The following is a 115,343-nucleotide window of genomic DNA, read 5'->3' as shown; positions in this document are numbered from 1 at the left end:
AAACGTGCGCGATGCGAGCGTGGTGGTGGTATCGAGCGCTATCTCCTCTGACAACCCGGAAATCGTTGCCGCGCATGACGCGCGCATTCCGGTGATCCGCCGTGCAGAAATGCTGGCGGAACTGATGCGTTTTCGCCACGGCATTGCCATTGCCGGGACCCACGGTAAAACCACCACCACGGCGATGGTCTCCAGTATTTATGCAGAAGCGGGTCTCGACCCGACGTTTGTCAACGGCGGCCTGGTCAAAGCCGCGGGCGTGCATGCGCGTCTGGGACACAGTCGTTATCTGATTGCTGAAGCGGATGAGAGCGACGCGTCGTTCCTGCACCTGCAGCCGATGGTGGCGATTGTCACCAACATCGAAGCGGACCATATGGATACCTACCAGGGTGACTTCGAGAACTTAAAGCAGACCTTTATCAACTTCCTGCACAACCTGCCGTTCTACGGGCGCGCGGTGATGTGCGTAGACGATCCGGTGATCCGCGAGCTGCTGCCGCGCGTGGGTCGTCAAATCACCACCTACGGTTTCAGTGAAGACGCTGACGTCCGCGTGGAAGAGTACAAACAGATTGGCGCGCAGGGGCACTTCACGCTGGCGCGTCAGGACAAAGAGCTGCTGCACGTGACGCTGAATGCGCCAGGGCGCCATAACGCGCTCAATGCCGCAGCGGCAGTGGCCGTCGCGACGGAAGAAGGCATTGATGATGATGCGATCCTGCGCGCGCTGGAAAGTTTCCAGGGCACCGGTCGTCGTTTCGACTTCCTCGGTGAATTCCCGCTGGATCCGGTGAACGGTAAAGCTGGTACGGCGATGCTGGTGGACGACTACGGTCATCATCCAACCGAAGTGGACGCCACCATTAAAGCCGCACGTGCGGGCTGGCCGGATAAGAATCTGGTGATGGTGTTCCAGCCGCACCGTTTCACGCGTACGCGCGATCTGTATGACGATTTCGCCAGCGTCCTGTCGCAGGTAGACACCCTGCTAATGCTGGATGTATACGCCGCAGGCGAGACGCCGATTCCTGGCGCAGACAGCCGTTCTCTGTGTCGCACCATTCGTGGACGCGGTAAGGTTGACCCTATTCTGGTTTCTGACCCTGCCCAGGTGGCGGAAATTCTGGCACCGGTCCTGACAGGTAACGATTTGATTCTGATTCAGGGTGCGGGAAATATCGGCAAAATCGCCCGTACCTTAGCTGAAATCAAACTGAAGCCGCAAAACCAAGAGGATGAGCATCATGGCTGATAAGATTGCTGTCCTGTCTGGCGGCACCTCCGCCGAGCGCGAGGTTTCCCTGAATTCCGGCGCGGCTGTACTGGCGGGCCTGCGTGAAGGTGGCGTCAATGCGCACCTGGTTGACCCAAAAGAGGTCGACGTGACGCAGTTAAAAGCCATGGGCTTCGATAAAGTTTTTATCGCTTTACACGGTCGTGGCGGTGAAGACGGTACCCTGCAGGGGCTTCTGGATCTGATCGGCCTGCCGTACACCGGCAGCGGCGTGATGGCTTCCGCTATCTCTATGGATAAACTGCGCAGCAAGCTGCTGTGGCAGGGCGCAGGGTTACCTGTCGCACCATGGGTAGCGCTGACGCGACGCGAATTTGAATTGGGCCTGTCGGATAGCGTTAATGCACGCATTGCTGAACTGGGCTTACCGGTTATTGTAAAGCCCAGCCGGGAAGGCTCCAGCGTGGGAATGTCCAAAGTCGACAAAGCTGACGATTTAGCATCCGCTTTAGCGCTGGCATTTCAACATGATGATGAAGTTCTGGTAGAAAAATGGCTTAGCGGGCCGGAATTTACCGTCGCGATGCTTGGCGAAGAAATTTTACCGTCAATCCGTATCCAACCCGCTGGAGTCTTCTATGATTATGAGGCGAAGTATCTCTCTGATGAGACGCAATATTTCTGCCCAAGTGGTCTTGAAGCTGAGCGTGAAGCCGAATTACAGTCCCTGGTGCTTAAAGCCTGGCATGTTCTGGGTTGCCAGGGCTGGGGGCGCATCGACGTGATGCAGGACCGGGATGGACAATTTTATCTGCTGGAAGCCAATACCTCTCCGGGAATGACCAGCCACAGCCTTGTGCCGATGGCCGCGCGTCAGGCGGGGATGAGCTTCTCGCAGTTAGTCGTACGCATTCTGGACCAGGCGGGCTGATATGTCTCAGGCTGCATTGAACACGCGCAACCGCGATGACGAGGAAGAATACACCTCTTCACGCCGCAGTAATGGAACGCGTCTTGCAGGCATCATTTTCCTGCTCGGGGTGCTGTGCACCGTGTTTATCAGCGGCTGGATGGTCCTGGGCTGGATGGAAGATGCGCAGCGGTTGCCACTTTCTAAGCTGGTGGTCACCGGTGAGCGTCACTACACGCGTAACGACGATATTCGCCAGTCAATACTGGCACTGGGCTCGCCTGGCACCTTTATGACTCAGGACGTCAATATTATCCAGAGCCAGATTGAACGTCTGCCATGGATAAAACAGGCGAGCGTAAGAAAGCAATGGCCTGATGAATTGAAGATTCATCTGGTTGAATATGTGCCCATTGCGCGTTGGAATGATCAGCACATGGTTGACGTCGACGGAAATTCCTTCAGCGTCCCGGCCGATCGTGTCAACAAGCAAAATTTACCGATGTTGTATGGCCCTGAAGGCAGCGAAAACGAAGTGTTACAGGGTTTTCGTGAAATGGGTCAGGTGCTGGCGAAGGACAGGTTTACGTTAAAAGATGCTGCCATGACGGCGCGCCGTTCCTGGCAGCTTACGTTAACGAACGGCATTAAGCTCAACCTGGGGCGCGGGGACACCATGAAGCGTCTGGCGCGTTTTGTCGAACTTTACCCGGTTTTACAGCAGCAGGCACAGACTGACGGCAAACGGATAAGCTACGTTGATTTGCGCTATGACTCAGGCGCAGCAGTCGGTTGGGTACCGGCTCCGGTCGAGGAACCTAATCAGCAACAGAATCAGGCACAGGTACAGGCAGAACAACAATGATCAAGGCGACGGACAGAAAACTGGTAGTTGGACTGGAGATTGGCACCGCGAAGGTTGCCGCTTTAGTAGGGGAAGTTCTGCCCGACGGTATGGTCAATATCATTGGCGTGGGCAGTTGCCCGTCCCGTGGTATGGATAAAGGTGGGGTAAACGATCTTGAATCGGTGGTGAAGTGCGTCCAGCGCGCCATCGATCAGGCTGAATTGATGGCAGATTGCCAGATTTCTTCTGTCTATCTGGCCCTCTCTGGTAAGCACATTAGCTGCCAGAACGAAATCGGCATGGTGCCGATTTCCGAAGAAGAAGTGACGCAGGAAGACGTTGAAAACGTTGTGCATACGGCGAAATCCGTGCGTGTCCGCGATGAGCATCGCGTGTTGCACGTGATCCCGCAGGAATATGCGATTGACTACCAGGAAGGGATCAAGAACCCGGTCGGTCTGTCAGGCGTTCGTATGCAGGCAAAAGTGCACCTGATCACATGTCACAACGATATGGCGAAGAACATTGTAAAAGCCGTTGAACGTTGTGGCCTGAAAGTTGACCAACTTATTTTCGCCGGTCTGGCGGCAAGTTATTCCGTGCTGACCGAAGATGAACGTGAACTGGGTGTCTGTGTGGTCGATATTGGTGGTGGTACAATGGACATGGCCGTGTATACCGGCGGTGCGTTGCGCCACACCAAAGTGATCCCGTACGCAGGGAACGTCGTGACCAGCGATATTGCTTACGCTTTTGGTACGCCACCGAGCGATGCAGAAGCGATTAAAGTGCGCCACGGCTGTGCGCTGGGCTCTATTGTTGGCAAAGATGAGAGCGTTGAAGTGCCAAGCGTCGGTGGCCGTCCACCGCGCAGCCTGCAGCGCCAGACGTTGGCAGAGGTGATCGAGCCGCGCTATACCGAGCTGCTCAACCTGGTCAACGAAGAAATTTTACAGTTACAGGAACAGCTTCGTCAGCAGGGTGTTAAACATCATCTTGCGGCGGGGATTGTATTAACCGGCGGTGCAGCGCAAATTGAAGGTCTTGCGGCCTGTGCACAGCGCGTGTTCCATACGCAGGTGCGTATTGGTGCGCCGCTGAATATCACCGGTTTAACGGATTATGCTCAGGAGCCGTATTATTCAACGGCTGTGGGCCTGCTCCACTACGGGAAGGAATCTCATCTCAGTGGTGAAGCGGAAGTGGAAAAACGCGTCTCAGTGGGGTCGTGGGTCAAACGACTGAACAACTGGTTGCGAAAAGAGTTTTAATTTTTTTAAGAGACCGGAGAGAATTAGCGGTCTCGGGCGACAGGCACAACGGAGAGAGAAATTATGTTTGAACCTATGGAACTGACCAACGACGCGGTGATTAAAGTCATCGGCGTCGGTGGCGGCGGCGGTAACGCCGTAGAGCATATGGTGCGTGAACGCATTGAAGGTGTTGAATTCTTTGCAGTTAACACCGATGCACAGGCACTGCGTAAGACGGCAGTAGGCCAGACTATCCAGATCGGCGGTGGTATCACCAAAGGGCTGGGAGCAGGGGCTAACCCGGAAGTGGGCCGCAATGCGGCTGAAGAAGATCGTGAAGCCCTGCGCGCTGCACTGGAAGGTGCGGACATGGTCTTCATTGCAGCAGGTATGGGTGGCGGTACCGGTACCGGCGCAGCACCTGTTGTAGCTGAAGTGGCTAAAGATTTAGGTATCCTGACCGTTGCTGTCGTGACCAAGCCTTTCAATTTTGAAGGCAAGAAGCGTATGGCCTTTGCGGAGCAGGGTATCACCGAGCTGTCCAAGCACGTTGACTCGCTGATCACCATCCCGAACGACAAGCTGTTGAAGGTTCTGGGTCGCGGTATCTCCCTGCTGGACGCCTTCGGTGCAGCAAACGACGTGCTGAAAGGCGCGGTTCAGGGTATCGCTGAACTGATTACCCGTCCAGGCCTGATGAACGTTGACTTTGCAGACGTTCGCACCGTGATGTCCGAAATGGGCTACGCGATGATGGGCTCTGGCGTGGCGAGCGGCGAAGACCGTGCAGAAGAAGCGGCTGAAATGGCCATCTCTTCTCCACTGCTGGAAGATATCGATCTGTCTGGTGCGCGCGGCGTGCTGGTCAACATTACCGCTGGCTTTGACCTGCGTCTGGATGAGTTCGAAACCGTGGGTAACACTATCCGTGCGTTCGCCTCTGACAACGCTACCGTGGTAATCGGTACTTCGCTTGACCCTGAAATGAACGACGAGCTGCGTGTTACCGTTGTTGCGACCGGTATCGGTATGGACAAGCGTCCTGAGATCACCTTAGTGACCAACAAGCAGACTCAGCAACCGGTAATGGATCGTTACCAGCAGCACGGTATGTCTCCGCTGACTCAGGAGCAGAAACCGGCCGCGAAAGTGGTGAACGACCCAACGCCGCAAACGGCGAAAGAGCCAGATTATCTGGATATCCCGGCGTTCCTGCGTAAGCAAGCTGATTAAGAATTGGCTGGAATTAGGGGATTTGCGCTCTTTGTGCTAAACTGGCCCACCGTTAGTGATATACACTCTCGGTTGGATAGTTAATTTGGCGAGATTATACGATGATCAAACAAAGGACACTTAAACGTATCGTTCAGGCGACGGGTGTCGGTTTACATACCGGCAAGAAAGTCACGCTGACGTTACGCCCTGCGCCGGCCAATACCGGGGTCATCTATCGTCGCACCGACTTGAATCCACCGGTAGATTTTCCGGCCGATGCCAAATCTGTGCGTGATACTATGCTCTGTACTTGTCTGGTGAACGAGCATGACGTGCGGATTTCTACCGTAGAGCACCTGAACGCCGCCCTGGCGGGGCTGGGTATCGACAACATTATTGTTGAAGTCGATGCGCCAGAAATCCCGATTATGGATGGCAGTGCTGCACCGTTCGTCTATCTGTTGCTGGATGCTGGCATCGAAGAACTGAACTGCGCGAAGAAATTTGTTCGCATTAAAGAGACCGTTCGCGTCGAAGATGGCGACAAGTGGGCTGAATTTAAACCGTACAATGGTTTCTCGTTGGACTTTACCATCGACTTTAACCATCCGGCGATTGATTCCAGTACCCAGCGCTACGCGATGAACTTCTCTGCTGATGCGTTTATGCGCCAGATCAGCCGAGCCCGTACGTTTGGCTTCATGCGTGATATCGAATATCTGCAGTCCCGCGGCCTGTGCCTGGGCGGCAGCTTCGATTGTGCCATCGTTGTTGACGATTATCGCGTACTGAACGAAGACGGCCTGCGTTTCGAAGATGAATTCGTTCGTCACAAAATGCTGGACGCTATCGGCGACCTGTTTATGTGTGGTCACAATATCATTGGTGCATTTACCGCGTTCAAATCCGGTCATGCGCTGAACAACAAACTGTTGCAGGCCGTCCTGGCAAAACAGGAAGCCTGGGAATATGTGACCTTCGAAGACGAAGCAGAACTGCCGCTGGCTTTCAAAGCGCCAAACATGGTTCTGGCGTAACGGTTCACGCCGTTTCGTAAAAAATCGACTGGTTAACCTGGTACTCTCTCCGACCAGGAAGACCAGTCGTTTTTATTTTTGCCCTTCTTCGTTTGCCCCAGCGTTATCTCTTGTTTGTCTTGCGCAGAAAATGCGTGCGTTAGCTGCATTCTTGACCGTTTTTCCCCGCGGTGGCACCTCATTCCTGCTGATGTGCATTGGCTTTAGTGGTAATATCTGGGCGCTTAAAAAAATAACTTAAAAGTAGCCTGTTACAGGCTGGCTTATGTGGTGGAGCAAGTGAGCGGAATACTGACGCGCTGGCGACAATTTGGCAGACGTTACTTCTGGCCGCATCTCTTATTAGGGATGGTCGCGGCGAGTCTCGGCTTGCCTGCGCTCAGCAACAGTGCCGAAGCGGCGACGCCAGCGAAGACCTCTACCACCAAACACGATCTCAACACGCGGGTTAACTTTACAAACCTGGCGTGGCTTGAAGCCAGCCGCCGCCCGAATTTCTCCGTTGATTACTGGCACCAGCACGCTATCCGCACGGTTATCCGCCATCTCTCCTTCGCGATGGCGCCCCAGGCAATGCCTGTGGCGGAAGAGACGCTGCCGGTGCAGGCACAGCATCTTGCCCTGCTGGACACGCTTAATGCTCTGCTTACGCAGGACAGCCAGCCGCCGGTCATGGTGCGCGAGACGGCGCAACGCGCGCTCGTTCCTCCTGTTTCATTCTCTGTATCAACCTGGATTAGCCAGGTTCACGGCATTCGAGCCGGGCCTCAACGCCTCAGCTAAATTAACTTTTTCAATACCTTAATTTATCTGCCCATGATGGGGCGTTTGAGAATTTATTATGCTAATCAAATTATTAACTAAAGTTTTTGGTAGTCGTAACGATCGTACCCTGCGCCGTATGCGCAAAGCTGTTGCCGTCATCAACGGTATGGAACCGGCGATGGAGAAGCTCTCTGATGATGAGCTGAAAGCGAAAACGGCGGAATTCCGTGCGCGTCTGGAAAAAGGTGAAACCTTAGAAAGCCTGATCCCGGAAGCGTTTGCTGTCGTGCGTGAAGCAAGTAAGCGCGTGTTCGGCATGCGTCACTTCGACGTTCAGCTGCTGGGCGGTATGGTGCTTAACGAGCGCTGCATCGCGGAAATGCGTACCGGTGAAGGTAAAACCCTGACCGCAACGCTGCCGGCTTACCTGAACGCGCTGACCGGTAAAGGCGTTCACGTCGTTACCGTCAACGACTATCTGGCGCAGCGTGATGCCGAAAACAACCGTCCACTGTTCGAATTCCTCGGTATGACCGTCGGTATCAACATGTCCGGCCTGCCTGCGCCAGCCAAGCGTGAAGCGTATAACGCGGATATCACCTACGGTACCAACAACGAATACGGCTTCGACTACCTGCGTGACAACATGGCGTTCAGCCCTGAAGAGCGTGTCCAGCGTAAGCTGCACTATGCGCTGGTGGATGAGGTGGACTCCATCCTGATCGATGAAGCGCGTACTCCGCTTATCATCTCCGGCCCGGCTGAAGACAGCTCCGAGATGTATCGTAAAGTCGACAAAATCATTCCACACCTGCTGCGTCAGGAGAAAGAAGACTCGGATACCTTCCAGGGTGAAGGCCACTTCTCCGTTGATGAAAAAGCGCGCCAGGTGAACCTGACCGAACGTGGTCTGGTGAAAATTGAAGAGCTGCTGGTTGCTGAAGGCATTATGGAAGAGGGCGAGTCTCTGTACTCCCCGAGCAACATCATGCTGATGCACCACGTGACCGCCGCGCTGCGTGCCCACGCGCTGTTCACCCGTGACGTCGACTACATCGTAAAAGACGGCGAAGTGATCATTGTCGATGAGCACACCGGCCGTACCATGCAGGGGCGTCGCTGGTCTGACGGTCTGCACCAGGCTGTAGAAGCCAAAGAAGGCGTGGATATTCAAAACGAAAACCAGACGCTGGCGTCTATCACCTTCCAGAACTACTTCCGTCTGTACGAGAAGCTGGCGGGCATGACCGGTACTGCCGATACCGAAGCGTTTGAATTCAGCTCTATCTACAAGCTGGATACCGTGGTCGTTCCAACCAACCGTCCGATGATCCGTAAGGATATGCCGGACCTGGTGTACATGACCGAAGCGGAAAAAATTCAGGCGATCATCGAAGATATCCGCGAGCGTACTGCTAAAGGCCAGCCGGTTCTGGTGGGGACCATCTCCATTGAAAAATCCGAAGTGGTTTCTCACGAGCTGACCAAAGCGGGTATTAAACACAACGTACTGAACGCCAAATTCCACGCCAAAGAAGCGGACATTGTTGCGCAGGCAGGTTATCCGGCTGCGGTAACCATCGCCACCAACATGGCGGGTCGTGGTACCGATATTATGCTGGGCGGTAGCTGGCAGGCCGAAGTGGCTGAGCTGGAAAACCCAACGCCTGAACAGATTGCGCAGATTAAGGCCGACTGGCAGGTGCGTCACGACGCGGTGCTGGCATCCGGCGGTCTGCATATCATTGGTACCGAGCGTCACGAATCGCGTCGTATCGATAACCAGCTGCGTGGTCGTGCGGGTCGTCAGGGTGATGCCGGTTCTTCCCGCTTCTACCTGTCGATGGAAGATGCGCTGATGCGTATTTTCGCCTCCGACCGCGTGTCCGGCATGATGCGTAAGCTGGGCATGAAACCTGGCGAAGCCATTGAGCACCCGTGGGTCACCAAAGCGATCGCGAACGCACAGCGTAAAGTGGAAAGCCGCAACTTCGATATTCGTAAGCAACTGCTGGAATACGATGACGTGGCTAACGACCAGCGCCGTGCGATCTACACCCAGCGTAACGAACTGCTGGACGTATCCGATGTGAGCGAAACCATCAACAGCATTCGTGAAGATGTGTTTAAAGCCACGATTGATGCGCATATTCCTCCTCAGTCTCTGGAAGAGATGTGGGACATCGAAGGCCTGCAGGAACGTCTGAAAAACGACTTTGACCTCGATCTGCCTATCAAAGAGTGGCTGGATAAAGAGCCTGAGCTGCACGAAGAGACCCTGCGCGAGCGTATCTACGAAACCGCGCTGGATGTTTACAAGCGTAAGGAAGAGGTTGTTGGCGCTGAGATGATGCGTCACTTCGAAAAAGGCGTGATGCTGCAGACGCTGGATTCCCTCTGGAAAGAGCATCTGGCGGCGATGGACTACCTGCGTCAGGGTATCCACCTGCGTGGCTATGCGCAGAAAGATCCGAAGCAGGAATACAAGCGTGAGTCCTTCTCCATGTTTGCCTCTATGCTTGAGTCGCTGAAGTATGAAGTGATCAGCACTCTGAGCAAGGTTCAGGTGCGTATGCCGGAAGAGGTAGAAGCGATGGAGCAGCAGCGTCGTGAAGAAGCCGAGCGTCTGGCACAAATGCAACAGCTGAGCCATCAGACCGACGACAGCGAAGCTGCAGCGGCGATCGCCGCGCAGACTGGCGATCGTAAAGTGGGTCGTAACGATCCGTGCCCATGTGGCTCCGGTAAAAAGTACAAGGCGTGCCACGGGCGTCTGAGCTAAATTCATAAAAAAACAAAAAGGCGCAGACATCTGCGCCTTTTTTATGGAAGTAACAATATGAAAATACTGCAAATTGCCGTCGGGATTATTCGTAACCCGCAAAACCAAATTTTTATCACCCAGCGTGCTGCCGACGCCCATATGGCCAACAAATGGGAGTTTCCTGGCGGAAAAATTGAGGCCGGTGAAACGCCGGAAGCGGCGCTGGTTCGCGAGCTTCAGGAAGAAGTCGGGATCACCCCGCTTGGCGCAACGCTGTTTGATAAGCTCGAATACCAGTTTCCGGACAGACACATTACGCTGTGGTTCTGGCTCGTGGAAAACTGGGAAGGTGAACCCTGGGGGAAAGAGGGGCAGCCGGGTAACTGGGTGGCGCTTCAGGCAAGTGATGCCGAAAAATTCCCGCCAGCTAATGAGCCTGTGATCCTGCGGTTAGTCGAACAACCGAAGGCCTGCTAAGCGACGCGCCAGCAGGCTTTACAGATTACTGCTGGTTTTCACTCCAGTCGTCGCTGTCCGAGAGATCGCCTTTACTCGGAATACGTTTCTCTTCCGCCGCCCATTCGCCCAGGTCAATAAGCTGGCAGCGTTTACAGCAGAATGGGCGGAACGGACTCACTTCGCCCCAGACAACGGTTTTGCCACAGGTAGGGCAGTTTACGGTGGTGACATCAGACATCGGCACTCCTTAACAACAGGCCAGTTCAAAATCGAGGCGTTCCGGCACGGTGCCATTTTCGCTGTCCAGCGGCATAAAGCGAATCGCAAAGCGGCTCTTATGCCCGGAAATTTGCGGGTAAAGCTGTTCGCCAAGCGATAAATTCAGGCGCAGAAGATCGGCATCATCACCGTTGTCCTGGTAGAAACCATTCAGGCTGGTTTGCTTGCGGAACGGCGCTGAGTTACGGATCAGATCGAGGATCAGCGACAGCGTCTGGTGCATCGGCTCCAGGCTTGCCAGCCAACTGTTCACCTGCGCGTCACGCTGGGCTTGTGGCATATGGAGCCACATATGCAGCGTCGGCAGGTCGAAGCTGCAGCAACCGCCAGGGATGCTCAGGCGCTGGCGCACCAGGCCAATCAGGCGGTCCTCACGCAAAAACTGCCCGACGCGCGGTGCAGCCATCAGGATGCTGCTGCTGGTTTTAAGCTGCTGGCGAAGGGAATCGATACGGCTTACATCCACCCCCGGAACCTCAGCCCATGCCTGTAACTTACGCTGCTGGCGCTCCAGCTCTTTAAGCAATTCTGTGCGGACATCGCCGCGTTCAATCACATCCAGCAGATCGCCTACATTGCGGAAGAAATGCAACGCCGTAGCGTGATCGTTAACCGGTAGATGTTGTGAAAGCTGCTGAATGAGGAATTCGATGCGCAGCCAGGTACGCATTTTTTCATTGAGCGGATGCTCAAAAAGGATGTGTGTCGACATTATGGTTTTTCCTGTGCAACGGCCTGCGCGGCAAACGTCAGATACTGCGCGTGCAGACGGGCAACATCCGATGCAATGGCATCTGGTGCGCCGTTATTATCAATGACATCATCCGCCACGGCAAGGCGCTGAGCGCGCGTGGCCTGAGCGGCAAGAATGTGTTCCGCATGTTCTCGCGAGACGTGGTCGCGCGTCATGGTTCTCTGGATTTGCGTTTCGGGGGTGACATCAATCACCAGCACCCGGTCGGCTTTCTTCTGCAGCTGATTTTCAACCAGCAGCGGAACCACCCACAAGACATAGGGCGAGCGAGCCGCGGCGATCTGACGCTGCGTTTCCTGGTGGATGATGGGGTGGAGCAGGGCATTAAGCCAGACTTTTTCCGCAGAATCGGAAAAAATGCATTCGCGAAGCTGGCGGCGATTCAGGGTGCCATCGTCATTGATAATTGTCTGACCAAAATGTTCTGCGATGGCCTTTAGCGCGGGTGTATTGGGCTCTACCACCTGGCGGGCAATGATATCGGCATCGATAATCGTGATACCCAAACGAGAAAACGCGTCCGCAACGGTACTTTTGCCACTACCGATGCCGCCGGTTAATGCAACGATATACCCCATTAAATAAAATCCTGGGAATTATTCATTATAAAAATCAGTTGATTAAAAATCACAGATGCGCCAGTCACTGTTTAGCCCTGTTTACCGGCTTTTTACCAGGTAAATTTATAGGATTGTAGCGTAAAAAAAGAGAATTTCGCAGTCTTGCGGAGCAGGTATTAGTGCGTATGATAGCGTCACTGGAGTTGTGCTTTTAACATATTTGCCTCTAACCCCAGGAATCCGCACATGCGTATCGAAGAAGATCTGAAGTTAGGTTTCAAAGACGTTCTTATCCGCCCTAAACGCTCTACACTGAAAAGTCGCTCAGACGTTGAACTCGAACGTCAATTCACCTTTAAGCATTCCGGTCAGACCTGGTCTGGCGTGCCGATCATCGCTGCCAACATGGATACTGTGGGAACCTTTGAGATGGCAACCGCGCTGGCACAGTTCGATATTCTCACCGCCGTGCACAAACATTACAGCCCTGAAGAGTGGGATGCGTTTGTTGCGTCCGCCTCTGCTGATGTGGTGAAGCATGTGATGGTCTCCACCGGCACCTCCGATGCGGATTTCGAGAAGACCAAACAGATCCTGAAGGCTAACCCGGCGCTGAACTTCGTTTGTATTGATGTGGCGAACGGTTACTCCGAGCACTTCGTGCAGTTCGTCAGCAAGGCGCGTGAGGCCTGGCCGACGAAAACCATCATCGCGGGCAACGTGGTGACCGGTGAAATGTGTGAAGAACTGATCCTCTCCGGTGCCGATATCGTGAAAGTAGGCATTGGCCCGGGCTCCGTATGCACCACACGCGTCAAAACCGGCGTCGGTTATCCGCAGCTCTCTGCCATCATTGAATGTGCCGACGCGGCGCACGGACTGGGCGGCCAGATCATCAGCGACGGCGGTTGCACCATGCCGGGGGATGTAGCAAAGGCCTTCGGTGGTGGCGCGGACTTCGTGATGCTCGGCGGTATGCTGGCAGGCCATGAAGAGAGCGGCGGTACCGTCGTTGAAGAGAACGGCGAGAAATTTATGCTGTTCTACGGCATGAGCTCTGAGTCTGCGATGACCCGTCACGTCGGTGGCGTGGCAAAATACCGCGCGGCAGAAGGCAAAACCGTGAAGCTGCCTCTGCGCGGCCCGGTTGAAAACACCGCACGCGATATCCTCGGCGGCCTGCGTTCTGCCTGCACCTACGTGGGCGCATCCCGCCTGAAAGAGCTGACAAAGCGTACGACGTTTATTCGCGTTCAGGAACAAGAAAACCGCGTATTCAATAGCCTGTAATGGCTTTCGCTGGCGCATGCTCGTGCGCCAGCCCTATTGTACTATCCCGCGCTCATCGCATCTCCCAGGTGGAATATCGGCAGGTACATGGCCACCACCAGCGTACCGATAATGACCCCCGTCACAATCAGTAGCAGCGGCTCCAGAAGCGCCGCCAGGTTATCTGCTCGTTGAAAGGTCTGTTCCGTGTGATGACGGGCAAGGTTTGCCAGCATGATGTCCAGCGCACCTGACATCTCACCGGTTCGTAAAAGCTGAATACAGAGCGGGGTAAACAATGCCGCCTTCTGAAAGGATGACCAGACGGGCAGACCTTTTTCAATGTCCTCCCGCACGTTGCGAAGTATCCCTTGCCAGTACCGGCTCTCAACGGTTTCTTCTGCACTCTCCAGACCCTGTAAAAAGGGGATGCCTGCCTGTTGCGTGAGTGACAGCACGGTAAAGATGTGTCCCAGCTTTTGGCCTTTTGCCAGTGCGCCCATCACGGGCGTCTGCATCAGGATTTGCTGCCAGCGAGGGTTCTGCCGCAGAGCCCAGGCGACGGCAAAGGGGGTTAGTAGCAGGGCGAACAACGCGAGGGCATATGACTGCATAAAGGCGGCCATTCCCATGACCATCTGCGTCAGCACGGGAAGCGGGGTATTAAACGTTTTGTAGATCGCAGCAAACTCGGGCAGGACCAGGGTGACCATCGCCAGCACAACCACTACAGCCAGCGTCAGGACGATCGCCGGGTAGCGGAGCGCTTTTTTCACTTTTGCACTGAGCTGCTGCTGCGCTTTTTGTTGCTGCGCGAGCTGACGACAGCACGCCTCCAGCTTCCCTGTCAGCTCCCCGGTCTTCACCATCGAGACATGCAGCGGGCTAAAAACGGCTGGCCACTTTTTTAGCGACTCCGAAAACGGGCATCCTTCACTGAGCTCATCGGCAATGCTTTGCAGCAGCGCCTGCCACGGTTTTAACGGATGCTGTTCTGCCAGCATTTGCAGGCTGTGGGACAATGTCAGTCCAGCCTGCAGAAGCGTGGCGAGCTGATGAAACATCTCGTCGCAGTGGTGTTGCCGCCAGCGGCGCCGCTGCGTGCATCGGGTAAGCGTCAGAGGATGGAGGTCGTTACGCATTAGCCGGGTGAAGGCCGCATTGCGGTCCGTGGCCCAGAGTGTCCCGCTTCGGGGTTCTCCATCTTTGGTGAGCGCACGCCAGCGCCAGAGCTGATTAGCCGCCATTGGGCATTCCCAGGACGCGCAGCAACTCTTCAATCGTGGTTAGCCCCTGTTCGACGGCCATGCAGCCGTGTTCAAAAAGAGAAATCATCCCTGCCTGGCGGGCGCTCGCCTCGATGACGTCTGTTCCCGCCCCGCTGGCAATGGCCTGTCGCAGGGCATTGTCGATCCCAAGTACTTCAAAAATGGCCACGCGGCCATAAAAACCGTGGTAACAGCGCTCGCAGCCGGTAGGCTGCCAGCGTGGAAGCGGTCTGGGCCATACTGAGCGAGGTAAGTCCGCATGCTCCCCGCTTTTCTGTCGGCAGTACGGACACAGACGTCGAACCAGTCGCTGGGCAATCACCATCGTCAGCGCGGAGGAAATCATCCAGCGTGCGACGCCCATCTGCTCCAGGCGAACCAGCGTTTCCGTCGTCGAGTTGGTATGCAGGGTCGACAGCACCAGGTGCCCGGTCTGGGCAGCATTAATGGCAATCCCGGCCGTTTCACCGTCACGGATTTCGCCGACCATTATGATGTCGGGATCCTGACGCAGCAGCGCCCGCAGCACGCTCTGGAAGGTTAAACCCGCCCGGGGATTAATCTGCGTCTGGTTTAATCCGGCAAGGGGGATCTCAATAGGATCTTCGACGCTGCAGATATTGACGTCAGGGGTGTTACGCGACTGCAGCGCGCTGTACAGCGTCACGGTTTTGCCGCTGCCGGTAGGCCCGGTGACCAGAATCAGCCCCTGTGGCTGGTGGAGAACCGCATTAAAACAGGCCAGCTGCTCAGCATTCATGCCAAGCGCTTTCGGCTCAAGGGCCTGCGGAACCTGCTGCAGGAGACGCAGCACAATTTTCTCGCCGCCGCTGCAGGGAAGCGTCGCGATCCGAAACGAGACCGGCTCGTTGGCCAGCTCAATCGTAAACTGGCCGTCCTGGGGTAAACGGCGCTCAGCAATATCCAGGTTACCCAGCACTTTTAAACGCGCGCTGAGCAGGTTAGCCAGTTCCGGCGCAAGCGGAGGCTGCGGGCAAAGTACGCCGTCGATACGTAAACGAATCTGGCACGCGTGCTCCATCGGTTCGATATGAATATCAGAGGCGCGCTGGTTGATTGCCTGCTGCAGCGTGTGGTTGAGGATATCTACCGTTGAATGCGCTTGCGAAACACCGGGCAGATGTGATTGTGACGTGAGCTGCCGGTGTTTTTCCATGCGCTCAGCGCTCCAGCACTCAATATCAATCCGTTTCTGAGTCGCGAAACGCAGCGCCTCCATGAGTTCAGCCGCGGGGTTGCCCACGACGGCAATGCTGACCATTTCACTGTCGCTGGTAAGCAGCAGTGCGTGATGGCGAAGACAAAGCGCCACGAGTTGATCGGTCTTCATTTTCCGCTCCTCAGTTATTGTCGAAGCGGAAAACGTCTTCGCAGGCCTGCTTCAGGGCGCTAACAGCGCTGATGTTGCAGAGACGCGTCCAGCCCGTCATACCGTTAGCGTCGTTCCACTGCGGCGTCATGACCACTTCCAGCCCGTTAAGACTTTCCTGTCCTGTTAAGGTCACGATCCCTTTCGCTACGCTCATTCCCGACACGTAGCGTGTCGTGGTGGGGGAAGGGATTCCGTTGCTGCCGGCATCGCAACTCTCCACGCCCCCGTGATCCAGCGCGCAAAGCTCGATGGCGGTGCGGTAGGGGACGAAGGTTTGCAGCATATCGGTCAACGCCGCTTTGCGCAGGTAGTTCTGATAGGCAGGTACGCCGATGGCGCTCAGAATCGCAATAATGCCGATGACCACCATCAGCTCAATGAGAGTGAATCCGTGTTGTCTGTTCATATCTGCTCCTTACGTTAGGTGGCGCTACTCTGTCAGCGCGAAAGGGCAGAAACGAGGGGCAAAAAAAGGAACGGGAGAGCGCATTCAGAGAATTTATGCCGCGTTGCAGGGAAGAACAGCGGATTTGCGAGCGGGGCTGAAATTCCCCTCTCCGGGCGGAGAGGGGAGAGGAATGACTATTTAAAACGCATCGAGAGGTCGAGAGCGCGAACGTGCTTGGTCAGCGCGCCGACGGAGATGTAATCCACGCCGGTTTCGGCAAATTCACGGATTGTTTCGAAGGTGACGTTTCCGGACACTTCGAGCTGGGCCCGGCCGTTGGTCAGTTTTACCGCCTCGCGCATCTGCTCGGTTTCGAAGTTATCGAGCATGATGATATCGGCCCCGGCCTTAATCGCCTGCTCCAGCTCGTCCAGGTTTTCCACTTCCACTTCAACCGGCACGTCCGGGTGCAGCCAGAAGGCCTTCTCCACCGCCTGGCGCACGGAGCCCGAGGCAATAATGTGGTTCTCTTTAATCAGGAAAGCGTCGGACAGGCCCAGACGATGGTTTGCGCCGCCGCCGCAGAGCACCGCGTACTTCAGCGCCGTGCGCAGACCCGGCAGCGTTTTGCGGGTATCCAGCAACTGGGTTCGGGTGCCGGCCAGCAGGTCAACGTAGCGGCGCACTTCACTGGCAACGCCAGAGAGCGTTTGTACAAAATTGAGCGCGGTACGTTCGCCGGTCAGCAAGACGCGGGAGGGGCCGTCCAGCTCGAACAGCGGCTGATTGGGCGTGACGCTATCGCCATCTTCAACGTGCCATGTTACCTGCACATCATCGCCCGCCAGTTGGGTAAAGACCTCTTCAACCCAGCGCTTGCCGCAAAAAACACCCTCTTCGCGGGTGATAATGACCGCGTGGGAGCGTGTCTCTTTTGGCAACAATTGTGCGGTAATATCTTTATCGGCATTGACGTCACCGCCCAGGTCTTCTTTCAAAGCATGGGCAACGCTTGCCGGAATATCCATATTAATACGTTCCAGAAGCGCTTCACGTCGGTGGTCGGGGTTGTAGCGGCGAGGCGGCATGATAAAACTCCAAATTGGTAACGAATCATAATATTGAAACATGCTACTCTGAACCGAGTAACAGCACCATACATAAGGAGTTCCAGCATGTTGTTAGAAAACGGATGGCTGGTGGATGCGCGGCATGTGCCTTCGCCGCACCACGACTGCCGCCCGGAGGATGAAAAGCCCACACTGCTGGTGGTTCATAATATTAGTCTCCCGCCGGGGGAATTTGGCGGCCCGTGGATCGATGCGTTATTCACGGGAACGATAGATCCCGATGCCCATCCTTTCTTTGCTGAGATTGCGCATCTGCGCGTGTCGGCTCATTGCCTGATTCGTCGCGATGGTGAAGTGGTTCAGTATGTTCCATTTGATAAGCGCGCCTGGCATGCCGGGGTGTCGATGTATCACGGGCGCGAACGGTGCAACGATTTTTCTATCGGGATCGAGCTGGAAGGCACGGATACCACGCCCTACACCGATTCACAGTATCAACAGTTAGCGGCTGTGACCCGCACGCTTATCGGACTCTATCCGGCCATCGCCGACAATATTACGGGACACAGTGATATTGCCCCGGCGAGAAAAACCGATCCCGGCCCGGCATTCGACTGGCTGCGGTTCCGCGCCATGCTCACCGCGTCGTCAGAATAAGGAGATACCATGACGTTGTTTACCATGCTGCTGGTTATCATCGCTGAACGCCTGTTCAAGCTCGGCGAGCACTGGCATCTGGATCACCGGCTGGAGGTGTTATTCCGCCGTATCAAACATTTTTCCATGCTGCGCACGCTGCTGATGATGGCAGGAGTGATGGTCATTACGTTCCTGCTGCTGCGCGCGCTGCATGGACTGTTTTTCAACGTGCCGCTGCTGGTGGTGTGGATCCTGCTCGGCGTGCTGTGCATTGGTGCGGGCAAGGTGCGTTTGCACTATCACGCCTACCTGAAAGCCGCCTCCCGTGACGATGCCCATGCGCGCGGTGCCATGGCGAGCGAGTTGACGATGATCCACGGCGTGCCGCCGGACTGCGACGAGCGCGAGTTTCTGCGCGAACTGCAGAACGCGCTGCTGTGGATTAACTTCCGCTACTACCTGGCGCCGCTGTTCTGGTTTGTGGTGGGCGGCCCGTGGGGACCGGTCTTGCTGATGGGGTATGCGTTCCTGCGCGCCTGGCAGACCTGGCTTGCCCGCTATCTGACGCCGCATGAACGTTTGCTGTCCGGCATCGATGCCATCCTGCACGTGCTCGACTGGCTCCCGGTGCGTCTGGTGGGCGTGGTGTACGCGTTAATTGGACACGGTGAGAAAGCGCTGCCCGCATGGTTTGCTTCGCTTGCTGACCGCCATACGTCGCAGTACCAGGTGTTAACGCGTCTGGCACAGTTCTCGCTGGCGCGTGAGCCGCATACCGACAAGATTGAAACACCGAAAGCCGCTGTCTCCATGGCGAAGAAAACGTCGTTTGTGGTGGTGGTTATCGTGGCGCTGCTGACGATCTACGGCACGCTGGTGTAAGCCAGCGCGCCGCAAAGACTAAAGCGTATCCGCAGGCGGGATGCCGAAATCAGGCATCCCGTTTTCATTCCAGCGGACGTGCTTCAGGCGGGTATGACGGTTCGGATCGTATAGCGGATCGCCCTCAATTTCGGTGTAGTTTCGCGCGTGATACACCAGCACATCTTCCCCTTCCGGCGTTTGTGTAAAGCTGTTGTGGCCCGGGCCGAACTGGCGGTTTTCGTAGCTGGTCACGAATACGGGACGCGGGGATTTGTGCCAGTTTGCAGGGTTTTGCGGATCGGCATTCAGGTCTATCCACAGCAGTCCCATGCAGTAGTTCTCGTCGGTGGCGCTGGCGGAATAGCTGATAAACAGCTTATCGCCGTGAACCAACACCGCCGGGCCTTCGTTAACCCAAAATCCGCGACACTCCCAGTCATACTCCGGTTTGCTGAGCATCACCGGCTCGCCTTTTAGCGTCCACGGGTTCGCCATTTCGCACAGATAAAGGTTGGAGTTCCCGGTGATATCCGGTGCCTTTTGCGCCCACAGATACCAGCGTTTCCCCTGATGCACAAAGGTGGTAGCGTCCAGAGCAAAGGTATCGAACGGGGTTTTGATTTGCCCTTTTTCCACCCACGTGCCGGTAAGCGGATCGCTGTCGGTACATTCAATGGCAAACATGCGGTGCTGGAACATCCCGAGTGCATCGAGCGCCTGCGTGTGCGTCGCGGCAAAATAGATGTACCACTTTCCGTCGATATGATGCAGTTCCGGCGCCCATATCAGCTGGCTCATGGGGCCAGCGTCGGGTTTACGCCAGACCACCACTTCTTCGGCATGACGTAAGCCTTCCAGCGACGCTGCGCGGCGGATCGCCAGCCTGTCGTACTGCGGCACGGAGGCGATAAAATAGTACTGCCCCTCATGGCGTAAAATGTACGGATCGGCGCGTTGTTCGATAAACGGGTTTGGCCACTGATGCATTTGGCTCTCCTTATTTTGTCTCTGCGGCTTTCAGTTCCTGATAGTTGTTCAGTTCACGGTAGTTGGTGCGGCGTTTCTCCAGATCGGCCTGGATCTGCTTCATGGTTTCACGATCCACCTTCAGCAGACGTACCACGCCCGCAGTAATTAAGTATCCAATGCCGGGAATGACGGTAAAGAGCAGCACGATCCCGTTAAGGGCGTCCGCGCTTTGCGCTTTCGCGCCCGCGTCGTAGCCGTACCAGGAGAGCAGGAACCCGACCATCGCCCCGGCAATCGCCAGCCCCAGCTTCAGGAAGAAGATGTTGCCCGAGAAGCTGATGCCGGTGATGCGCTTCCCGGTTTTCCACTCGCCGTAGTCGTCCACGTCGGCCATCAGTGACCAGTGCAGCGGAGACGGGATCTGGTGCAGGATGTTCAGCAGGACGTAGAGCACCACGATGGTGACGGTGGCTTTCGGGTCGAAGAAATAAAAGGCGCAGGAGAAAATCGCCAGCACGATATTGGTCCAGAAGAAGACCTTCAGCTTACACCAGCGGTCGGTCAGCACTTTTGCCAGCACGCTGCCGAGCATCATGCCAACAACGCCCAGGCTGATGAACAGCGTGGCGAAGTGGGTGCTCTGGCCCATCACCCAGGTAACGTAATACATGGTGGCCGCCATGCGGATAAAGCCGGGGCAGACGTTGCAGAGCGTCAGCAGCAGAATGCGTACCCACTGGTCGTTCTTCCACACGTCTTTCAGATCGTTTTTCAGCTCATCGTTGGTCTGCACCGCCGGGCGCACGCGCTCGCGCACGGTGGCGAAGCAGAACAGGAACATGCAGGTGCCAATCAGCGCCAGTACGGTCATCGCCATCTGGTAGCCTTTGGCTTTGTTGTCCCCGCCAAACCAGTCGGCCATCGGCAGCAGCGTTAATGAGAGCAGCAGCGTGGCGATGCCGACCAGCACGAAGCGATACGACTGGCAGGCGACGCGCTCTTTCGGGTCGTTAGTGATCACCCCGCCCAGCGAGCAGTAGGGGATGTTGATGGCGGTATAGGTCAGCGACAGCAGGAAATAGGTGACAAAGGCATAGATAACTTTGCTGTTATAGCTCCACTCTGGCGTGGTGAACATCAGGATGCTGAACAGCGCGTAGGGGAAAGCGATCCACAGCAGCCATGGACGAAACCGGCCATATTTGCTGCGGGTACGGTCGGCAATCGCGCCCATGATCGGGTCCGTTACGGCGTCAATCACGCGGACAGACAGCAGCAGCACGCCGACCAGCGCAGGGGCGAGGCCAAAAATATCCGTATAAAAATAGTTAACAAACAGCATGATGGCGCCAAAGATAATGTTGCATCCGGCGTCGCCCATCCCATAGCCGATCTTTTCTTTTACTGACAGTGTGTTGTTATCCATCGACAGCTCTCCGGTTTACGGTATGGAGAGAATTATTCGCTGGCGAAGGGATATATGCGTTGCAGTATCAGGGCGGTGATATGGATAAATGCGCTGTGGGCGCGAAAGTGTGAGGGAGGTAACAACGCGCGGTACCCGTAAAAGCAGGTACCGCGGAGAAAGGCTTAGTGTGCCTTCATGGCATTACGGCTTTTCTGACTGAACAGATAGCCCACGCCCAGGATCGCAATCCAGACCGGGATCAGGTAGACGGAAATCGCCATACCCGGCGTGATCAGCATGATCACCAGCACGGCCGCCATGAACAGCAGGCAGATCCAGTTACCCAGCGGATAGAGCAGGGCAGGGAAGCGCGTGGTGACGCCCTGCTGCTGTTTCGCGCGGCGGAACTTGATGTGCGCCAGGCTGATCATCGCCCAGTTGATGACCAGGGCAGAGACCACCAGCGCCATCAGCAGGCCAAACGCCGATTCCGGTGCCATGTAGTTAATCAGCACGCACAGGGCGGTCACGATGGCGGAAACAATGATGGTATTCACCGGCACGCCGCGTTTATCAACGTTAAGCAGCATCTTCGGCGCGTTGCCCTGTTGGGCGAGGCCGAACAGCATACGGCTGTTGCAGTATACGCAGCTGTTGTATACGGAGAGCGCTGCGGTCAGCACCACGATGTTCAGGGCGTTGGCGACAAAGGTGTCGCCCAGCTCGTGGAAGATCAGCACAAACGGGCTGGTGTCGGCGGTGACGCGCGTCCACGGCAGCAGGGAGAGCAGCACGGCCAGTGAGCCCACATAGAAGATCAGAATACGGTAGATAACCTGATTTGTGGCTTTCGGGATGCTCTGCTCCGGGTTGTCGGCTTCAGCGGCAGTGATCCCTACCAGCTCCAGTCCGCCAAAGGAGAACATAATGATCGCCATCATCATCACCAGGCCGGTCATGCCGTGAGGCAGGAAGCCACCCTGTTCCCAGAGGTTGCGCACCGTGGCCTGCGGGCCGCCGTTGCCGCTGAACAGCAGCCAGCCGCCAAAGATAATCATCGCCACCACGGCAATGACCTTGATGATGGCAAACCAGAACTCCATCTCCCCGAACACTTTAACGTTGGTCAGGTTAATGGCGTTGATAATGACGAAGAAGGCTGCAGCAGAAGCCCAGGTTGGGATTTCGGGATACCAGAACTGAATGTATTTCCCGACGGCGGTCAGTTCGGCCATGGCAACCAGAACGTACAGCACCCAGTAGTTCCAGCCCGAGGCGAAACCGGCAAAGCTGCCCCAGTATTTATAGGCAAAGTGGCTGAAGGAGCCCGCGACCGGCTCTTCCACTACCATTTCGCCCAGCTGGCGCATGATCAGAAAAGCAATGAAACCCGCAATCGCGTAACCCAAAATAATGCCCGGACCGGCAGACTGGATAACGGATGCGCTGCCCAGAAACAGGCCGGTACCAATCGCACCGCCCAGTGCGATGAGCTGAATATGGCGGTTTTTAAGCCCGCGCTTTAGCTGATCGCCGTGCTGTTGAGCTTCCATTTGAAACCTCGTGTGTGGTTGTTATGTTCACGCTGAGCGTGTGTAATTATGAAAATCCATATTCTGTATTTATTTCTTTACGGTTAACGAGACCGAAAAAAGCGGAGAAGACTTCCGTAAGCGCCAGAATAGTGGTAAGTGCCTGCGAATGCACCTGCTTTATGAAGGGGTGATGACGACTTGAATAAAAAGAAAGCATTTGTAAATCGGCCCGCTCGTTGTTCCTCTCCCAACCTATAGAATAGAAATGCGCCTTAAGTGGGCGAATTTTCATTATTTGCCTTGTTGAATCGCTTCAGATTGCAAAAACCCTCGTTTCATTATGGTTAAAACTCCCTCTTTGGGGGTAATCAACTCATTTGTGCAAAGTTACATTTCTGAAACGTTATTTCTGTAAGGTTGTTAAAATGTGCAGGGTTTACTGATTTCAATCAAAACCAATATGGACAGAAGGTGAATACTTTGTTACTTTAGCGATACGAAATAGAAATTGGTAAGACCAATTGACTCCGGGCAAAAAGGCGTAAGACAGGGAATATGGCCTACAGCAAAATTCGCCAACCAAAACTATCTGATGTGATTGAGCAGCAGCTGGAGTTTTTAATCCTCGAAGGGACTCTGCGCCCGGGTGAGAAACTTCCGCCAGAACGCGAGCTGGCAAAACAGTTCGACGTTTCACGTCCTTCTCTGCGTGAGGCGATTCAACGTCTCGAAGCAAAGGGCTTGCTGCTTCGTCGCCAGGGCGGCGGAACCTTTGTGCAAAACAGCCTGTGGCAGAGCTTCAGCGATCCGCTGGTAGAACTTCTCTCTGACCACCCAGAATCCCAGTTTGACCTGCTTGAGACCCGTCACGCGCTGGAAGGTATTGCGGCCTATTACGCCGCCCTTCGCAGCACTGATGAAGATCGCGTGCGTATCCGCGAACTGCATCAGGCCATTGAACGGGCACAGCAGTCCGGCGATTTAGACGCCGAGTCCAGCGCCGTCGTCCAGTATCAAATCGCCGTCACCGAAGCGGCACACAATGTGGTGCTCCTCCATCTGCTACGCTGCATGGAGCCGATGCTGGCCCAGAACGTTCGTCAAAATTTTGAATTGTTGTATGCCCGTCGGGACATGCTCCCACTGGTAAGCAACCATCGCACCCGAGTATTCGAGGCGATAATGGCCGGGGAACCGGAGCAGGCGCGCGAAGCGTCGCACCGCCATCTGGCTTTCATTGAGGAAATCTTGCTGGACCGCAGCCGTGAACAATCGCGTCGCGAACGTTCATTACGCCGCATACAGCAACGAAAGGATTAAGCGCCAGGTACTTTTAGAGCGCGGCAACTAAACGCAGAACCTGTCTTATTGTGTTCTTGCCCAAGAGCACAATGGGACAGGTTCCAGACAAATCAACGTATTAGATAGATAAGGAATACCCCCATGTCAGAACGTCTCCAAAATGACGTGGATCCGATCGAAACTCGCGACTGGCTACAGGCGATCGAATCGGTCATCCGTGAAGAAGGTGTTGAGCGCGCTCAGTATCTGATTGATCAGCTGCTTTCTGAAGCCCGCAAAGGCGGTGTGAAGGTTGCTTCAGGTGCAGGGGCTAGCAACTACGTAAACACGATTGCCGTCGAAGACGAACCGGAATACCCGGGCAATCTGGATCTGGAACGTCGTATCCGTTCTGCAATTCGCTGGAACGCCATCATGACCGTTCTGCGCGCATCCAAGAAAGACCTGGAGCTGGGTGGCCACATGGCGTCCTTCCAGTCTTCTGCGACCGTTTACGAAGTGTGCTTCAACCACTTCTTCCGTGCAGCGAACGAGAAAGACGGCGGCGATCTGGTGTACTTCCAGGGCCACATCTCTCCGGGCATCTATGCACGTGCATTCCTGGAAGGTCGTCTGACTGAAGAGCAGATGAACAACTTCCGTCAGGAAGTTCACGGTAAAGGTCTGTCTTCTTACCCGCACCCTAAACTGATGCCTGAATTCTGGCAGTTCCCGACCGTATCAATGGGTCTGGGCCCAATCGGTGCGATCTACCAGGCGAAATTCCTGAAGTATCTGGAACACCGTGGTCTGAAAGACACCTCTGAGCAGACCGTATACGCCTTCCTGGGCGACGGCGAAATGGATGAGCCAGAATCCAAAGGCGCGATCACCATCGCGACCCGTGAGAAGCTGGACAACCTGTGCTTCATCATCAACTGTAACCTGCAGCGTCTGGATGGTCCGGTAACCGGTAACGGCAAGATCATCAACGAACTGGAAGGCATCTTCGCAGGTGCTGGCTGGAACGTGATCAAAGTCATGTGGGGTTCCCGTTGGGACGAACTGCTGCGTAAAGACACCAGCGGTAAACTGATCCAGCTGATGAACGAAACCGTTGACGGTGACTACCAGACCTTCAAATCCAAAGACGGTGCCTACGTGCGTGAGCACTTCTTCGGCAAATATCCAGAAACCGCAGCCCTGGTTGCAGACTGGACTGATGAGCAGATCTGGGCCCTGAACCGCGGTGGTCACGATCCGAAGAAAATCTACGCTGCACTGAAAAAAGCGCGTGAAACCAAAGGTAAAGCGACTGTAATCCTGGCCCACACCATCAAAGGTTACGGCATGGGTGATACCGCAGAAGGTAAAAACATCGCTCACCAGGTTAAGAAAATGAACATGGACGGCGTGCGTTATATCCGCGACCGTTTCAACGTTCCAGTCACCGATGAGCAGGTAGAAAACCTGTCTTACATCACCTTCCCGGAAGGCTCTGAAGAGCACAAGTACCTGCACGAACGTCGTCAGGCGCTGAAAGGCTACCTGCCAGCTCGCCAGCCTAACTTCACCGAGAAGCTGGAACTGCCAGCGCTGGAAGACTTCTCTCAGCTGCTGGAAGAGCAGAACAAAGAGATCTCTACCACTATCGCTTTCGTTCGTGCCCTGAACGTGATGCTGAAGAACAAGTCGATCAAAGATCGCCTGGTGCCAATCATTGCCGACGAAGCGCGTACTTTCGGTATGGAAGGTCTGTTCCGTCAGATCGGTATCTACAGCCCGAACGGCCAGCAGTACACCCCGCAGGACCGTGAGCAGGTTGCTTACTACAAAGAAGACGAGAAAGGTCAGATCCTGCAGGAAGGTATCAACGAGCTGGGCGCAGGCGCATCCTGGCTGGCTGCTGCGACCTCTTACAGCACCAACAACCTGCCGATGATCCCGTTCTACATTTACTACTCCATGTTCGGGTTCCAGCGTATCGGTGACCTGTGCTGGCAGGCAGGCGACCAGCAGGCTCGCGGCTTCCTGATCGGTGGTACTTCCGGTCGTACGACCCTGAACGGTGAAGGTCTGCAGCACGAAGATGGTCACAGCCACATTCAGTCTCTGACTATCCCTAACTGTATCTCTTACGACCCGTCTTACGCGTACGAAGTGGCAGTCATCATGCATGACGGTCTGCAGCGCATGTACGGTGAAGCGCAGGAGAACATTTACTACTACATCACCACCCTGAACGAAAACTACCACATGCCGGCAATGCCAGCAGGTGCCGAGGAAGGTATCCGTAAAGGTATCTATAAACTCGAAACCATCGAAGGTAGCAAAGGTAAAGTTCAGCTGCTGGGCTCCGGTTCTATCCTGCGTCACGTTCGTGAAGCAGCACAGATCCTGGCGAAAGACTACGGTGTCGGTTCCGATGTGTACTCTGTGACTTCCTTCACTGAACTGGCGCGTGATGGCCAGGATTGTGAGCGCTGGAACATGCTGCACCCAATGGAAACCCCACGCGTTCCGTACATCGCTCAGGTGATGAACGACGCGCCAGCGGTGGCGTCTACTGACTATATGAAACTGTTCGCTGAGCAGGTTCGTACTTACGTTCCAGCTGATGATTATCGCGTTCTGGGTACTGACGGCTTCGGTCGTTCTGACAGCCGCGAAAACCTGCGTCACCACTTCGAAGTTGATGCTTCTTACGTGGTTGTAGCAGCACTGGGCGAACTGGCTAAACGTGGCGAAATCGATAAGAAAGTGGTTGCGGACGCAATCACCAAATTCAACATCGATGCAGAAAAAGTTAACCCGCGTCTGGCGTAAGAGGTAAAAGAATAATGGCTATCGAAATCAATGTACCGGACATCGGGGCTGATGAAGTTGAAATCACCGAGATCCTGGTCAAAGTGGGCGACAAAGTTGAAGCTGAACAGTCGCTGATCACCGTAGAAGGCGACAAAGCCTCTATGGAAGTCCCGTCTCCTCAGGCTGGCATCGTTAAAGAGATCAAAGTCTCTGTTGGCGATAAAACCGAGACTGGCAAACTGATCATGATTTTCGATTCCGCCGACGGTGCAGCAGCTGCTGCACCTGCGCAGGAAGAGAAGAAAGCCGCTCCGGCCGCCGCTGCTCCAGCAGCTGCCGCGAGCGCGAAAGAAGTGAACGTGCCTGACATCGGCGGTGACGAAGTTGAAGTTACTGAGATCCTGGTGAAAGTGGGCGATACCGTTGCGGCCGAGCAGTCACTGATCACCGTAGAAGGCGACAAAGCTTCTATGGAAGTGCCAGCACCGTTTGCGGGTACCGTTAAAGAGATCAAGATCAACACCGGTGACAAAGTGTCTACTGGCTCCCTGATTATGATCTTCGAAGTGGCAGGTGCTGCACCTGCTGCCGCGCCTGCACAGGCCGCTGCTCCGGCGCCAGCCGCAGCACCAGCCGCTGCTGGCGGCGCGAAAGACGTTAACGTACCGGACATCGGCGGTGATGAAGTTGAAGTCACCGAAGTGATGGTAAAAGTGGGCGACAAAGTTGCCGCTGAACAGTCACTGATCACCGTTGAAGGCGACAAGGCTTCTATGGAAGTTCCTGCGCCATTCGCGGGTACCGTTAAAGAGATCAAAATCAGCACCGGCGACAAAGTGTCTACCGGCTCTCTGATCATGGTCTTCGAAGTGGAAGGCGCTGCGCCTGCCGCAGCTCCGGCTGCCGCGGCTGCTCCAGCACCGGCTGCTGCACCGGCTCAGGCTGCTAAACCAGCCGCTGCCCCTGCTGCAAAAGCAGAAAAATCAGAGTTCGCTGAAAACGACGCTTACGTCCACGCGACGCCGCTGATTCGTCGCCTGGCGCGCGAATTCGGTGTGAACCTGGCGAAAGTGAAAGGGACCGGCCGTAAGGGTCGTATCCTGCGCGAAGACGTTCAGACCTACGTGAAAGACGCGGTGAAACGCGCCGAAGCTGCACCAGCTGCAGCCGCTGGCGGCGGTATCCCGGGCATGCTGCCATGGCCGAAAGTGGACTTCAGCAAGTTCGGCGAGATCGAAGAAGTGGAACTGGGCCGTATCCAGAAAATCTCTGGTGCGAACCTGAGCCGTAACTGGGTGATGATCCCGCACGTTACGCACTTCGATAAGACCGATATCACCGATCTGGAAGCGTTCCGTAAACAGCAGAACGCCGAAGCTGAGAAGCGTAAACTGGACGTGAAATTCACCCCAGTGGTCTTCATCATGAAGGCGGTTGCTGCGGCTCTGGAACAGATGCCACGCTTCAACAGCTCCCTGTCCGAAGACGGCCAGAAGCTGACGCTGAAGAAATACATCAACATCGGTGTTGCGGTTGATACGCCAAATGGTCTGGTTGTTCCGGTCTTCAAAGACGTGAACAAGAAGAGCATCACTGAGCTGTCCCGTGAACTGACCACCATCTCCAAGAAAGCGCGTGATGGTAAGCTGACTGCCGGCGAAATGCAGGGCGGCTGCTTCACCATCTCCAGCATCGGCGGCCTGGGTACCACCCACTTCGCGCCGATTGTGAACGCGCCGGAAGTGGCTATCCTCGGTGTGTCCAAGTCCGCGATGGAGCCGGTGTGGAATGGCAAAGAGTTCGTGCCGCGTCTGATGATGCCAATCTCTCTGTCCTTCGACCACCGCGTGATCGACGGTGCTGATGGTGCGCGTTTCATCACCATCATCAACAACATGCTGAGCGACATTCGCCGCCTGGTGATGTAATCGAAAAGCCGGCCAGTCGGCCGGCTTTTTTCTGATAATCTCATGGTGTTTGTGAGGTTATTGGCGAAAGCGACAATTCGTGAGCCGTTTGTTGTTTCAAAATTGTTAACAATTTTGTAAACTGCGGGCGGATAGAACGACCCGGTGGACGACGGGTATAAACTAAGAGGTCATGATGAGCACAGAAATCAAAACTCAGGTCGTAGTACTTGGGGCAGGCCCGGCAGGTTACTCCGCAGCATTTCGTGCAGCGGATTTAGGTCTGGAAACCGTCATCGTAGAACGTTACAGCACCCTCGGCGGTGTTTGTCTGAACGTCGGCTGTATCCCTTCTAAAGCGCTGCTGCACGTAGCGAAAGTGATCGAAGAAGCCAAAGCGCTGGCTGAACACGGTATCGTCTTCGGCGAGCCGAAAACCGACATCGACAAAATTCGTACCTGGAAAGAGAAAGTTATCACTCAGCTGACCGGCGGTCTGGCGGGTATGGCCAAAGGCCGTAAAGTGAAAGTGGTAAACGGTCTGGGTAAATTCACCGGTGCGAACACCCTGGAAGTGGAAGGCGAAAACGGCAAAACCGTGATCAACTTCGACAACGCGATCATCGCGGCAGGCTCTCGCCCAATCGAACTGCCTTTCATTCCCCATGAAGATCCACGCGTGTGGGATTCCACCGATGCGCTGGAGCTGAAAACCGTTCCTAAGCGTCTGCTGGTTATGGGCGGCGGTATCATCGGTCTGGAAATGGGTACCGTGTACCATGCGCTGGGTTCAGAGATCGACGTGGTTGAAATGTTCGACCAGGTTATCCCGGCTGCCGACAAAGACATCGTTAAAGTCTTCACCAAGCGCATCAGCAAGAAATTCAACCTGATGCTGGAAACCAAAGTGACTGCCGTTGAAGCGAAAGAAGACGGTATTTACGTTTCCATGGAAGGCAAAAAAGCCCCATCCGAACCACAGCGTTACGACGCCGTGCTGGTGGCTATCGGTCGTGTACCGAACGGTAAAAACCTCGACGCGGGCAAAGCTGGCGTGGAAGTGGACGACCGTGGCTTCATCCGCGTTGACAAACAGCTGCGCACCAACGTGCCGCACATCTTTGCTATCGGCGATATCGTCGGTCAGCCAATGCTGGCGCACAAAGGTGTTCACGAAGGCCACGTTGCCGCTGAAGTTATCGCCGGCATGAAGCACTACTTCGATCCGAAAGTGATCCCATCTATCGCGTACACCGAGCCAGAAGTGGCATGGGTTGGTCTGACTGAGAAAGAAGCGAAAGAGAAAGGCATCAGCTACGAAACCGCCACCTTCCCGTGGGCTGCTTCTGGCCGTGCTATCGCTTCCGACTGCGCAGACGGTATGACCAAACTGATCTTCGACAAAGAGACTCACCGCGTAATCGGTGGTGCGATTGTCGGCACCAACGGCGGCGAGCTGCTGGGTGAAATCGGTCTGGCTATCGAAATGGGTTGTGACGCTGAAGACATCGCGCTGACCATCCACGCACACCCGACTCTGCACGAGTCCGTGGGCCTGGCGGCAGAAGTGTTTGAAGGCAGCATCACCGACCTGCCAAACGCGAAAGCGAAGAAGAAATAAATTTCTTCCCTGATTGCTAACGCCTCCTCTGGAGGCGTTTTTTTTGCCTGAAAACTACCCATTATGGTAGGTAACTTATTGTTATTTCCTCTAAAAATTTTCATCTGTCTGCCGATACCTTTTGCACCATTGTGTAGCTACTGGCCGCACGGTTAACGATTCTGGACTTTTGATTACACACAAAAAGGAAATAACATGTCTTTGAAGAAAGTGATGGGGATTGGCTTATTAGCGGCAGTGATGACGCTGACCGGGTGCGGTGCGATGACGACGGCGGTGAAAAAACGCAACCTGGAAGTAAAAACGCAGATGAGTGAAACCATCTGGCTTGAGCCATCCAGTGAAAAAACGGTCTACATTCAGGTTAAAAACACTTCTGATAAAGACATGAGCAACCTGCAGACGCTGCTGGCAAACGATCTGAGTGCCAAGGGATACAAGGTCACCAGCTCTCCTGACAGCGCATACTATTGGGTGCAGGCTAACGTTCTGAAAGCAGACAAAATGGACCTGCGTGAATCTCAGGGCTACCTGAAAACCGGCTATGAAGGCGCCGCTGTGGGTGCCGCGCTGGGTGCCGGTATCACGGCCTACAACAGCAACTCCTCCGGTGCAGCGCTGGGCGTGGGGCTGGCTGCGGGGCTGATCGGCATGGCGGCAGATGCGATGGTGGAAGACGTAAACTATACGATGGTGACCGACCTGCAGATCTCCGAGCGCAGCAAGGCGAAGGTGACCACGGACAACATCGCGGCGCTGCGTCAGGGAACGTCTGGCGTGAAGCTGCAAACCAGCACCGAGCAGGGCGACCGTGCGAAGTATCAAACCCGCGTGGTGTCGAACGCTAACAAAGTAAACCTGAAGTTTGAAGAAGCCAAACCGGTTCTGGAAGCTCAGCTGGCGAAATCAGTCGCCAATATTCTGTAAGTTAAAAAGCCGGGGGGCGGCTTCGCCTTACCCGGCCTACAGGCAGAGCGGGTATTCAGGGTTCGACGGGCTGCCAGGTTTTATCAGGCGCGTATGAGGCCAGCGCCCGGGCCTTTTGCTCCGACTCGCTGCCGAGATCGGACTGGTACACCTTGTCGTCCTGATTTATCACAAAGCTCATCACGCCCGTCTGGCCGTAGCTGACCGGCCACGCCACCATCGCGAAACCGTTTTTATCCGGCAGGATCCGGAAGCGATAGCCGTGATAGCCGGTACCCGGCTCTTTTGGGCTAAATGCTGGTCCGAGCGGACTGGGCGCTTCGCCGGGAGAGGCGGGCCAGTACAAACCGTCTTTTTTGCCCTTCGAGCTGACAATCTTCTGCGCGTATTTCTGGTTCATCGCAAAGTAGCTTTGCTGCGCATCAACATAGGCATGTAAGGCTTCAATGGCGGCAAGTTCATTACGCCCGATTTCGCGGGTCAGGATCTCTTCCGCCCCTTCTTTGATATCGAATTGCCAACCGGTGGCGGTTTTGATCACCGGGATGGGAAGCTGCCAGTTGTTATCGCCGACAACAAGATGCGCCGTATCCCCTTCGACAACGGTGTTATGACGGACTTTCCAGTCGCGCAGGAAACGATCGACGGCATCCGGATCAACGCCTTCAGGGGGCAGAAAATCGCGCCAGTTCTCTCCAAGCAGGTTGCTCATCGCGCGCTCATTATGCTCACCAATGGCGTTGGCCAGCGCATCGGTCGCCTGATCGGGCGTGCTGAAAGACTGCTGCGCCATCGCCGAGGCCGAAAGCATGAACAACACCATTCCACTGAGTAGTTTACTTTTCATGTCGGTTCCCTTAGCGATGTCGAATTTCACGGCGTTCAGCGCGTCCACCAGACGCCTGACGCGGCTGCTGCTGGCGAGCCGCAAGCTGCCTGCTTTGCGCACCACGCTGCTGCTGCGCCTGCCAGTTGGCGGAGCGGCTGTCGTTGCCGCTCAGCGCATTGGCCCGGGGCTGGCTGTTCCGCTGCTGCAGAGTGCGTTGCTGCGTGGGCTGCGAAACCCGTTTCTCTTGTCTCTGCGCGGTGGTCTGGCGATTCTCTCGCTGCTGTGTGGTGGTTCGCTTCGCCGTCTGCGGTTTGGTGTCGTAGCCACGGTAGTTATTGCGCTGGGAAATCTGCTTCAGCTGTTCACTTGAGGCCTGACGCTGCACGTCTTTCGTGCCGGGACGTGCCGTTTGCGGGAAGGTTTTACCCGTGGATTTCTCCATCTGGCTCAGGGCCGCCTGACGCTGGCTGTCCCGGTTAACCGGTTTTTGCTGCGTTGAGCTTAGCCCGGTAGCCGTGCTGGTGGAGTGGAAACGGGTGTTGAGCTGGTTGGTCGGATAGGGCACACCTTCCCGATAGGCCGGGTTATGCTGCCAGGTACGGTTGGCGTCCGTCAGACGCTGTCCGCTGATTTTATTGAAGTTCTCAACGTTGATATTGATGTTGTTATCACCGTTGCGGTTATAGCCGCCGTGATTATCCCAGTCACCGTCATGATGGTGATCCCAGTCATCGTCGTCATCCCAGTCGATGTTGCTGAAAATGGCATAGGTTGTGGCGACACCCAGGCTGAAGCCTAAGCCGTTGACGAAGCTGTTGCCAAACTGCTCCCCGGGTGTAGGCGGGAGATAGGTGGGCGGATAGGCAGTGTTGGGCCAGGTCCCGTAAACCGTATTGGGGTTATAGGTGGGGACGTACACAACCTGCGGATCGGCAGATTCAATTTTGATCACCGTTGGCGCGGGCGCAGACGTGGTTGTGGTTGTGGTTGTCGTCGTTGCCTCGGTGGTGCTGGTTTTAGCCGGAGCCGGTTTAGTCACGGTGGTGACCGTCTGCTGAGGCGTGGATTGTAACGCGCCTGTCTTCTGTGCCAGCGCGCGCAGGCGCTGAACGGAATCCATCACGTCTTTCGGCTGCGCGAGAAACGCATCGCCCAAATTTTGTACCCACGGCGGGTTTTCACCCATCAGCGACATCAGTTGAGGAAACGCGACCAGCGATTTGACGCTCGGATCCCATGGCTGGCTGGCAACAGCCTGAATGGCGGCGTCCCCTTCCATTTTAGGGTTGTCTTTTGACCACTGCGCCGCCTGAATCACGTTGGCCGGGTAAGTCGAGGCCATCAAGATCTGTGACAGCAGGGCGTCCGGGTAGAGCGCGATAGGGGCAACCCACTGATCGATTTGCGCGGCAGTATAGGTTGGCGCGACGACAGGGGCGGGCGCAACGGGTTCCGTTGCGCGGCTTTTGACAAACATGACGCCTGAGGCGGCAAGCAGCCCGGCACTGCACAGAAGGACGAGCAGATGTGGCTTAAAGGGCAACTTCATAAAATGACTCCAACGAGACAAGCGCTGTGCCGTGAGGCGTTACGGTTGGCGTGAGTATTATTCACCCGTCTTTTACTGTTTTGACTTTTATTGGGAAGTGTCCGGTACGTCCGGATAAAGAGTGTGAGTATTTATTACACAATTATATGCGATGCGGGAAAAACCGAAGGAAATTCAGAAGGCCGCTCTTACGAGCGGCCAGCAGCTAGTTGCCGAGGTTGACGACAAACAGCACCGTGATGTCGGATATGTTCCAGCCACCGTGCAGCGCGGTTAGCAGTAAACCAGTCACAACGATCAACGCAGTGATTCGCATCTCCATTGCGTGCGTTCCTGTACAGGCTACGCGGGTTCATTCTCCACCGGGAAAGGCAGAACCTGGCAAATGAGTACATTGCCGCGTAGGTTACGGAACTGCTCCCGGGCCCGGTGACTGGTTGCTACACCAGCGAAGCAGGCCGAGCGCAACAGTATTACAGCCTAAATGGACTGAAAAGAGGTGAAATGCAGTTTCATTCTTTTTCATTCGAAACTGGATGGCGGCTCGTAAACACAAAATATGGACTTGCGTATCTAATTACTCAGGAGCATTATTCATGACGAGTGCATTGCCGCAAATCTGCCAACCCGGTGTGCTACCACCGCAAGGCAACAAATAAACCGCTATCAGGCGGTTTTTTTGTCCCTAAAATTCACCCCCTCACCCCGTTACACCATGCTTAACGATTCAGCAAATTTTTTAATGTTGCTTTTTTGTAAACGGATTAACACTGTGCAGAAATCCTGCTATGCTGCCCGACGCGGTATCGGGCATTTACCCTACAAACTGCTGTCTCACAGGAGCGTGAAGAGAACGCCCGCCGCATATGACAATGAGAGCGAGGAGAACCGTCGTGCTAGAAGAATACCGTAAGCACGTAGCAGAACGTGCCGCCGAGGGAATTGTACCCAAACCTTTAGATGCAACCCAAATGGCCGCGCTCGTCGAGCTGCTGAAGAACCCGCCTAAGGGCGAAGAAGAATTCCTGTTAGATCTGTTGATCAACCGCGTACCGCCTGGCGTAGATGAAGCTGCCTACGTAAAAGCCGGATTCCTTGCTGCTATCGCCAAAGGCGAAGCCACCTCCCCACTGGTTACTCCTGAAAAAGCCATTGAACTGCTCGGCACCATGCAGGGTGGTTACAACATTCATCCGCTGATTGACGCGCTGGATAACGACAAGCTGGCACCGATTGCCGCTAAAGCGCTCTCGTCTACGCTGCTGATGTTCGATAACTTCTACGATGTGGAAGAAAAAGCCAAAGCAGGCAACGTCTATGCGAAGCAGGTGATGCAGTCCTGGGCGGATGCCGAATGGTTCCTGAATCGTCCAGCACTTGCTGAAAAAATCACCGTTACCGTCTTCAAAGTGACCGGTGAAACCAACACCGATGACCTCTCTCCGGCACCGGACGCGTGGTCTCGCCCGGATATCCCTCTGCACGCCCTGGCGATGCTGAAAAACGCCCGTGAAGGCATTGAGCCGGATCAGCCTGGCAGCGTTGGTCCGATCAAACAGATCGAAGCCCTGCAGAAAAAAGGGTTCCCGCTGGCCTACGTGGGTGACGTTGTGGGTACCGGTTCTTCCCGTAAATCCGCGACCAACTCCGTGCTGTGGTTCATGGGTGACGACATCCCGCATGTGCCAAACAAACGCGGCGGCGGCCTGTGCCTCGGTGGTAAAATTGCACCGATCTTCTTCAACACCATGGAAGATGCGGGCGCCCTGCCGATCGAAGTGGACGTCTCCAACCTGAACATGGGCGACGTGATTGACGTTTACCCGTACAAAGGTGAAGTGCGTAACCACGAAACTAACGAACTGCTGGCGAGCTTTGAGCTGAAAACCGACGTGCTGATCGACGAAGTGCGTGCCGGTGGCCGTATTCCGCTGATCATCGGTCGTGGCCTGACCACCAAAGCGCGTGAAGCGCTGGGTCTGCCGCACAGTGATGTATTCCGTCACGCGAAAGACGTTGCGGAGAGCAATCGCGGTTACTCTCTGGCGCAGAAAATGGTCGGTCGCGCCTGCGGCGTCGCAGGTGTTCGTCCTGGCGCATACTGCGAGCCGAAGATGACCTCCGTAGGTTCTCAGGACACCACTGGCCCAATGACCCGTGACGAACTGAAAGACCTGGCGTGCCTGGGCTTCTCTTCCGATCTGGTGATGCAGTCCTTCTGCCATACTGCGGCGTATCCGAAGCCGGTTGACGTAACCACGCACCACACGCTGCCAGACTTCATCATGAACCGCGGCGGTGTTTCCCTGCGTCCGGGCGACGGCGTAATTCACTCCTGGCTGAACCGCATGCTGCTGCCGGATACCGTGGGTACCGGCGGTGACTCCCATACCCGTTTCCCAATCGGTATCTCCTTCCCGGCGGGTTCCGGTCTGGTGGCGTTTGCTGCGGCGACGGGCGTGATGCCGCTGGATATGCCGGAATCGGTGCTGGTGCGCTTCAAAGGTAAAATGCAGCCGGGTATCACCCTGCGCGACCTGGTTCACGCGATCCCGCTGTATGCGATTAAACAGGGTCTGCTGACCGTTGAGAAGAAAGGGAAGAAAAACATCTTCTCTGGCCGTATCCTGGAAATCGAAGGTCTGCCGGATCTGAAGGTTGAGCAGGCGTTCGAGCTGACCGATGCCTCCGCTGAGCGTTCAGCTGCGGGCTGTACCATCAAGCTGAACAAAGAGCCGATTATTGAGTATCTGAACTCTAACATCGTGCTGCTGAAGTGGATGATTGCAGAAGGCTACGGCGACCGTCGTACGCTGGAGCGTCGTATCCAGGGCATGGAGAAATGGCTGGCCGATCCGCAACTGCTGGAAGCTGATGCTGACGCAGAGTACGCGGCGGTGATCGACATCGATCTGGCGGATATCAAAGAGCCAATCCTGTGTGCACCGAACGATCCGGACGACGCGCGTCCGCTGTCCGAAGTTCAGGGCGAGAAGATCGACGAAGTGTTCATCGGATCCTGCATGACCAACATCGGCCACTTCCGTGCGGCTGGCAAGCTGCTGGATACCCACAAAGGCCAGCTGCCAACCCGTCTGTGGGTGGCGCCGCCAACCCGTATGGACGCGGCTCAGTTGACCGAAGAGGGCTACTACAGCGTGTTTGGTAAGAGCGGGGCGCGTATTGAAATTCCTGGCTGTTCCCTGTGTATGGGCAACCAGGCGCGTGTCGCCGACGGCGCGACTGTGGTTTCCACCTCGACCCGTAACTTCCCGAACCGTTTAGGTACCGGTGCGAACGTCTTCCTGGCCTCTGCGGAGCTGGCGGCGGTTGCGGCGCTGATTGGCAAACTGCCAACGCCGGAAGAGTACCAGACCTTTGTGGCTCAGGTGGATAAGACCGCGGTGGATACCTATCGCTACCTGAACTTCGACCAGCTCTCTCAGTACACCGAGAAGGCTGACGGGGTTATCTTCCAGACGGCAGTATAAACAGCAAAACCGTCTCTACGAGACGGTTTTTAGTGTTTGCACCCTCTCCCACGGGAGAGGGACGGGGTGAGGGCATCAGGCCGCAGGGTCTTGCTCTCACCTTTTTATTTTCATTCCTCCCACCTCTCACGCTTTTTTTCTTCCTCTCTGCTGCGATAATTACCCTAATGGCTTTGCAGAGGAAAACACTATGGATTACGAATTTCTGCGCGACATCACCGGAGTGGTGAAAGTGCGTATGTCGATGGGCCACGAAGCCGTTGGACACTGGTTTAACGAAGAGGTGAAAGAAAATCTCGCCCTTCTTGATGAGGTTGAACAGGCGGCAAATACGGTGAAAGGCAGTGAACGCTCCTGGCAACGCGCCGGGCACGAATACACGCTGTGGATGGATGGTGAAGAGGTCATGGTGCGTGCCAACCAGCTCGAGTTTTCAGGCGACGAGATGGAAGAGGGGATGAGCTACTATGACGAAGAAAGCCTTTCGCTGTGCGGCGTTGAAGACTTCCTTCAGGTGGTGAATGCCTACCGCGAGTTCATGAAACAGCGGTAACTTCCCGAAGCGTCCCTGCTCCGGGCAACACTTACACGGCCGGAATGTTGCGGCCGTAGTAGATCTCGCGCATCTCTTTCCAGAGCAGGTCAGTAATCGCCTTACGCTCTTCTTCGCTCAAATCTTCCGGCTTCGTGTGGAACATATAGTGCTTAAGGTCGAATTCCTTAAGCAACATCTTGGTATGGAAGATGTTTTCCTGATACACGTTCACGTCCATCATGTCATACAGTGATTTCATGTCCTCGGACATAAAGTTCTGAATAGAGTTGATCTCGTGGTCGATGAAGTGCTTCATGCCGTTGACGTCACGGGTAAAACCGCGCACGCGATAATCAATCGTGACGATATCCGATTCCAGCTGGTGGATGAGATAGTTCAGCGCGTTGAGCGGGGAAATCACGCCGCAGGTCGACACTTCAATATCGGCGCGGAACGTACACAGCCCACCTTCCGGGTGACTCTCCGGGTAGGTATGGACGCAGATATGGCTCTTATCCAGGTGGGCAACCACCACTTCCGGCAGCGGGCCCGGATGTTCCGTTTTGTCGATAAGCTTCGGGTCGACCGGCTCTTCGCTGACCAGGATGGTCACGCTGGCGCCCTGGGGTTCATAATCCTGTCGGGCGATATTCAGGATGTTGGCGCCGATAATGGAACAGGTTTCTGACAGGATCTCGGTCAGACGGTTGGCGTTGTAGAGTTCGTCGATATAGGCGATGTAACCATCACGTTCTTCCGCTGTTTTGGCATAGCAGATATCGTAAATACAAAAACTCAGGCTTTTGGTCAGGTTGTTAAAGCCATGCAGTTTAAGCTTTTTCAATTAGCTCACCCCCTTAGTGGATAATGCGTCTTGCAGGTACTGCGGCAGAGCAAACGCTGCGGTATGAATAGCCGGATTGTAGTATCGGCACTGAAGGCCGGCCTGATGGAAGCGGGCCTGAATAATTTCGGTGGAAAGATGACGTAAGACGTCGTTATCCGTCGCCCAGGCAAAGGTCATGATCCCGCCGTAGTAGGTTGGAATTGCCGCCTGATAGAAGCTGACATCATCGAAATAGGTGCTCAGCTTACGGTGGCTATCCAGCGCTTCATCCTGCTGCAGGAAGCAGACGCCATTTTGGGCGACGAAGATCCCGCCCGGGTTCAGACAGCGCTTGCAGCCTTCGTAGAACGAGGAGGTAAACAGCGACGCGCCAGGACCGATAGGATCGGTGCAGTCGGAGATGATCACGTCAAAGGTCTGCGAGGTCTGGTTAACGAAGTTAACGCCGTCGTCAATCACCAGGCTAAAGCGCGGGTCGTCATAGCTGCCGGCATTGTGGTTGGGCAGATACTGGCGGCAGAAAGAGACGACGCCCGCATCGATTTCCACCATGGTGATGGTTTCAATGGAACGATGGCGGGAAACTTCACGCAGCATTGCGCCGTCGCCACCGCCGATAATCAGGACATGCTTCGCGTGGCCGTGTGCCAGCAGCGGGACGTGGGTCATCATCTCATGATAGATAAACTCATCTCGCTCGGTCGTTTGCACGACGCCATCCAGGGCCATGACGCGGCCAAAGGCAGCATTCTCGAAGATGATCAGATCCTGGTGATCGGTTTTCTCATGATAGAGCACGTTATCAACGGCAAAGTACTGACCAAACTGGTCATGCAGTGTTTCATGCCACAACGTGTGGTCGGCCATACGCGGACTCCTCCTTTGTTAACATCCGTTACGCTCACAAAAAATGAGCGAAACATGATAGCTAACTATAACCGTGGTTGCACGGCTATAGGTTCAACAGGGGGCGTCGGGAAGGTTATTTGACGTAGGCGAGCAGGCTGAGTGAGTCGCGAGCCAGCGCTTTGCATTTTTTAGAGGTGGGAATGCCAATACCGCTTAGGTCACGGTAGCTGTCTTCGCCGAGCGCCTTCATGTCGAAGCTGTCGTAGTTGCTGAGATCCCACTGGTTCTGCTGGGCAAAAAAGACCAGCGCGCGGCGAATTTGCCCGTTGGGTAAATTCTGGTAGCCACAATCATTTTTCAGGAATACAAAAACCGCCGTTAAATCGGCCATATCTTCCGCTTCATTTTCACTTAGCGCATAGCTGTTCGCACACATTGCCATCAGGCTACCGAACAAAATTGTCCTGAAAAACGTCTTCATTGCTTCTACCACTTCTTCACGGAAAATTAACGTTAGCATACTTGATGCCAGTGCGACGATCTTTATTATTGCCGCTTTACTTGACCTTCCGGTAAGGGGAGGGTTTATGCTCAAAAGATCGCCTGCTGGAAATAAGGAAATGAAAATGCAACGTCGTGATTTTTTAAAATATTCCGTGGCGCTGGGTGCTGCCAGCGCATTGCCTCTCTGGAGCCGCGCGGTTTTTGCGGCTGACAGGCCTGCCTTACCCATCCCTGATTTGCTGACCGCGGATGCCCGTAGCCGTATCAAGCTTGTTGTTCAGTCCGGCAGCACGCTGTTCGGTGCGCACAACGCGACAACCTGGGGCTATAACGGCAATCTGCTCGGCCCTGCGCTGCAGCTGCGCAAAGGGAAGGCGGTGACGGTGGATATCCACAATACGCTTGCTGAAGAGACGACGGTGCACTGGCACGGACTGGAAGTGCCGGGCGAGGTAGACGGCGGGCCGCAGGGCATCATCAAAGCGGGCAGCTCGCGCAGCGTCACCTTTACGCCCGACCAGCGCGCGGCAACCTGCTGGTTCCATCCGCATCAGCATGGCAAAACGGGCCATCAGGTGGCGATGGGGCTGGCGGGACTGGTGCTGATTGAAGACGACGAGAGTCGCCTGCTGCGCCTGCCGAAACAATGGGGCATCGACGATGTGCCGGTGATTGTGCAGGACAAGAAATTCACCGCTGACGGGCAAATTGACTACCAACTGGACGTGATGAGCGCGGCGGTCGGCTGGTTTGGCGACACGCTGCTGACCAACGGCGCCATTTATCCTCAGCACGCCGCGCCGAAAGGCTGGCTGCGCCTGCGTCTGCTTAACGGCTGTAACGCGCGTTCCCTCAACTTCGCCACCAGCGATAAGCGTCCGCTGTACGTGGTCGCCAGCGACGGCGGGCTGCTGCCTGAGCCGGTGAAGGTCAACGAACTGCCGATGCTGATGGGGGAGCGCTTTGAGGTGCTGGTGGATATCAGCGACGGCAAGCCGTTCGATCTTGTGACCCTGCCGGTTAGCCAGATGGGGATGGCGGTCGCGCCGTTTGACAAGCCGCATCCGGTGCTGCGTATTCAGCCGTTACAGGTGACCGCTTCCGGCACGCTGCCTGATACGTTAACCACTCTGCCAGCCCTTCCGTCGCTTGATGGGCTTACGCAACGCAAACTGCAGCTCTCCATGAACCCCATGCTCGATATGATGGGCATGCAGGCGCTGATGGCGAAATATGGTGATAAGGCGATGGCGGGGATGCATCACGGGCAGATGATGGGCCACATGAATATGGACCACGGCAAAATGGGTGGCATGGGGCACATGAATCACGGCGACCATGGCTTTGATTTCCATAACGCCAATATGATTAACGGTAAAGCGTTCGACATGAACACGCCGATGTTTGCAGCGACAAAAGGGCAGTTTGAGCGCTGGGTGATTTCAGGTGAAGGGGACATGATGCTGCATCCGTTCCACATTCACGGTACGCAGTTCCGCATTCTTTCTGAGAACGGCAAAGCGCCGTACGCGCATCGCGCGGGCTGGAAGGATACGGTAAAGGTGGAAGGCGGCGTCAGCGAGGTGCTGGTGAAGTTTGACCACGATGCGCCGAAGGAGTTTGCCTATATGGCGCACTGCCATCTTCTGGAGCATGAAGATACGGGGATGATGCTGGGCTTTACCGTATAAAAAAGCCGGGTGGCGACTTCGCCTTACCCGGCCTACATAGCGTACTCGAAGGCCCGGTAAGCGTAAGCGCCACCGGGCTTTTCAGTTACTTGTTTTCGTCAGGCAGTGCATACGCGACAATATAGTCGCCCATCTTCGTGCCAAACGAACCGTGACCGCCCGCAGAGATGACAACGTACTGCTTGCCATTCACTTCATAGGTCATCGGCGTGGCTTGTCCACCCGCAGGCAGACGGCCTTGCCACAGTTTCTCACCGTTGGTCATGTTGTACGCGCGCAGGTAGTTATCTGCGGTTGCCGCGATGAACAGCACGTTACCGGCGGTGGAGATTGGGCCACCCAGCATTGGCATACCCATATTAAACGGCACAGGAACCGGCATTGGGAACGGCATGCTGTCCTGCGGGGTACCAATACGTTTTTTCCACACGATCTGGTTAGTTTTCAGATCCAGACCGGAGATGTAACCCCAGGCAGGCTGTTTACACGGCAGACCAAACGGCGACAGGAACGGGTTCAGCGTTACGCCGAACGGTACGCCATACTGCGGCTGAATACCGGCTTCGGTACCGCTGCCTTTCGCGTCTTTCGGCTGCTCCATTGGGTTGCCCGGACCGCGTGGGATCAGACGGGAAACGAACGGCAGCGCCATCGGGTTAGCAATAGCGACCTGACGGTTAGGGTCAACGGAGATCCCGCCCCACTCGAACATCCCCAGGTTACCCGGGAAGACCAGCGTGCCCTGCTCAGAAGGCGGCGTGAAGATGCCTTCATAGCGCAGCTGATGGAACATCACGCGGCACACCAGCTGGTCAAACATTGTGGCACCCCACATGTCTGCCCCGCTGAGGTCTTTCTTCGGACGGAAGCTCAGATCGGAGAACGGCTGGGTTTTGCTGACGTAATCACCTTTCGCCGCACCCTGCGGAACCGGTTTTTCCGGTGCCGGCACAACCAGCTTGCCGTTGCTGCGATCCAGTACGAAGATGTTGCCGGTTTTCGCCGGGGCGTAAATCACCGGTACGGTTTTGCCGTTAACGGTAATGTCCGCCAGCGTCGGCTGGGACGGCATATCCATATCCCACAGATCGTGGTGAACGGTCTGATAGCTCCAGGCCAGCTTACCGGTGGTCGCGTTCAATGCCACGATAGCGCTGGCATAACGTTCCTGCTCCGGTGTGCGGTTACCGCCCCAGATATCTGGCGTAGTAACACCCATCGGCAGGTAGACCAGGTCCAGCTTCGCGTCATACGCAGCAGGTGCCCAGGAGTTTGGCGAGTTAAAGGTAAAGGTGTGCTCGTCCGAGGGGATCGCATTCGGATCTTTCGCGCCCGGGTCGAAGGCCCACAGCAGTTTACCGGTATTCACGTCGAAACCGCGGATAACGCCGGAGGTTTCACGCGTGGAGAAGTTATCCGTTACCGAACCGGCAATCACGATGGTTTTATCAGTGATGATGGGCGGCGAGGTTGGCTCGTACAGACCCGGCGTGGTGTCCGGCATATTGGTCTGCAGATTCAGGATACCTTTGTTGGCAAAGGTTTCACACAGCTTGCCCGTTTCGGCATTGATGGCGAACAGACGACCATCGTTGACCGGCAGCATGATGCGGCGCGGACAGTCGGCAACCACTTCCGGGCTCGCGTTATCGGCGCGCGCTTCGTGATAAGAGACGCCACGGCAGGTCACGTGCTGGAAGGACGGGTTGGAGTTCAGCTGCGGATCGAAGTGCCATTTCTCTTTACCGGTGGCCGCGTCGAGCGCGAACAGACGCTGGTGCGCCGTACACAGATAAAGCATATCGCCGACTTTAATTGGCGTCACTTCGTTGGTCAGTTCACCCGGATCGTTCGGCATCTTCAGGTCGCCGGTACGGAATACCCAGGCTTCTTTCAGGTTCTTAACGTTGTCCGCGTTGATCTGTTTCAGCGGAGAGTAACGCTGGCCTTCCTGGTTACGACCATAGGCAGGCCAGTCGCCGTCAGCGACCTGTGAGATCGCTGCCGCAGGCGTGGATTCTGCGTTCAGCGTACCGTTGATCTCCTGCGGGTCGTTAAAGCCAGCCCATGTGAGGATACCGCCGCTGATCAGCAGGGCCACCACCAGCGCCGCAACGGCACCGCTGGACGGCACGATCAGGCGACGCCAGACGAACGGCAGGATCAGCCAGATACCGAAGAAGACCAGGATGTCACTGCGCGGCGTCAGCGCCCAGAAGTCAAAGCCGACTTCCCAGACGCCCCAGATCATGGTGGCAAGAAGGAGTGCGGCATACAGCCACAGTGCAGATTGTTTTCTACGCCAGAGCAGGACGGTTACGCCAAGCATAACCAGGCCCGCAATCGGGTAGTACCAGGAGCCGCCGATCGCGACCAGCCAGACGCCACCGATTAACAGGTACAGGCCGCAGAAGGCGGCGAATAGCGCTGTTAATGTCACCAGTAGACGCGGCTGTTTAGAGTTTGTTTCAGCCATAGAAAGTGTACTCGTCAGTTTTTGTTAATAATTTGCTAGCAACTAATTATAGGTATTAACAAGTGTGATCGGAATCACAATATTTGCTTTTTATAACTCATACGCCAGGGTTATCCATTTGCTGATATAATGGCTGGCTTGCGTATCAGTGCTGGATATTAACTCATCCGTATTGAGAGATTTTCATTAAAATCATTTGGTTAGTAATATGAAACATACTGTTGAAGTGATGATCCCGGAAGCCGAGATCAAAGCGCGTATCGCCGAACTGGGTCGTCAAATCACCGAACATTACAAGGACAGCGGCAGCGAAATGGTGCTGGTCGGTCTGTTGCGCGGCTCTTTCATGTTCATGGCCGACCTGTGCCGTGAAGTGCACGTGCCCCATGAGGTCGATTTTATGACCGCCTCCAGCTACGGCAGCGGCATGTCCACCACCCGTGATGTGAAAATCCTGAAAGATCTGGATGAAGATATTCGTGGCAAAGATGTGTTGATCGTTGAGGACATCATCGACTCCGGCAACACGCTGTCAAAAGTGCGCGAGATCCTGAGCCTGCGTGAGCCAAAATCGCTGGCGATTTGCACCCTGCTGGATAAACCTGACCGCCGTGAAGTGCAGGTGCCGGTAGAGTTTGTCGGTTTCTCTATTCCTGACGAATTCGTCGTCGGTTACGGCATTGACTACGCACAGCGTTATCGCCATTTGCCGTATGTTGGGAAAGTGGTATTGCTGGACGAATAATTGCGGTTTGTTGCCCGGTGGCGCTGCGCCTACCGGGCCTACGAATGGGCACATGTAGGCCGGGTAAGGCGCAGCCGCTACCCGGCTTTATTTATGGTTTACGTGCTTAAGCTGAAGGTTGGCAATTCCCGAACGGTAACGCTGCTCCAGCGTTTCGCGGTTGGTGGCGGTCACCTCCAGGTTGCGCAGCAGACCGTCGTGAATACCGTACGCCCAGCCGTGGATCGAGACCTTCTGCCCGCGTTTCCACGCCGATTGCATGATCGTTGAGTGGCCCAGGTTATACACCTGCTCCATCACGTTGAGTTCACACAGGGTATCCATGCGACGCTCCTGCGGCATTTCGCCCAGCAGTGAGCTATGTTTGAACCAGATATCGCGGATGTGCAGCAGCCAGTTATCAATGAGCCCCAGCTCCGTGTTTTCAACCGCCGCCTGCACGCCGCCGCAGCCGTAGTGGCCGCAAATGATGATGTGCTCGACCTGCAGAACGTCAACGGCATACTGAACAACAGAAAGACAGTTGAGATCGGTGTGAATCACCAGGTTGGCAACGTTGCGGTGAACAAACAGTTCGCCGGGCTCAAGGCCGGTCAGGCGCTCCGCCGGTACGCGACTGTCGGAGCATCCAATCCAGAGAAAGCGTGGGTTTTGCGCCTGCGCGAGTTTTCCAAAAAATCCGGGGTCTTCCTCCACCAGCATTTTTGACCATAGTGCATTGTTGCTGATGAGTGTATCTATGTTGTTCATGGAGGTTAGCGACCTGTAACCGAGTAATTGCGTTGCGCTACTATAGGGTAACCCGACTTTTAATGAAACCACACAACGTGTGTCAGAACTGAAGGTAAGTTAATTTCATGGCAATTGCACTGGAGCTTGAGCAGCTTAAAAAAACCTATCCGGGCGGCGTTCAGGCGCTGCGCGGAATAGATCTAAAAGTAGAGGCCGGTGATTTTTACGCGCTTCTGGGGCCGAACGGGGCGGGGAAATCGACCACCATTGGGATTATCAGTTCGCTGGTCAATAAAACGTCCGGCCGGGTGAGCGTCTTTGGTTATGACCTGCAAAAAGATGTGGTGAACGCCAAGCGTCAGCTGGGTCTGGTGCCGCAGGAGTTCAACTTCAATCCGTTTGAGACGGTGCAGCAGATCGTCGTTAACCAGGCGGGTTATTACGGCGTTGAGCGTAAAGAGGCCCTGGAGCGGAGCGAAAAATACCTCAAGCAGCTCGACCTGTGGGAAAAGCGTAACGAACGCGCCCGGATGCTATCCGGCGGGATGAAGCGCCGTCTGATGATTGCCCGCGCGCTGATGCACGAGCCAAAACTGCTGATTCTTGATGAGCCGACGGCGGGTGTCGATATTGAACTGCGCCGCTCCATGTGGGGCTTCCTGAAAGACCTCAACGACAAAGGCACCACCATTATTCTGACCACCCACTATCTGGAAGAGGCAGAAATGCTGTGCCGCAACATCGGCATCATTCAGCACGGCGAGCTGGTGGAAAACACCTCGATGAAGAACCTGCTCTCCAAGCTGAAGTCAGAAACCTTTATTCTCGATCTGGCGGCAAAGAGCCCGCTGCCGAAGCTCGAAGGTTATCAATACCGCCTCGTCGATACCTCGACGCTGGAAGTGGAAGTGCTGCGCGAGCAGGGCATCAACAGCGTGTTTTCACAGCTGAGCGCGCAGGGTATTCAGGTCTTAAGTATGCGTAACAAAGCGAACCGACTGGAAGAGCTGTTTGTCTCTCTGGTGCAGGATAAACAAGGAGACAAGGCATGACGCATCTTTACTGGGTCGCGCTGAAAAGCATCTGGGCGAAAGAGATTAACCGCTTTATGCGCATCTGGGTGCAAACCCTGGTGCCGCCGGTCATCACGATGACGCTCTATTTCATCATCTTCGGTAACCTGATTGGTTCCCGGATTGGTGAGATGCACGGCTTTACCTATATGCAGTTTATCGTGCCGGGCCTGATTATGATGGCGGTGATCACCAACGCCTATGCCAACGTGGCGTCATCGTTCTTTAGCGCCAAGTTCCAGCGCAATATTGAAGAGCTGCTGGTCGCGCCGGTACCGACGCACGTCATTATTGCCGGTTACGTCGGCGGTGGCGTGGCGCGCGGGCTGTGCGTCGGGATCCTGGTCACGGCGATTTCGCTGTTCTTTGTCCCGTTCCAGGTGCACTCCTGGCTGTTCGTCGCGCTGACGCTGCTCCTGACGGCAATCCTCTTCTCGCTGGCCGGTTTGCTGAACGCCGTGTTTGCCAAAACGTTTGACGACATCAGCCTGATCCCGACCTTCGTGCTGACGCCGCTGACCTATCTTGGCGGGGTGTTCTACTCCCTGACGCTGCTGCCGCCGTTCTGGCAGGCGCTGTCGCACCTGAACCCGATCGTCTACATGATCAGCGGCTTCCGCTTCGGCTTCCTCGGCATCACTGATGTGCCGCTGTTTACCACGGTGGCGGTGCTGGCGGTGTTCATCATCGTCTTCTACCTGCTGTGCTGGTACCTGATCCAGCGCGGACGCGGTCTGCGCAGCTAGCCCTCAGCCCGGCGACATTCTGTTTGCCGGGCATTTTCTTTGACAGTTATCACCGTAAGCTAACCTTCACTCCGCTAAACTACTTGCCTGCTAAGGAGAGAGTTATGCTGGGATGGGTTATCACCTGCCACGATGAACGGGCGCAGGAAATGCTGCTGAAGCTGGAAGCCAGGTTTGGTCCACTGCCACAGTGTCGCGCCGTCAACTACTGGCGCGGCTTGAGCACCAACATGCTTGGCCGGATGATGTGCGATGCCCTGCATGAAACCGACACCGGAGAGGGCGTCATTTTTCTTACTGATAAATCCGGCGCCGCGCCGTACCGTGCTGCGGCTCTGATGAGCCATAAGCACGACGGCTGCGAGGTGATCTCCGGTATTAGCCTTCCATTGCTTGAAATGATGTATCCCCAGCGCGAAACATTAACCAGCGCGGCGTTCCGTAACGCTATCGTCGCGCAGGGTACACCGGGTGTCAGCAGCTTGTGGCATCAGCAGCAAAAAAATCCCCCCTTTGTCCTGCTTCATGACCTGTATAAGAATTAAACATTGGTATTGATGTCGCTTTTGCTACAATGGCATAAGTATTTCCGCTTCGAATAAGACCCTCATGTTCACGCGTATTGTTTTCCTGCTATTGATGTTCGTCTCCGGCACTTCTTCTGCCAGTTTATTAAGTCAGCAAAGACTGCCTGCTCAATATATGCAAACCACCGAAGATGCGGCGATTTGGGCGCAGGTCGGCAACAGCGTCATTAACGTTGGCAACGTGCGGGCAGGGCAGATCCTCGCGGTGGTGCCTGCGGCGGCGGACTACTATGAATTTCGCTTCGGATTTGGCACGGGCTTTATCGACAAGGGGCACCTGGAGCCGGTACAGGGCAAACAGCGCGTCGAGGATGGCCTGGGGGATTTGAATAAACCGCTGAGCAATCAAAATCTGATAACGTGGAAAGACACGCCCGTTTATAACGCCCCGAACAACGGTAGCGCACCCTTCGGCACCTTAAGCGCCAATCTTCGCTATCCGATCCTGAACAAGCTCAAAGATCGCCTCAATCAGACCTGGTTCCAGATCCGCATCGGCAACCGCCTGGCCTGGATCAGCAGCCTGGACGCGCAGGAAGATAACGGCATTCCGGTCATTACCTACCACCATATTTTGCGCGACGAAGAGAACACCCGTTTTCGCCATACCTCCACGACCACCAGCGTGCGTGCGTTCAACAACCAGATGACCTGGCTGCGCGATCAGGGCTATACCACCCTGACCCTGTATCAGCTGGAAGGCTATGTGCGCAATAGGATGAACCTGCCGGCGAAATCGGTGGTGATTACTTTCGACGATGGCCTGAAGTCCGTTAACCGCTATGCTTACCCGATCCTCAAAGAGTATGGCTTTAAGGCGACGGCGTTCATCATCTCGTCGCGCATCAAGCGCCACCCGCAAAAATGGGCGCCAAAATTCCTGCAGTTTATGAGCGTGTCGGAACTGGAGCAGATGCATGACGTGTTCGACTATCAGTCCCACACGCACTTCCTGCACCGCGTCGACGACAACCATCAGCCCATTTTACTGAGCCGCAGCTATCACAATATTTTGTTTGATTTTAAGCGCTCGCGCCGGGACCTGGCGCAGTTCAACCCGCACGTCCTTTACCTCTCGTATCCCTTCGGCGGTTATGACGATAAGGCGATTAAAGCTGCGAATGACGCCGGGTTCCATCTGGCGGTGACGACGGTGCGAGGGAAGGTTAAGCCGGGGGATAATCCGTTCTTGCTGAAGCGCCTGTATATCTTAAGAACGGATTCGCTGGAGACGATGTCGCGGCTGATCAGCAATCAGCCGCAGGGGTAAATATCAGGCAACCTGAACCGGAATCGCCTTTGCGGTGCGCTTCATTTCATTGTCGCCTTCGAAGTAGGCGACTTTAGGCTGCCAGCGACGCGCTTCTTCGTCAGACATCATCACGAAGCTGGCGATGATCACGATATCACCCACGTCCGCGCAGTGCGCCGCAGCGCCGTTTACGGAGATGATTTTGGACCCGCGCTCGGCGGCAATCGCGTAGGTAGAGAAGCGTTTACCGTTGTTCACGTTCCAGATATCAATCGCTTCGTTTTCGAGGATACCTGCTGCATCAAGGAAATCCTGGTCAATGGCGCAGGAGCCTTCATAGTGCAGGTCGGCCTGCGTGACTTTCACACGGTGAAGCTTACCTTGCAGCATTTTGCGAATCATTACGTTTACCTATAATTATCAGGGGTGAAAGGAACTACGCCAGCTCAACCACTTTATTGTCGATCAGACGCGCCTGACCTAGCCAGGCCGCCACCAGGATGACTGCGCGCTTGCTGTTCTGGGTTAATTCCAGCAGCGTATCAGCATCACGAATTTGTACGTCGTCAGCACGAAGCCCCTTATCGTTAAGCGCCTGCGCGGCAAGGGCGATAATCTCTTCTGCTGTTAACTCTTTTGCCAGCATCTGCTCAGCCATGGTGTTCATGACCTTGCTGAGACCCGGCGCGATTTTACGCTGTTCGGCGGTCAGGTAGCCATTACGCGAGCTGAGTGCCAGCCCGTCTTTGGCGCGTACAATCGGTACGCCGACAATCTCGATATCGTAACCCATATCCGCAACCATCTTGCGGATCAGCGCCAGCTGCTGGAAGTCTTTCTCGCCAAAGCAGGCAACGTCCGGCTGTACCAGGTTGAACAGCTTGCTGACGATGGTGGAAACGCCGCGGAAATGGCCCGGGCGGCTCGCGCCTTCGAGCATGGTGGAAATGCCCGGGACGTCAACGTAGGTTGCCTCTTCGGTACCCTGCGGGTAAACATCCGCCGGTGCAGGTGAGAAGACGATATCCGCGTGGCGTTTTTTGAGCTTCTCGCAATCTTCCTGCAGGGTGCGCGGGTAGCGCGCCAGATCGTCTGCGCGGTCAAACTGCATGGGGTTCACGAAGATACTGACCACCACGATATCTGCCCGCGCGCGGGCTTCGTCGACGAGCTTCATGTGGCCGTCATGCAGATTGCCCATGGTCGGGACCAGTGCGATACGTTTACCTTCCTGACGCGCGCGGCGGATATGCTGGCGAAGCAGCGGCAGGGTTTCAATGATTAGCACAACGAGACTCCTTAATGGAAACTGTGTTCTTCACCCGGGTAAACACCGGATTCAACGTCGGCAATATACTGCCTGACCGCAGCGCGCATGTCGCCCGCTTCGGCGAGGAAATTTTTAGCAAATTTCGGGATGTGTCCGCCGGTGATACCGAAGGCATCGTGCATCACCAGGATCTGACCGTCGGTCACGTTGCCTGCCCCAATACCAATCACCGGAATCGACAGCGCGTCGGTAATGCGTTTCGCCAGCTCAACCGGCACGCACTCCAGCACCAGCAGCTGTGCACCTGCGGCTTCCAGCGCCAGAGCATCATCCAGCAGCGTCTGGGCGGCATCGCCGCGGCCCTGCACCTTGTAGCCGCCAAAGATATTCACGGACTGCGGCGTCAGGCCTAAATGCCCGCACACCGGCACGGCGCGCTCGGTGAGCATCTTCACCGTATCCACAAGCCAGGCGCCGCCTTCAATTTTGACCATATTGGCACCGGCACGCATCACTGCCGCCGCGTTTTCGAATGCCTGTTCCGGCGTGGCATAGGCCATAAACGGCAGATCGGAAAGCAGCAGACAGGCTGGAGCGCCACGGCGCACGGCGCGGGTATGGTAAGCGATGTCCTCAACCGTCACCGGCAGGGTGGAATCATGTCCTTGTACCGTCATCCCTAACGAATCCCCGACCAGCATGACGTTGATTCCCTCTTCGGCAAACAGTTTGGCGAAGCTGTAGTCATACGCGGTGATGGTGGCGAAGCGTTTTTTTTCCTGTTTGCATTTCTGCAGTAAGGAGATGGTGGTTGGTTTCATACTGTTTCCTGATAGCCCAAAAGCGAATCTTTGCGCATTCTAACAGTAACATTCGAGGGAACAATGATTTTAGGTAATCGATTAACCACAAATATTTTATGGTTAACCAATAAAAAAACGGCTTTACCAGCGAGCGGGTTTTTCCGCACCGAGACTGTTGAGAACGGCCTTTAGCGAGAGCCCGTCAGGGAAGGTAAGAGAAGGGGCGACTTCGAACAGCGGCCAGAGCATAAACCCGCGATTTTTCATGTCGTAATGCGGCACGGTAAGGCGGTCGGTATTGATCACTTCATGGCCAAACAGCATGATGTCGAGGTCGAGCGTGCGGGGGCCCCAGCGTTCGGCTTTGCGCACGCGGCCCTGCTGAAGCTCAATACGCTGGGTATTGTCCAGCAGCGCTTCGGGACCCAGTTCAGTCTCAAGGACCACGGCGGCGTTGAGGTAGTCTGGCTGATCCTGCGGCCCCAGCGGCGGTGTGCGGTAGAACGAGGAGACCGCCACGATCCGACTCTGTGGGATGTCGCCCAGCGCCTGTACGGCAGCCTTCACCTGCTCCAGCGGAGAGGCTAAATTGCTGCCGATGGCGATATACGCGAGGGTCATGCTGTTCCTTCACGACGCGGCGCGCGTTTGCGCGGGCGACGATGACGGCGACGCGGTTCCGGCTCTTCATCCAGCCCGGTCAGCATATCTTTCTGCTCTGGCGGGGCGGAGACCTGGAATTCAGCCCACCACTGCGCCAGACGCTGCAGCTCCTGGTTGCGTTCAATTTCCGCGCGCAGCGACAGGAGATCGAAGGCCGCGCGGAATTTAGGATGCTCCATCAGCTTCCAGGCGCGTTTGCCCTGACGACGGGACATGCGCAGCTGAAGCTGCCAGATGTCGCGCACCAGGGTGGTAATCCGTTTCGGAATGGCGAGCGTGCGGCAGCCTTCGTCCAGCACGTCGTTGGCGGCCAGCGCGAACGCATCGTAATAGGCGAGCCCGCTCTCCTGGGTAATACGCTGTGCCGTTTCCAGCAGCGGATACCAGAACATCGCGGCAAAGAGGAACGCCGGGTTCACGCGCATGTCGTTGCGAATGCGGGTATCGGTATTTTTCAGCACCTGCGCAATCATCCGCTCCATTGGGCTGTCACCGTTTTCGGTAAAGTAGCGGGTAATGGTCGGGAACAGCGGCTGGAACAGGTTGTATTCGCGCAGAAGTTTGTAGGTTTCAAAACCGTGGCCGGCCTGCAGCAGCTTCAGCGCTTCTTCAAACAGGCGAGCAGGCGGCACGTCGTTAATCAGCGTCGCCAGACGCGGGATTGGCTCTGCCGTTTCCGGGCTGATGCGCATATTCAGCTTGGCGGCGAAACGCACGGCGCGCAGCATACGCACGGGATCTTCACGGTAGCGCGTTTCCGGCGTGCCAATCAGGCGGATCAGACCTTCTTTCAGGTCCTGCATGCCGCCGACGTAATCGCGCACGGTGAAATCCGCGACGCTGTAATAAAGGCTGTTGATGGTGAAGTCGCGACGCTGGGCATCTTCTTCGATGGAACCGAAGATATTATCGCGCAGCAGCATACCGTTCTGGCCGCGCTGCGACGTCGTGCGATCGGACGCGCCCGCTTCGTGATGACCGCGGAAGGTCGCCACTTCGATGATTTCCGGCCCAAACATTACGTGAGCCAGACGGAAACGGCGGCCAACGAGACGGCAGTTACGGAATAATTTGCGCACCTGCTCAGGCGTGGCGCTGGTCGTCACGTCGAAATCTTTGGGTTTTTTGCCCAGCAGTAAATCACGCACCCCACCGCCCACGAGATAGGCCTCGTAGCCCGCTTTATTCAGACGATAGAGCACCTTGAGGGCATTTTCACTGATATCTTTGCGGGAAATAGTGTGCTGCTCACGCGGAATAACCGACATGTGTGGCTGTGCAATAGCATCATTCGCCATGCTCTCTTCGCGGCTTAGCACTTTACGGCAAAAATTAGCGACTCGGGTAAAAATGGTACACCTCGTAGTGTGTTTTGTTATGAAAAAAGCGGCTAATCATAGCTCAGCGCAACGCATTTGAGAATGCTGGATTTTTGGCACTGCCGCGAGCGTCCAGTTAGCAATGGCCATTTTTAGCAGTTCGTCAATACGCAGATCCTGCCATTCGTTGGTTACATTCTGGTTGAGAAATCGCAGCGCGTCGATCAAAACAGGACGCGGATCGCCGTCTGGCAGGGCCGGGGCGTGGTTCTGCTTTGACAATTTTAAGCCCTGCGCATTAACCGCCAGCGGCAGATGAATGTAGTCCGGCGCCGTCCAGCCAAACTGATGATAGAGCGAGATTTGTCGCACGGTCGGCTCGACCAGATCCGCCCCGCGCACTATTTCCGTCACGCCCTGAAAATGATCGTCCACCACCACGGCCAGGTTGTAGGCGAACAGGCCATCGCGACGGTGAATAATAAAATCCTCACGCGCCAGACGTTCATCGGCATGAATTTCACCGGAGAGTAAATCGTTAAAGTGCATCACCGGGGAGTGCTGTCTGATGCGCACGGCGGCATTTTCAGGGCCGTTGTTCAGCGTGCGGCAGTGGCCGTCATAGACGCCACCTGCGCTCTGGATACGCGCGCGGGTGCAGGTGCAGTTATAGGAAAGCCCCTGAGCGCGAAGCCAGGCCAGACGTTCCCGATAGGCCTCGTGACGCTTTGACTGCCAGAGAACCTCGTCATCCCAGTGAAGACCGTAATGTTCCAGCTGACGCAGAATGGTCTCTGCTGCACCGGGAACTTCACGCGGAGGGTCAATATCTTCGATGCGGACGAGCCATTTTCCCTGGCGGGCGCGAGCCTGCAGGTAGCTGCCGAGCGCGGCAATTAATGAGCCGAAGTGTAATTCACCGGAAGGAGATGGCGCGAAGCGCCCAATATAGTGTGATTCAGACATATCAACAGTAACAAGGCGGGAGAGACTCCCGCCTTTGGAGTGTGTAAACAGCGCTGGTATTAACCGGCCATCTGTTTTTCGCGGATTTCGGCCAGCGTTTTGCAGTCGATGCACAGATCGGCGGTTGGACGCGCTTCCAGGCGACGAATGCCAATTTCAACACCGCAGGATTCGCAGTAGCCAAAATCTTCGTCTTCGACTTTTTTCAGCGTTTTCTCGATCTTTTTGATCAGTTTGCGTTCGCGGTCACGGTTACGCAGTTCGAGGCTGAACTCTTCTTCCTGAGCGGCACGGTCTACCGGGTCCGGGAAGTTAGCAGCTTCATCCTGCATATGAGTAACGGTGCGATCGACTTCATCCCTGAGTTGATTACGCCATGCTTCAAGAATACGCTTGAAGTGCGACAGCTGGGCTTCGTTCATATACTCTTCGCCCGGTTTCTCTTGATACGGCTCCACCCCAGCGATGGCGAGAATACTCAGGGACGATGTTTTACGGTTTTGCCCTTCTTGCATGTTGCTTCTCCTTAACACGCACTATCGATCCCCGTGTTGGGGGAAAAATCAGGTCGCTATAAATAGCAGATGCTTTTCCGTATGGCAATTATCTAAACGTAACACTTGACAAGCCTGTGAGGAAAAGCGTATTTGCGCACGCGGCCAGAACACTTAATCGTCAATCGTCTAATCCCTTATAAGACAATGGGAAGAGAGGATCTCAGAGTCATATTATCGGCAGAAAGTTCCGCTTTATAAGCGAAAACCTCTACCCCCTGCTTTTGTGCCTCATTCAACAATTGCGCGTATTTAGGATCAATATGGCGGGCAGGGGAGAAACGTTCAATGGCTGAATGCAACACTGCAAACAGCAATACGGCGCGTTTGCCCGCCGCCGCAACACTCATTAGCTCTCGCAGATGCTTCTGGCCACGTAGCGTTACCGCATCCGGGAAGTAGCCATTTTCCTGTTCCGCTAACGTCACTGATTTCACTTCAATATAGCACTCCGGCCTGTCTTCCGCCTGTAACATGAAGTCAATTCTGCTGCCTTCATCGCCATATTTCACTTCGCTTTTATGGGTGCCATAACCGACCAGTTCGGGAATTACGCCATGGGTCAGCGCTTCCTTAACCAGTTGATTGGCGCGCAGGGTATTAACGCAAATAAATGCCCCGTTCTGGGTTTCGGTCATTTCCCAGGTATGGGCATATTTGCGTTTAGTATTTTCTGATGTGGAATACCAGACCCTGTCACCCGGCGTCGCGCATCCCGTCATGGCACCGGTATTGGGGCAGTGCAGGGTGAGCGGTTCGCCTTCAGGCGTGATCACATCGGCGAGGAAGCGTTTGTAGCGTTGGACAAGCGTAGCGTGCTGCAGGGGAGGACTAAACTTCATCAGACTTCCTTTCGGTGTTGCCCAGCGTCCAGCGCTGTAGCGGCGTATAGCGGGTGCGTCCCTGTGCAAAGACGGATTCATAAAGCGCGAATGTGTTGACCGGAAAGGCCCAGTGAAAACCTGGTGCCGGGATGGCAACGGCCTGACCGGCATCGCGCAGCAGGGTAATGTGCGGATGAAACGGCTGCGGGCTTTGATAACAGCCGCTGCGCGCCGCCTGCGCGCGCAGCATGTTCGCCAGCTGTAATAATCCGCGCGGAGGCTGGCGCGTCCCCAGCCAGACCACGCGCGAACGCAGCCACTGACCCGCGTCGTCGAGGTGTAGCGTAAATTCCGGCTGGGTAATACGCCCGGCCATTGCGGCTAACGCCCGCTGTTTTTCGGCACTGACGTCGCCCAAAAAGGCCAGCGTCAGGTGCAGGTTAGCCGCCGCGACCGGGCGACCGGCTTCCGGCGGGAAGCGATCGGCGCGCCAGCGAACAATTTGACGCTGTAGTGTTGTGGGCAATTCAATGGCAAAAAACAGCCGTTTCGACTCAGGCATACGGAGGACTCGGTAATGATATGCGCCGATGCTACAATGTACGCCGACTAATGTTAACCCTCTGGAGCTGTTAGTGTCCTCATTGCCGGTCGCCGTTGTTCTTCCTGACCTTCTCGCTGCCTTACGCCATGCCCCGCAGGTTTTGCTGAATGCCCCGACGGGGGCGGGTAAGTCCACCTGGCTGCCGCTGCAAATTCTGAAAGACGGGAACATCAGCGGGAAAATTATCCTGCTGGAGCCGCGCAGACTGGCCGCGCGCAACGTGGCGCAGCGCCTGGCGGAACTGCTGAATGAAAAACCCGGCGAAACGGTAGGTTACAGGATGCGCGCTGAGACCTGCGTGGGCCCGACCACGCGCCTTGAGGTGGTTACCGAGGGGATTCTCACCCGCATGCTGCAAAACGATCCGGAGCTGACCGGCATCGGGCTGGTGATCCTGGATGAATTCCACGAGCGCAGCCTGCAGGCGGATCTGGCCCTTGCGCTGTTGCTGGACGTTCAGCAGGGACTGCGTGACGATCTCCGGCTGCTGATAATGTCGGCGACGCTGGACAATGTGCGGCTACGGCAGGCGCTACCTGATGCGCCGGTCATCAGCTCTGAAGGGCGGGCGTTTCCTGTTGAACGCCGCTATCAACCGCTTCCCTCCCACCTGCGTTTTGACGAGGCGGTCGCCATTGCCACCGCTGAACTGCTGCGCCAGGAGCCCGGTTCCCTGCTGCTGTTTTTGCCGGGTGTCGGTGAGATCCAGCGCGTGCAGGAGCAGCTTTCCTCTCGCGTAGGCGGTGATGTACTGCTGTGCCCGCTCTACGGCGCGCTGTCGCTACAGGAGCAGCGTAAAGCTATCCTTCCAGCCCCGGTGGGGCAGCGCAAGGTGGTGCTGGCAACCAACATCGCTGAAACCAGTTTGACCATCGAAGGTATTCGCCTGGTGGTGGATAGCGCGCAGGAGAGGGTGGCAAGCTTTGATCCGCGTACCGGGCTGACGAAACTCCTGACGCAGCGCATCAGCCAGGCGTCAATGGTGCAGCGCGCGGGCCGTGCGGGGCGTCTTGAGCCGGGGATCTGCCTGCATTTGACCAGCGCAGAGCAGGCTGAACGCGCGGCGCAGCAAAGCACGCCGGAAATTTTACAAAGTGATTTGTCGGGCCTGGTGATGGATCTGCTGCAGTGGGGCTGTCCGGATCCTGGACAGCTTACCTGGCTTGATTCTCCTCCTGTCGTTAACCTCACCGCTGCGCGCAGTCTGTTAACTGAGCTTGGCGCGCTGGAGGGCGAACGTCTGACGGTACGCGGCCAGAAAATGGCGGCGCTGGGCAACGATCCGCGTCTGGCCGCGATGCTGGTGGCCGCGCAAGGGGACGATGAAATTGCCACGGCGGCTAAACTGGCGGCTATCCTTGAGGAGCCGCCGCGCGGAGGCAGCAGCGATCTGGGGCAGGCGTTTTCACGCAATCAGGGGAACTGGCAGCAGCGGGCGCAGCAACTGTGCAAACGGCTTAACAGCCGCGGCGGCGTGCCAGACAGCGAGAGGATTTCCCGGCTGTTAGCGCAGGCGTTTCCGGACAGGATTGCGCGTCGGCGCGGGCTGGACGGCCGCTATCAGCTGGCAAACGGCATGGGGGCGATGCTGGACAGCGATGACGCCCTGACGCGTCATGAGTGGCTGATTGCGCCGCTCCTGCTGCAGGGGAGCAACTCCCCCGACGCGCGTATCCTGCAGGCGATTGCCGTCGATATTGACGCCCTGACCCGTAGCTGTCCGCAGTTGCTTAAGCAATCGGACATCGTCGAGTGGGATGATGCGCAGGGCACGCTGAAGGCGTTTCGTCGTAGCCAGATTGGGAAACTGACGCTCGGGACGAAGCCGCTGGCGAAGCCGTCGGAAGACGATCTCCATCAGGCTATGCTGAACGGCATTCGGGAAAAAGGGCTGAGCGTGCTGAACTGGACGCCGGAAGCGGAACAGTATCGCATTCGCCTGCTCTGCGCCGCAAAGTGGCTACCGGAGCATGGCTGGCCAGCGGTGGATGACGAGACGCTGCTGGCTACGCTTGAACGCTGGCTACTGCCGCAGATGAGCGGCGTGCACTCTCTGCGCGCCCTTAAGGCGCTTGATGTTAAGACTGCGTTACAGAATTTACTGGACTGGTCATTGCGTCAACGTCTGGATAGTGAACTGCCAGGGCATTACACTGTGCCGACCGGAAGCCGGATTGCCATCCGTTATCATGAGGATAATCCGCCGGCGCTGGCGGTTCGGATGCAGGAGATGTTTGGTGAAGCAACCACGCCGTCTATCGCTGAAGGGCGCGTGCCGTTGGTGCTTGAACTGCTGTCGCCTGCGCATCGCCCCTTGCAGATCACCCGAGATTTAGGGGCGTTCTGGGCGGGGAGCTACCGTGACGTGCAGAAAGAGATGAAGGGGCGGTACCCCAAACACGTCTGGCCGGACGATCCGGCGAATACGGCGCCGACGAAGCGGACGAAGAAGTATTCCTGAAAGGGATGTGCGGCCTGATGCCCTCACCCTGGCCCTCTCCCACAAGGAGAGGGAGAACTAATTTTGAGAGATTTCTTCTTTCACAGGCCTGTGAAAGAAAAGAAAATCTGGCCTTTGCGCCTGAAAGTTGCGGAGAAAAAGCATGGCGGGGAATGACCGCGAGCCAATAGGACGTAAGGGAAAACCAACGCGTCCGGCGAAAGAAAAAGTAAGCCGTCGTCGCCTCAGAGATGAGGACTATGACGATGACTATGAAGACGATGATGAGGATGAAGAACCGATGCCGCGTAAAGGGAAAGGCAAAGGGCGCAAGCCTCGGGGCAAACGCGGCTGGTTCTGGCTGCTGCTGAAGCTCTTTATTGTTTTTGTTGTGCTGATGGCAATTTACGGCGTGTATCTGGATCAGAAGATCCGCAGCCGTATCGACGGTAAAGTCTGGCAGTTACCTGCGGCAGTGTATGGCCGAATGGTGAACCTTGAGCCAGATATGTCCATCACGAAAAACGAAATGGTAAAACTGCTGGAAGCCACCCAGTATCGTCAGGTGTCAAAAATGACGCGCCCTGGCGAATTTACCGTGCAGGCGAACAGCATTGAGATGATCCGTCGTCCGTTTGATTTCCCGGACAGCAAAGAGGGTCAGGTGCGCGCGCGTCTGACCTTTGACGGGGATCGTCTGGATACCATCGAGAACATGGATAACAACCGCCAGTTCGGTTTCTTCCGTCTCGATCCGCGTCTGATCACCATGCTCTCGTCGGCAAACGGCGAGCAGCGTCTGTTCGTGGCGCGTAACGGCTTCCCGGATCTGCTGGTCGATACGCTGCTGGCGACCGAAGACCGTCACTTCTACGAGCACGACGGCATCAGCCTCTACTCGATTGGTCGTGCGGTACTGGCGAACCTGACTGCCGGTCGTACCGTGCAGGGAGCGAGTACGCTGACTCAGCAGCTGGTGAAGAACCTCTTCCTCTCCAGCGAACGATCTTACTGGCGTAAAGCGAACGAAGCCTACATGGCCGTGCTGATGGACGCGCGCTACAGCAAGGATCGTATCCTTGAGCTTTACATGAACGAGGTGTACCTCGGTCAGAGCGGCGATAACGAAATCCGCGGCTTCCCGCTGGCGAGTCTGTACTACTTTGGTCGTCCGGTGGAAGAGCTGAGCCTGGACCAGCAGGCGCTGCTGGTGGGTATGGTGAAAGGGGCGTCCATTTATAACCCGTGGCGTAACCCGAAACTGGCGCTGGAGCGTCGTAACCTGGTGCTGCGTCTGCTGCAACAACAGCAGGTGATCGACCAGGAGCTGTACGACATGCTGAGCGCACGTCCGCTTGGCGTTCAGCCGCGCGGTGGGGTGATCTCGCCTCAGCCTGCGTTTATGCAGCTGGTGCGTCAGGAGCTGCAAAGCAAGCTTGGCGATAAGGTCAAAGATCTCTCCGGCGTGAAGATCTTCACCACCTTTGACTCCGTGGCGCAGGATGCGGCAGAAAAAGCGGCGGTGGAAGGTATTCCGGCGCTGAAGAAACAGCGTAAGCTCTCCGATCTTGAAACCGCGATGGTGGTGGTTGACCGCAACTCCGGCGAAGTTCGTGCGATGGTGGGCGGTGCCGAGCCGCAGTTTGCAGGCTACAACCGTGCCATGCAGGCGCGTCGCTCGATCGGTTCTCTGGCAAAACCGGCGACCTATCTCACTGCCCTGAGTCAGCCAAACCAGTATCGTCTGAATACCTGGATTGCGGATGCGCCTATCTCCCTGCGCCAGCCTAACGGCCAGGTGTGGTCACCGCAGAACGACGATAAGCAGTTCAGCGGTCAGGTGATGCTGGTAGATGCGTTGACGCGCTCCATGAACGTGCCGACGGTAAACCTGGGCATGTCGCTGGGCCTGCCGGCCATTGTCGATACCTGGCAGAAGCTGGGCGTGGCGAAAGATCAGCTGCACCCGGTGCCGGCGATGATCCTCGGGGCGCTTAACCTGACGCCGATCGAAGTGGCGCAGGCGTTCCAGACCATCGCCAGCGGCGGTAACCGCGCGCCGCTGTCCGCCCTGCGTTCGGTGATTGCCGAGGATGGCTCTGTGCTGTATCAGAGCTTCCCGCAGGCGGAGCGTGCCGTTCCTGCTCAGGCGGCCTACATGACGCTGTGGACGATGCAGCAGGTGGTGCAGCGTGGTACGGGTCGTCAACTGGGTGCGAAGTATCCGGGCCTGCATCTGGCAGGTAAGACCGGGACCACCAACAACAACGTTGATACCTGGTTTGCCGGTATCGATGGCCGTGAAGTGGTCATTACCTGGGTAGGACGCGACAACAACCAGCCGACCAAGCTGTACGGGGCGAGCGGGGCGATGTCGATTTACCAGCGCTATCTGGCGAATCAGTCACCGGTGCCGCTGAACCTTGTCGCGCCGGAAGATATCGTCGATATGGGCGTGGACAGCTCCGGTAACTTCGTCTGCGGCGGCGGAATGCGTACTCTGCCGGTCTGGACAACCAACCCGGATTCCCTGTGCCAGCAGAGCCAGCCTGAACAGCCGACCGGCAACCCGTTCGATCAGTCTTCTCAGCCACAGCAGCCGCAGCAGCAACAGCCGCAGCAGCAGAATGAGAAGAAAGACAGCGATGGCGTAGCCGGCTGGATTAAGGACATGTTTGGCGGTAACTAACTTTTAAAGCCCTCTTCCCCGGAAGGGGGCTTTTTTTACCCGTAAACCTCATTTCGTTAACCCTCACTTTAACTCTGATTAACCCTTCGTTTTCTCTTGTCTATTTCTTATACCCTTAATTCTCGTAGGGCCGCTTACTGCTTGCTATGCAACCCGCGTTTCGCATATTATTCTGGCGCTCATAATAATAATTCTCGTTTACGTTATCATTCACTTTTCCATCAGAGAAACATCATGGCGCTTTCCAATACTGCTCAGCCAATGAACACGTCGCTGCGTAAACTCGCGGTCGTCGTCGCCACAGCGGTTGCCGGCGTGTCCGCGTATGCTCATGCGGCAGAAACCCCGAAAAAAGAAGAAACCATCACGGTAACCGCAGCACCTGCGGCACAGGAAAGTGCCTGGGGACCGGCACCCACGATTGCGGCCAAACGCACCGCCACCGCGACCAAGACCGATACCCCGATTGAGAAAACCCCGCAGTCTATTTCTGTCGTCACCCGTGAAGAGATGGACATGAAGCAGCCGGGGACGGTTAAACAGGCGCTGGCCTATACGCCGAGCGTGTTCGCAACACGCGGTGCGTCAACAACGTATGATGTTGTTTCTATCCGTGGGTTCACCACCTCCAGTACCGTGAATACCAACCAGTATCTGGACGGGATGAAGCTGCAGGGAGATAACTATTCTGAAGCGTCCATGGATCCGTATTTCCTTGAGCGCGTCGAGCTGCTGCGCGGCCCTACGTCCGTTCTGTACGGTAAAAGCCACCCGGGTGGCGTGGTCAGCATGGTCAGCAAGCGGCCAACCACCGAGCCACTGAAAGAAATTCAGTTCAAAATGGGTACCGATAATCTGTGGCAGACAGGGTTTGATTTCAGCGATGCGATTGATGATGACGGCGTGTGGTCATACCGTCTGACCGGTCTGGGGCGCAGCGAAAATGCGCAGCAGGAGATGGTGAAATCTTCCCGCTACGCTATTGCACCTGCTTTCAGCTGGCGTCCTGACGATAAAACCGATTTTACTTTCCTGAGCAACTTCCAGAGCGATCCGGATGCAGGCTATTACGGCTGGCTGCCGCGGGAAGGTACCGTTGTGCCTTACTACGACGCCAACGGCAACGCGCATAAGCTGCCGACCGATTTCAACGAAGGTGACGAAGACAACAAGATCTCCCGCCGCCAGAAAATGGTGGGCTACAGCTTCTCGCATCAGTTTGATGACACCTTTACCGTGCGTCAAAACCTGCGCTACACCAAAATCAATACGCTTTACCGTTCCGTTTACGGTAACGGCTATATTGCACCGGCTCAGATCAGCCGCGCGTACGTGCGCTCTGATGAAAACCTCAACTCGTTCACGGTCGATACCCAGCTGCAGTCCAAATTTGCGACCGGTGCAGTGGATCATACCCTGTTAACGGGCGTCGATTACCTGCGCATGCGTAACGATATTGATGCAGATTACGGCAGCGCTGACCCTATCAGCATGACGGATCCGCAGCACAACAATGCCAATATCAACGTGAACTTCCCGTATGCCGTGCTCAATCGTCAGGAGCAAACGGGCCTGTACGCGCAGGATCAGGCTGAGTGGGATAAGTGGGTACTGACCCTGGGTGGACGCTATGATTTTGCCAAAACGTCCACACTGACGCGTTCCTCCAACACGACGGCTGAAATCAACGATCGGGCATTCACCTGGCGCGGCGGGATCAACTACCTGTTTGATAACGGTATTACGCCGTACTTCAGCTATAGCGAATCCTTCGAGCCTATTTCCGGCGCAACCCAGGGCGGCAAACCGTTCGATCCGGCTCGCGGCAAGCAGTATGAAGCGGGCGTGAAGTATGTACCGAAAGATCTGCCTGTGGTGGTCACCGCTGCGGTGTATCAGCTGACCAAAAACAACAACCTGACGGCCGATCCGGCGAACCCGACCAGCGGCTTTAGCGTACAGGGCGGTGAAATTCGCTCTCGCGGTTTCGAACTGGAAGCGAAAGCGGCAGTATCTGCCAACGTGAACGTGACGGCTTCCTATAGCTTTACTGATGCGGAATACACGCACGATACCTGGTATGAAGGCCGTCGTCCGGCGGAAGTGCCGCGTAACATGGCGTCTCTGTGGGCAGATTACACCTTCCACGAGACGGCGTTGAGCGGTCTGACGGTAGGGGCAGGCACCCGTTACATCGGTAACACCGTGTCCTACTACTCTGCCTCGTCGCCAAAAGCCTACCAGTCGTTCAACGTCGCGGGCTACGCACTGGCTGACGCGACCGTGAAATACGACCTGGCACGCTTTGGACTGCCGGGCTCATCCGTCGGCGTCAACGTGAACAACATCTTCGATCGTGAATACGTCTCCAGCTGCTACAGCGAATATGCATGCTACTGGGGCGCAGGACGTCAGGTTGTTGCCACGGCGATCTTCCGCTTCTAATCTCTGTCCGGGCACGGTTCGCCGTGCCCTTTTTATTTAAGTTGGCTGAAATGCAGGATAATCAAACGCAACCCGACACCACCTTTACGCTCAACCATCTCTCCTTTCGCGTACCCGGGCGCACCTTGCTGCATCCGCTCTCTTTGACGTTCCCCGCAGGTAAAGTCACTGGCCTGATTGGTCACAACGGTTCCGGTAAGTCCACGCTGCTTAAGATGCTGGGACGCCATCAGCCGCCGTCAGAAGGCGACATCCTGCTGGATGACCAACCGCTCGAGAGCTGGAGCAGCAAAGCGTTTGCCCGCAAAGTGGCGTATCTGCCGCAGCAGCTGCCGCAGGCGGAGGGGATGACGGTGCGAGAGCTGGTGGCGATTGGGCGTTATCCGTGGCATGGCGCGCTTGGACGCTTCGGCGTGGCCGACAGAGAGAAAGTGGAGGAGGCGATTGCGCTGGTCGGGCTAAAGCCGCTGGCGCACCGTCTGGTGGATAGCCTGTCCGGCGGTGAACGCCAGCGCGCGTGGATTGCGATGCTGGTGGCCCAGGACAGCCGCTGCCTGCTCCTTGATGAACCCACCTCCGCGCTCGATATCGCCCATCAGGTCGATGTCCTGGCGCTGGTGCACCGCTTAAGCCAGCAGCGCGGTCTGACGGTGATTGCGGTGCTGCATGACATCAACATGGCGGCGCGCTATTGCGACTACCTTGTTGCGCTGCGCGGCGGCGAAATGATTGCGCAGGGAACGCCGTCCGAGCTGATGTGCAGCGAAACGCTGGAACATATTTATGGTATTCCGATGGGTATTCTGCCTCACCCGGCCGGGGCTGCACCGGTGAGCTTCGTCTACTGATGCTCGACAACATGCGCATTAGCCGCCGTCGCCTGCTGACGGCGATGGCCCTCTCACCGCTGCTGTTAAAAATGAATACGGCGCGTGCCGCCGCCGTCGATCCGCACCGCATAGTGGCGCTGGAGTGGCTGCCGGTCGAGCTGATGATGGCGCTCGGCGTCACGCCCTACGGCGTGGCGGACATTCCTAACTATAACCTCTGGGTGAACGAGCCGAAGCTGCCGGACTCGGTAATCGACGTCGGCCTGCGGACGGAGCCAAACCTCGAGCTGCTCACCCAGATGAAACCGTCGTTCCTGTTCTGGTCCGCGGGCTACGGTCCGTCAGAAGAGACCATGGCGCGCATTGCGCCCGGACGTGGATTCGCTTTCAGCGACGGTAAAAAACCGCTGGCGATGGCGAAAAAGTCGGTTAACGAGATGGCGCATTTCCTCAACCGGGAAGCGGAGGCTAAAAAACATCTCGACGAATTCGATGCCCTGATTGACGCTCTGAAGCCGCGTTTTGCTCACCGTGGCGATCGTCCGCTGCTGATGGTGACGCTGCTGGATGCCCGCCATATGCTGGTTTTTGGTAAAAACTGCCTGTTCCAGGAAGTCCTCGACAGTTTTGGTATTCGTAATGCCTGGGAAGGGGAGATGACGTTCTGGGGCAGTACCGCTGTGGGTATCGATCGTCTCGCGGCGTTTCGCGACGTGGATGTGCTGTGCTTCGATCACGGCAACGAGCGCGCCATGCAAACCCTGATGGCGACGCCGCTCTGGAAGGCGATGCCGTTTGTCCGTGAGCAACGCTTCCAGCGCGCTCCGGCGGTCTGGTTCTACGGCGCGACGCTCTCGGCCATGCATTTTGCCCGCGTGCTGGATAACGCGCTGGGAGGTAAAGCATGAGTTCACGGATTGCCCGCTTCCCGGCGCTTCTGCTGGTGCTGATTTTCCTTGCCGCGCTGGCGTTAACCGGGTTTAACCTCTCGGCCGCATTACCGCGCGCGCAGTGGGGTGCCGCGCTGGCCTCGCCGGATATCGACAATATTCAGCAGATGCTGTTCCACTACAGCCTGCTGCCGCGTCTGGCAGTCTCCCTGCTGGTTGGTGCCGGTTTAGGGCTGGTGGGGGTGCTGTTCCAGCAGGTTTTACGTAACCCGCTGGCGGAACCCACCACACTCGGTGTCGCGACAGGCGCCCAGCTAGGGATCACCATCACCACGCTGTGGACGCTGCCGGGGGCGTTAGCCTCGCAGTTTGCGGCACTTGCCGGAGCGTGTGCGGTGGGCGCGCTGGTCTTTGGCGTGGCCTGGGGTAAACGCCTTTCCCCGGTGACGCTGATTCTGGCCGGGCTGGTGGTCAGCCTGTACTGTGGGGCGATCAACCAGCTGCTGGTTCTGTTCCACCACGATCAGCTGCAAAGCATGTTCATGTGGAGTACCGGAACGCTGACCCAAACCGACTGGAGCGTGGTGCAGCGCCTGTGGCCGCAGCTGGCTGGCGGTGTTGTGCTGACGCTGCTGCTCCTGCGTCCTCTGACGCTGATGGGACTGGATGATGGCGTGGCGCGCAACCTGGGGCTGGCGCTGTCGCTGGCTCGCCTGGCGGCGCTGACGCTGGCGATTGTATTGAGCGCCCTGCTGGTGAACGCGGTCGGCATCATCGGGTTTATCGGCCTGTTTGCCCCGCTGCTGGCGAAGATGCTCGGAGCGCGTCGCTTGCTGGCGCGTCTGATGCTGGCGCCGCTGATTGGGGCGCTGATCCTCTGGCTTTCCGATCAGCTTATTCTCTGGCTGGCGCAGGTCTGGCGTGAAGTCTCCACCGGCTCGGTCACCGCGCTGATCGGGGCGCCGCTGCTCCTGTGGCTGCTTCCGCGCCTGCGCAGCATGAGCGCACCGGCGATGGATGCGGGCGATAAAGTCCATACTGAGCGTCAGTCGGTACTGTGGTTTAGCCTTATCGGGCTGGCGGTGCTGATTATCGCCTCGTTCGCGGCGCTCTCATTCGGACGCGATGCCGCGGGCTGGCACTGGGCAACGGGTGATTTACTCAACGCCCTGCTGCAGTGGCGCTGGCCGCGTATCCTCGCTGCGCTGATCGCAGGCGTGATGCTGGCGGTGGCAGGATGCATTATTCAGCGTCTGACCGGCAACCCGATGGCGAGCCCAGAAGTGCTCGGGATCAGCTCTGGCGCTGCCTTTGGCGTGGTGCTGATGCTGTTCTTCGTGCCGGGCAATGCGTTTGGCTGGCTGATGCCTGCCGGCAGTCTCGGGGCGGCGGTTACGCTGATGATTATCCTGATTGCCGCTGGTCGAGGCGGGTTTTCACCGCACCGTATGCTGCTGGCGGGGATGGCGCTCAGCACCGCATTCACGATGCTGCTGATGATGCTGCAGGCAAGTGGCGATCCGCGTATGGCGAAGATCTTGACCTGGATATCCGGCTCAACGTACGGCGCGACCGGCTGCCAGGCGATTGTGTCCGGGATCGTGATGATCGTACTGCTGGCGATGGTGCCGCTGTGCCGTCGCTGGATGACCATTCTGCCGCTCGGCGGGGAAACCGCGCGCGCGGTGGGAATGGCGCTGACGCCAGCGCGTATAGCGTTGCTGCTGCTCGCTGCGTGCCTGACGGCGACGGCGACCATGACGATTGGCCCGCTGAGTTTTGTGGGGCTAATGGCGCCGCACATTGCCAGAATGCTGGGGTTCCGCCGGACGATGCCGCATATTGTGATGTCGGCCCTGACGGGCGGGGTGATGCTGGTGTTTGCGGACTGGTGCGGAAGAATGGTGCTGTTCCCGTATCAGATCCCGGCGGGTCTGCTGTCGACCTTTATCGGTGCGCCGTATTTTATTTATCTGTTGAGAAAGCAGAGTCGGTAGTCAGGTGCGGCCTGATGCCATCTCCTACGGGGAGAGGGAGAACACCGTAGGCCGGGTAAGCGTTAGCGCCACCCGGCAATGCCCTTACAGTTTCGCAAACACCTTACGCGCCGCGTCAATGGTGTTATTGATATCTTCTTCACTGTGCGCCACGGACATAAAGCCCGCTTCGAACGCTGACGGTGCCAGGTATACGCCTTCTTCCAGCATCAGGTGGAAGAAGCGCTTGAAGCGTTCAACGTCGCACTTCACCACGTCCTGATAGCAGGTCACGGTTTTCGCCTCGGTGAAGAAGATCCCGAACATGCCGCCCACGTGGTTGACCACCAGCGGAATACCGGCTTCCTCTGCCGCTTCCAGCAGGCCATTTGCCAGTTGCGTGGTCCGGTCGGTCAGGGTTTCGTGGATGCCTGGCTGAGCCACTTCGGTCAGGCAGGCAAAGCCCGCCGCCATGGCGATAGGGTTACCGGAGAGCGTGCCCGCCTGGTAAACCGGGCCGGTGGGTGCCAGCGCTTCCATGACGTCCTTACGCCCACCGAATGCGCCGACCGGCATGCCGCCGCCGATGATTTTACCCAGGCAGGTCAGGTCCGGCTCGACGCCGTAGTAAGACTGGGCGCCCGCCAGCGCTACGCGGAAGCCGGTCATCACTTCATCGATGATCAGCAGCGCACCGAATTCATCGCACAGGGCACGCAGGCCCGGCAGGAAATCAGGCTGCGGTGGAATGCAGTTCATGTTGCCCGCAACCGGCTCAACGATGATGCAGGCGATCTCCTGCGGATACTGCTCGAACGCCGCGCGAACGGTGTCCAGATCGTTGTAGGTGCAGGTCAGGGTATGCTTCGCGAAGTCAGCCGGTACGCCAGGTGAGTTTGGCTGGCCGAGCGTTAGCGCGCCGGAACCCGCTTTCACCAGCAGGCAGTCCGCATGACCGTGGTAGCAACCCTCAAACTTGATAATCTTGTCGCGACCGGTAAAGCCGCGCGCCAGGCGGATGGCACTCATGGTCGCTTCGGTACCGGAGTTCACCATGCGCACCATGTCCATGGTCGGGACCAGATCGGTGACCAGCTCCGCCATTTTCACTTCCATTTCAGTTGGCGCACCGAAGCTCAGGCCGCGCTGAGCGGCTTCAATCACCGCGTTGCGAATGGCCGGGTGGTTGTGCCCCAGCACCATCGGGCCCCAGGAGCCGACATAATCGATATAGGCTTTGCCATCGACATCATACAGATACGCGCCGTCAGCACGTTCGATAAACAGCGGCGTGCCGCCCACGCCGGTAAAGGCGCGCACAGGTGAGTTCACGCCACCCGGAATAAGCTCGCGGGCTGCACTGTAGAGGTTTTCAGACTTGCTCATGGCGTCGTTCCTGGTTCGTATAAAATGATTAAGCCCACTATTCTAAGTGATTCGGGGAAGGTTATGAAATTTTTAGCCGGGTAATGCTTTAAGATTTGTTAAGTAATTTTCAGGAGACGGTGGGGCTGTCTCTGGTAAAATCCTCGCGGCTTTTTGTATGACGAATAAGTACAGGACATGAAATCAGATTCTCCGTCTTTTGAAGAACAACAGTTTACGCGCGCTCAGCATCGAATCAGTATTCGACGGCTGCTCAATCGCGATAAAACGCCGCTGGCGATCCTGCTGGCCGCTGCCGTGGTGGGAACAGTCGCCGGTCTGGTGGGCGTGGCGTTTGAAAAAGCGGTTAATGCCGTGCTCAACTGGCGAGTGGGAACCGTGGCCGGTTTCGCCGACAGCCGATGGCTGGTCTGGGTTGCGGCGTTCGGGCTGTCGGCGCTGTTTGCCATGGTGGGGTATTTTCTGGTGCGTAAATTTGCGCCGGAGGCGGGCGGGTCCGGCATCCCGGAAATTGAAGGGGCCCTGGAGGAGTTGCGTCCGGTGCGCTGGTGGCGTGTCATCCCGGTGAAGTTTATCGGCGGCATGGGTACGCTGGGCGCGGGGATGGTTCTTGGCCGGGAAGGGCCTACGGTTCAGCTGGGCGGGAACGTCGGCCGCATGGTGGGCGATCTGTTTCGGATGCGCAGCGCCGAAGCGCGCCATACGCTGCTGGCAACCGGTGCGGCCGCGGGGCTGTCGGCGGCCTTTAACGCGCCGCTGGCGGGCATTTTGTTTATCATCGAAGAGATGCGCGCGCAGTTTCGCTACAACCTGATCTCCATTAAAGCGGTGTTTACCGGCGTCATTATGTCGAGCATCGTGTTTCGCCTCTTTAATGGCGAAGGGGCGGTCATTGAGGTGGGTAAACTGACCAACGCGCCGGTGAACACCCTGTGGCTTTACCTGATCCTCGGCATGATTTTTGGCGTGGTGGGGCCGCTGTTTAACACCTTTATCCTACGCGCTCAGGATATGTTCCAGCGTATCCACGGTGGGAATACGACCAAATGGGTGCTGATGGGTGGCCTGCTGGGCGGAATCTGCGGCGTGCTCGGGTTTATCGAGCCGAATGCCGCTGGCGGCGGGTTCGGGCTGATCCCCATTGCGGCGGCGGGGAACTTTAGCGTGGGTCTGCTGCTGTTTATGTTTATCTCCCGCGTCATCACGACGGTGCTCTGTTTTTCCTCCGGCGCGCCCGGTGGGATATTCGCCCCGATGCTGGCGCTGGGAACCTTGCTGGGCACCGCGTTTGGTATGGCGGCGGAAGCGGGCTTTCCCGCCTATCACCTTGACGCCGGGACCTTTGCGGTGGCCGGAATGGGCGCGCTGCTTGCCGCCTCCCTGCGCGCGCCATTGACCGGGATCGTCCTGGTGCTGGAGATGACGGATAATTACCAGCTCATTTTGCCAATGATCATTACCTGTCTCGGCGCGACACTATTAGCCCAGTTCCTGGGTGGAAAACCGCTATACTCCACCATTCTTGCGCGTACTCTGGCAAAACAAGAGGCGGAGCGGGCCGCAACGCAGAATACTTGAATGAATTACCAGGGTATTAGATAATGACACAAAGAATTGGGTGAATTTTACCCAATAGCAGTAGCAGTATTCATGGGAGCATAAGATGAGTGATGATGTAGCGTTGCCGCTGGAGTTTACCGAAGCAGCAGCCAACAAAGTGAAAACCCTGATTGCCGACGAAGACAATCCGGATCTGAAACTGCGTGTCTATATTACCGGCGGCGGCTGCAGCGGCTTCCAGTACGGTTTTACCTTTGACGATCAGGTTAACGATGGCGATATGACCATCGAGAAACAGGGCGTCGCACTGGTGGTTGACCCGATGAGCCTGCAATATCTGGTGGGCGGTTCGGTGGATTACACCGAGGGTCTGGAAGGTTCGCGCTTTGTGGTCACCAACCCGAACGCAACAAGCACCTGCGGGTGTGGTTCTTCGTTCAGCATTTAAGCCTGAATGCGGATTGTAGGCCCGGTAAGCGAAGCGCCACCGGGCTTATAAACGACGCCTATCTTGAATTTTCATCCAGCGCAAACGTCGGCAGCTTCAGGTGCCAGCGTATCGCCGCTAAACGTATCACCAGCGTCACGACCATCCCCAGCATCGCGGCGTTTTCCAGCGGAAGTGCAAACGTGTAGTACGCTGTCGCGTGGACAATGCCGCCGGCAATGCAGGCCGTCGCGTAAATTTCAGTACGCAGGATCATCGGTACCTCACGCGCCAGAATGTCGCGAATGATCCCGCCGCCTACGCCGGTTAATACGCCCATGCAGATCGCCACCATCGGACCGGTGCCCGCATTAAACGCCTTATTGACGCCAATACCGACAAACACGGCCAGACCGACGGCATCCAGTACCGGCAATATCCATTTTGGTAATCGGCGGGGCTGGCGAACCAGCACAATGGTTAACAGGCAGGTGACCATCGCGACCACCAGATCGGTCGGATCTTTCACCCAAAACACCGGGCCATTCGCCAGCGCCATATCGCGGATTGTCCCGCCGCCCACGGCGGTTACTACGCCCAGCACCAGCACGCCAAACGGATCCATGCGTAGTTTTCCGGCGAGCAGGACGCCGGAGATAGCAAAAACGGCTGTGCCAAGAATATCCAGCCAATAAACGAGCATCGTTAAATCCTCGAAAAGGGTCTTATGTTAGTGACTCTCTGCCAGCGCGGCACAGAGCTGTTTTGCGGCGAGGATAATACGCGGGCTGGCGCGTTCAAACCAGTCGCTGTTGAGGGGTATTACCGGTATTTTTAGCTGCTTTTGCCAGAATTGCTCAATTTTGGGAATTTCACTCGCATTTCCGACCACGACGATGGCCTGTGGCTGGCGCGCCAGAACCTGCTCGCGGCTTACCTGAGGCCACGGCACCCGGCTGGCTGCAAAGATGTTTTCACCGCCACAAACTTCCAGCACCTGGTTTTGAATCGACCCTTTTCCGGTGGTGAACAGCGGCTGGCTGCCAAACTGCAGGAAGATGCGCTTTTTAACTGGGGTATCGTATCGGGATTTCAGCGCGGCATAGTCGCTCAGCATCTGTTTCGCCGCAGCCTCGGCTTTTTGGGGGGTAGGGCTATAGGGTGCCAGGGCGCGTAGCGCCTGTGCGACCTGTTCAATGCTGACGGCATCAATCCACATGACCTTTATGCCAAGGGAAGTAAGCTGGTTGACCTGCCGCTCGGCGTTGCCGCCACGCCAGGCCAGCACGAGATCCGGTTTCAGCGCCACGATGCGCTCAAGGTTCATCCCTTGCCAGGTGGCCACTTGCTCAATCCCCGCGGCCTGCGGCGGATAATCGGAAAAGCTGCTCACGCCGACGGGCGTAATGCCGGCGGCAAACGCCAGCTCCGTATTGGCGGGAGAGAGCGTAATCACGCGCGGTACAGCATAGAGCCACAGCGGGGCGAGCAGAAGCAGGGCGGCAAGCGCCCTGAGGGGATGTTTAGCCACGTGCCAGATTCTGCACCAGGCGTTCCACCATCACGGTGGACTGTTTTGCCGCAACGGTCAGGAACTCGTCGAAGCTGATGTGGGACTGCTGGTCTGCCACGTCAGAGATGGCGCGAACCACCACGAACGGTACGTTGAAGTTATGGCAAACGTGCGCAATCGCAGTCGCTTCCATCTCAACGGCCACCGCCTGAGGGAAGTTATGACGGATTTTCGCCAGACCCACGGAACCATTGATGAACGCGTCACCGCTGACAATCAGACCGCGTACCGCGTTGAGGTTGAGCTCCGCAATGCAGGTCTCTGCCGCCGCAATCAGTTTGTCGTCCGCTTTAAACCCTGCCGGGCAGCCCGGAAGCTGGCCGTACTCATAACCGAACGCGGTGACGTCAGCATCGTGGTAACGCGCTTCGTCGGAAACAACGATGTCCCCCACCTTCAGCGTCGGCGCCAGGCCGCCCGCAGAGCCGGTATTCACGATCACGTCCGGCTTGCAGCGCTCAAGCAGCAGGGTGGCACCCAGCGCCGCAGCGACTTTACCGATGCCTGATTTCAGCAGAGCCACGTCAACACCGTTTAGCTTACCGGTATAGATCTCACAACCCCCCAGAGAGAGGGTCTGACGGTTCTCAATTTTGTCACGCAGGAGCGTAACTTCTTCTTCCATTGCACCAATAATGCCGATTTTCATAGATTTACTCGCGATGTGCCTTGTTAAGATGCATAGTCTATCATGCGGTTAAGGGGAAACGCATTCTCACGCGGGGGAGCACATGTCACCAATCGATTTTCGCACCAAAATTAACTGGCACCGACGTTTCCGTTCGCCGCAGGGCGACAAGAGCGAACATGAGATCCTGCGTATCTTCGAAAGCGATCGCGGGCGGATCATTAACTCGCCCGCCATCCGCCGTCTGCAGCAAAAAACCCAGGTCTTTCCGCTGGAGCGTAACGCCGCAGTGCGCACGCGCTTAACCCACTCTATGGAGGTGCAGCAGGTCGGGCGCTATATAGCCAAAGAGATTTTGAGCCGTCTCAAAGAGCAGCGCTTGCTGGAAACCTATGGTCTGGACGAGCTGACGGGGCCTTTTGAGAGCATCGTTGAGATGGCCTGCCTGATGCATGACATCGGCAATCCGCCTTTCGGTCATTTTGGTGAGGCGGCAATCAATGACTGGTTTAAACAACGGCTTTACCCTTCGGATGCGGTAAGCCAGCCGCTGAGCGACGACCGCTGCATCGTACGCGATTTACGCCTGCGTGAAGGCGAAGAGGGACTGAACGATTTGCGCCGCAAGGTGCGCCAGGATCTCTGTCATTTTGAGGGCAACGCGCAGGGGATCCGGCTGGTCCACTCCCTGATGCGTATGAACCTGACCTGGGCACAGGTCGGCTGCATTCTGAAATATACGCGCCCCGCGTGGTGGATGGGGGAGACGCCCGCGTCCCACAGTTATTTAATGAAAAAACCGGGCTATTATCTTTCCGAAGAGGCCTATATTGAACGGCTACGTAAAGAACTTTCATTGACGCCAAACGGCCGCTTTCCATTGACCTGGATTATGGAAGCCGCCGATGATATTTCCTATTGCGTGGCCGATCTGGAAGACGCGGTTGAGAAAAGAATCTTCAGCGTCGAGGAGCTTTATCAGCATCTTTATACGGCCTGGGGCACCCATGAAAAAGGCTCGCTGTTTGCGCAGGTTGTCGAAAATGCCTGGGATAAATCGCGCTCAAATACATTAAGCCGCAGTACGGAAGATCAGTTCTTTATGTATTTGCGGGTCAATACATTAAATAAGCTGGTGCCGTACGCGGCGTCGCGCTTTATTGATAATTTGCCGCTGATTTTCAGCGGGGAATTCAACCATGCGCTACTGGAAGATGACAGCAGTTTCAGCCAGCTCCTCGAGCTTTATAAACATGTGGCGATGCGGCATGTCTTCAGCCATCCGGATGTCGAACAGTTAGAGCTGCAGGGCTACCGGGTGATCAGCGGGTTACTGGAAATTTATGCCCCGCTGCTCCAGCTGTCCGTTGACGAATTCAGCGAGCTGGTGGAACACGAGCGCGTGCGCCGCATCCCCATCGAATCCCGACTTTATCAGAAACTCTCTACCCGACACCGTCTGGCGTATGTCGAAGCGATTGGCAAGCTGGATCGTCATTCTCCCCAGTGGCCGGTGATGGAATATTATTATCGCTGCCGTCTTATCCAGGACTATATCAGCGGCATGACGGATTTGTATGCCTGGGATGAATATCGCAAGCTGATGGCGGTGGAATAACGCCTGAGTTTTGTAAAGACGGCCAATAAATTTTTACCTTTTCCATAAACTTATCGCCGGAACTAAGCGGTATAAAACGAATCTGAGTTACACAGCAATTTTGCGTTACCTGTAAATCGAGATTGAGAAACATGAAAAAAACCACATTAGCAATGAGTGCACTGGCTCTGAGTTTAGGTTTAGCGCTGTCTCCTCTGACTGCTACTGCAGCCGAGACCGCGTCGTCGGCAGCAACCGCGCAGCAGATGCCAAGCCTGGCACCGATGCTCGAAAAAGTGATGCCATCGGTGGTGAGTATTAACGTTGAGGGTAGCACGACCGTCAATACGCCGCGCATGCCGCGTAACTTCCAGCAGTTCTTCGGCGACAACTCGCCGTTCTGCCAGGACGGTTCGCCATTCCAGAGCTCTCCGTTCTGTCAGGGCGGTGGCGCAGGGGATGACAGCCAGGGCGGCGGCCAGCAGCAGAAATTCATGGCGCTTGGCTCGGGGGTAATCATTGATGCAGCGAAAGGCTACGTCGTTACCAACAACCACGTTGTCGATAACGCGAACAGCATTAAGGTTCAGCTGAGCGATGGCCGTAAGTTTGACGCCAAAGTGGTCGGCAAAGACCCGCGTTCTGACATTGCGCTGATCCAGATTCAGGATCCGAAAAACCTGACGGCGATTAAAATTGCCGACTCCGACGCGCTGCGCGTGGGCGACTATACCGTGGCGATCGGTAACCCGTTCGGTCTGGGTGAAACCGTGACCTCGGGTATCGTCTCTGCGCTGGGCCGTAGCGGTCTCAATGCCGAGAACTATGAGAACTTCATCCAGACGGATGCGGCGATCAACCGCGGTAACTCCGGCGGTGCGCTGGTCAACCTGAACGGCGAACTGATCGGTATCAACACCGCGATCCTTGCCCCGGACGGCGGCAATATCGGGATCGGTTTTGCTATCCCAAGTAACATGGTGAAAAACCTGACCGCGCAGATGGTGCAGTATGGCCAGGTGAAACGCGGTGAGCTGGGTATCCTGGGTACGGAACTGAACTCCGAACTGGCGAAGGCGATGAAGGTTGACGCCCAGCGCGGGGCATTCGTCAGCCAGGTGATGCCGAACTCCTCTGCCGCTAAAGCGGGCATTAAAGCGGGGGATGTGATCACCTCCCTGAACGGTAAACCGATCAGCAGCTTTGCCGCCCTGCGTGCGGAAGTCGGCTCTATGCCTATCGGCAGCAAAGTGACCCTTGGTCTGCTGCGCGACGGTAAAGCGGTTAACGTGAGCCTGGAGCTGCAGCAGAGCAGCCAGAATCAGGTGGACTCCAGCACCATCTTCAGCGGGATTGAAGGTGCCGAGATGAGCAACAAAGGCGCAGACAAAGGCGTGGTGGTGAACAACGTGAAAGCGAATTCACCGGCAGCCCGTATCGGCCTCAAGAAGGGCGATGTGATCATGGGCGCTAACCAGCAGCCGGTGAAAAATATCGCTGAACTGCGTAAAATTCTCGACAGCAAGCCTTCCGTGCTGGCGCTGAATATCCAGCGTGGTGATACCTCTATTTACCTGCTGATGCAGTAATCCTCTGAAGCCCCTGTTCGCAGGGGCTTTCTCGTTTCTGTGACCCTTCCCACAAGTCCATACTTCTTCCTCTCTCTTTGTGCATTCGCACAATGCAGCCGTCGCTGAACATCCCTATGCTTGAGCTCTGCTCACAGGAGGGTTCTATGGCTGGCTGGCATCTTGATACCAAAATGGCGCAGGATATCGTGGCGCGCACCATGCGCATCATTGATACCAATATCAACGTAATGGATGCCCGCGGGCGCATTATTGGCAGCGGCGATCGCGAGCGTATTGGGGAATTGCACGAAGGCGCGCTGCTGGTGCTCTCCCAGGGGCGCGTGGTCGATATCGACGATGCGGTAGCGAAACACCTGCACGGCGTCCGTCAGGGCATCAATTTACCGCTGCGCCTTGAAGGCGAGATTGTGGGGGTCATCGGTCTCACCGGCGAGCCCGAGTCACTGCGAAAATACGGTGAGCTGGTCTGCATGACGGCGGAGATGATGCTCGAGCAGTCGCGCCTGATGCACCTGCTCGCTCAGGACAGCCGCCTGCGTGAGGAACTGGTGATGAATCTTATTCAGGCGGAAGAGCATACGCCTGCGCTCAGTGAATGGGCGCAGCGTCTGGGGATCGACCTGAACCAGCCGCGCGTGGTGGCGGTGATTGAAGTCGATAGCGGCCAGCTGGGCGTAGACAGCGCGATGGCCGAACTGCAGCAGCTGCAAAATGCGCTGGCGACGCCGGAGCGCGATAACCTGGTGGCGATCGTTTCTCTGACGGAAATGGTGGTGCTCAAACCAGCGCTTAATGCGTTCGGCCGCTGGGATGCGGACGATCATCGTCGTCGCGTGGAACTGCTGATCGACCGAATGAAAGAGAATGGCCAGCTGCGTTTTCGCGTTGCGTTGGGCAACTACTTTACCGGGCCGGGCAGTATCGCCCGCTCCTGGCGTACCGCACGCACCACCATGATGGTGGGCAAGCAGCGAATGCCGGAGAGCCGCAGTTATTTTTATCAGGACCTGATGCTGCCGGTGCTGCTCGACAGCCTGCGCGGTGGCTGGCAGGCCAATGAGCTGGCGCGGCCATTGGCGCGCCTGAAAGCCATGGACAATAACGGCCTGCTGCGCCGGACCCTGCAGGCGTGGTTCCGTCATAACGTGCAGCCGCTGGCGACGTCAAAAGCGCTGTTTATCCACCGCAATACCCTGGAGTATCGGTTAAACCGAATTTCAGAGCTGACGGGGCTGGATCTGGGGAATTTCGACGACAGGCTACTGCTGTATGTGGCGCTGCAGCTGGACGAGCAGAGATGACTGAGTGCGGTCTGGTGCCCTCACTCCATCCGTCTCCCACAGGGAGAGGGCGCAAACACTAAAAACGGCAATCAAGGATTGCCGTTTTGCTTTTATTTCCGGGTTAACTTCTCAAGATCCGCTTCAATCTCGCTGATCTTATTGGTAACAACGCTTTCAAGGTGACGCAGGTCGTCAAGGATCTTACGCTTGAGATCGACTTCGGTGCGGTCGCGCTGGCAGATCTGATCGAGTTCATCGATCACATAGCGCAGGTTAGGGCTGATTTCCTGTACTTCTTTGTATCCCTGTCCTACACCGTCAGCAACAACGGTCTTACGCTGGCGTGGGTATTTAAACTTCACGCTTTTGGCGAAAAACTCTCCTTTGTCCTTGTGAAAATAGATTTTCAAAATATCGTTGTTGGCTTCCTGGCGGAGGCTGTAACGATCAATTTCATCAGGATTGGTAATGCCCAGACTTTTCAGATTATCGTACATAGCGGTACCCTTGATCTCAACATAACCTTTGAATAATTAACGAAAAAATCTATTTTCGCCACCCTCAGATATAAAAAAAGCGGGGTTGCCCCCGCTTTTTGTTATACCCGATTAATCGATGGTGCGCAGCAATTCGTTGATGCCCACTTTACCGCGCGTTTTCGCATCCACTTTCTTCACGATAACCGCACAGTACAGGCTGTATTTGCCATCTTTTGACGGCAGGTTGCCGGACACCACGACGGAGCCCGCCGGAACGCGACCGTAATGTACTTCGCCGGTTTCACGATCGTAAATACGGGTGCTCTGGCCGATGTAAACGCCCATGGAGATCACGGAGCCTTCTTCCACGATCACGCCTTCAACCACTTCAGAGCGCGCGCCGATGAAGCAGTTATCTTCGATGATGGTCGGGTTAGCCTGCAGTGGTTCCAGAACACCACCGATGCCCACGCCGCCGGACAGGTGAACGTTTTTACCGATCTGCGCGCAGGAACCGACAGTTGCCCAGGTGTCGACCATGGTACCTTCGTCAACGTAGGCACCGATGTTCACGTAGGATGGCATCAGCACGGTATTACGTGCGATGAAGGCGCCCTGGCGTACTGCCGCAGGCGGTACCACGCGGAAACCTTCTTTCTGGAAACGCGCTTCGTCGTAGTCAGCGAACTTCATTGGCACTTTATCGAAGTAGCGGCTTTCTGCTCCGTCGATAACCTGGTTATCGTTGATGCGGAAAGAGAGCAGCACGGCTTTCTTCAGCCATTGATGAGTGACCCACTGACCGTCGATTTTTTCTGCCACGCGCAGCGCGCCGGAATCCAGCAGGGAAATCACCTGGTTTACCGCTTCACGGGTCACGGTATCCACATTTGCCGGGGTAATCTCGGCGCGACGCTCAAAAGCGGACTCAATAACGTTCTGTAACTGCTGCATTGTTTACTCTTTCCATTTCACTAAAAAACATATCACCCTTTATCGTTTGGATTGAGGGCTGCTGTCAACCGTTGTTGCACTTCAAGCTGCAGGTCATTATTAAGGGCACGCCGGTCGGCGGTGGCGATTATAAATAAATCTTCTACTCGCTCGCCAATGGTTGTAATTCGGGCCCCATGAAGCGAAATTCCCAGATCGGCAAAAACCTGGCCGACGCGGGCGAGCAGCCCCGGCTGGTCGAGCGCGATCAGCTCAAGGAACGATTTACGATCGGTGTGGGTTGGCAGGAAATTGACTTCGGTATCCACGGTGAAATGGCGCAATTTCGCCGGCTGGCGACGCGGCTGCGGGGGTTGCCAGCTGCGCTGGGTGATCGCCTGCTCCAGACCAAAACGTATCCCTTCATGCCTGTCCGACGACAGCGGGCTGCCGTCCGGCTCCAGCACGATAAAGGTGTCCATGGCCATGCCGTCGCGGGTGGTGAAAATCTGCGCGTCGTGCACGCTCAGGTTACGCCTGTCCAGCTCGGCGCAGACCGCAGCAAACAGATAAGGGCGGTCCGGGCTCCAGATGAAAATCTCCGTCCCGCCGCGGGTGGCCTGCGGGCTCAGCAGGATCATCGGCTGCGACAGATCGTGCTTGAGCAGATGCCGCGCGTGCCACGCAAGCTGGTTTGGGCTGTGGCGGACAAAATAGTTGGCGCGGCAGCGGGCCCAAATCTGATGTAGCGCCTCTTCATCAATGTTATCCATCCGCAGCAGCGCCAGCGCCTGCAGCTGGTGGTGACGCACGCGCTCGCGCATATCCGGCGTGTTCTGCATCCCGCGACGCAGCTGTTTTTCGGTGGCGAAGTACAGCTCGCGCAGCAGGCTCTGCTTCCAGCTGTTCCAGAGGGTTTCGTTGGTGGCGCAGATATCGGCCACCGTCAGGCAGACCAGATAGCGCAGACGATTTTCCGTCTGGACCTCTTCGGCGAACTGTTTTATGACTTCCGGGTCCTGAATGTCACGGCGCTGGGCGGTGACCGACATCAGCAGGTGATGGCGTACCAGCCAGGCCACCAACTGCGTTTCACGTGAGTTCAGGCCGTGCAGCTCGGCAAATTTCAGCACGTCCTGCGCGCCGAGCACCGAGTGGTCGCCGCCGCGACCTTTGGCGATGTCGTGGAACAGGGCGGCAATCAGGATCAGCTCAGGATGGGTCAGGCGCGGCCACAGCTCGACGCACAGCGGGTGGCGGGAGCGCGTCTCTTCTTTCGCAAAGCTTTCCAGCTTAAGCATCACGCGGATCGTGTGTTCATCCACCGTGTAGGCGTGGAACAGATCGAACTGCATCTGCCCGACGATGTGCGACCACTGCGGCATATAGGCCCACAGCACGCTGTGACGGTGCATCGGCAGCAGGCCTCGGCTGACGGCGCCCGGGTGGCGGAGCATGCTCAGGAACAGCGAACGGGCTTCCGGGATATAGCACAGCGGCTCCGTCAAATGGCGGCGCGCGTGGCGCAGATGGCGCAGGGTGGTGGAGTAGATCCCGGTGATGGTGCTGTTGCGCACCATGGTATAGAACATCCGCAGAATCGCTTCCGGCTCGCGGATAAACAGCGTTTCGTCGCGGAGATCGATAAGCGTGCCGCGCAGCTGGAATTCGTCATCAATCGGGCGCGGCTTTTCGTCGGCCGTCAGGGCCAGAATGGCCTCGTCGAACAGCTGCAACAGCATCTGGTTCAGCTCGGTCACCCGGCGGGTGACGCGGAAGAAATCCTTCATCATGTGCTCAACCGGCTCGTTACCCTCGCCCTGGTAATTCAGGCGCTGCGCCACGCTGAGCTGGCGGTCAAACAGCAGACGGTTATCGTAGCGCGTAACTTCCAGATGCAGGGCAAAGCGGATGCGCCAGAGCAGGTGCAGACACTCGTTAAGCTCGTTACGCTCCGCCTCGGTTAAAAAGCCGAAGCCAACCATTTCGTCCAGCGAGGTGGCGCCAAAATGGCGTCGGGCAACCCACTGTAGCGTGTGGATGTCGCGCAGGCCGCCGGGGCTGCTTTTAATGTCAGGCTCAAGGTTATAGCTGGTGCCGTGGTAGCGCTGGTGGCGCTGGTTTTGCTCCTCGACCTTCGCGGCGAAGAACTTTTCTGACGGCCAGAAGCCGTCGCTGAAGATGTGTTTTTGCAGCTCCAGGAACAGCGCGACGTCGCCAATCAGCAGGCGGGTTTCAATCAGGTTGGTGGCGACGGTCAGGTCCGACAGCCCTTCAAGCAGACACTCTTCCAGGGTACGCACGCTGTGGCCGACTTCCAGCTTTACGTCCCAGAGCAGGGTCAGCAGCTCGCCGATTTTTTGCGCCTGTTCGTCCGGCAGCTTTTTGCGGCTTAAGATCAGGAGATCGATATCGGAAAGCGGATGCAGCTCACCGCGGCCATAGCCTCCGACGGCAACCAGCGCAACATCGCTGATTTGTCCAAACCCATAATCGATCCACAGGCGCTGCAGCAGCTGGTCGATAAATTCGGTACGCGCCTCAATCAGCTGTTCTGCCGATATGCCCGCATCAAATGCGCTGCCCAGCCAGCGGTGAAAGACATCCATGTGCGCCTTGATGCCGGCACAGGTCAGCTCGTGCTGCGGCCAGACGCCTGGGTTATCGGGCTGGTCGGGGAGGGTGGGAAGAGCTGTGTTAGCATACTGTTCGGGTAAAAGATTACTCATCGTGCGCCACCCATAAGAAAAAGCTATAGCCATTAAAAAAGCCGGCATTTGCCGGCTTTTTTATCATTCGTCGTGCGTCAGTATCGCCGGGATGGTGTCATCCTTGCGCAACGTCATAATTTCGCAGCCGTTGTCTGTTACCACAATAGTATGCTCGTACTGCGCAGACAAGCTTCTGTCTTTGGTTTTCACCGTCCAGCCGTCTTTCATGGTCCGGATGCGGTAATCACCCGCGTTGACCATTGGCTCAATGGTAAAGGTCATGCCTTTTTGCAGCACCACGCCGCCGTCATCGGCATCATAGTGCAGAACCTGTGGCTCTTCGTGGAAGACGCGACCAATGCCGTGACCGCAGTACTCGCGTACCACGGAGAACCCTTCTGCTTCGACAAATTTCTGGATTGCCGCACCAATGGTGCGCAGGCGAATACCCGGTTTCACCATTTTCAGCGCCAGGTAGAGGCTCTCTTGAGTCACTTTGCACAGACGCTCGCCAAGAATGGTCGGCTTGCCAACGATGAACATTTTTGAGGTGTCACCGTGGTACTCGTCTTTAATGACGGTCACGTCGATGTTAACGATGTCGCCGTCTTTCAGCAGTTTTTCATCGTCCGGAATACCGTGACACACCACTTCATTAATAGAGATGCAGACGGATTTCGGGAAACCGTGGTAGCCGAGGCAGGCGGAAACCGCGTGCTGCTCGTTCACGATATAGTCGTTACAGATGCGGTCCAGTTCACCGGTGCTGACGCCCGGCTTCACGAACGGCTCGATCATTTCCAGCACTTCCGCGGCCAGACGACCGGCGATGCGCATCTTTTCAATTTCTTCAGGTGTCTTAATAGAGATAGCCATGTAATCTGTCCATCGGTGTCGATTTTTTCGACAATACTAGTCTAAGTGTCGTCAATGGTATCAGTCAGGCACGCTTCGTGCCAAATTGAGAATCATTAACAGCACACTCCGCCAACAACTGTTGGTTTCTGGTCGTGTTTTGTGGTATAAAGCGCGCCGGACTTCCGATCCATCTCAGATACACAGGCTGGACGGGAGCGACAAATCTCACTTTGTGTAACAACACACACGTATCGGCACATATTCCGGGGTGCCCTTCGGGGTCGGTAATATGGGATACGTGGAGGCATAACCCCAACTTTCAATATAGAGGTTTTAACCATGGCAACTGTTTCCATGCGCGACATGCTCAAGGCTGGTGTTCACTTTGGTCACCAGACCCGTTACTGGAACCCGAAAATGAAGCCTTTCATCTTCGGCGCACGTAACAAAGTTCATATCATCAACCTTGAGAAAACTGTACCAATGTTCAACGAAGCCCTGGCTGAGCTGAACAAGATCGCTTCCCGTAAAGGTAAGATTCTGTTCGTTGGTACTAAGCGCGCTGCAAGCGAAGCTGTGAAAGATGCTGCTAACAGCTGCGACCAGTTCTTCGTGAACCATCGCTGGTTGGGCGGCATGCTGACCAACTGGAAAACTGTTCGTCAGTCCATCAAGCGCCTGAAAGATCTGGAAACCCAGTCTCAGGACGGTACTTTCGACAAGCTGACTAAGAAAGAAGCGCTGATGCGCACTCGTGAACTGGACAAGCTGGAAAACAGCCTGGGCGGTATCAAAGATATGGGCGGCCTGCCAGACGCGCTGTTCGTAATCGATGCAGACCACGAGCACATCGCAATCAAAGAAGCTAACAACCTGGGTATCCCGGTATTCGCTATCGTTGATACCAACTCCGATCCGGACGGTGTTGACTTCGTTATCCCGGGTAACGACGACGCAATCCGTGCTGTTAGCCTGTACCTGAGCGCTGTAGCTGCTACCGTTCGTGAAGGCCGTTCCCAGGATCTGGCTTCTCAGGCGGAAGAAAGCTTCGTAGAAGCTGAATAATAAGGTTTTACCCCTTATTAGTACCGTGTATGAATAGGGGCCCATTACCGGCCCCTTTTTTCAATTTACACTGTTTGGCCCCCGGCCGGGCAGTTCACATCTCCCGAGGATTTAAGAATGGCTGAAATTACCGCATCCCTGGTAAAAGAGCTGCGCGAGCGTACTGGCGCAGGCATGATGGATTGCAAAAAAGCGCTGACTGAAGCGAACGGCGACATCGAGCTGGCAATCGAAAACATGCGTAAATCCGGTGCGATCAAAGCAGCTAAAAAAGCAGGCAACGTTGCTGCTGACGGCGTGATCATCACTAAAATCGACGGCAACTACGGCATCATTCTGGAAGTTAACTGCCAGACTGACTTCGTTGCTAAAGATGGTGGTTTCCAGGCATTTGCTAACAAAGTTCTGGACGCAGCGGTTGCTGGCAAAATCACTGACGTTGAAGTTCTGAAAGCACAGTTCGAAGAAGAACGTGTTGCGCTGGTTGCTAAAATCGGTGAGAACATCAACATCCGTCGCGTTGCTTCTCTGGAAGGCGACGTTCTGGGCTCTTACCAGCACGGTGCACGTATCGGTGTTCTGGTTGCGGCTAAAGGCGCTGACGAAGAGCTGGTTAAACAGCTGGCAATGCACATCGCTGCAAGCAAGCCAGAATTCGTTAAGCCAGAAGACGTGTCTGCTGAAGTGGTAGAGAAAGAGTACCAGGTTCAGCTGGACATCGCGATGCAGTCTGGTAAACCAAAAGAAATCGCAGAGAAAATGGTTGAAGGCCGCATGAAGAAATTCACCGGCGAAGTTTCTCTGACTGGCCAGCCATTCGTTATGGATCCAAGCAAGTCTGTTGCTCAGCTGCTGAAAGAGCACAACGCTGACGTAACTGGCTTCATCCGCTTCGAAGTGGGCGAAGGCATCGAGAAAGTTGAGACTGACTTCGCAGCAGAAGTTGCTGCAATGTCCAAGCAGTCTTAATGATTGAAAAGGAGCCGCCTGAGGGCGGCTTCTTTTTGTCACCCGTCACAGGAAATCAGACAGGCTCCAGTATCGCTGTACTGATTTGCGGCATATCATGTCGCCAGAATTAACCCCCATCTTAATCGTTGACAGTCTCAGGAAAGAAACATGGCTACCAATGCAAAACCCGTGTACAAACGCATTCTGCTTAAGCTGAGTGGCGAAGCGCTGCAGGGATCGGAAGGCTTCGGTATTGACGCAAGCATCCTTGATCGCATGGCACAGGAAATCAAAGAACTGGTCGAACTGGGCATCCAGGTTGGCGTGGTCATTGGCGGTGGCAACCTTTTCCGTGGTGCTGGTCTGGCGAAAGCGGGGATGAACCGCGTTGTGGGCGACCACATGGGTATGCTGGCAACCGTGATGAATGGCCTGGCGATGCGTGATGCGCTCCATCGCGCCTATGTGAACGCCCGCCTGATGTCCGCGATCCCCCTGAATGGCGTATGCGATAATTACAGCTGGGCAGAAGCTATCAGCCTGCTGCGCAACAACCGCGTGGTGATCCTCTCCGCCGGTACGGGTAACCCGTTCTTTACGACCGATTCCGCTGCCTGCCTGCGCGGTATCGAGATCGAAGCTGATGTGGTACTGAAAGCGACCAAAGTCGATGGCGTGTTTACTGCCGACCCGGCAAAAGATCCTTCTGCAACCATGTATGATCAGCTGAGCTACAGCGAAGTGCTGGATAAAGAGCTGAAAGTAATGGATCTTGCCGCCTTCACGCTGGCTCGTGACCACAAACTGCCGATCCGTGTCTTCAACATGAACAAACCTGGCGCACTGCGTCGCGTGGTCATGGGCGAAAAAGAAGGCACTTTGATCACGGAATAATTTCCGTTGACGATAAATACAGGTAAGATTCCGCTTTATTTTGTAGTGGTATCTTACCCGGGCGCGCCTTTGGCGTTGTCATGAATTAAACGCGACTATACTTAGCACACCTGTAGCGCTGTGCTGGCGGATAGTCTGCCTGAGACAAGTTTTCAAGGATTCGTAACGTGATTAACGACATCAGAAAAGATGCTGAAGTACGCATGGAAAAATGCGTAGAAGCGTTCAAAACCCAAATCAGCAAAATCCGTACTGGCCGTGCTTCCCCAAGCCTGCTGGATGGCATCATCGTCGAGTACTACGGTACGCCAACCCCTCTGCGTCAGCTGGCGAGCGTGACGGTAGAAGATACCCGTACGCTGAAAATTAACGTATTCGATCGTTCTATGGGCCCGGCGGTTGAGAAAGCGATCATGGCGTCTGACCTCGGTCTGAACCCAAGCTCTGCGGGTGCTGACATCCGCGTTCCACTGCCACCGCTGACCGAAGAGCGTCGTAAAGACCTGATCAAAGTGGTGCGTGGCGAAGCTGAGCAGGGTCGTGTCTCCGTGCGTAACGTTCGCCGCGACGCGAACGATAAAGTCAAAGCGCTGCTGAAAGAAAAAGAGATCAGTGAAGATGACGATCGTCGTTCCCAGGACGACATTCAGAAAATGACTGACGCTGCCATCAAGAAAATTGATGCGGCGCTGGCAGATAAAGAAGCGGAACTGATGCAGTTCTGATTTCTGTCGTACACTGATAAACGCCGTTCAGAGAGACTTAGGGTCTTGCTGGCGGCGTTTTGCTTTTATCTGGTCTAACTTTTCGGGCATCTCATGAAGCATTTAACACTCCTCGGCTCAACCGGCTCTATCGGTTGCAGTACTCTCGACGTCGTTCGCCATAATCCTGAACTTTACACCGTGACAGCGCTGGTGGCCGGTAAGAATGTGCAGCGAATGGTTGAGCAGTGCCTGGAGTTTACGCCCCGCTATGCGGTGATGGATGACGAAGAGAGCGCGCGCCTGCTCAAAGCACAGCTGCTTGAGAAGGGCAGCCGAACCGAGGTGCTGAGTGGTCAACAGGCGGCCTGCGAGATGGCGGCGCTGGATGAGGTGGATCAGGTGATGGCGGCCATCGTCGGGGCGGCAGGATTATTGCCGACGCTTGCCGCGATTGATGCCGGTAAGGACGTTCTGCTGGCCAATAAAGAGTCGCTGGTGACCTGCGGACGCCTGTTTATGGAGGCGGTGAAGCAGCACGGGGCGCGTCTTTTGCCTGTCGACAGCGAGCACAACGCGATTTTTCAGAGTTTACCGCAACCTTTTCAACAGAACCTGGGGTACGCTGACCTGGAGCAGAATGGCGTCGTGTCTATTCTGCTTACCGGGTCTGGTGGCCCGTTCCGTGAAACGCCACTGTCTGAACTGCGTGCCATGACGCCGGATCAGGCGTGCCGTCATCCGAACTGGTCGATGGGGCGTAAAATCTCCGTTGACTCTGCCACCATGATGAACAAAGGTCTGGAATACATTGAAGCGCGCTGGCTGTTCAATGCGTCAGCGAAACAGATGGAAGTACTGATTCACCCACAATCGGTGATTCATTCGATGGTGCGTTATCAGGATGGCAGCGTGCTGGCGCAGTTGGGCGAACCGGATATGCGTACGCCAATTGCCCATTCCATGGCGTGGCCGAATCGAGTGAAGTCCGGCGTGAAGCCGCTTGATTTCTGCAAGCTAAGTTCCCTGACGTTCAGTGAGCCAGACTACGACCGTTACCCTTGTCTGAAGCTTGCGATGACGGCCTTTGACCAGGGGCAGGCGGCGACAACGGCACTGAATGCAGCCAATGAAATTACCGTTGAAGCATTTCTGAATCAGCAAATTCGTTTTACCGATATCGCGGCGTTGAATTTAGCGGTACTGGAGATGATGGATTTGCGCGAACCACAGAGCGTGGAAGAGGTGCTGGCGGTGGATGCAGCTGCGCGTAATATTGCGCGCCAACAGGTGACACGTCTCGCAAGCTGGTGATAAAGCAACCACTAGTCGTCGTGCTATTTGTTAGCGTTGGGCTTCAGTGATATAGTCTGCGCCACCTGATCGCAGGTATTTGACTTTACGTGGTCAGGTGAGCCGTGGTTTGACACGGCTTTTTTATGTATCGGCTTCAGTATTCCTGAGTACCGTTAAATCCTTTTCAGGGACAAAAAACGCGTTATGTTGTCTGCGAATCAACCAATAAGCGAAAACTTGCCAGCGCATGGCTGCCGTCATGTAGCAATCATTATGGATGGCAATGGCCGCTGGGCGAAAAGACAAGGGAAAATACGAGCCTTTGGGCATAAAGCTGGGGCGAAATCTGTTCGCCGCGCCGTTTCTTTTGCCGCCAATAACGGCATTGATGCGTTAACGCTCTATGCTTTTAGCAGTGAAAACTGGAATCGACCACTGCAGGAAGTGACTGCGTTGATGGAATTGTTTGTGTGGGCGCTAGACAGCGAAGTAAAAAGCCTGCACCGCCACAACGTTCGCCTGCGTATCATTGGCGATACCAGTCGTTTTAACTCACGTTTGCAGGAACGGATTCGCAAAGCAGAAGCGCTGACGGAAAATAATACCGGACTGACGCTGAATATTGCGGCGAATTACGGCGGACGCTGGGATATTATCCAGGGCGTTCGGCATCTGGCCGAACAGGTTCAGGAAGGGCTGTTGAGACCCGACCAAATTGATGAAGAGGCGCTGAGCAAGCAAATCTGCATGAATGAACAGGCACCTGTGGATTTGGTAATTAGGACAGGGGGGGAACATCGCATAAGTAACTTTTTGATATGGCAAATTGCCTATGCTGAACTTTACTTTACGGATGTTCTTTGGCCCGATTTTGATGAACAAGACTTTGAAGGTGCGCTGCATGCCTTTGCCAATCGAGAGCGTCGTTTCGGCGGCACCGAGCCTGGTGGCGATAACGCCTGATGGGGGTAGCTTTTGCTGAAGTATCGCCTGATTTCCGCTTTTGTATTAATACCCATTGTCATTGCGGCGCTGTTTTTACTGCCCCCGGTGGGATTCGCTATTGTTACGCTGGTGGTGTGCATGCTCGCCGCGTGGGAATGGGGACAGTTTAGCGGCTTTACCTCGCGCACGCAGCGAGTATGGCTTGCGGTACTGTGTGGCTTTATTCTGGCCATAATGCTGTTTACGTTGCCTGAATATCATCATGATATTCATCAGCCCCTGGTGGCCGGTTCCTTGTGGATATCGTTGGCCTGGTGGGTGGCCGCGCTGTTGCTGGTGCTGTTTTATCCCGGCTCCGCGGCGTTATGGCGTCATTCAAAAGTGCTGCGACTGATTTTTGGTTTGCTCACCATTATTCCTTTTTTCTGGGGTATGGTTGCGCTGCGCGCCTGGCATTACGACGAAAACCACTACAGCGGTGCGATCTGGCTGCTTTATGTGATGATTCTCGTCTGGGGGGCTGACTCCGGGGCCTATATGTTTGGTAAACTGTTTGGCAAACATAAGCTGGCGCCGAAGGTTTCTCCGGGCAAAACCTGGCAAGGATTCATCGGCGGTTTGTTTACGGCCGCGATCATCTCCTGGGGCTACGGCGTCTGGGCGAATCTTGAAGTGGCACCGTCAATACTGCTGGTGTGCTCGATTTTTGCTGCGCTTGCCTCCGTGCTCGGTGATTTAACCGAAAGTATGTTCAAGCGTGAAGCAGGGATTAAGGACAGTGGACACCTGATTCCAGGGCATGGCGGTATACTGGATCGCATTGATAGCCTGACAGCGGCGGTTCCCGTGTTTGCGTGTTTGCTTTTACTGGTATTCGGGACGATTTAACGGAAGGTTTTATGCTGAGCATTCTCTGGAATCTGGCGGCGTTCATAGTTGCACTGGGTGTACTGATTACCGTGCATGAATTTGGCCATTTCTGGGTTGCTCGCCGCTGTGGTGTGCGCGTAGAGCGCTTTTCCATCGGTTTTGGTAAATCACTCTGGACGCGCACCGATCGCCACGGCACGGAATTTGTCATCGCCCTTATCCCGCTGGGCGGCTACGTCAAAATGCTCGACGAACGCGTCGAGCCTGTCGCGCCTGAGCTGCGACACAGCGCATTCAACAATAAAACCGTTGGACAACGCGCCGCCATCATCGCTGCCGGACCGGTAGCCAACTTCATCTTTGCGATTTTCGCTTACTGGCTGGTGTTTATCATCGGCGTCCCTGGCGTACGTCCGGTGGTCGGTGAAATTGCCCCCAACTCCATCGCGGCGAGTGCGCAAATTACATCCGGGATGGAACTTAAAGCGATTGATGGTATCGAAACCCCTGATTGGGATGCCGTGCGACTGCAGCTGGTTGCTAAAATTGGCGATCCGCAGACCACCATCAGCGTATCGCCGTTTGGGTCAGACGCCCGTCAGGACAAAGTGCTCGATTTACGTCACTGGCGTTTCGAGCCGGACAAAGAGGATCCCGTCGCTGCGCTGGGCATTCGTCCACGCGGCGCACAGATCGAGCCGGTATTAGCAGAAGTCCAGGCCAACTCGGCGGCGAGCAAAGCGGGTTTGCAAGCAGGCGACAGGATCGTTAAAGTCGATGGTCAACCATTAACAGAGTGGATGACCTTTGTTACTCTGGTGCGCGATAATCCGGGTACGTCTCTCGCGCTGGAAGTTGAAAGGCAGGGCAGTCCGCTTTCGCTGACGCTGATCCCGGATACGAAGTCGGTCGGCAAGAAGGCAGAAGGGTTTGCAGGCGTTGTGCCAAAAGTGATCCCGCTGCCAGATGAGTACAAGACAATACGCCAGTATGGGCCGTTCAGCGCCATCCTTGAAGCCACGGATAAAACATGGCAACTGATGAAGCTGACGGTCAACATGTTGGGGAAATTGATAACCGGTGATGTGAAACTGAACAACCTCAGTGGGCCAATTTCGATTGCTCAGGGGGCTGGGATGTCAGCGGAATTCGGGGTGATTTACTATCTCATGTTCCTCGCGCTCATTAGCGTGAACCTTGGGATAATCAACCTGTTCCCGCTTCCCGTTTTAGACGGGGGTCATCTGCTGTTTTTAGCGATTGAAAAGCTAAAAGGCGGACCGGTATCCGAGCGAGTTCAAGACTTTAGTTATCGCATTGGCTCGATTTTGCTGGTGCTGTTAATGGGGCTTGCACTTTTCAATGATTTCTCTCGGTTGTAAGAGAGTTAGTTAGGAAGAACGCATAATAACGATGGCGATGAAAAAGTTGCTCATAGCGTCGCTGCTGTTTAGCAGCGCCACCGTATACGGTGCTGACGGGTTCGTAGTGAAAGACATTCATTTCGAAGGCCTTCAGCGTGTCGCCGTTGGTGCGGCCCTCCTCAGTATGCCTGTGCGCCCCGGCGATACGGTTAATGATGATGATATCAGTAACACCATCCGTGCTCTGTTTGCCACCGGCAACTTCGAGGATGTCCGCGTCCTGCGCGATGGTGATACGCTGCTGGTACAGGTAAAAGAACGTCCAACGATCGCCAGTATCACTTTCTCCGGCAACAAGTCGGTGAAAGATGACATGCTCAAGCAAAACCTTGAAGCATCCGGTGTTCGTGTGGGGGAGTCTCTGGACCGCACAACCCTTTCAGACATTGAAAAAGGTCTGGAAGACTTCTACTACAGCGTCGGTAAATACAGCGCCAGCGTGAAAGCGGTTGTTACTCCGCTGCCACGTAACCGTGTTGACCTGAAGCTGGTCTTCCAGGAAGGTGTTTCTGCGAAGATCCAGCAGATCAACATTGTCGGCAACCACGCGTTCAGCACCGACGAACTGATCTCCACCTTCCAGCTGCGCGATGAAGTGCCATGGTGGAACGTGGTGGGCGATCGTAAATACCAGAAACAGAAACTGGCGGGCGACCTTGAAACCCTGCGCAGCTACTATCTGGATCGTGGTTACGCGCGTTTCAATATCGACTCGACTCAGGTGAGTCTGACGCCGGACAAGAAAGGCATCTACATTACGATCAACATCACTGAAGGCGATCAGTACAAGCTTTCGGGTGTTGAGGTAAGTGGTAACCTGGCGGGGCATTCTGCTGAAATCGAATCGCTGACCAAAATTCAGCCAGGCGATCTCTATAGCGGTTCCAAGGTCACCAAAATGGAAGACAGCATTAAGAAGCTGCTCGGCCGTTATGGTTATGCCTATCCGCGCGTACAGACTCAGCCGGAAATCAATGACGCGGATAAAACCGTTAAGCTGCACGTGAATGTTGACGCGGGTAACCGTTTCTACGTGCGTAAGATCCGCTTCGTCGGTAACGACACCTCCAAAGACTCCGTTCTGCGTCGCGAAATGCGTCAGATGGAAGGCGCATGGTTAGGTAGCGATCTCGTTGATCAGGGTAAAGAGCGTCTGAACCGTCTGGGCTATTTTGAAACGGTGGACACCGACACCCAGCGCGTACCGGGCAGCCCGGATCAGGTTGATGTCGTTTATAAAGTGAAAGAGCGTAACACCGGTAGCTTCAACTTCGGTGTGGGCTACGGTACCGAAAGCGGCGTAAGCTTCCAGGTCGGCGTGCAGCAGGATAACTGGCTGGGTACGGGTTACTCTGTTGGTATTAACGGTACCAAAAACGACTACCAGACCTACTCTGAATTCTCTGTAACGAACCCATACTTCACCGTTGACGGTGTGAGCCTGGGCGGTCGTATCTTCTATAACGACTTTAAAGCAGACGATGCGGATCTGTCCTCGTACACCAACAAGAGTTACGGTGTGGACGGTACGCTTGGCTTCCCGATCAACGAATACAACACCCTGCGTGCGGGCTTAGGTTACGTGCATAACGACCTGTCCAATATGCAACCGCAGGTGGCGATGTGGCGTTATCTGGATTCTATTGGCCAGTCAGCGAGCACCACCAGCGATAATAACGGTTTTGCGGCGGATGACTTCACCTTCAACTACGGCTGGACCTATAACCGTCTCGACCGTGGCTACTTCCCAACGGAAGGTTCTCGCGTCAACCTGAACGGTAAAGTCACCGTGCCGGGCTCCGATAACGAGTTCTATAAGGTGACGCTGGATACCGCGTCCTACTTCCCGATCGATGACGATCATAAGTGGGTGGTTCTGGGTCGTACCCGCTGGGGCTATGGTGATGGTTTAGGCGGCAAAGAACTGCCGTTCTATGAAAACTTCTATGCCGGTGGTTCGAGCACCGTTCGTGGCTTCCAGTCCAACAACATTGGTCCGAAAGCGGTTTACTACGGCGGGAACGACAAGGATAACTGCGATAAGGGTCCAGGACAGCTTTGTAGTTCTGACGATGCAGTCGGCGGTAACGCTATGGCTGTTGCCAGCCTGGAGTTCATCACACCAACGCCGTTTATCAGTGATAAATATGCGAACTCGGTGCGTACGTCCTTCTTCTGGGATGCAGGTACCGTGTGGGATACAAACTGGAGCACGAAAGGTATGCCTAGCGATGTTCCTGACTACAGCGATCCGAGCAATATTCGCATGTCTGCCGGTATCGCATTACAATGGATGTCACCGCTGGGGCCGTTGGTCTTCTCTTACGCCCAGCCGTTTAAGAAATATGATGGAGACAAAGCGGAGCAATTCCAGTTTAACATTGGTAAAACCTGGTAATAATCCGCTGCAAAGGAATGCGTTGGCAGTGTAGCGCTGACAACTGGCGATCGGTTAAACGATCGCCTTGCCACGCAAAGAACGGTACCTTCTGGTGCCAATGGGATGGTAAGGAGTTAATTGTGAAAAAGTGGTTATTAGCTGCAGGTCTCGGTTTAGCGATGGCAACTTCTGCTCAGGCAGCAGACAAAATTGCAATCGTCAACATGGGTAATTTGTTCCAGCAGGTTGCACAGAAAACAGGTGTTTCTGCGACTCTGGAAAACGAATTCAAAGGCCGTGCAAGCGAACTGCAGGGTATGGAAAACGATCTTCAGTCCAAAATGCAGCGTCTGCAGCGTGATGGTTCTACCATGAAAGCAAGCGACCGCAGCAAGCTGGAAAAAGACGTAATGGCTCAGCGCCAGACGTTCTCCCAGAAAGCGCAGGCTTTCGAGCAGGATCGTCAGCGTCGTTCTAACGAAGAACGCGGCAAGCTGGTGACTCGCATTCAGACCGCTGTTAAAGCAGTGGCTGCCGATCAGAGCATCGATCTGGTTGTTGATGCGAACGCCGTTGCTTTCAACAGCAAAGATGTTAAAGACATCACTGCTGATGTTCTGAAACAGGTTAAATAAGTAATGCCTTCAATTCGACTGGCTGATTTAGCTCAGCAGTTGGATGCAGAATTACACGGTGATGGCGATATCGTCATCACCGCTGTTGCGTCCATGCAATCTGCTAAAGCTGGCACGATTACCTTCATGGTAAGCCCTAAATACCGTGAGCAACTGGCTCAATGCCAGGCGTCAGCTGTTGTTCTGACGCAGGACGATCTTCCATTTGCCACTGTAAGCGCGCTGGTAGTGAAAAACCCCTACCTGACGTATGCACGCATGGCTCAAATTCTTGATACCACGCCGCAACCGGCCCAGAACATTGCTGCCAGCGCAGCGATTGATGAGACGGCCAGGCTGGGTAACAACGTCGCCGTTGGGGCGAATGCGGTTATCGAATCCGGCGTTGTGCTGGGCGATAACGTCGTCATTGGCCCAGGCTGCTTCGTTGGGAAAAATACGAAAATCGGCGCGGGGACCCGTTTGTGGGCCAATGTGTCCGTTTATCATGACGTGGAAATTGGCGAAAACTGCCTCGTTCAGTCCAGCACCGTGATTGGTTCTGATGGCTTTGGTTACGCCAACGATCGCGGTAACTGGGTGAAGATCCCGCAGCTTGGTCGCGTCATTATTGGCGATCGCGTGGAGATCGGCGCCTGTACCACCATTGACCGTGGCGCGCTTGACGACACGATCATTGGCAATGGTGTTATCATCGATAACCAGTGCCAGATTGCGCATAACGTTGTGATTGGCGACAATACCGCGGTTGCAGGTGGCGTCATCATGGCGGGCAGCCTGAAAATTGGCCGTTATTGCATGATTGGCGGTGCGAGCGTGATTAATGGCCATATGGAAATTTGCGACAAGGTGACCGTGACGGGAATGGGCATGGTAATGCGTCCTATCACTGAACCTGGCGTCTATTCGTCCGGCATTCCGCTTCAGCCCAACAAGGTATGGCGTAAAACAGCAGCTCTGGTGATGAACATTGATGATATGAGCAAGCGCCTCAAGTCTCTTGAGCGTAAGATCGATCAACAAGACTAAGCGTCATCCGTTGAACGCTATTTTTCCCGGCCTGTCGGCTTTCTAATAAACCGGCAGGCCGTGTTATTATTGTTATCAGTACATTTTGACAGGAAGAGTATTTTGACTACTGACACTCATACTCTGCATATTGAAGAGATTTTAGAACTTCTGCCGCACCGCTACCCGTTTCTGCTGGTAGACCGTGTGCTGGATTTTGAAGAAGGTCGTTTTCTGCGCGCAGTGAAAAATGTTTCCGTGAACGAGCCGTTCTTCCAGGGGCACTTCCCTGGTAAGCCTATCTTCCCGGGTGTGTTGATTCTGGAAGCGATGGCTCAGGCTACCGGTATTCTGGCGTTCAAAAGCGTCGGCAAACTGGAGCCAGGTGAGCTGTATTACTTCGCGGGTATTGATGAAGCGCGCTTTAAGCGCCCAGTCGTGCCTGGTGATCAGATGATCATGGAAGTCACTTTTGAAAAAACGCGTCGTGGCCTGACTCGCTTCAAAGGCGTAGCGCTGGTTGACGGCAAAGTTGTTTGCGAAGCGACGATGATGTGTGCTCGTAGCCGGGAGTCCTGATACGTGATTGATAAATCCGCCTTTATTCATCCTACCGCGATTGTGGAAACCGGTGCCATCATTGGTGCTAACGTCCACATTGGCCCGTTTTGTATTGTTGGACCCCATGTCGAAATTGGTGAGGGTACAGTACTGAAATCTCACGTTGTCGTGAATGGTCACACGACCATTGGCTGCAATAATGAGATCTATCAGTTCGCCTCCATCGGCGAAGTTAACCAGGATCTGAAATATGCTGGTGAGTCGACCCGTCTGGAAATTGGCGATCGTAACCGTATTCGCGAAAGCGTCACCATTCATCGTGGAACAGTACAGGGTGGTGGGTTGACGAAGGTGGGCAGCGATAACCTGTTTATGGTGAATGCGCATATCGCGCACGACTGTACCGTGGGTGACCGCTGTATTCTTGCCAACAACGCCACGCTGGCAGGACACGTATCGGTTGATGACTTCGCCATCATTGGTGGCATGACCGCAGTCCATCAGTTCTGCATCATTGGTGCGCACGTGATGGTCGGTGGATGCTCCGGTGTGGCGCAGGACGTCCCACCGTATGTGATTGCGCAGGGCAACCATGCCACGCCGTTTGGCGTGAACATCGAAGGCCTCAAGCGTCGCGGCTTTAGTCGCGAAGCGATTACTGCCATCCGCAACGCGTACAAACTGCTGTACCGCAGCGGTAAAACGCTGGAAGAGGCGAAGCCGGAAATTGCCGAACTGGCGAAAAAGCACCCGGAAGTGGACGCGTTCATGGAGTTCTTTGACCGTTCAACAAGGGGTCTGATTCGTTAATGGTCGACAGTCGTCCGCTTACGATAGCCCTGGTCGCCGGAGAAACCTCCGGCGATATTCTTGGTGCAGGTCTCATCCGTGCGCTTAAGGCGCGTGTACCCAATGCTCGCTTTGTCGGCGTTGCTGGCCCGCTGATGCAGGCTGAAGGCTGTGAAGCCTGGTACGAAATGGAAGAGCTGGCCGTGATGGGTATCGTTGAGGTGCTGGGACGGCTGCGCCGTTTGCTGCACATTCGTGCCGATCTCACCCGCCGCTTTACCGAACTCAAACCCGATGTGTTTGTCGGTATCGATGCACCTGATTTCAATATTACCCTCGAAGGGAACCTGAAAAAGCAGGGCATTAAAACCATTCACTACGTCAGTCCGTCCGTCTGGGCGTGGCGACAGAAACGCGTTTTCAAAATCGGACGGTCCACCCACCTGGTGCTGGCTTTCCTGCCTTTCGAAAAAGCGTTTTACGACAGATTTAATGTTCCGTGCCGTTTTATCGGTCATACCATGGCGGATGCAATGCCACTGGATCCGGATAAAAACGCGGCGCGCGACGTGCTGGGCATTCCCCATGATGTGCACTGTCTGGCCTTGCTGCCCGGCAGCCGTGGCGCAGAAGTGGAGATGCTGAGCGCTGACTTCCTCAAGACAGCGCAAATTCTTCGCCAGACGTACCCCGATCTCGAAGTGGTCGTGCCGCTGGTGAATGCCAAACGCCGCGAGCAGTTTGAGCGCATCAAAGCAGACGTCGCCCCGGATCTTCACGTCCGTCTTCTGGACGGGCAGGGGCGGGAAGCGATGTATGCGAGCGATGCCGCACTGCTGGCCTCCGGCACAGCGGCGCTGGAGTGTATGCTGGCGAAATGCCCAATGGTGGTCGGTTATCGCATGAAGCCGTTTACCTTCTGGCTGGCAAAACGTCTGGTGAAAACGGATTATGTCTCCCTGCCAAACCTGCTTGCCGGGCGCGAGTTGGTGAAAGAGCTGCTGCAGGATGAGTGCCAGCCGCAGGCGCTTGCGGAGGCGCTGCTGCCGCTGCTGGCCAACGGTAAAACCAGCCACCAGATGCACGATACCTTCCGCGAACTGCATCAACTGATCCGCTGTCATGCTGATGAGCAAGCGGCCGATGCGGTGCTGGAGTTAGCAAAATGATGGAATTTGTTTATCCTCACACCCACCTTGTGGCGGGCGTGGATGAAGTGGGTCGTGGTCCGTTAGTCGGGGCCGTGGTGACCGCTGCGGTGATCCTCGATCCGGCTCGGCCGATCGTCGGGCTGAACGACTCTAAAAAATTGTCTGAAAAGCGCCGGCTGGCGCTGTTTAGTGAGATTCAGGAGAAAGCGCTGGCCTGGAGCCTCGGGCGCGCTGAACCGCATGAGATAGACGAGCTGAATATTTTGCACGCCACGATGCTGGCGATGCAGCGTGCGGTAGCGGGGCTGAAAATCGCCCCTGAATATGTCCTGATTGACGGCAACCGCTGTCCGGCATTGCCCATGCCTTCAATGGCAGTGGTCAAAGGCGATAGCCGGGTCGCAGAAATTAGCGCAGCTTCTATTATTGCCAAAGTGACACGCGACGCCGAAATGGCCGCGCTGGACCTCACTTACCCTCAGTATGGTTTCGCCCAGCATAAGGGATATCCCACACCTTTCCACCTGGAGAGGCTGGCTGAACATGGCGCAACCGAACACCATCGGCGCAGTTTTGGCCCGGTGAAACGCGCCCTGGGACGGGTGTCCTGAATCATTACGCAAGCAATTAAGTAACGCGGAATCTGAAGATGGCTGAACCACGTTTCGTACACCTGCGGGTGCATAGCGACTACTCCATGATCGATGGGCTGGCGAAGACCGGGCCGCTGGTAAAAAAGGCGGCCTCTCTTGGCATGCCCGCGCTGGCGATCACCGATTTTACCAACCTGTGTGGCCTGGTGAAGTTCTACGGAACGGCGCACGGCGCGGGGATGAAGCCCATCGTCGGTGCAGATTTTCATGTGCAGAGCGATCTCATCGGCGATGAAATGACGCAAATCTCCGTGCTGGCGATGAACAACACGGGTTATCAAAACCTCACCCTGCTTATCTCAAAAGCCTATCAGCGCGGCTATGGCGCGCTGGGGCCGTGGATCGACCGTGACTGGCTGGCCGAGCTGAACGAAGGGCTACTGCTGATCTCGGGTGGCCGTATGGGTGACGTCGGCAAATGTCTGCTGCGCGGCAATAGCGCGCTGGTGGATCAATGCGTCTCGTTCTATGAAGAATATTTCCCGAATCGCTATTACCTGGAGTTGATCCGTACCGGCCGTCAGGATGAAGAGAGCTATCTTCATGCCGCGGTGGCGCTCGCAGAAGAGCGCGGGTTGCCCGTGGTGGCCACCAACGACGTGCGGTTCCTTGAGGCGGGTGATTTCGACGCGCATGAGATTCGCGTGGCGATCCACGATGGTTTCACCCTCGACGATCCGAAGCGACCGCGTAATTACTCTGCACAACAGTACATGCGCAGCGAGGAGGAGATGTGTGAGCTCTTCTCCGATATCCCCGAAGCGCTGGAAAACAGCGTAGAGATTGCCAAGCGCTGCAACGTCACCGTCCGCCTCGGCGAATACTTCCTGCCGCAGTTCCCGACGGGAGACATGACCACGGAAGATTTCCTGGTCGCGAAATCAAAAGAAGGTCTGGAAGAGCGTCTGGAATTCCTGTTCCCGGATGAAGAAGAGCGTAAAAAGCGTCGCCCTGAATATGACGAACGCCTGGACATTGAACTCCAGGTGATCAACCAGATGGGCTTCCCGGGCTACTTCCTGATCGTTATGGAGTTTATCCAGTGGTCGAAGGATAACGGCGTGCCGGTCGGACCGGGGCGTGGCTCCGGTGCAGGTTCGCTGGTGGCGTATGCGCTGAAAATCACCGACCTCGATCCGCTGGAATTCGACCTGCTGTTCGAACGTTTCCTCAACCCGGAACGTGTCTCGATGCCCGACTTCGACGTCGACTTCTGCATGGAGAAACGCGACCAGGTGATTGAGCACGTGGCCGATATGTACGGCCGTGATGCGGTATCGCAGATCATTACCTTCGGTACGATGGCGGCGAAAGCGGTTATCCGTGACGTGGGCCGCGTGCTGGGCCACCCGTACGGGTTTGTCGATCGCATCTCTAAACTGGTGCCGCCCGATCCGGGCATGACGCTGGCAAAAGCCTTTGAGGCTGAACCGCAGCTGCCGGAAATCTACGAAGCGGACGAAGAAGTCAAAGCGCTGATCGACATGGCGCGCAAGCTGGAAGGCGTCACGCGTAACGCCGGTAAGCATGCAGGGGGCGTGGTTATCGCCCCGACTAAAATTACGGATTTTGCACCGCTTTACTGCGATGAAGCGGGCCAACACCCGGTTACCCAGTTTGACAAGAACGACGTAGAATACGCCGGGCTGGTGAAGTTCGACTTCCTTGGCCTGCGTACGTTGACCATCATTAACTGGGCGCTGGAGATGATCAACGCCCGCCGCGAGAAGAACGGTGAGCCGCCGTTGGATATCGCGGCCATCCCGCTGGATGACAAGAAAAGTTTCGACATGCTGCAGCGCTCGGAGACCACCGCCGTCTTCCAGCTTGAATCCCGCGGCATGAAAGATCTGATTAAGCGTCTGCAGCCCGACTGCTTCGAAGATATGATCGCACTGGTTGCCCTGTTCCGTCCGGGCCCGCTGCAGTCAGGGATGGTAGATAACTTTATCGACCGTAAGCACGGGCGCGAAGAGATTTCCTACCCGGACGTTCAGTGGCAGCACGAAAGCCTGAAGCCGGTGCTGGAGCCCACCTACGGCATCATCCTGTATCAGGAACAGGTCATGCAGATCGCCCAGGTGCTTTCCGGCTATACCCTCGGCGGCGCGGACATGCTGCGTCGTGCGATGGGTAAGAAAAAGCCGGAAGAGATGGCCAAGCAGCGCTCCATCTTTGAAGATGGTGCGAAGAAAAACGGCGTTGACGGCGAACTGGCGATGAAAATCTTCGACCTGGTGGAGAAATTCGCCGGGTACGGATTTAACAAATCCCACTCCGCCGCCTATGCTTTGGTGTCGTATCAAACGCTGTGGCTGAAGGCCCACTATCCTGCTGAGTTTATGGCTGCGGTAATGACCGCGGATATGGACAACACCGAGAAGGTGGTAGGGCTGGTGGATGAGTGCTGGCGCATGGGGCTGAAGATCCTGCCGCCGGATATCAACTCGGGTCTTTATCATTTCCACGTCAACGACGACGGGGAGATCGTTTACGGGATTGGCGCGATCAAGGGCGTAGGTGAGGGGCCGATCGAGGCGATCATCGAAGCGCGCAACAACGGCGGCTATTTCCGCGAGCTGTTCGATCTTTGCGCCCGTACCGATACCAAAAAACTGAACCGTCGCGTGCTGGAAAAACTGATCATGTCCGGCGCGTTCGACAGGCTGGGGCCGCACCGCGCCGCGCTGATGAACTCGCTGGGCGACGCCCTGAAAGCGGCGGATCAGCACGCGAAAGCGGAAGCCATTGGCCAGGCGGATATGTTCGGGGTGCTGGCTGAAGAGCCGGAGCAGATTGAACAGTCGTATTCCAACTGCCAGCCGTGGCCAGAACAGGTGGTGCTGGACGGCGAGCGTGAAACGTTAGGCTTGTACCTGACGGGTCACCCGATCAACCAGTACATTAAAGAAATTGAGCGCTATGTCGGCGGCCACAGGCTAAAAGACATGCATCCGACAGAACGTGGTAAAATCACCACGGCTGCGGGGCTCGTGATTGCTGCAAGGGTTATGGTCACCAAGCGCGGCAATCGTATCGGCATCTGTACGTTGGATGACCGTTCCGGGCGTCTGGAGGTGATGCTGTTCACCGACGCGCTGGATAAATACCAGCAATTGCTGGAAAAAGACCGCATACTTATCGTCAGCGGACAGGTCAGCTTTGATGACTTCAGTGGGGGGCTTAAAATGACCGCCCGCGAAGTGATGGACATTGACGAAGCCCGGGAAAAATATGCTCGCGGGCTTGCTATCTCGCTGACGGACAGGCAAATTGATGACCAGCTTTTAAACCGACTCCGTCAGTCTCTGGAACCCCACCGCTCGGGGACAATTCCAGTACATCTCTACTATCAGAGGGCGGATGCACGTGCGCGGTTGCGCTTTGGTGCAACGTGGCGTGTCTCTCCGAGCGATCGTTTACTGAACGATCTCCGTGGCCTCATTGGTTCGGAGCAGGTGGAACTGGAGTTTGACTAATACAGGAATACTATGAGTCTGAATTTCCTTGATTTCGAACAGCCGATTGCTGAGCTGGAAGCGAAAATCGATTCTCTGACAGCGGTAAGCCGTCAGGATGAAAAACTGGATATTAACATCGACGAAGAAGTGCATCGTCTGCGCGAGAAAAGCGTAGAGCTGACGCGCAAAATCTTTGCCGATCTCGGCGCATGGCAGGTGGCCCAGCTGGCTCGCCATCCACAGCGTCCGTACACCCTGGATTATGTCCGCCTGGCGTTTGACGAATTTGACGAACTGGCAGGCGATCGCGCATACGCTGACGACAAAGCTATCGTTGGTGGTATCGCGCGTCTGGACGGACGCCCGGTGATGATCATTGGTCATCAGAAAGGTCGTGAAACCAAAGAGAAAATCCGTCGTAACTTCGGTATGCCAGCCCCAGAAGGCTACCGTAAAGCCCTGCGTCTGATGGAGATGGCTGAGCGTTTTAATATGCCTATCATCACCTTCATCGATACCCCGGGTGCCTACCCTGGCGTGGGCGCGGAAGAGCGCGGCCAGTCTGAAGCCATCGCGCGCAACTTGCGCGAGATGTCTCGTCTGAAGGTGCCGGTCATCTGTACCGTTATCGGTGAAGGGGGTTCCGGTGGCGCGCTGGCGATTGGCGTGGGCGATAAAGTGAATATGCTGCAGTACAGCACCTATTCCGTTATCTCCCCGGAAGGCTGTGCGTCCATTCTGTGGAAAAGTGCCGACAAAGCGCCTCTGGCTGCCGAAGCGATGGGCATCATTGCGCCACGTCTGAAAGAGCTTAAGCTGATCGATTCCATCATCCCGGAACCGCTGGGTGGTGCACATCGTAAGCCGGAAGTGATGGCCGCGTCCCTGAAAGCGCAGCTGCTGGCCGATCTGGCAGACCTGGACGTGCTGAGCAAAGAAGATCTGCTCAACCGCCGTTACCAGCGTCTGATGACTTACGGCTACGCGTAAGCTTCACAATTATCTGAAAAGCCGCACAATGTTGCGGCTTTTTTTATACCTGCGGTTTAGCCGGACTATGCTTAGCTAATGTTTTTTAAGGAGGAAGCCCATGAATATCATTGCCGTTATGGGGCCACACGGCGTCTTTTATAAAGATGAGCCGATTAAGGAGCTGGAGCAAGCCCTGCAGTCGCGCGGGTATCAGCTAATCTGGCCGCACAACAGCGCCGATCTGCTGAAGTTCATCGAGCATAACCCGCGTATCTGCGGCGTGATCTTCGACTGGGATGAATATGACCTCGAACTGTGCAGCGATATCAACAAGCTGAACGAATATCTCCCGCTGTACGCCTTTATCAATACCCACTCAACCATGGACGTCAGCGCCAATGATATGCGTATGGCGCTGTGGTTCTTTGAATATTCCCTCGGCGTGGCGGAAGACATTGCGACCCGCATTCAGCAGTACACGAATGAATATCTCGATAACATTACGCCACCGTTTACCCGAGCGCTCTTCACCTACGTCAAAGAGGGGAAATATACCTTCTGTACGCCGGGCCATATGGCTGGGACGGCCTACCAAAAAAGCCCGGTCGGCTGCCTGTTCTATGATTTCTTTGGTGGCAACACGCTGAAAGCGGACGTGTCCATTTCAGTCACCGAATTAGGCTCGCTGCTGGATCATACCGGCCCGCATCTGGAAGCTGAAGAGTATATCGCCCGCACCTTTGGGGCCGAGCAGAGCTATATGGTGACCAACGGCACCTCGACCTCGAACAAAATCGTCGGGATGTACGCCGCGCCTGCGGGCAGCACCTTGCTGATTGACCGTAACTGCCATAAATCGCTGGCGCACCTGCTGATGATGAGCGACGTCGTACCGCTCTGGCTGTCACCCACGCGTAACGCGCTCGGTATTCTTGGTGGTATTCCGCGCCGGGAGTTCATGCATGAAGCCATTGAAAGCAAGGTCGCGGCAGTGCCCGGTGCAAGCTGGCCTGTCCATGCGGTGATCACCAACTCGACCTATGACGGTCTGCTGTACAACACGAACTGGATCAAAAAGACGCTGGACGTGCCATCGATCCACTTCGATTCCGCATGGGTACCGTACACCAATTTCCACCCGATTTACGCGGGTAAGAGCGGCATGAGCGGTGAGCGCGTGCCGGGTAAAGTGTTCTTCGAAACGCAGTCGACGCACAAAATGCTGGCGGCGTTTTCCCAGGCTTCGCTGATTCATATCAAAGGCGAGTACGACGAAGAGACCTTTAACGAAGCCTTTATGATGCATACCACCACCTCACCGAGCTATCCGCTGGTGGCGTCTATCGAAACGGCCGCGGCGATGCTGCGCGGCAATCCGGGCAAACGTCTCATCAACCGTTCGGTAGAGCGCGCGCTGCATTTCCGCAAAGAGGTTCAGCGGCTGAAAGAGGAAGCCGACGGCTGGTTCTTTGATATCTGGCAGCCGGAAGAGATTGATGAGGCGGAGTGCTGGCCCGTCTCGCCCGGCGAAGACTGGCATGGTTTCCGGGATGCCGATAGCGACCATATGTTCCTCGACCCGGTAAAAGTGACGATCCTGACGCCAGGCATGGATGAGCAGGGCAAGATGAGCGAGGAAGGTATTCCGGCCGCGCTGGTCGCGAAATTCCTTGATGAACGTGGCGTGGTGGTGGAGAAGACCGGACCCTATAACCTGCTGTTCCTGTTCAGTATTGGGATCGATAAAACCCGGGCGATGGGGCTGCTACGCGGTCTGATGGAGTTCAAGCGCGCCTACGATCTCAACCTGCGGGTGAAGAACATGCTGCCGGATCTCTATGCGGAAGATCCCGACTTCTACCGTAATATGCGCATTCAGGATCTGGCCCAGGGGATCCACAGGCTGATCCGTCAGCACGATCTGCCGCGTCTGATGCTTCAGGCGTTTGATGTGTTGCCGGAGATGAAGTTTACCCCGCACAAGGCGTGGCAGCGCCAGGTTAGGGGGGAGGTCGAAACCGTCGAGCTGGAAAATCTGGTTGGACGCGTATCGGCCAATATGATCCTGCCTTACCCGCCGGGCGTACCGCTCCTGATGCCAGGAGAGATGATTACCGAGGAGAGCCGGGCGGTGCTCGATTTCCTGCTAATGCTCTGTTCGGTAGGGCGTCACTACCCCGGTTTTGAGACGGATATCCACGGTGCGAAGCGCGACGAAAACGGCGTTTACTGGGTGCGAGTCCTAAAATAAGGGCGACCGCTTGCATGGTGCGGGTTTTCGGTTGTAACGTTCAGGCATCATAAAAAGGAGAAGCTATGCTGGGTTTAAAAGCTGTTCATCATATTGCGATCATTGCGACCGATTACGCGAAGAGTAAGGCCTTCTACTGCGACATTCTCGGCTTTACGCTGTTGAGCGAGGCCTACCGCGAGGAGCGCGACTCCTGGAAGGGCGATCTGGCGTTAAACGGGCAGTATGTGATTGAACTGTTCTCTTTTCCTTTTCCGCCTGCGCGTCCGTCCCGTCCGGAAGCCTGCGGCCTGCGCCATCTCGCCTTCAGCGTCGATGATCTGGATAGCGCAGTAAAACATCTGGAAGCGCACGGCGTGACGTGTGAAGCGATCCGCGTCGATCCGTTCACCGACAAGCGCTTTACCTTTTTCAACGACCCGGACGGCCTGCCGCTGGAGCTTTATCAGCAGTAATCTTCGTCCTGTGTGATAATGCCCGCTCAGTTCGGGCATTTTTTATGTGTAATTCCCTATGACCTTACCCGCTATCGCACACGCCGTTTCACCGTACCGCCAGCTGCTGGTGGGGTTTAGCGGTGGCCTGGATTCCACCGTTCTGCTTCATCGTCTTAAGTGCTGGCGCGATCGGGAGCCTGACGTCCAGCTGCGGGCGATACATATTCATCACGGATTAAGTCCTCACGCAGAGGAGTGGGTGGCGCACTGCGAAGCCTTGTGTGCGGCATGGGCGATCCCGCTCCTCGTCGAGCGCGTCACGCTGGTAGAGGAAGGGCTGGGCATCGAGGCGCAGGCGCGTAAAGCCCGCTATGCCGCGTTTGCCGGGGCATTACATGCTGGAGAAGCGCTGGTCACGGCCCAGCATCTGGACGATCAGTGTGAAACCTTTCTGCTGGCGCTTAAGCGGGGAAGCGGACCAGCGGGGCTTTCTGCCATGCCGGCGCGTTCGGTATTTGCCGGCACAACGTTACTGCGTCCGCTGCTTGGCGAGACGCGCGCCTCGCTTGAAGCCTGGGCGCGAGAACATCAGCTGAGCTGGATTGAAGATGAGAGTAACCAGGATGACGGCTATGATCGTAACTTTCTGCGTCTGCGCGTCCTCCCGCTATTGAGCGAGCGCTGGCCGCATTTTGCCGACGCGACGGCAAGAAGCGCTATGCTGTGCGCCGAACAGGAAACGCTGCTGGACGAGCTGTTGAGTGACGAGCTGGCTGAACTGATTTCTAAAGACGGTGCGCTGGCGATTGCACCGCTGACAGCGATGAGCCCGATACGTCGCGCCGCGCTGCTACGACGCTGGCTGGCCTCTCATCACGCTGCGATGCCGTCGAGGGCGATGCTGAGCCGTATCTGGGACGAGGTTGCCCTGGCGCGGGACGATGCTTCCCCGCGCGTCCATCTGAACGGTTTTGACGTAAGACGCTATAAAGGGGAACTCTGGTGGGTAAAATCAACGCCCTGCCTGACGGATGTGGTGCTCGACTGGCTTTCTCCTGAGCTTCCGCTGATATTGCCCGCTGAGGCTGGACGTATCTCCCTCATACCGTCTGGTCATGTGCGGCCGCCGAAGCCCGGTGAACCGGTAACGGTACGCTTTAAGGCCGGCGGCATGCTGCATATTGTCGGGCGTAACGGAGGTCGGAAGCTGAAGAAAATCTGGCAGGAGTGCAACGTGCCGCCGTGGCTGCGCGACACCACGCCGCTGCTGTTCTATGGTGAAACATTAATTGCTGCTGCGGGCATTTTCATCACGGAAGCGGGGTGGGCGGAAGAGGGTGTCAGGTTTGAGTGGCAGAAAGCGTAACGGGCAGCCTGGCTGCCCGTTAGTGTCATCAGGATTCGCTCACCACGACGGTGCCGATTTGCGGGTGGCTGAAGCTGGCTATTTTATCCAGACGCAGCTCACGCGTCGCACCGGCATCTTCCACTATCAGGTATTCCACATTCTTACGTGAAACCAGATCGCTGGCCTTCGCCTTCAACACTTCGCCATCTTTTAGCTCCAGCGTCAGTAATAAATGATGCTGGCAGGCGAGTTCGAGGTTGTCATAGTCATCACAATTGATGGGTTGATAAGTATCATTCATCGACATAATCGCTCACCAGTAAATTCGCCGCAGCATACGCTGCTTTTTCCCTGACCGACTCTGAAAGGCTCTCATCAGAGGCCACTTCATTAAGCACTTTCAATACACAGCCCAACGCGTCCGGGACATACCCCAGATCTCCGCTGGCGATTTCCGCATACCGTTTGCGAATTAACTCACAATAATTATTCACATCCCCTCCCGCCAGCGCACTGACTTACTGTGAGATATCATTAAGCCTACGAAGATAAACTCGGTTTAGCAAGGTGACTATACCATACTCATTTAAGCAATATCAGCGCCTTGATAGCGGTGTATTTATTACCCCGTAACAGCCTTTTGCCGCGGTTTTCGCTACAATGTGCGCCTGATTCGAATGGAGTTCTCTCATGGCGCTGAAAGCGACAATCTATAAAGCAGTGGTCAATGTGGCCGATCTTGATCGCAACCAGTTCCTGGACGCCTCGCTGACGCTGGCACGCCACCCCTCCGAAACCCAGGAGCGCATGATGCTGCGCCTGCTGGCGTGGATTAAATACGCTGACGAGCGTCTGCAGTTTACCCGTGGGTTAAGCGCAGAAGACGAGCCTGAAGCCTGGCTGCGCAACGATCATCTGGGTATCGATTTGTGGATCGAACTCGGACTGCCGGACGAGCGCAGAATTAAGAAGGCCTGCACCCAGTCCGCTGAAGTGGCCTTATTCGCGTATAATCAGCGTGCTGCAGAGATTTGGTGGCAGCAAAACAAGAGCAAGTGCGGACAGTATAAAAATCTCACGGTCTGGTATCTGGATGATGAGCAGCTGGCGCAGCTGAGTGACTTTGCCAGCCGGACCATGGTGTTGCAGGCGACGATTCAGGACGGTGCCATCTGGCTTTCTGATTCTCAGAATAATCTGGAAATTCATTTAACGGCGTGGCAACCAGCCTCATGATCGTCTTGTCCCGAAACGTCAGCATTCCGGACAACGAGCTGGAGATCACCGCCATCCGTGCTCAGGGGGCCGGTGGGCAGCACGTCAACAAGGCCTCAACGGCTATCCATTTGCGTTTTGACATTCGGGCCTCAAGCCTGCCAGAGTATTATAAAGAAAGTCTGCTTGCTGCCAGCCATCACCTCATCACCAGCGATGGCGTGATGGTGATCAAAGCTCAGGAATACCGCAGCCAGGAGCTCAACCGGGAAGCGGCCATCGCCAGGCTGGTGGCGGTCATCAAAGAATTAACGGCAGTACAAAAAAGCCGCCGGGCAACGCGGCCAACCCGCGCATCGAAAGAGCGTCGGCTGTCCTCGAAGGCCCAAAAATCCACAGTGAAAGCATTACGCGGTAAAGTTCGTCGCCCGACAGAGTGACGAAAGGGAACACAAATTTCATAAGGAATTCATTGTGAAAAAAGCATTATGGTCAGCGCTGGCAGTGAGTACGCTGTTTGCGCTTTTCGGGTGTAACAACCGTTCAGAAACGCAGGTTTTGCAACCCACGCAAACGGAAGAATTAAAACCAATGCAGCAGAGCTGGCGCGGCGTATTGCCTTGCGCGGACTGTGAAGGCATTGAAACGTCCCTGTTCCTGCAAAAAGACGGCACCTGGGTGATGAACCAGCGCTATCAGGGCGGGAAAGAGCCTTCTTCTTTTGCGACTTATGGAACATGGGCGCGTACGGCGGAGAAGCTTGTCCTCACCGATACCTCCGGCGAGAAAACCTGGTTCCGCCCTAAAGGTGACAGCATGGAGATGCTCGACCGCGAAGGTAATCCTATTGAATCCCAGTTCAACTACACGCTGGCGCCGGTGAAAGCGGCTCTGCCCGCGACGCCGATGGCAATGCGCGGGATGTATTTCTATATGGCGGATGCGGCGATCTTTACCGACTGCGCAACCGGCAAGAAGGTCAGCGTGGCAAACAATGCCCAGCTTGAGCGTGATTACGCTGTGGCGCGCGGCAATGACAGCAAGCCGATATTGCTGACGGTGGACGGACACTTTACGCTCGAGCCAAATCCGGATAGCGGCGAGATGGTGAAAACGCTGGTGGCGGACAAAGACGCGAAATTTATTGCGGGCAAAGACTGTAACAGCAAATAAGCTGACGTAGCGCCATTAAAAAACCCCGCCTGAGCGGGGTTTTTTGTTTAGCCTTTGATGGCTTTCACCAGGTAATCAAGAATGTCGCCGGTCTTGATCATCTGTTTTTCGCCGCTGCGACGGTATTTGTATTCAATCTCGTCGCTGTCGAGGTTACGGTCGCCGATCACGACGGTGTGTGGGATACCGATCAGTTCCATATCGGCAAACATCACGCCCGGACGCTCTTTACGGTCATCCATCAGCACTTCGATACCCTGCGCACGCAGCTCGGCATACAGCTTCTCGGCCAGCTCCTGCACGCGGTAAGACTTGTGCATGTTCATTGGCAGAATAGCGACCTGGAACGGTGCGATGTTGTCCGGCCAGACGATGCCGCGCTCGTCATAGTTCTGCTCAATCGCCGCAGCTACCACGCGCGTCACCCCGATACCGTAGCAACCCATGGTCAGGATCTGGTTACGGCCATCTTCACCCTGAACGGCGGCGTTCAGCGCGCGCGAGTATTTATCGCCCAGCTGGAAGATGTGACCCACTTCGATACCGCGCTTGATCATCAGGGTACCCTGACCGTCCGGGCTTGGGTCGCCTGCGACCACGTTACGGATGTCAGCCACTTCCGGCGTCGCCACGTCGCGATCCCAATTGATGCCGAAGTAGTGTTTACCGTCGATGTTCGCACCAGCGGAGAAGTCGCTCATCGCGGCTACCGTGCGGTCAATAACAACAGGCACCGGCATATTCACCGGACCCAGTGAACCTGGCCCAGCATTGACCACGGCGCGGATTTCCGCTTCCGTGGCGAACGTCAGCGGGCTGGCGACCTGCGGCAGCTTCTCGGCTTTCACTTCGTTCAGCTCGTGATCGCCACGCACCAGCAGGGCAACCAGCGGGTAAGCGCTCCCTTCGGTGGATTTCACCAGCAGGGTCTTAACGGTTTTTTCGATCGGCAGGTTGAACTGCTCAACCAGCTCGGCAATGGTTTTCGCGTTTGGCGTATCAACCAGCGTCATCTCTTGCGTTGCCGCAGCACGCGGTTCTTTTGGTGCCAGCGCTTCTGCAAATTCGATGTTCGCCGCGTAATCAGAGGAGTCAGAGAAGATCACATCGTCTTCACCGCTCTGCGCCAGAACCTGGAATTCATGGGATGCGCTACCGCCGATGGAGCCGGTATCAGCCTGCACAGCGCGGAAATCCAGACCCATGCGGGAGAAGATTTTGCTGTATGCCGCGTACATTGCGTCGTACGTCTCTTGCAGGGATTCCTGAGAGGTATGGAAAGAGTAGGCATCTTTCATCAGGAATTCGCGAGAGCGCATAACGCCGAAACGTGGGCGAACTTCGTCACGGAACTTGGTCTGGATCTGGAAGAAGTTCAGCGGCAGCTGTTTGTAAGAGCTCAGCTCATTACGAATCAGGTCGGTAATGACTTCTTCATGCGTTGGGCCGAGAACAAACGGACGCTCGCCGCGATCGACGAAGCGCAGCAGTTCAGGGCCATATTGTTCCCAACGGCCACTCTCCTGCCACAGGTCAGCGGGCTGAACCACAGGCATGGACACCTCGATAGCACCGGCGTTGTTCATCTCTTCACGCACGATGTTTTCGACTTTTTTCAGGACGCGCACGCCGGTCGGCAGCCAGGTGTATAACCCGGAGGCCAGCTTGCGGATCATCCCGGCGCGCAGCATCAGCTGATGGCTGATCACTTCGGCGTCGGCAGGCGTCTCCTTCAGAGTGGAGAGCAGATATTGGCTAGTACGCATGTTGTTACGGTTCCATTTCGACGATTGGAACAGGCTGAAACACCAGCCTGACACAAAAAAAGTGGTTTAGTTTACCAGTGTGGCAAAGATGCCAAAAGAGAGGAGAACAAAATTACCTGGGTTCCAGGGCAAACACTTCAAAACCTGCCCCGGTGACGCGCCAGCGAACGTTAAAATCCAGCAGCCAGACGGCGTACGTTTTTCCCGCTTCCTCTTCTTTACGGTAGGCCGGACGTGGGTCCTGTGCCAGCACTTCGGTGATGAAATCCCGTAAGCGAGGATAGCGTTTCTCCAGTTGACCGAGCAGCGAGGCGAGCTCAGGGGTAAAATACACCGGCATATCCGCCGGTGGTGCGTCCTGGGCATAGCTTGCACGCGCGTCCGGAAGGGCTTCGGCGAAGGGCAAATAGGGTTTGATGTCGATCACCGGCGTGCCGTCGACCAGGTCCAGGCTACCTAACTCGAGTATCACCTGATCTTTCTGGCAGCATATGCCTTTCAGTTCAACCAGCGACATGCCAACCGGGTTTGGACGAAAGGTCGAGCGCGTCGCAAACACCCCCATTCTCGCATTGCCGCCAAGACGAGGAGGACGCACGGTAGGACGCCAGCCGCCTTCCATCGTCTGGTGAAACACGAACACCACCCACAGATGGCTGAACGCCTCGAGCCCGCGTACCGCATCGGCCTGATTGTAAGGCGCAATCAGGTGAAGCTCACCGCGTCCGCTGGTGACAAGACCGGGCTGGCGGGGGACGGCGAACTTCTCTTTATAAGGAGAGTGGATAACGCCTATCTGCTCGAACTGAAATGCACTCATTTCGCCGTGATATTCAGCGCAGAACCGATGCACACCGCCTGACGGTAGCAGCCCGGCGTGCCGCTGGTGACTTCACAGCTGTGCAGCAGGACCGCGTTAGCTTTCATTTTTGCGGCATTAATCTGCATGCGTTTACGCGCAGTCGGAATATTCGGTGGTGAGTCCTGATTAGTCGCCTGACAGGATTCGCCGCTCACTTCGCCCAGTTCACGGAACGGTTTACCGACGAGTTCGTCCGCTTTCGTGATAATGCGAACCGGCGCAGGGCGAACCACTTTCGGTTTCGCAGGCTCGGTCTTTGGCGGGGTTGCCGTGCTTTGAACAGGTTCAACGGGAGATCTGCTTAGCATAGAACAGCCGCTCAGCATGAGTGCTAAAAGACAGATCGGTAAAGCACGCATAATATTTCCTCAATGGATAATCAAAACGTCAGATATTGAATCAGTTGACTGCACAAATGACAAGACGGGCATAAGCCCGTCCTGATGATATTACACTGAGGTGAGATTACCAGCCTTTAACAGCGCCGCCGTTAAACACTTTGTTGGCTTCCTGGTAAACTTCGTCTGACTGATAGGCCTGAACGAATTTCTTCACGTTTTCCGCGTCCTTGTTGTCTTCGCGAGTCACGATCAGGTTAACGTACGGGGAGTCTTTATCTTCAACGAAGATACCGTCTTTGGCTGGCGTCAGGCCAATCTGGCTGGCGTACGTGGTGTTGATAACGGCCAGAGCAATCTGCGCATCGTCCAGAGAACGTGGCAGCTGCGGTGCTTCCAGTTCAACGATTTTCAGATTTTTCGGGTTCTCGGTGACGTCCAGAACGGTTGGCAGCAGGCCAACACCGTCTTTCAGTTTGATCAGGCCCACTTTCTGCAGCAGCAGCAGGGAACGACCAAGGTTAGTTGGGTCGTTAGGCACGGCAACCTGAGAGCCCGGCTGCAGTTCGTCCAGTGATTTAATTTTCTTAGAGTAACCGGCAATCGGATAAACGAAGGTGTTACCGACACCCACCAGTTTATAACCACGATCTTTGATCTGCTGGTCCAGGTATGGCTTATGCTGGAAGGCGTTCGCGTCAATATCGCCTTTGCTCAGCGCTTCGTTCGGCAGAACGTAATCGTTGAAGGTCACCAGCTCCACGTCCAGGCCATACTTCTCTTTTGCCACTTTCTGAGCAACTTCCGCAACCTGCTGTTCTGCACCTACGATAACGCCCACTTTAATGTGGTTTGGATCCTTTTCGTCCTGACCGCAACCCACCAGTGCCAGAGAGCCGATCAGCGCACCTACTGCTGCGAAGGTCTTTAATTTAAACGCCATGTTTTATCCTTAACTCGTAGAGTTTGTGTTGTGTGTAACGTTATTTATGCGTAACAGCCCGGACGATGCGATCGCCAGAGAACTGGATTAAGTAAACCAGAACAACCAGCAATATCAGAACGGTATTCATCACAGTCGCGTTATATCCAATATAGCCGTACTGGTAACCAATCTGACCTAAACCGCCCGCGCCTACGGCACCACCCATCGCCGAATAACCGACCAGGGTGATAAGCGTAATGGTTGCCGCATTCACCAGCCCTGGCAGTGCCTCCGGCAGCAGAACCTTGCGGACGATCTGCATCGGCGTGGCGCCCATCGCACGGGAAGCTTCGATCAAACCGGTTGGGATTTCCAGCAGGGCGTTTTCCACCATACGAGCGATAAACGGCGCAGCGCCAACGGTCAGCGGAACGATCGCCGCCTGGAGACCGATAGACGTTCCGACGATCACGCGGGTAAACGGAATCATCCACACCAGTAAAATAATGAACGGGATAGAACGGAAGATGTTCACCAGCGCAGAGAGCGTACGGTACAGCTTCGCGTTCTCAATGATTTGACCCGGACGCGTCACGTACAGCAACACGCCGACCGGCAGGCCAATCACAAAACCAAAGAAGCCAGAGACAAAGGTCATTGCCAGCGTTTCCCAAACGCCGCGAACCAGCAGCCACATCATCGGCTCAGACATAACCCAGTACCTCTACTTTTACGTGATGTTCTTGCAGCCAGGCAATGGCTGCCTGGGTTTCTTCTTGTGTGCCGTGCATTTCTGTCAGCATGATGCCGAACTTGACGCCACCGGCGTAATCCATCTGCGCGCTGATGATGTTGTTGTTCACGTTAAAGCGACGTGCGGTTTCGGAAAGCAGGGGAGCATCAACGGACTGACCGGTGAACTCCATGCGCAGCATCGGGACGCTGTCAGCAGCGGGTTCGGTTTTCAAACGTTCCAGATAGTCTTCCGGAATATCCAGATGCAGCGTGGACTGGATGAACTGCTGCGCCAGCGGGGTTTTCGGATGCGAGAACACTTCGCTTACCGTGTCCTGCTCGATCAGTTCACCGTTACTGATGACCGCCACGCAGTCACAGATGCGTTTCACTACATCCATCTCGTGCGTAATAAGGAGGATCGTCAGGCCCAGGCGACGATTAATGTCCTTCAGCAGTTCCAGAATCGAACGCGTGGTTGCCGGATCCAGTGCGCTGGTGGCTTCATCGCACAGCAGTACCTTAGGATTACTTGCCAGCGCGCGGGCAATGGCCACACGTTGTTTTTGCCCACCGGACAGATTTGCCGGGTAGCTATCATGTTTATCGCCCAGACCCACGAGGTCGAGCAGTTCGGTGACGCGACGCTTCACTTCTTCTTTCGGCGTGTTATCCAGCTCAAGCGGTAAGGCAACGTTGCCGAACACGGTGCGGGAGGCCAGCAGGTTAAAGTGCTGGAAAATCATGCCAATCTGACGACGCGCTTTGGTGAGTTCTTTCTCTGAAAGGGCGGTAAGTTCCTGGCCGCCAACTTCTACGCTGCCCTGGGTTGGGCGCTCAAGCAGGTTAACACAACGGATCAGCGTGCTTTTACCTGCACCCGATGCGCCAATGACGCCATAAATTTGACCAGCAGGAACATGCAGGCTGACGTTGTTCAGCGCCTGAATGGTTCGGTTCCCCTGCTGGAACACTTTGGTGATATTGGAAAGTTTAATCATTAGATTATTTTTATCGTATGTAAGTTAGCCGTGGCATTTTCTTCTGCCAGATACGGGTGATGACCGTAAACAAAACGGATGTTAAGGCATCCAGACGTCTAAATCAATCCAACTCTGTACGATGAGCACTTTATTGCGCTGCGATTCATGAGATACTAGTCGAACATGCCTTTTTCAGGAGCAAACCGGTGGCAAAATCAGTACCCGCAATTTTCCTCGATCGTGACGGCACTATTAATGTGGATCACGGTTATGTCCATGAGATTGATGAGTTCGAGTTTATCGAGGGCGTAATAGATGCCATGCGCCAGCTGAAAGAGATGGGCTATGCGCTGGTGGTGGTGACGAACCAGTCCGGTATTGCACGCGGTAAATTTACCGAAGCGCAGTTTGAGACGCTGACGGAATGGATGGACTGGTCACTGGCCGATCGCGGTGTGGATCTCGATGGCATCTACTATTGTCCGCATCACCCACAGGGAACCGTAGAAGAATATCGTCAGACCTGTGATTGCCGTAAGCCGCATCCGGGAATGTTCATCTCTGCGCAGGAGTTCCTGCACATTGATATGGCGGCTTCTTATATGGTGGGCGATAAACTGGAAGATATGCAGGCAGCTGCAGCAGCAGGTGTAGGGACCAAAATATTAGTGCGCACCGGCAAGCCTGTGACGCCAGAAGCTGAGAATGTGGCGGATTGGGTAATTAATAGTCTGGCCGAGCTGCCAAAAGAGATTAAAAAGCACCAAAAATAGCCTTTCTGGTGAAAAGATGAGCGGTTGAAATAAAAATGCATTTTTCCGCTTGTCATTCCTCGGCGGCCCCCTATAATGCGCCTCCATCGACACGGCGGATGTGAATCACTTCACACAACAAGCGGTTCGGTTGAAGAGAAAAAAT

General features: G+C 55.7%; 103 protein-coding genes (1 of these 103 running past the window's edge). 60 read left to right on the top strand and 43 right to left on the bottom strand.

Translation table 11 applies throughout. The features are described from left to right. The 9 genes from murC to mutT form a co-directional block, all read left to right on the top strand. Positions 1-1,255: the 3' portion of a UDP-N-acetylmuramate--L-alanine ligase gene (gene murC / locus LJA86_RS15475; RefSeq protein ID WP_023293287.1), read on the top strand. Its footprint begins 221 nt before the window's first position; the window shows 1,255 of its 1,476 coding nt (coding positions 222-1,476); the start codon falls outside the window, past its left edge; its stop codon occupies positions 1,253-1,255. Beyond that, a complete protein-coding gene (locus tag LJA86_RS15470) occupies positions 1,248-2,168 on the top strand; it encodes a D-alanine--D-alanine ligase (RefSeq protein WP_048225638.1) in 921 nt (306 codons plus the stop codon). The genes murC and LJA86_RS15470 overlap by 8 nt, the downstream gene beginning before the upstream one ends. Position 2,169: 1 nt before the next feature. Further along, entirely contained in the window at positions 2,170-3,012 is an 843-nt protein-coding gene (gene ftsQ / locus LJA86_RS15465; RefSeq protein ID WP_023293285.1) for a cell division protein FtsQ, read from the top strand. After that, a complete protein-coding gene (gene ftsA / locus LJA86_RS15460) occupies positions 3,009-4,265 on the top strand; it encodes a cell division protein FtsA (protein WP_006173845.1) in 1,257 nt (418 codons plus the stop codon). The genes ftsQ and ftsA overlap by 4 nt, the downstream gene beginning before the upstream one ends. Before the next feature lie 63 nt (positions 4,266-4,328). After that, a complete protein-coding gene (gene ftsZ, locus LJA86_RS15455; protein WP_008501978.1) occupies positions 4,329-5,480 on the top strand; it encodes a cell division protein FtsZ in 1,152 nt (383 codons plus the stop codon). 101 nt (positions 5,481-5,581) lie between these two features. After that, positions 5,582-6,499 carry a UDP-3-O-acyl-N-acetylglucosamine deacetylase gene (gene lpxC, locus LJA86_RS15450; protein ID WP_010426966.1) on the top strand — a complete coding sequence of 306 codons (918 nt, stop codon included), beginning with the start codon at positions 5,582-5,584 and terminating at the stop codon, positions 6,497-6,499. A gap of 279 nt (positions 6,500-6,778) precedes the next feature. Next, positions 6,779-7,282 (top strand): secA translation cis-regulator SecM, encoded by a 504-nt coding sequence (gene secM / locus LJA86_RS15445; protein ID WP_167213990.1) that lies wholly within the window; start codon positions 6,779-6,781, stop codon positions 7,280-7,282. A gap of 58 nt (positions 7,283-7,340) precedes the next feature. Further along, positions 7,341-10,046 (top strand): preprotein translocase subunit SecA, encoded by a 2,706-nt coding sequence (secA, locus tag LJA86_RS15440; RefSeq protein WP_021240521.1) that lies wholly within the window; start codon positions 7,341-7,343, stop codon positions 10,044-10,046. 57 nt (positions 10,047-10,103) lie between these two features. Further along, a complete protein-coding gene (gene mutT / locus LJA86_RS15435; protein ID WP_048028502.1) occupies positions 10,104-10,505 on the top strand; it encodes an 8-oxo-dGTP diphosphatase MutT in 402 nt (133 codons plus the stop codon). A 25-nt stretch (positions 10,506-10,530) separates the two neighbouring features. Here the strand turns inward: mutT and yacG are convergent, their stop codons facing one another. Genes yacG through coaE form a run of 3 tightly spaced genes read right to left on the bottom strand, consistent with a single transcriptional unit; the run spans position 10,531 to position 12,098 of the window. Then, a complete protein-coding gene (gene yacG, locus LJA86_RS15430; RefSeq protein ID WP_023615920.1) occupies positions 10,531-10,725 on the bottom strand; it encodes a DNA gyrase inhibitor YacG in 195 nt (64 codons plus the stop codon). A 9-nt stretch (positions 10,726-10,734) separates the two neighbouring features. Continuing rightward, entirely contained in the window at positions 10,735-11,478 is a 744-nt protein-coding gene (gene zapD, locus LJA86_RS15425; RefSeq protein ID WP_008501972.1) for a cell division protein ZapD, read from the bottom strand. Then, positions 11,478-12,098 carry a dephospho-CoA kinase gene (gene coaE / locus LJA86_RS15420; RefSeq protein WP_229226383.1) on the bottom strand — a complete coding sequence of 207 codons (621 nt, stop codon included), beginning with the start codon at positions 12,096-12,098 and terminating at the stop codon, positions 11,478-11,480. Before coaE ends, zapD begins: the two co-directional genes overlap by 1 nt. A 228-nt stretch (positions 12,099-12,326) precedes the next feature. Between coaE and LJA86_RS15415 the strand changes: the two genes are divergently transcribed. Further along, entirely contained in the window at positions 12,327-13,370 is a 1,044-nt protein-coding gene (locus LJA86_RS15415; RefSeq protein WP_229226382.1) for a GMP reductase, read from the top strand. Between the two features lie 41 nt (positions 13,371-13,411). On the opposite strand, the gene hofC is transcribed toward LJA86_RS15415, so the two are convergent. From hofC to nadC, 4 genes are all read right to left on the bottom strand, one after another. Beyond that, complete coding sequence (gene hofC / locus LJA86_RS15410; RefSeq protein WP_063620792.1) at positions 13,412-14,596, bottom strand: protein transport protein HofC; 1,185 nt, start codon at positions 14,594-14,596, stop codon at positions 13,412-13,414. After that, positions 14,586-15,968, bottom strand: a complete 1,383-nt coding sequence (gspE, locus tag LJA86_RS15405) for a type II secretion system protein GspE (protein ID WP_229226381.1) — start codon at positions 15,966-15,968, stop codon at positions 14,586-14,588. The genes hofC and gspE overlap by 11 nt, the downstream gene beginning before the upstream one ends. 10 nt (positions 15,969-15,978) lie before the next feature. Beyond that, entirely contained in the window at positions 15,979-16,416 is a 438-nt protein-coding gene (gene ppdD / locus LJA86_RS15400; protein ID WP_069720169.1) for a prepilin peptidase-dependent pilin, read from the bottom strand. Positions 16,417-16,592: 176 nt separating this feature from the next. After that, the gene (gene nadC / locus LJA86_RS15395) at positions 16,593-17,486 is read right to left on the bottom strand and encodes a carboxylating nicotinate-nucleotide diphosphorylase (RefSeq protein WP_021240514.1); all 894 of its coding nucleotides are present in this window, start codon (positions 17,484-17,486) and stop codon (positions 16,593-16,595) included. Between the two features lie 87 nt (positions 17,487-17,573). On the opposite strand from nadC, the gene ampD reads away from it, so the two are divergent. Both ampD and ampE read left to right on the top strand, forming a co-directional pair. After that, a complete protein-coding gene (ampD, locus tag LJA86_RS15390) occupies positions 17,574-18,125 on the top strand; it encodes a 1,6-anhydro-N-acetylmuramyl-L-alanine amidase AmpD (protein WP_069720170.1) in 552 nt (183 codons plus the stop codon). Positions 18,126-18,134: 9 nt separating this feature from the next. Beyond that, on the top strand, positions 18,135-18,989 hold the full coding sequence (ampE, locus tag LJA86_RS15385; protein ID WP_063620800.1) for a beta-lactamase regulator AmpE: 855 nt from the start codon (positions 18,135-18,137) through the stop codon (positions 18,987-18,989). An 18-nt stretch (positions 18,990-19,007) separates the two neighbouring features. Here ampE and LJA86_RS15380 read toward each other — a convergent pair whose 3' ends face one another. The 4 genes from LJA86_RS15380 to LJA86_RS15365 all read right to left on the bottom strand — a co-directional run bounded on the left by LJA86_RS15380 (position 19,008) and on the right by LJA86_RS15365 (position 23,175). Next, a complete protein-coding gene (locus LJA86_RS15380) occupies positions 19,008-19,958 on the bottom strand; it encodes a family 43 glycosylhydrolase (protein ID WP_063620801.1) in 951 nt (316 codons plus the stop codon). A gap of 10 nt (positions 19,959-19,968) precedes the next feature. Then, a complete protein-coding gene (locus LJA86_RS15375; RefSeq protein ID WP_229226380.1) occupies positions 19,969-21,366 on the bottom strand; it encodes a glycoside-pentoside-hexuronide (GPH):cation symporter in 1,398 nt (465 codons plus the stop codon). Between the two features lie 164 nt (positions 21,367-21,530). Then, the gene (gene aroP / locus LJA86_RS15370; RefSeq protein ID WP_024907477.1) at positions 21,531-22,901 is read right to left on the bottom strand and encodes an aromatic amino acid transporter AroP; all 1,371 of its coding nucleotides are present in this window, start codon (positions 22,899-22,901) and stop codon (positions 21,531-21,533) included. A 46-nt stretch (positions 22,902-22,947) separates the two neighbouring features. Beyond that, the gene (locus LJA86_RS15365; RefSeq protein WP_048028490.1) at positions 22,948-23,175 is read right to left on the bottom strand and encodes a hypothetical protein; all 228 of its coding nucleotides are present in this window, start codon (positions 23,173-23,175) and stop codon (positions 22,948-22,950) included. A 263-nt stretch (positions 23,176-23,438) separates the two neighbouring features. Between LJA86_RS15365 and pdhR the strand changes: the two genes are divergently transcribed. The 5 genes from pdhR to traT all read left to right on the top strand — a co-directional run bounded on the left by pdhR (position 23,439) and on the right by traT (position 31,427). After that, positions 23,439-24,203 (top strand): pyruvate dehydrogenase complex transcriptional repressor PdhR, encoded by a 765-nt coding sequence (gene pdhR, locus LJA86_RS15360; protein ID WP_008501960.1) that lies wholly within the window; start codon positions 23,439-23,441, stop codon positions 24,201-24,203. A gap of 123 nt (positions 24,204-24,326) precedes the next feature. Further along, the gene (gene aceE, locus LJA86_RS15355; protein WP_028015529.1) at positions 24,327-26,990 is read left to right on the top strand and encodes a pyruvate dehydrogenase (acetyl-transferring), homodimeric type; all 2,664 of its coding nucleotides are present in this window, start codon (positions 24,327-24,329) and stop codon (positions 26,988-26,990) included. 14 nt (positions 26,991-27,004) lie between these two features. Next, entirely contained in the window at positions 27,005-28,900 is a 1,896-nt protein-coding gene (gene aceF, locus LJA86_RS15350) for a pyruvate dehydrogenase complex dihydrolipoyllysine-residue acetyltransferase (RefSeq protein WP_023326706.1), read from the top strand. A 175-nt stretch (positions 28,901-29,075) separates the two neighbouring features. Beyond that, the gene (gene lpdA, locus LJA86_RS15345) at positions 29,076-30,500 is read left to right on the top strand and encodes a dihydrolipoyl dehydrogenase (protein WP_003856313.1); all 1,425 of its coding nucleotides are present in this window, start codon (positions 29,076-29,078) and stop codon (positions 30,498-30,500) included. Between the two features lie 195 nt (positions 30,501-30,695). Next, a complete protein-coding gene (traT, locus tag LJA86_RS15340; RefSeq protein WP_229226379.1) occupies positions 30,696-31,427 on the top strand; it encodes a conjugal transfer complement resistance protein TraT in 732 nt (243 codons plus the stop codon). A 55-nt stretch (positions 31,428-31,482) separates the two neighbouring features. Here traT and LJA86_RS15335 read toward each other — a convergent pair whose 3' ends face one another. Then, a complete protein-coding gene (locus LJA86_RS15335) occupies positions 31,483-32,274 on the bottom strand; it encodes a DUF2950 family protein (RefSeq protein ID WP_229226378.1) in 792 nt (263 codons plus the stop codon). A 10-nt stretch (positions 32,275-32,284) separates the two neighbouring features. Beyond that, positions 32,285-33,805 carry a DUF3300 domain-containing protein gene (locus tag LJA86_RS15330; protein WP_229226377.1) on the bottom strand — a complete coding sequence of 507 codons (1,521 nt, stop codon included), beginning with the start codon at positions 33,803-33,805 and terminating at the stop codon, positions 32,285-32,287. Positions 33,806-34,698: 893 nt separating this feature from the next. Between LJA86_RS15330 and acnB the strand changes: the two genes are divergently transcribed. Together acnB and yacL are read left to right on the top strand one after the other, a co-directional pair. Continuing rightward, complete coding sequence (acnB, locus tag LJA86_RS15325) at positions 34,699-37,296, top strand: bifunctional aconitate hydratase 2/2-methylisocitrate dehydratase (protein ID WP_032645211.1); 2,598 nt, start codon at positions 34,699-34,701, stop codon at positions 37,294-37,296. Positions 37,297-37,486: 190 nt separating this feature from the next. After that, positions 37,487-37,849: a protein YacL gene (gene yacL / locus LJA86_RS15320; RefSeq protein ID WP_045907811.1), complete on the top strand. Its 363-nt coding sequence runs from the start codon at positions 37,487-37,489 to the stop codon at positions 37,847-37,849. Positions 37,850-37,880: 31 nt separating this feature from the next. On the opposite strand, the gene speD is transcribed toward yacL, so the two are convergent. From speD to LJA86_RS15305, 3 genes are all read right to left on the bottom strand, one after another. Then, complete coding sequence (gene speD, locus LJA86_RS15315) at positions 37,881-38,675, bottom strand: adenosylmethionine decarboxylase (RefSeq protein ID WP_008501953.1); 795 nt, start codon at positions 38,673-38,675, stop codon at positions 37,881-37,883. Beyond that, positions 38,676-39,545 (bottom strand): polyamine aminopropyltransferase, encoded by an 870-nt coding sequence (speE, locus tag LJA86_RS15310; protein WP_023310424.1) that lies wholly within the window; start codon positions 39,543-39,545, stop codon positions 38,676-38,678. A 115-nt stretch (positions 39,546-39,660) separates the two neighbouring features. Next, on the bottom strand, positions 39,661-40,008 hold the full coding sequence (locus LJA86_RS15305; protein WP_045327862.1) for a YacC family pilotin-like protein: 348 nt from the start codon (positions 40,006-40,008) through the stop codon (positions 39,661-39,663). A 145-nt stretch (positions 40,009-40,153) separates the two neighbouring features. On the opposite strand from LJA86_RS15305, the gene cueO reads away from it, so the two are divergent. After that, a complete protein-coding gene (cueO, locus tag LJA86_RS15300) occupies positions 40,154-41,722 on the top strand; it encodes a multicopper oxidase CueO (protein WP_229226376.1) in 1,569 nt (522 codons plus the stop codon). An 85-nt stretch (positions 41,723-41,807) separates the two neighbouring features. On the opposite strand, the gene LJA86_RS15295 is transcribed toward cueO, so the two are convergent. Further along, positions 41,808-44,198, bottom strand: coding sequence for a glucose/quinate/shikimate family membrane-bound PQQ-dependent dehydrogenase (locus LJA86_RS15295; protein ID WP_048225662.1), 2,391 nt, complete (start codon positions 44,196-44,198; stop codon positions 41,808-41,810). A 208-nt stretch (positions 44,199-44,406) separates the two neighbouring features. Between LJA86_RS15295 and hpt the strand changes: the two genes are divergently transcribed. Further along, positions 44,407-44,943, top strand: coding sequence for a hypoxanthine phosphoribosyltransferase (gene hpt / locus LJA86_RS15290; RefSeq protein WP_008501948.1), 537 nt, complete (start codon positions 44,407-44,409; stop codon positions 44,941-44,943). Positions 44,944-45,030: 87 nt separating this feature from the next. On the opposite strand, the gene can is transcribed toward hpt, so the two are convergent. Further along, positions 45,031-45,693 carry a carbonate dehydratase gene (gene can / locus LJA86_RS15285; RefSeq protein ID WP_008501947.1) on the bottom strand — a complete coding sequence of 221 codons (663 nt, stop codon included), beginning with the start codon at positions 45,691-45,693 and terminating at the stop codon, positions 45,031-45,033. A 107-nt stretch (positions 45,694-45,800) separates the two neighbouring features. Here can and LJA86_RS15280 point away from each other — a divergent pair, with 107 nt between their 5' ends. From LJA86_RS15280 to LJA86_RS15265, 4 genes are all read left to right on the top strand, one after another. After that, a complete protein-coding gene (locus tag LJA86_RS15280) occupies positions 45,801-46,727 on the top strand; it encodes an ABC transporter ATP-binding protein (RefSeq protein WP_008501946.1) in 927 nt (308 codons plus the stop codon). Next, positions 46,724-47,494 (top strand): ABC transporter permease, encoded by a 771-nt coding sequence (locus LJA86_RS15275; RefSeq protein WP_032675960.1) that lies wholly within the window; start codon positions 46,724-46,726, stop codon positions 47,492-47,494. Before LJA86_RS15280 ends, LJA86_RS15275 begins: the two co-directional genes overlap by 4 nt. A gap of 104 nt (positions 47,495-47,598) precedes the next feature. Further along, entirely contained in the window at positions 47,599-48,039 is a 441-nt protein-coding gene (locus LJA86_RS15270; protein ID WP_229226375.1) for a PTS sugar transporter subunit IIA, read from the top strand. A 64-nt stretch (positions 48,040-48,103) separates the two neighbouring features. Continuing rightward, on the top strand, positions 48,104-49,351 hold the full coding sequence (locus LJA86_RS15265; protein ID WP_229226374.1) for a polysaccharide deacetylase family protein: 1,248 nt from the start codon (positions 48,104-48,106) through the stop codon (positions 49,349-49,351). 3 nt (positions 49,352-49,354) lie between these two features. Here the strand turns inward: LJA86_RS15265 and panD are convergent, their stop codons facing one another. The 9 genes from panD to thpR all read right to left on the bottom strand — a co-directional run bounded on the left by panD (position 49,355) and on the right by thpR (position 56,294). After that, the gene (gene panD / locus LJA86_RS15260) at positions 49,355-49,735 is read right to left on the bottom strand and encodes an aspartate 1-decarboxylase (protein WP_003856284.1); all 381 of its coding nucleotides are present in this window, start codon (positions 49,733-49,735) and stop codon (positions 49,355-49,357) included. Between the two features lie 34 nt (positions 49,736-49,769). After that, positions 49,770-50,621: a pantoate--beta-alanine ligase gene (panC, locus tag LJA86_RS15255; RefSeq protein WP_229226373.1), complete on the bottom strand. Its 852-nt coding sequence runs from the start codon at positions 50,619-50,621 to the stop codon at positions 49,770-49,772. Positions 50,622-50,632: 11 nt separating this feature from the next. Then, positions 50,633-51,424 carry a 3-methyl-2-oxobutanoate hydroxymethyltransferase gene (panB, locus tag LJA86_RS15250; RefSeq protein WP_008501941.1) on the bottom strand — a complete coding sequence of 264 codons (792 nt, stop codon included), beginning with the start codon at positions 51,422-51,424 and terminating at the stop codon, positions 50,633-50,635. A gap of 123 nt (positions 51,425-51,547) precedes the next feature. Next, on the bottom strand, positions 51,548-52,027 hold the full coding sequence (gene folK, locus LJA86_RS15245; RefSeq protein WP_229226372.1) for a 2-amino-4-hydroxy-6-hydroxymethyldihydropteridine diphosphokinase: 480 nt from the start codon (positions 52,025-52,027) through the stop codon (positions 51,548-51,550). Continuing rightward, positions 52,024-53,421, bottom strand: a complete 1,398-nt coding sequence (gene pcnB / locus LJA86_RS15240; RefSeq protein ID WP_080347332.1) for a polynucleotide adenylyltransferase PcnB — start codon at positions 53,419-53,421, stop codon at positions 52,024-52,026. The genes folK and pcnB overlap by 4 nt, the downstream gene beginning before the upstream one ends. Before the next feature lie 42 nt (positions 53,422-53,463). Beyond that, positions 53,464-54,354, bottom strand: coding sequence for a tRNA glutamyl-Q(34) synthetase GluQRS (gluQRS, locus tag LJA86_RS15235; RefSeq protein WP_069720178.1), 891 nt, complete (start codon positions 54,352-54,354; stop codon positions 53,464-53,466). 59 nt (positions 54,355-54,413) lie between these two features. After that, positions 54,414-54,869 (bottom strand): RNA polymerase-binding protein DksA, encoded by a 456-nt coding sequence (dksA, locus tag LJA86_RS15230; protein ID WP_001155232.1) that lies wholly within the window; start codon positions 54,867-54,869, stop codon positions 54,414-54,416. 176 nt (positions 54,870-55,045) lie between these two features. Next, on the bottom strand, positions 55,046-55,750 hold the full coding sequence (gene sfsA, locus LJA86_RS15225; protein WP_023616320.1) for a DNA/RNA nuclease SfsA: 705 nt from the start codon (positions 55,748-55,750) through the stop codon (positions 55,046-55,048). After that, the gene (gene thpR, locus LJA86_RS15220; RefSeq protein ID WP_229226371.1) at positions 55,740-56,294 is read right to left on the bottom strand and encodes an RNA 2',3'-cyclic phosphodiesterase; all 555 of its coding nucleotides are present in this window, start codon (positions 56,292-56,294) and stop codon (positions 55,740-55,742) included. Before thpR ends, sfsA begins: the two co-directional genes overlap by 11 nt. 73 nt (positions 56,295-56,367) lie before the next feature. Here thpR and hrpB point away from each other — a divergent pair, with 73 nt between their 5' ends. The 6 genes from hrpB (at position 56,368) to fhuB (ending at position 67,627) form a co-directional block, all read left to right on the top strand. After that, the gene (gene hrpB / locus LJA86_RS15215; protein ID WP_196352399.1) at positions 56,368-58,797 is read left to right on the top strand and encodes an ATP-dependent helicase HrpB; all 2,430 of its coding nucleotides are present in this window, start codon (positions 56,368-56,370) and stop codon (positions 58,795-58,797) included. Between the two features lie 142 nt (positions 58,798-58,939). Further along, on the top strand, positions 58,940-61,465 hold the full coding sequence (mrcB, locus tag LJA86_RS15210) for a bifunctional glycosyl transferase/transpeptidase (protein WP_045907821.1): 2,526 nt from the start codon (positions 58,940-58,942) through the stop codon (positions 61,463-61,465). A gap of 234 nt (positions 61,466-61,699) precedes the next feature. Further along, on the top strand, positions 61,700-63,910 hold the full coding sequence (gene fhuA, locus LJA86_RS15205) for a ferrichrome porin FhuA (protein ID WP_229226370.1): 2,211 nt from the start codon (positions 61,700-61,702) through the stop codon (positions 63,908-63,910). Positions 63,911-63,960: 50 nt separating this feature from the next. Beyond that, positions 63,961-64,758, top strand: coding sequence for a Fe3+-hydroxamate ABC transporter ATP-binding protein FhuC (gene fhuC, locus LJA86_RS15200; RefSeq protein WP_048028464.1), 798 nt, complete (start codon positions 63,961-63,963; stop codon positions 64,756-64,758). Further along, the gene (gene fhuD, locus LJA86_RS15195; RefSeq protein ID WP_229226369.1) at positions 64,758-65,648 is read left to right on the top strand and encodes a Fe(3+)-hydroxamate ABC transporter substrate-binding protein FhuD; all 891 of its coding nucleotides are present in this window, start codon (positions 64,758-64,760) and stop codon (positions 65,646-65,648) included. The genes fhuC and fhuD overlap by 1 nt, the downstream gene beginning before the upstream one ends. Next, complete coding sequence (gene fhuB, locus LJA86_RS15190; protein WP_229226368.1) at positions 65,645-67,627, top strand: Fe(3+)-hydroxamate ABC transporter permease FhuB; 1,983 nt, start codon at positions 65,645-65,647, stop codon at positions 67,625-67,627. Before fhuD ends, fhuB begins: the two co-directional genes overlap by 4 nt. Positions 67,628-67,711: 84 nt before the next feature. Here the strand turns inward: fhuB and hemL are convergent, their stop codons facing one another. Further along, the gene (gene hemL / locus LJA86_RS15185) at positions 67,712-68,992 is read right to left on the bottom strand and encodes a glutamate-1-semialdehyde 2,1-aminomutase (RefSeq protein WP_229226367.1); all 1,281 of its coding nucleotides are present in this window, start codon (positions 68,990-68,992) and stop codon (positions 67,712-67,714) included. Positions 68,993-69,169: 177 nt separating this feature from the next. Between hemL and clcA the strand changes: the two genes are divergently transcribed. Together clcA and erpA are read left to right on the top strand one after the other, a co-directional pair. Beyond that, positions 69,170-70,570, top strand: a complete 1,401-nt coding sequence (gene clcA / locus LJA86_RS15180) for a H(+)/Cl(-) exchange transporter ClcA (RefSeq protein WP_196365519.1) — start codon at positions 69,170-69,172, stop codon at positions 70,568-70,570. 85 nt (positions 70,571-70,655) lie between these two features. Then, complete coding sequence (gene erpA / locus LJA86_RS15175; protein ID WP_013095643.1) at positions 70,656-71,000, top strand: iron-sulfur cluster insertion protein ErpA; 345 nt, start codon at positions 70,656-70,658, stop codon at positions 70,998-71,000. 58 nt (positions 71,001-71,058) lie between these two features. Here erpA and LJA86_RS15170 read toward each other — a convergent pair whose 3' ends face one another. The 3 genes from LJA86_RS15170 to mtnN are packed head-to-tail and all read right to left on the bottom strand — an operon-like array spanning position 71,059 to position 73,201. Next, positions 71,059-71,682: a TRIC cation channel family protein gene (locus LJA86_RS15170; RefSeq protein WP_045907828.1), complete on the bottom strand. Its 624-nt coding sequence runs from the start codon at positions 71,680-71,682 to the stop codon at positions 71,059-71,061. A 27-nt stretch (positions 71,683-71,709) separates the two neighbouring features. After that, positions 71,710-72,510 carry a vitamin B12 ABC transporter substrate-binding protein BtuF gene (gene btuF / locus LJA86_RS15165; RefSeq protein ID WP_048028455.1) on the bottom strand — a complete coding sequence of 267 codons (801 nt, stop codon included), beginning with the start codon at positions 72,508-72,510 and terminating at the stop codon, positions 71,710-71,712. Continuing rightward, positions 72,503-73,201, bottom strand: coding sequence for a 5'-methylthioadenosine/S-adenosylhomocysteine nucleosidase (gene mtnN / locus LJA86_RS15160; RefSeq protein WP_229226366.1), 699 nt, complete (start codon positions 73,199-73,201; stop codon positions 72,503-72,505). Before mtnN ends, btuF begins: the two co-directional genes overlap by 8 nt. A gap of 82 nt (positions 73,202-73,283) precedes the next feature. On the opposite strand from mtnN, the gene dgt reads away from it, so the two are divergent. From dgt to cdaR, 3 genes are all read left to right on the top strand, one after another. Beyond that, positions 73,284-74,798 (top strand): dGTPase, encoded by a 1,515-nt coding sequence (dgt, locus tag LJA86_RS15155; protein ID WP_063620833.1) that lies wholly within the window; start codon positions 73,284-73,286, stop codon positions 74,796-74,798. 131 nt (positions 74,799-74,929) lie between these two features. Beyond that, entirely contained in the window at positions 74,930-76,366 is a 1,437-nt protein-coding gene (degP, locus tag LJA86_RS15150) for a serine endoprotease DegP (RefSeq protein ID WP_025756813.1), read from the top strand. Positions 76,367-76,512: 146 nt separating this feature from the next. Further along, on the top strand, positions 76,513-77,670 hold the full coding sequence (gene cdaR, locus LJA86_RS15145; protein WP_229226365.1) for a DNA-binding transcriptional regulator CdaR: 1,158 nt from the start codon (positions 76,513-76,515) through the stop codon (positions 77,668-77,670). 92 nt (positions 77,671-77,762) lie between these two features. Here cdaR and LJA86_RS15140 read toward each other — a convergent pair whose 3' ends face one another. The 4 genes from LJA86_RS15140 to map all read right to left on the bottom strand — a co-directional run bounded on the left by LJA86_RS15140 (position 77,763) and on the right by map (position 82,651). Further along, positions 77,763-78,149: a DUF3461 family protein gene (locus LJA86_RS15140; RefSeq protein WP_014168696.1), complete on the bottom strand. Its 387-nt coding sequence runs from the start codon at positions 78,147-78,149 to the stop codon at positions 77,763-77,765. A gap of 111 nt (positions 78,150-78,260) precedes the next feature. Next, entirely contained in the window at positions 78,261-79,085 is an 825-nt protein-coding gene (gene dapD, locus LJA86_RS15135) for a 2,3,4,5-tetrahydropyridine-2,6-dicarboxylate N-succinyltransferase (protein WP_008501915.1), read from the bottom strand. A gap of 32 nt (positions 79,086-79,117) precedes the next feature. Further along, positions 79,118-81,793 (bottom strand): bifunctional uridylyltransferase/uridylyl-removing protein GlnD, encoded by a 2,676-nt coding sequence (gene glnD / locus LJA86_RS15130; protein WP_053077067.1) that lies wholly within the window; start codon positions 81,791-81,793, stop codon positions 79,118-79,120. Between the two features lie 63 nt (positions 81,794-81,856). Further along, complete coding sequence (map, locus tag LJA86_RS15125) at positions 81,857-82,651, bottom strand: type I methionyl aminopeptidase (RefSeq protein WP_045907833.1); 795 nt, start codon at positions 82,649-82,651, stop codon at positions 81,857-81,859. A gap of 321 nt (positions 82,652-82,972) precedes the next feature. Between map and rpsB the strand changes: the two genes are divergently transcribed. The 20 genes from rpsB to tilS all read left to right on the top strand — a co-directional run bounded on the left by rpsB (position 82,973) and on the right by tilS (position 106,446). Next, positions 82,973-83,698, top strand: coding sequence for a 30S ribosomal protein S2 (gene rpsB, locus LJA86_RS15120; protein WP_013095653.1), 726 nt, complete (start codon positions 82,973-82,975; stop codon positions 83,696-83,698). Between the two features lie 117 nt (positions 83,699-83,815). Then, positions 83,816-84,667, top strand: coding sequence for a translation elongation factor Ts (gene tsf / locus LJA86_RS15115; RefSeq protein WP_008501911.1), 852 nt, complete (start codon positions 83,816-83,818; stop codon positions 84,665-84,667). 150 nt (positions 84,668-84,817) lie between these two features. Next, positions 84,818-85,543, top strand: a complete 726-nt coding sequence (gene pyrH / locus LJA86_RS15110) for a UMP kinase (protein WP_008501910.1) — start codon at positions 84,818-84,820, stop codon at positions 85,541-85,543. A gap of 167 nt (positions 85,544-85,710) precedes the next feature. Beyond that, positions 85,711-86,268: a ribosome recycling factor gene (frr, locus tag LJA86_RS15105; RefSeq protein WP_008501909.1), complete on the top strand. Its 558-nt coding sequence runs from the start codon at positions 85,711-85,713 to the stop codon at positions 86,266-86,268. Positions 86,269-86,361: 93 nt separating this feature from the next. Further along, positions 86,362-87,561, top strand: coding sequence for a 1-deoxy-D-xylulose-5-phosphate reductoisomerase (ispC, locus tag LJA86_RS15100; RefSeq protein ID WP_048225697.1), 1,200 nt, complete (start codon positions 86,362-86,364; stop codon positions 87,559-87,561). 186 nt (positions 87,562-87,747) lie between these two features. Continuing rightward, on the top strand, positions 87,748-88,506 hold the full coding sequence (gene ispU / locus LJA86_RS15095) for a (2E,6E)-farnesyl-diphosphate-specific ditrans,polycis-undecaprenyl-diphosphate synthase (RefSeq protein ID WP_047651476.1): 759 nt from the start codon (positions 87,748-87,750) through the stop codon (positions 88,504-88,506). Between the two features lie 12 nt (positions 88,507-88,518). Beyond that, on the top strand, positions 88,519-89,376 hold the full coding sequence (gene cdsA / locus LJA86_RS15090; RefSeq protein ID WP_045907836.1) for a phosphatidate cytidylyltransferase: 858 nt from the start codon (positions 88,519-88,521) through the stop codon (positions 89,374-89,376). An 11-nt stretch (positions 89,377-89,387) separates the two neighbouring features. Beyond that, positions 89,388-90,740 carry a sigma E protease regulator RseP gene (rseP, locus tag LJA86_RS15085; RefSeq protein WP_024907524.1) on the top strand — a complete coding sequence of 451 codons (1,353 nt, stop codon included), beginning with the start codon at positions 89,388-89,390 and terminating at the stop codon, positions 90,738-90,740. A gap of 31 nt (positions 90,741-90,771) precedes the next feature. Beyond that, a complete protein-coding gene (gene bamA / locus LJA86_RS15080) occupies positions 90,772-93,180 on the top strand; it encodes an outer membrane protein assembly factor BamA (RefSeq protein WP_229226364.1) in 2,409 nt (802 codons plus the stop codon). A 122-nt stretch (positions 93,181-93,302) separates the two neighbouring features. Further along, positions 93,303-93,797: a molecular chaperone Skp gene (gene skp / locus LJA86_RS15075; protein WP_045907838.1), complete on the top strand. Its 495-nt coding sequence runs from the start codon at positions 93,303-93,305 to the stop codon at positions 93,795-93,797. Between the two features lie 3 nt (positions 93,798-93,800). Beyond that, the gene (lpxD, locus tag LJA86_RS15070; protein WP_023345460.1) at positions 93,801-94,826 is read left to right on the top strand and encodes a UDP-3-O-(3-hydroxymyristoyl)glucosamine N-acyltransferase; all 1,026 of its coding nucleotides are present in this window, start codon (positions 93,801-93,803) and stop codon (positions 94,824-94,826) included. Positions 94,827-94,928: 102 nt separating this feature from the next. Next, positions 94,929-95,384, top strand: a complete 456-nt coding sequence (gene fabZ / locus LJA86_RS15065) for a 3-hydroxyacyl-ACP dehydratase FabZ (protein ID WP_010426706.1) — start codon at positions 94,929-94,931, stop codon at positions 95,382-95,384. Positions 95,385-95,387: 3 nt separating this feature from the next. After that, positions 95,388-96,176, top strand: coding sequence for an acyl-ACP--UDP-N-acetylglucosamine O-acyltransferase (gene lpxA / locus LJA86_RS15060; RefSeq protein ID WP_045907839.1), 789 nt, complete (start codon positions 95,388-95,390; stop codon positions 96,174-96,176). Next, a complete protein-coding gene (gene lpxB / locus LJA86_RS15055; RefSeq protein ID WP_045907840.1) occupies positions 96,176-97,324 on the top strand; it encodes a lipid-A-disaccharide synthase in 1,149 nt (382 codons plus the stop codon). Before lpxA ends, lpxB begins: the two co-directional genes overlap by 1 nt. Then, positions 97,321-97,917 carry a ribonuclease HII gene (gene rnhB / locus LJA86_RS15050; RefSeq protein ID WP_045907841.1) on the top strand — a complete coding sequence of 199 codons (597 nt, stop codon included), beginning with the start codon at positions 97,321-97,323 and terminating at the stop codon, positions 97,915-97,917. Before lpxB ends, rnhB begins: the two co-directional genes overlap by 4 nt. A 38-nt stretch (positions 97,918-97,955) precedes the next feature. After that, positions 97,956-101,438: a DNA polymerase III subunit alpha gene (dnaE, locus tag LJA86_RS15045; protein WP_045355195.1), complete on the top strand. Its 3,483-nt coding sequence runs from the start codon at positions 97,956-97,958 to the stop codon at positions 101,436-101,438. 12 nt (positions 101,439-101,450) lie between these two features. Next, positions 101,451-102,410 carry an acetyl-CoA carboxylase carboxyl transferase subunit alpha gene (gene accA / locus LJA86_RS15040; RefSeq protein WP_008501895.1) on the top strand — a complete coding sequence of 320 codons (960 nt, stop codon included), beginning with the start codon at positions 101,451-101,453 and terminating at the stop codon, positions 102,408-102,410. A gap of 100 nt (positions 102,411-102,510) precedes the next feature. After that, complete coding sequence (locus LJA86_RS15035) at positions 102,511-104,643, top strand: lysine decarboxylase LdcC (RefSeq protein ID WP_048028433.1); 2,133 nt, start codon at positions 102,511-102,513, stop codon at positions 104,641-104,643. A 65-nt stretch (positions 104,644-104,708) separates the two neighbouring features. Continuing rightward, positions 104,709-105,098: a VOC family protein gene (locus LJA86_RS15030; RefSeq protein ID WP_008501893.1), complete on the top strand. Its 390-nt coding sequence runs from the start codon at positions 104,709-104,711 to the stop codon at positions 105,096-105,098. 58 nt (positions 105,099-105,156) lie between these two features. Further along, the gene (tilS, locus tag LJA86_RS15025) at positions 105,157-106,446 is read left to right on the top strand and encodes a tRNA lysidine(34) synthetase TilS (RefSeq protein WP_048028432.1); all 1,290 of its coding nucleotides are present in this window, start codon (positions 105,157-105,159) and stop codon (positions 106,444-106,446) included. A 28-nt stretch (positions 106,447-106,474) separates the two neighbouring features. Here the strand turns inward: tilS and rof are convergent, their stop codons facing one another. Both rof and LJA86_RS15015 read right to left on the bottom strand, forming a co-directional pair. After that, positions 106,475-106,735 (bottom strand): Rho-binding antiterminator, encoded by a 261-nt coding sequence (gene rof / locus LJA86_RS15020; protein WP_008501890.1) that lies wholly within the window; start codon positions 106,733-106,735, stop codon positions 106,475-106,477. Beyond that, complete coding sequence (locus LJA86_RS15015) at positions 106,722-106,922, bottom strand: YaeP family protein (RefSeq protein ID WP_008501889.1); 201 nt, start codon at positions 106,920-106,922, stop codon at positions 106,722-106,724. The genes rof and LJA86_RS15015 overlap by 14 nt, the downstream gene beginning before the upstream one ends. 196 nt (positions 106,923-107,118) lie before the next feature. On the opposite strand from LJA86_RS15015, the gene LJA86_RS15010 reads away from it, so the two are divergent. The 3 genes from LJA86_RS15010 to nlpE are packed head-to-tail and all read left to right on the top strand — an operon-like array spanning position 107,119 to position 108,816. Then, entirely contained in the window at positions 107,119-107,664 is a 546-nt protein-coding gene (locus LJA86_RS15010) for a YaeQ family protein (RefSeq protein ID WP_023293228.1), read from the top strand. After that, positions 107,661-108,083, top strand: a complete 423-nt coding sequence (gene arfB, locus LJA86_RS15005; protein WP_028018285.1) for an alternative ribosome rescue aminoacyl-tRNA hydrolase ArfB — start codon at positions 107,661-107,663, stop codon at positions 108,081-108,083. The genes LJA86_RS15010 and arfB overlap by 4 nt, the downstream gene beginning before the upstream one ends. Positions 108,084-108,117: 34 nt before the next feature. Continuing rightward, positions 108,118-108,816, top strand: coding sequence for an envelope stress response activation lipoprotein NlpE (nlpE, locus tag LJA86_RS15000; protein WP_048028427.1), 699 nt, complete (start codon positions 108,118-108,120; stop codon positions 108,814-108,816). A 47-nt stretch (positions 108,817-108,863) separates the two neighbouring features. On the opposite strand, the gene proS is transcribed toward nlpE, so the two are convergent. From proS to metN, 6 genes are all read right to left on the bottom strand, one after another. Then, the gene (proS, locus tag LJA86_RS14995) at positions 108,864-110,582 is read right to left on the bottom strand and encodes a proline--tRNA ligase (protein WP_048028425.1); all 1,719 of its coding nucleotides are present in this window, start codon (positions 110,580-110,582) and stop codon (positions 108,864-108,866) included. Between the two features lie 112 nt (positions 110,583-110,694). Next, on the bottom strand, positions 110,695-111,402 hold the full coding sequence (gene tsaA, locus LJA86_RS14990) for a tRNA (N6-threonylcarbamoyladenosine(37)-N6)-methyltransferase TrmO (protein ID WP_229226363.1): 708 nt from the start codon (positions 111,400-111,402) through the stop codon (positions 110,695-110,697). After that, positions 111,399-111,803 carry an Rcs stress response system protein RcsF gene (gene rcsF / locus LJA86_RS14985; RefSeq protein ID WP_008501883.1) on the bottom strand — a complete coding sequence of 135 codons (405 nt, stop codon included), beginning with the start codon at positions 111,801-111,803 and terminating at the stop codon, positions 111,399-111,401. The genes tsaA and rcsF overlap by 4 nt, the downstream gene beginning before the upstream one ends. A gap of 106 nt (positions 111,804-111,909) precedes the next feature. Next, positions 111,910-112,725 carry a methionine ABC transporter substrate-binding lipoprotein MetQ gene (metQ, locus tag LJA86_RS14980; RefSeq protein WP_014168729.1) on the bottom strand — a complete coding sequence of 272 codons (816 nt, stop codon included), beginning with the start codon at positions 112,723-112,725 and terminating at the stop codon, positions 111,910-111,912. 40 nt (positions 112,726-112,765) lie between these two features. Then, a complete protein-coding gene (locus LJA86_RS14975; RefSeq protein ID WP_014830730.1) occupies positions 112,766-113,419 on the bottom strand; it encodes a methionine ABC transporter permease MetI in 654 nt (217 codons plus the stop codon). Continuing rightward, positions 113,412-114,443, bottom strand: a complete 1,032-nt coding sequence (metN, locus tag LJA86_RS14970) for a methionine ABC transporter ATP-binding protein MetN (RefSeq protein WP_023310475.1) — start codon at positions 114,441-114,443, stop codon at positions 113,412-113,414. The genes LJA86_RS14975 and metN overlap by 8 nt, the downstream gene beginning before the upstream one ends. 188 nt (positions 114,444-114,631) lie before the next feature. On the opposite strand from metN, the gene gmhB reads away from it, so the two are divergent. Further along, a complete protein-coding gene (gmhB, locus tag LJA86_RS14965; RefSeq protein WP_229226362.1) occupies positions 114,632-115,198 on the top strand; it encodes a D-glycero-beta-D-manno-heptose 1,7-bisphosphate 7-phosphatase in 567 nt (188 codons plus the stop codon). The last annotated feature ends 145 nt before the right edge of the window (positions 115,199-115,343 follow it).

The sequence above is a fragment of the Enterobacter sp. TCD1-1 genome (genome assembly GCF_020567405.1).
Classification (GTDB): Bacteria; Pseudomonadota; Gammaproteobacteria; order Enterobacterales; family Enterobacteriaceae; genus Enterobacter; species Enterobacter quasiroggenkampii.
The sequence above is the reverse complement of the archived record's forward strand: the minus strand, read 5'-3'. Positions and strand labels throughout refer to the sequence as shown.

Excerpts from the sequence above, each read along its gene's own strand:
- LJA86_RS15470 (WP_048225638.1), top strand. The coding sequence starts at position 1,248 with ATGGCTGATAAGATTGCTGTCCTGTCTGGCGGCACCTCCGCCGAGCGC.
- ftsQ (WP_023293285.1), top strand. The coding sequence starts at position 2,170 with ATGTCTCAGGCTGCATTGAACACGCGCAACCGCGATGACGAGGAAGAA.
- ftsA (WP_006173845.1), top strand. The coding sequence starts at position 3,009 with ATGATCAAGGCGACGGACAGAAAACTGGTAGTTGGACTGGAGATTGGC.
- ftsZ (WP_008501978.1), top strand. The coding sequence starts at position 4,329 with ATGTTTGAACCTATGGAACTGACCAACGACGCGGTGATTAAAGTCATC.
- lpxC (WP_010426966.1), top strand. The coding sequence starts at position 5,582 with ATGATCAAACAAAGGACACTTAAACGTATCGTTCAGGCGACGGGTGTC.
- secA (WP_021240521.1), top strand. The coding sequence starts at position 7,341 with ATGCTAATCAAATTATTAACTAAAGTTTTTGGTAGTCGTAACGATCGT.
- mutT (WP_048028502.1), top strand. The coding sequence starts at position 10,104 with ATGAAAATACTGCAAATTGCCGTCGGGATTATTCGTAACCCGCAAAAC.
- yacG (WP_023615920.1), bottom strand. The coding sequence starts at position 10,725 with ATGTCTGATGTCACCACCGTAAACTGCCCTACCTGTGGCAAAACCGTT.
- zapD (WP_008501972.1), bottom strand. The coding sequence starts at position 11,478 with ATGTCGACACACATCCTTTTTGAGCATCCGCTCAATGAAAAAATGCGT.
- coaE (WP_229226383.1), bottom strand. The coding sequence starts at position 12,098 with ATGGGGTATATCGTTGCATTAACCGGCGGCATCGGTAGTGGCAAAAGT.
- LJA86_RS15415 (WP_229226382.1), top strand. The coding sequence starts at position 12,327 with ATGCGTATCGAAGAAGATCTGAAGTTAGGTTTCAAAGACGTTCTTATC.
- hofC (WP_063620792.1), bottom strand. The coding sequence starts at position 14,596 with ATGGCGGCTAATCAGCTCTGGCGCTGGCGTGCGCTCACCAAAGATGGA.
- gspE (WP_229226381.1), bottom strand. The coding sequence starts at position 15,968 with ATGAAGACCGATCAACTCGTGGCGCTTTGTCTTCGCCATCACGCACTG.
- ppdD (WP_069720169.1), bottom strand. The coding sequence starts at position 16,416 with ATGAACAGACAACACGGATTCACTCTCATTGAGCTGATGGTGGTCATC.
- nadC (WP_021240514.1), bottom strand. The coding sequence starts at position 17,486 with ATGCCGCCTCGCCGCTACAACCCCGACCACCGACGTGAAGCGCTTCTG.
- ampD (WP_069720170.1), top strand. The coding sequence starts at position 17,574 with ATGTTGTTAGAAAACGGATGGCTGGTGGATGCGCGGCATGTGCCTTCG.
- ampE (WP_063620800.1), top strand. The coding sequence starts at position 18,135 with ATGACGTTGTTTACCATGCTGCTGGTTATCATCGCTGAACGCCTGTTC.
- LJA86_RS15380 (WP_063620801.1), bottom strand. The coding sequence starts at position 19,958 with ATGCATCAGTGGCCAAACCCGTTTATCGAACAACGCGCCGATCCGTAC.
- LJA86_RS15375 (WP_229226380.1), bottom strand. The coding sequence starts at position 21,366 with ATGGATAACAACACACTGTCAGTAAAAGAAAAGATCGGCTATGGGATG.
- aroP (WP_024907477.1), bottom strand. The coding sequence starts at position 22,901 with ATGGAAGCTCAACAGCACGGCGATCAGCTAAAGCGCGGGCTTAAAAAC.
- LJA86_RS15365 (WP_048028490.1), bottom strand. The coding sequence starts at position 23,175 with ATGAAAATTCGCCCACTTAAGGCGCATTTCTATTCTATAGGTTGGGAG.
- pdhR (WP_008501960.1), top strand. The coding sequence starts at position 23,439 with ATGGCCTACAGCAAAATTCGCCAACCAAAACTATCTGATGTGATTGAG.
- aceE (WP_028015529.1), top strand. The coding sequence starts at position 24,327 with ATGTCAGAACGTCTCCAAAATGACGTGGATCCGATCGAAACTCGCGAC.
- aceF (WP_023326706.1), top strand. The coding sequence starts at position 27,005 with ATGGCTATCGAAATCAATGTACCGGACATCGGGGCTGATGAAGTTGAA.
- lpdA (WP_003856313.1), top strand. The coding sequence starts at position 29,076 with ATGAGCACAGAAATCAAAACTCAGGTCGTAGTACTTGGGGCAGGCCCG.
- traT (WP_229226379.1), top strand. The coding sequence starts at position 30,696 with ATGTCTTTGAAGAAAGTGATGGGGATTGGCTTATTAGCGGCAGTGATG.
- LJA86_RS15335 (WP_229226378.1), bottom strand. The coding sequence starts at position 32,274 with ATGAAAAGTAAACTACTCAGTGGAATGGTGTTGTTCATGCTTTCGGCC.
- LJA86_RS15330 (WP_229226377.1), bottom strand. The coding sequence starts at position 33,805 with ATGAAGTTGCCCTTTAAGCCACATCTGCTCGTCCTTCTGTGCAGTGCC.
- yacL (WP_045907811.1), top strand. The coding sequence starts at position 37,487 with ATGGATTACGAATTTCTGCGCGACATCACCGGAGTGGTGAAAGTGCGT.
- speE (WP_023310424.1), bottom strand. The coding sequence starts at position 39,545 with ATGGCCGACCACACGTTGTGGCATGAAACACTGCATGACCAGTTTGGT.
- LJA86_RS15305 (WP_045327862.1), bottom strand. The coding sequence starts at position 40,008 with ATGAAGACGTTTTTCAGGACAATTTTGTTCGGTAGCCTGATGGCAATG.
- cueO (WP_229226376.1), top strand. The coding sequence starts at position 40,154 with ATGCAACGTCGTGATTTTTTAAAATATTCCGTGGCGCTGGGTGCTGCC.
- LJA86_RS15295 (WP_048225662.1), bottom strand. The coding sequence starts at position 44,198 with ATGGCTGAAACAAACTCTAAACAGCCGCGTCTACTGGTGACATTAACA.
- hpt (WP_008501948.1), top strand. The coding sequence starts at position 44,407 with ATGAAACATACTGTTGAAGTGATGATCCCGGAAGCCGAGATCAAAGCG.
- can (WP_008501947.1), bottom strand. The coding sequence starts at position 45,693 with ATGAACAACATAGATACACTCATCAGCAACAATGCACTATGGTCAAAA.
- LJA86_RS15280 (WP_008501946.1), top strand. The coding sequence starts at position 45,801 with ATGGCAATTGCACTGGAGCTTGAGCAGCTTAAAAAAACCTATCCGGGC.
- LJA86_RS15275 (WP_032675960.1), top strand. The coding sequence starts at position 46,724 with ATGACGCATCTTTACTGGGTCGCGCTGAAAAGCATCTGGGCGAAAGAG.
- LJA86_RS15270 (WP_229226375.1), top strand. The coding sequence starts at position 47,599 with ATGCTGGGATGGGTTATCACCTGCCACGATGAACGGGCGCAGGAAATG.
- LJA86_RS15265 (WP_229226374.1), top strand. The coding sequence starts at position 48,104 with ATGTTCACGCGTATTGTTTTCCTGCTATTGATGTTCGTCTCCGGCACT.
- panD (WP_003856284.1), bottom strand. The coding sequence starts at position 49,735 with ATGATTCGCAAAATGCTGCAAGGTAAGCTTCACCGTGTGAAAGTCACG.
- panB (WP_008501941.1), bottom strand. The coding sequence starts at position 51,424 with ATGAAACCAACCACCATCTCCTTACTGCAGAAATGCAAACAGGAAAAA.
- folK (WP_229226372.1), bottom strand. The coding sequence starts at position 52,027 with ATGACCCTCGCGTATATCGCCATCGGCAGCAATTTAGCCTCTCCGCTG.
- gluQRS (WP_069720178.1), bottom strand. The coding sequence starts at position 54,354 with ATGTCTGAATCACACTATATTGGGCGCTTCGCGCCATCTCCTTCCGGT.
- dksA (WP_001155232.1), bottom strand. The coding sequence starts at position 54,869 with ATGCAAGAAGGGCAAAACCGTAAAACATCGTCCCTGAGTATTCTCGCC.
- sfsA (WP_023616320.1), bottom strand. The coding sequence starts at position 55,750 with ATGAAGTTTAGTCCTCCCCTGCAGCACGCTACGCTTGTCCAACGCTAC.
- thpR (WP_229226371.1), bottom strand. The coding sequence starts at position 56,294 with ATGCCTGAGTCGAAACGGCTGTTTTTTGCCATTGAATTGCCCACAACA.
- mrcB (WP_045907821.1), top strand. The coding sequence starts at position 58,940 with ATGGCGGGGAATGACCGCGAGCCAATAGGACGTAAGGGAAAACCAACG.
- fhuA (WP_229226370.1), top strand. The coding sequence starts at position 61,700 with ATGGCGCTTTCCAATACTGCTCAGCCAATGAACACGTCGCTGCGTAAA.
- fhuC (WP_048028464.1), top strand. The coding sequence starts at position 63,961 with ATGCAGGATAATCAAACGCAACCCGACACCACCTTTACGCTCAACCAT.
- fhuD (WP_229226369.1), top strand. The coding sequence starts at position 64,758 with ATGCTCGACAACATGCGCATTAGCCGCCGTCGCCTGCTGACGGCGATG.
- fhuB (WP_229226368.1), top strand. The coding sequence starts at position 65,645 with ATGAGTTCACGGATTGCCCGCTTCCCGGCGCTTCTGCTGGTGCTGATT.
- hemL (WP_229226367.1), bottom strand. The coding sequence starts at position 68,992 with ATGAGCAAGTCTGAAAACCTCTACAGTGCAGCCCGCGAGCTTATTCCG.
- clcA (WP_196365519.1), top strand. The coding sequence starts at position 69,170 with ATGAAATCAGATTCTCCGTCTTTTGAAGAACAACAGTTTACGCGCGCT.
- erpA (WP_013095643.1), top strand. The coding sequence starts at position 70,656 with ATGAGTGATGATGTAGCGTTGCCGCTGGAGTTTACCGAAGCAGCAGCC.
- LJA86_RS15170 (WP_045907828.1), bottom strand. The coding sequence starts at position 71,682 with ATGCTCGTTTATTGGCTGGATATTCTTGGCACAGCCGTTTTTGCTATC.
- mtnN (WP_229226366.1), bottom strand. The coding sequence starts at position 73,201 with ATGAAAATCGGCATTATTGGTGCAATGGAAGAAGAAGTTACGCTCCTG.
- dgt (WP_063620833.1), top strand. The coding sequence starts at position 73,284 with ATGTCACCAATCGATTTTCGCACCAAAATTAACTGGCACCGACGTTTC.
- degP (WP_025756813.1), top strand. The coding sequence starts at position 74,930 with ATGAAAAAAACCACATTAGCAATGAGTGCACTGGCTCTGAGTTTAGGT.
- cdaR (WP_229226365.1), top strand. The coding sequence starts at position 76,513 with ATGGCTGGCTGGCATCTTGATACCAAAATGGCGCAGGATATCGTGGCG.
- LJA86_RS15140 (WP_014168696.1), bottom strand. The coding sequence starts at position 78,149 with ATGTACGATAATCTGAAAAGTCTGGGCATTACCAATCCTGATGAAATT.
- dapD (WP_008501915.1), bottom strand. The coding sequence starts at position 79,085 with ATGCAGCAGTTACAGAACGTTATTGAGTCCGCTTTTGAGCGTCGCGCC.
- glnD (WP_053077067.1), bottom strand. The coding sequence starts at position 81,793 with ATGAGTAATCTTTTACCCGAACAGTATGCTAACACAGCTCTTCCCACC.
- map (WP_045907833.1), bottom strand. The coding sequence starts at position 82,651 with ATGGCTATCTCTATTAAGACACCTGAAGAAATTGAAAAGATGCGCATC.
- rpsB (WP_013095653.1), top strand. The coding sequence starts at position 82,973 with ATGGCAACTGTTTCCATGCGCGACATGCTCAAGGCTGGTGTTCACTTT.
- tsf (WP_008501911.1), top strand. The coding sequence starts at position 83,816 with ATGGCTGAAATTACCGCATCCCTGGTAAAAGAGCTGCGCGAGCGTACT.
- pyrH (WP_008501910.1), top strand. The coding sequence starts at position 84,818 with ATGGCTACCAATGCAAAACCCGTGTACAAACGCATTCTGCTTAAGCTG.
- ispC (WP_048225697.1), top strand. The coding sequence starts at position 86,362 with ATGAAGCATTTAACACTCCTCGGCTCAACCGGCTCTATCGGTTGCAGT.
- ispU (WP_047651476.1), top strand. The coding sequence starts at position 87,748 with ATGTTGTCTGCGAATCAACCAATAAGCGAAAACTTGCCAGCGCATGGC.
- rseP (WP_024907524.1), top strand. The coding sequence starts at position 89,388 with ATGCTGAGCATTCTCTGGAATCTGGCGGCGTTCATAGTTGCACTGGGT.
- bamA (WP_229226364.1), top strand. The coding sequence starts at position 90,772 with ATGGCGATGAAAAAGTTGCTCATAGCGTCGCTGCTGTTTAGCAGCGCC.
- lpxD (WP_023345460.1), top strand. The coding sequence starts at position 93,801 with ATGCCTTCAATTCGACTGGCTGATTTAGCTCAGCAGTTGGATGCAGAA.
- lpxB (WP_045907840.1), top strand. The coding sequence starts at position 96,176 with ATGGTCGACAGTCGTCCGCTTACGATAGCCCTGGTCGCCGGAGAAACC.
- rnhB (WP_045907841.1), top strand. The coding sequence starts at position 97,321 with ATGATGGAATTTGTTTATCCTCACACCCACCTTGTGGCGGGCGTGGAT.
- dnaE (WP_045355195.1), top strand. The coding sequence starts at position 97,956 with ATGGCTGAACCACGTTTCGTACACCTGCGGGTGCATAGCGACTACTCC.
- accA (WP_008501895.1), top strand. The coding sequence starts at position 101,451 with ATGAGTCTGAATTTCCTTGATTTCGAACAGCCGATTGCTGAGCTGGAA.
- LJA86_RS15035 (WP_048028433.1), top strand. The coding sequence starts at position 102,511 with ATGAATATCATTGCCGTTATGGGGCCACACGGCGTCTTTTATAAAGAT.
- LJA86_RS15030 (WP_008501893.1), top strand. The coding sequence starts at position 104,709 with ATGCTGGGTTTAAAAGCTGTTCATCATATTGCGATCATTGCGACCGAT.
- tilS (WP_048028432.1), top strand. The coding sequence starts at position 105,157 with ATGACCTTACCCGCTATCGCACACGCCGTTTCACCGTACCGCCAGCTG.
- rof (WP_008501890.1), bottom strand. The coding sequence starts at position 106,735 with ATGTCGATGAATGATACTTATCAACCCATCAATTGTGATGACTATGAC.
- LJA86_RS15010 (WP_023293228.1), top strand. The coding sequence starts at position 107,119 with ATGGCGCTGAAAGCGACAATCTATAAAGCAGTGGTCAATGTGGCCGAT.
- arfB (WP_028018285.1), top strand. The coding sequence starts at position 107,661 with ATGATCGTCTTGTCCCGAAACGTCAGCATTCCGGACAACGAGCTGGAG.
- proS (WP_048028425.1), bottom strand. The coding sequence starts at position 110,582 with ATGCGTACTAGCCAATATCTGCTCTCCACTCTGAAGGAGACGCCTGCC.
- tsaA (WP_229226363.1), bottom strand. The coding sequence starts at position 111,402 with ATGAGTGCATTTCAGTTCGAGCAGATAGGCGTTATCCACTCTCCTTAT.
- rcsF (WP_008501883.1), bottom strand. The coding sequence starts at position 111,803 with ATGCGTGCTTTACCGATCTGTCTTTTAGCACTCATGCTGAGCGGCTGT.
- metQ (WP_014168729.1), bottom strand. The coding sequence starts at position 112,725 with ATGGCGTTTAAATTAAAGACCTTCGCAGCAGTAGGTGCGCTGATCGGC.
- LJA86_RS14975 (WP_014830730.1), bottom strand. The coding sequence starts at position 113,419 with ATGTCTGAGCCGATGATGTGGCTGCTGGTTCGCGGCGTTTGGGAAACG.
- metN (WP_023310475.1), bottom strand. The coding sequence starts at position 114,443 with ATGATTAAACTTTCCAATATCACCAAAGTGTTCCAGCAGGGGAACCGA.